At 39.1% G+C, this 115,343-nt stretch carries 95 protein-coding genes, 3 pseudogenes and 1 riboswitch (1 of these 99 running past the window's edge); of the genes and pseudogenes, 88 read left to right on the forward strand and 10 right to left on the reverse strand.

The window, feature by feature from the left end:
* Window positions 1–380: 380 nt before the first annotated feature.
* Window positions 381–758, reverse strand: coding sequence for a large conductance mechanosensitive channel protein MscL (mscL, locus tag EAF07_RS00010; protein WP_121834255.1), 378 nt, complete (start codon window positions 756–758; stop codon window positions 381–383).
* Between the two features lie 137 nt (window positions 759–895).
* Between mscL and dnaG the strand changes: the two genes are divergently transcribed.
* The 14 genes from dnaG to EAF07_RS00080 all read left to right on the forward strand — a co-directional run bounded on the left by dnaG (window position 896) and on the right by EAF07_RS00080 (window position 18,649).
* A complete protein-coding gene (gene dnaG / locus EAF07_RS00015) occupies window positions 896–2,701 on the forward strand; it encodes a DNA primase (RefSeq protein ID WP_245962666.1) in 1,806 nt (601 codons plus the stop codon).
* A 5-nt stretch (window positions 2,702–2,706) separates the two neighbouring features.
* Window positions 2,707–3,816 carry an RNA polymerase sigma factor RpoD gene (gene rpoD / locus EAF07_RS00020; protein ID WP_121834257.1) on the forward strand — a complete coding sequence of 370 codons (1,110 nt, stop codon included), beginning with the start codon at window positions 2,707–2,709 and terminating at the stop codon, window positions 3,814–3,816.
* A gap of 96 nt (window positions 3,817–3,912) precedes the next feature.
* Window positions 3,913–4,248: a metal-sulfur cluster assembly factor gene (locus EAF07_RS00025; RefSeq protein ID WP_121834258.1), complete on the forward strand. Its 336-nt coding sequence runs from the start codon at window positions 3,913–3,915 to the stop codon at window positions 4,246–4,248.
* Window positions 4,249–4,326: 78 nt separating this feature from the next.
* Entirely contained in the window at window positions 4,327–5,178 is an 852-nt protein-coding gene (gene rfbD / locus EAF07_RS00030) for a dTDP-4-dehydrorhamnose reductase (RefSeq protein ID WP_121834259.1), read from the forward strand.
* Between the two features lie 117 nt (window positions 5,179–5,295).
* Complete coding sequence (cps2T, locus tag EAF07_RS00035) at window positions 5,296–6,450, forward strand: beta 1-4 rhamnosyltransferase Cps2T (protein ID WP_121834260.1); 1,155 nt, start codon at window positions 5,296–5,298, stop codon at window positions 6,448–6,450.
* Entirely contained in the window at window positions 6,440–7,387 is a 948-nt protein-coding gene (locus tag EAF07_RS00040; protein WP_121834261.1) for a glycosyltransferase family 2 protein, read from the forward strand. The genes cps2T and EAF07_RS00040 overlap by 11 nt, the downstream gene beginning before the upstream one ends.
* Before the next feature lie 86 nt (window positions 7,388–7,473).
* The gene (locus tag EAF07_RS00045; protein WP_121834533.1) at window positions 7,474–8,280 is read left to right on the forward strand and encodes an ABC transporter permease; all 807 of its coding nucleotides are present in this window, start codon (window positions 7,474–7,476) and stop codon (window positions 8,278–8,280) included.
* Window positions 8,280–9,491 (forward strand): ATP-binding cassette domain-containing protein, encoded by a 1,212-nt coding sequence (locus EAF07_RS00050; RefSeq protein ID WP_121834262.1) that lies wholly within the window; start codon window positions 8,280–8,282, stop codon window positions 9,489–9,491. The genes EAF07_RS00045 and EAF07_RS00050 overlap by 1 nt, the downstream gene beginning before the upstream one ends.
* Before the next feature lie 7 nt (window positions 9,492–9,498).
* Window positions 9,499–10,533: a glycosyltransferase family 2 protein gene (locus tag EAF07_RS00055; RefSeq protein WP_121834263.1), complete on the forward strand. Its 1,035-nt coding sequence runs from the start codon at window positions 9,499–9,501 to the stop codon at window positions 10,531–10,533.
* Window positions 10,530–12,299: a rhamnan synthesis F family protein gene (locus EAF07_RS00060; protein WP_121834264.1), complete on the forward strand. Its 1,770-nt coding sequence runs from the start codon at window positions 10,530–10,532 to the stop codon at window positions 12,297–12,299. Before EAF07_RS00055 ends, EAF07_RS00060 begins: the two co-directional genes overlap by 4 nt.
* Complete coding sequence (locus tag EAF07_RS00065; RefSeq protein WP_121834265.1) at window positions 12,292–13,938, forward strand: LTA synthase family protein; 1,647 nt, start codon at window positions 12,292–12,294, stop codon at window positions 13,936–13,938. Before EAF07_RS00060 ends, EAF07_RS00065 begins: the two co-directional genes overlap by 8 nt.
* Window positions 13,939–13,944: 6 nt before the next feature.
* On the forward strand, window positions 13,945–14,886 hold the full coding sequence (locus tag EAF07_RS00070; protein ID WP_121834266.1) for a glycosyltransferase family 2 protein: 942 nt from the start codon (window positions 13,945–13,947) through the stop codon (window positions 14,884–14,886).
* A 65-nt stretch (window positions 14,887–14,951) separates the two neighbouring features.
* Window positions 14,952–16,934, forward strand: coding sequence for a DUF7657 domain-containing protein (locus EAF07_RS00075; RefSeq protein ID WP_121834267.1), 1,983 nt, complete (start codon window positions 14,952–14,954; stop codon window positions 16,932–16,934).
* Window positions 16,935–17,281: 347 nt separating this feature from the next.
* Window positions 17,282–18,649 carry an SH3 domain-containing protein gene (locus tag EAF07_RS00080; RefSeq protein WP_121834268.1) on the forward strand — a complete coding sequence of 456 codons (1,368 nt, stop codon included), beginning with the start codon at window positions 17,282–17,284 and terminating at the stop codon, window positions 18,647–18,649.
* Window positions 18,650–18,767: 118 nt separating this feature from the next.
* Here the strand turns inward: EAF07_RS00080 and EAF07_RS00085 are convergent, their stop codons facing one another.
* Window positions 18,768–19,247, reverse strand: coding sequence for a hypothetical protein (locus EAF07_RS00085; protein ID WP_121834269.1), 480 nt, complete (start codon window positions 19,245–19,247; stop codon window positions 18,768–18,770).
* 442 nt (window positions 19,248–19,689) lie between these two features.
* Here EAF07_RS00085 and EAF07_RS00090 point away from each other — a divergent pair, with 442 nt between their 5' ends.
* From EAF07_RS00090 to EAF07_RS00110, 5 genes are all read left to right on the forward strand, one after another.
* Complete coding sequence (locus tag EAF07_RS00090; RefSeq protein WP_121834270.1) at window positions 19,690–20,442, forward strand: ABC transporter ATP-binding protein; 753 nt, start codon at window positions 19,690–19,692, stop codon at window positions 20,440–20,442.
* Between the two features lies 1 nt (window position 20,443).
* Complete coding sequence (locus tag EAF07_RS00095; protein ID WP_121834271.1) at window positions 20,444–22,414, forward strand: FtsX-like permease family protein; 1,971 nt, start codon at window positions 20,444–20,446, stop codon at window positions 22,412–22,414.
* A gap of 111 nt (window positions 22,415–22,525) precedes the next feature.
* Window positions 22,526–23,188: a response regulator transcription factor gene (locus EAF07_RS00100; protein WP_121834272.1), complete on the forward strand. Its 663-nt coding sequence runs from the start codon at window positions 22,526–22,528 to the stop codon at window positions 23,186–23,188.
* The gene (locus tag EAF07_RS00105) at window positions 23,185–24,126 is read left to right on the forward strand and encodes a sensor histidine kinase (RefSeq protein ID WP_121834273.1); all 942 of its coding nucleotides are present in this window, start codon (window positions 23,185–23,187) and stop codon (window positions 24,124–24,126) included. The genes EAF07_RS00100 and EAF07_RS00105 overlap by 4 nt, the downstream gene beginning before the upstream one ends.
* A gap of 216 nt (window positions 24,127–24,342) precedes the next feature.
* The gene (locus EAF07_RS00110; RefSeq protein WP_121834274.1) at window positions 24,343–25,896 is read left to right on the forward strand and encodes an MFS transporter; all 1,554 of its coding nucleotides are present in this window, start codon (window positions 24,343–24,345) and stop codon (window positions 25,894–25,896) included.
* A 45-nt stretch (window positions 25,897–25,941) separates the two neighbouring features.
* Here EAF07_RS00110 and EAF07_RS00115 read toward each other — a convergent pair whose 3' ends face one another.
* On the reverse strand, window positions 25,942–27,090 hold the full coding sequence (locus EAF07_RS00115) for a helix-turn-helix transcriptional regulator (protein WP_183121622.1): 1,149 nt from the start codon (window positions 27,088–27,090) through the stop codon (window positions 25,942–25,944).
* A 184-nt stretch (window positions 27,091–27,274) separates the two neighbouring features.
* Between EAF07_RS00115 and EAF07_RS00120 the strand changes: the two genes are divergently transcribed.
* From EAF07_RS00120 to EAF07_RS00265, 30 genes and pseudogenes are all read left to right on the forward strand, one after another.
* The gene (locus EAF07_RS00120; protein ID WP_121834276.1) at window positions 27,275–28,657 is read left to right on the forward strand and encodes an MFS transporter; all 1,383 of its coding nucleotides are present in this window, start codon (window positions 27,275–27,277) and stop codon (window positions 28,655–28,657) included.
* Window positions 28,657–29,937 (forward strand): carboxylesterase family protein, encoded by a 1,281-nt coding sequence (locus tag EAF07_RS00125; protein WP_121834277.1) that lies wholly within the window; start codon window positions 28,657–28,659, stop codon window positions 29,935–29,937. The genes EAF07_RS00120 and EAF07_RS00125 overlap by 1 nt, the downstream gene beginning before the upstream one ends.
* Window positions 29,938–29,982: 45 nt before the next feature.
* The gene (locus EAF07_RS00130) at window positions 29,983–32,199 is read left to right on the forward strand and encodes a glycoside hydrolase family 2 protein (RefSeq protein WP_183121623.1); all 2,217 of its coding nucleotides are present in this window, start codon (window positions 29,983–29,985) and stop codon (window positions 32,197–32,199) included.
* Window positions 32,200–32,345: 146 nt separating this feature from the next.
* On the forward strand, window positions 32,346–33,377 hold the full coding sequence (locus EAF07_RS00135) for a sugar kinase (protein ID WP_121834279.1): 1,032 nt from the start codon (window positions 32,346–32,348) through the stop codon (window positions 33,375–33,377).
* 9 nt (window positions 33,378–33,386) lie between these two features.
* The gene (gene uidA / locus EAF07_RS00140; protein WP_121834280.1) at window positions 33,387–35,189 is read left to right on the forward strand and encodes a beta-glucuronidase; all 1,803 of its coding nucleotides are present in this window, start codon (window positions 33,387–33,389) and stop codon (window positions 35,187–35,189) included.
* 38 nt (window positions 35,190–35,227) lie between these two features.
* Window positions 35,228–35,938: a FadR/GntR family transcriptional regulator gene (locus EAF07_RS00145; RefSeq protein WP_121834281.1), complete on the forward strand. Its 711-nt coding sequence runs from the start codon at window positions 35,228–35,230 to the stop codon at window positions 35,936–35,938.
* Between the two features lie 109 nt (window positions 35,939–36,047).
* Window positions 36,048–36,668 carry a bifunctional 4-hydroxy-2-oxoglutarate aldolase/2-dehydro-3-deoxy-phosphogluconate aldolase gene (locus tag EAF07_RS00150; protein WP_121834282.1) on the forward strand — a complete coding sequence of 207 codons (621 nt, stop codon included), beginning with the start codon at window positions 36,048–36,050 and terminating at the stop codon, window positions 36,666–36,668.
* Between the two features lie 4 nt (window positions 36,669–36,672).
* Entirely contained in the window at window positions 36,673–38,070 is a 1,398-nt protein-coding gene (uxaC, locus tag EAF07_RS00155; protein WP_121834283.1) for a glucuronate isomerase, read from the forward strand.
* A gap of 47 nt (window positions 38,071–38,117) precedes the next feature.
* Window positions 38,118–39,212 carry a mannonate dehydratase gene (locus EAF07_RS00160; protein ID WP_121834284.1) on the forward strand — a complete coding sequence of 365 codons (1,095 nt, stop codon included), beginning with the start codon at window positions 38,118–38,120 and terminating at the stop codon, window positions 39,210–39,212.
* 16 nt (window positions 39,213–39,228) lie between these two features.
* Entirely contained in the window at window positions 39,229–40,068 is an 840-nt protein-coding gene (locus EAF07_RS00165) for an SDR family oxidoreductase (RefSeq protein WP_121834285.1), read from the forward strand.
* Between the two features lie 105 nt (window positions 40,069–40,173).
* Window positions 40,174–41,700: a beta-glucuronidase gene (locus EAF07_RS00170; protein ID WP_121834286.1), complete on the forward strand. Its 1,527-nt coding sequence runs from the start codon at window positions 40,174–40,176 to the stop codon at window positions 41,698–41,700.
* A 119-nt stretch (window positions 41,701–41,819) separates the two neighbouring features.
* The gene (locus EAF07_RS00175; RefSeq protein WP_121834287.1) at window positions 41,820–42,623 is read left to right on the forward strand and encodes an HAD family hydrolase; all 804 of its coding nucleotides are present in this window, start codon (window positions 41,820–41,822) and stop codon (window positions 42,621–42,623) included.
* Window positions 42,624–42,632: 9 nt separating this feature from the next.
* On the forward strand, window positions 42,633–44,420 hold the full coding sequence (locus EAF07_RS00180; RefSeq protein ID WP_121834288.1) for a glycoside hydrolase family 3 protein: 1,788 nt from the start codon (window positions 42,633–42,635) through the stop codon (window positions 44,418–44,420).
* A gap of 204 nt (window positions 44,421–44,624) precedes the next feature.
* Window positions 44,625–45,167 carry a DUF805 domain-containing protein gene (locus EAF07_RS00185; protein WP_121834289.1) on the forward strand — a complete coding sequence of 181 codons (543 nt, stop codon included), beginning with the start codon at window positions 44,625–44,627 and terminating at the stop codon, window positions 45,165–45,167.
* An 84-nt stretch (window positions 45,168–45,251) separates the two neighbouring features.
* Window positions 45,252–47,210 carry an NAD-dependent DNA ligase LigA gene (gene ligA / locus EAF07_RS00190; protein ID WP_121834290.1) on the forward strand — a complete coding sequence of 653 codons (1,959 nt, stop codon included), beginning with the start codon at window positions 45,252–45,254 and terminating at the stop codon, window positions 47,208–47,210.
* A 19-nt stretch (window positions 47,211–47,229) separates the two neighbouring features.
* Complete coding sequence (locus tag EAF07_RS00195; protein ID WP_121834291.1) at window positions 47,230–48,252, forward strand: diacylglycerol kinase family lipid kinase; 1,023 nt, start codon at window positions 47,230–47,232, stop codon at window positions 48,250–48,252.
* 3 nt (window positions 48,253–48,255) lie between these two features.
* The gene (pulA, locus tag EAF07_RS00200) at window positions 48,256–50,463 is read left to right on the forward strand and encodes a type I pullulanase (protein ID WP_121834534.1); all 2,208 of its coding nucleotides are present in this window, start codon (window positions 48,256–48,258) and stop codon (window positions 50,461–50,463) included.
* 265 nt (window positions 50,464–50,728) lie between these two features.
* Complete coding sequence (gene glgB / locus EAF07_RS00205; RefSeq protein WP_121834292.1) at window positions 50,729–52,588, forward strand: 1,4-alpha-glucan branching protein GlgB; 1,860 nt, start codon at window positions 50,729–50,731, stop codon at window positions 52,586–52,588.
* Window positions 52,589–53,219: 631 nt separating this feature from the next.
* A pseudogene (locus EAF07_RS00210) lies at window positions 53,220–54,359 on the forward strand (glucose-1-phosphate adenylyltransferase).
* Complete coding sequence (gene glgD, locus EAF07_RS00215) at window positions 54,349–55,482, forward strand: glucose-1-phosphate adenylyltransferase subunit GlgD (protein WP_121834293.1); 1,134 nt, start codon at window positions 54,349–54,351, stop codon at window positions 55,480–55,482. The pseudogene EAF07_RS00210 and the gene glgD overlap by 11 nt, the downstream one beginning before the upstream one ends.
* Window positions 55,479–56,909 carry a glycogen synthase GlgA gene (gene glgA, locus EAF07_RS00220; protein WP_121834294.1) on the forward strand — a complete coding sequence of 477 codons (1,431 nt, stop codon included), beginning with the start codon at window positions 55,479–55,481 and terminating at the stop codon, window positions 56,907–56,909. Before glgD ends, glgA begins: the two co-directional genes overlap by 4 nt.
* Window positions 56,910–57,240: 331 nt before the next feature.
* Window positions 57,241–59,646 (forward strand): glycogen/starch/alpha-glucan phosphorylase, encoded by a 2,406-nt coding sequence (locus tag EAF07_RS00225; protein ID WP_121834295.1) that lies wholly within the window; start codon window positions 57,241–57,243, stop codon window positions 59,644–59,646.
* A 182-nt stretch (window positions 59,647–59,828) separates the two neighbouring features.
* Window positions 59,829–60,029, forward strand: a complete 201-nt coding sequence (atpE, locus tag EAF07_RS00230) for an ATP synthase F0 subunit C (RefSeq protein ID WP_121834296.1) — start codon at window positions 59,829–59,831, stop codon at window positions 60,027–60,029.
* Window positions 60,030–60,067: 38 nt separating this feature from the next.
* A complete protein-coding gene (atpB, locus tag EAF07_RS00235) occupies window positions 60,068–60,781 on the forward strand; it encodes a F0F1 ATP synthase subunit A (protein WP_121834297.1) in 714 nt (237 codons plus the stop codon).
* A 21-nt stretch (window positions 60,782–60,802) separates the two neighbouring features.
* Complete coding sequence (gene atpF, locus EAF07_RS00240) at window positions 60,803–61,309, forward strand: F0F1 ATP synthase subunit B (protein ID WP_183121624.1); 507 nt, start codon at window positions 60,803–60,805, stop codon at window positions 61,307–61,309.
* Window positions 61,309–61,842 carry a F0F1 ATP synthase subunit delta gene (locus EAF07_RS00245; RefSeq protein ID WP_121834299.1) on the forward strand — a complete coding sequence of 178 codons (534 nt, stop codon included), beginning with the start codon at window positions 61,309–61,311 and terminating at the stop codon, window positions 61,840–61,842. Before atpF ends, EAF07_RS00245 begins: the two co-directional genes overlap by 1 nt.
* A gap of 194 nt (window positions 61,843–62,036) precedes the next feature.
* On the forward strand, window positions 62,037–63,545 hold the full coding sequence (gene atpA / locus EAF07_RS00250) for a F0F1 ATP synthase subunit alpha (protein ID WP_121834300.1): 1,509 nt from the start codon (window positions 62,037–62,039) through the stop codon (window positions 63,543–63,545).
* Between the two features lie 13 nt (window positions 63,546–63,558).
* Complete coding sequence (locus tag EAF07_RS00255) at window positions 63,559–64,440, forward strand: F0F1 ATP synthase subunit gamma (RefSeq protein ID WP_121834301.1); 882 nt, start codon at window positions 63,559–63,561, stop codon at window positions 64,438–64,440.
* 215 nt (window positions 64,441–64,655) lie between these two features.
* Window positions 64,656–66,062 (forward strand): F0F1 ATP synthase subunit beta, encoded by a 1,407-nt coding sequence (atpD, locus tag EAF07_RS00260; RefSeq protein WP_121834302.1) that lies wholly within the window; start codon window positions 64,656–64,658, stop codon window positions 66,060–66,062.
* 12 nt (window positions 66,063–66,074) lie between these two features.
* Window positions 66,075–66,494, forward strand: a complete 420-nt coding sequence (locus EAF07_RS00265; protein ID WP_121834303.1) for a F0F1 ATP synthase subunit epsilon — start codon at window positions 66,075–66,077, stop codon at window positions 66,492–66,494.
* Between the two features lie 409 nt (window positions 66,495–66,903).
* On the opposite strand, the gene ypfJ is transcribed toward EAF07_RS00265, so the two are convergent.
* Window positions 66,904–67,818 carry a KPN_02809 family neutral zinc metallopeptidase gene (ypfJ, locus tag EAF07_RS00270; RefSeq protein ID WP_121834304.1) on the reverse strand — a complete coding sequence of 305 codons (915 nt, stop codon included), beginning with the start codon at window positions 67,816–67,818 and terminating at the stop codon, window positions 66,904–66,906.
* Window positions 67,819–68,051: 233 nt separating this feature from the next.
* Between ypfJ and rexB the strand changes: the two genes are divergently transcribed.
* The 3 genes from rexB to addA are packed head-to-tail and all read left to right on the forward strand — an operon-like array spanning window position 68,052 to window position 75,616.
* Window positions 68,052–71,342: an ATP-dependent nuclease subunit B gene (rexB, locus tag EAF07_RS00275; RefSeq protein ID WP_121834535.1), complete on the forward strand. Its 3,291-nt coding sequence runs from the start codon at window positions 68,052–68,054 to the stop codon at window positions 71,340–71,342.
* Window positions 71,332–71,952 (forward strand): DUF1349 domain-containing protein, encoded by a 621-nt coding sequence (locus EAF07_RS00280; protein ID WP_121834305.1) that lies wholly within the window; start codon window positions 71,332–71,334, stop codon window positions 71,950–71,952. Before rexB ends, EAF07_RS00280 begins: the two co-directional genes overlap by 11 nt.
* Entirely contained in the window at window positions 71,942–75,616 is a 3,675-nt protein-coding gene (gene addA / locus EAF07_RS00285) for a helicase-exonuclease AddAB subunit AddA (RefSeq protein ID WP_121834306.1), read from the forward strand. The genes EAF07_RS00280 and addA overlap by 11 nt, the downstream gene beginning before the upstream one ends.
* A 30-nt stretch (window positions 75,617–75,646) precedes the next feature.
* Here addA and EAF07_RS00290 read toward each other — a convergent pair whose 3' ends face one another.
* Window positions 75,647–75,952, reverse strand: a complete 306-nt coding sequence (locus tag EAF07_RS00290; RefSeq protein ID WP_121834307.1) for a hypothetical protein — start codon at window positions 75,950–75,952, stop codon at window positions 75,647–75,649.
* A gap of 251 nt (window positions 75,953–76,203) precedes the next feature.
* Between EAF07_RS00290 and trhO the strand changes: the two genes are divergently transcribed.
* Complete coding sequence (trhO, locus tag EAF07_RS00295; RefSeq protein ID WP_121834308.1) at window positions 76,204–77,190, forward strand: oxygen-dependent tRNA uridine(34) hydroxylase TrhO; 987 nt, start codon at window positions 76,204–76,206, stop codon at window positions 77,188–77,190.
* A gap of 147 nt (window positions 77,191–77,337) precedes the next feature.
* The gene (locus EAF07_RS00300) at window positions 77,338–78,264 is read left to right on the forward strand and encodes a TDT family transporter (RefSeq protein ID WP_121834309.1); all 927 of its coding nucleotides are present in this window, start codon (window positions 77,338–77,340) and stop codon (window positions 78,262–78,264) included.
* A 29-nt stretch (window positions 78,265–78,293) separates the two neighbouring features.
* Here EAF07_RS00300 and gatD read toward each other — a convergent pair whose 3' ends face one another.
* Complete coding sequence (gatD, locus tag EAF07_RS00305; protein WP_121834310.1) at window positions 78,294–79,082, reverse strand: lipid II isoglutaminyl synthase subunit GatD; 789 nt, start codon at window positions 79,080–79,082, stop codon at window positions 78,294–78,296.
* Window positions 79,082–80,425: a lipid II isoglutaminyl synthase subunit MurT gene (gene murT / locus EAF07_RS00310; protein WP_121834536.1), complete on the reverse strand. Its 1,344-nt coding sequence runs from the start codon at window positions 80,423–80,425 to the stop codon at window positions 79,082–79,084. The genes gatD and murT overlap by 1 nt, the downstream gene beginning before the upstream one ends.
* A 98-nt stretch (window positions 80,426–80,523) precedes the next feature.
* On the opposite strand from murT, the gene cdaA reads away from it, so the two are divergent.
* From cdaA to pezT, 8 genes and pseudogenes are all read left to right on the forward strand, one after another.
* Window positions 80,524–81,372, forward strand: coding sequence for a diadenylate cyclase CdaA (cdaA, locus tag EAF07_RS00315; protein ID WP_121834311.1), 849 nt, complete (start codon window positions 80,524–80,526; stop codon window positions 81,370–81,372).
* Complete coding sequence (locus EAF07_RS00320) at window positions 81,369–82,331, forward strand: CdaR family protein (RefSeq protein ID WP_121834312.1); 963 nt, start codon at window positions 81,369–81,371, stop codon at window positions 82,329–82,331. The genes cdaA and EAF07_RS00320 overlap by 4 nt, the downstream gene beginning before the upstream one ends.
* A 481-nt stretch (window positions 82,332–82,812) precedes the next feature.
* On the forward strand, window positions 82,813–84,165 hold the full coding sequence (glmM, locus tag EAF07_RS00325; RefSeq protein WP_121834313.1) for a phosphoglucosamine mutase: 1,353 nt from the start codon (window positions 82,813–82,815) through the stop codon (window positions 84,163–84,165).
* Between the two features lie 146 nt (window positions 84,166–84,311).
* Window positions 84,312–85,211: a GTPase Era gene (gene era / locus EAF07_RS00330; protein ID WP_121834314.1), complete on the forward strand. Its 900-nt coding sequence runs from the start codon at window positions 84,312–84,314 to the stop codon at window positions 85,209–85,211.
* Between the two features lie 287 nt (window positions 85,212–85,498).
* A complete protein-coding gene (locus EAF07_RS10695; protein WP_245962667.1) occupies window positions 85,499–85,945 on the forward strand; it encodes a toll/interleukin-1 receptor domain-containing protein in 447 nt (148 codons plus the stop codon).
* Window positions 85,944–86,039, forward strand: a pseudogene (locus tag EAF07_RS10700) (DNA mismatch repair protein MutT); the annotation flags it as partial. The gene EAF07_RS10695 and the pseudogene EAF07_RS10700, both read left to right, overlap by 2 nt.
* A 73-nt stretch (window positions 86,040–86,112) precedes the next feature.
* Window positions 86,113–86,589, forward strand: a complete 477-nt coding sequence (gene pezA, locus EAF07_RS00345; protein WP_121834316.1) for a type II toxin-antitoxin system antitoxin PezA — start codon at window positions 86,113–86,115, stop codon at window positions 86,587–86,589.
* Complete coding sequence (gene pezT, locus EAF07_RS00350) at window positions 86,589–87,359, forward strand: type II toxin-antitoxin system toxin PezT (RefSeq protein WP_121834317.1); 771 nt, start codon at window positions 86,589–86,591, stop codon at window positions 87,357–87,359. Before pezA ends, pezT begins: the two co-directional genes overlap by 1 nt.
* Before the next feature lie 142 nt (window positions 87,360–87,501).
* Here the strand turns inward: pezT and EAF07_RS00355 are convergent, their stop codons facing one another.
* Window positions 87,502–88,263 carry a DeoR/GlpR family DNA-binding transcription regulator gene (locus EAF07_RS00355; RefSeq protein WP_121834318.1) on the reverse strand — a complete coding sequence of 254 codons (762 nt, stop codon included), beginning with the start codon at window positions 88,261–88,263 and terminating at the stop codon, window positions 87,502–87,504.
* A gap of 395 nt (window positions 88,264–88,658) precedes the next feature.
* On the opposite strand from EAF07_RS00355, the gene lacA reads away from it, so the two are divergent.
* From lacA to smpB, 24 genes and pseudogenes are all read left to right on the forward strand, one after another.
* Entirely contained in the window at window positions 88,659–89,084 is a 426-nt protein-coding gene (lacA, locus tag EAF07_RS00360) for a galactose-6-phosphate isomerase subunit LacA (RefSeq protein ID WP_121834319.1), read from the forward strand.
* A gap of 33 nt (window positions 89,085–89,117) precedes the next feature.
* Complete coding sequence (lacB, locus tag EAF07_RS00365) at window positions 89,118–89,633, forward strand: galactose-6-phosphate isomerase subunit LacB (RefSeq protein WP_121834320.1); 516 nt, start codon at window positions 89,118–89,120, stop codon at window positions 89,631–89,633.
* An 11-nt stretch (window positions 89,634–89,644) separates the two neighbouring features.
* The gene (gene lacC / locus EAF07_RS00370) at window positions 89,645–90,577 is read left to right on the forward strand and encodes a tagatose-6-phosphate kinase (protein ID WP_012775547.1); all 933 of its coding nucleotides are present in this window, start codon (window positions 89,645–89,647) and stop codon (window positions 90,575–90,577) included.
* Between the two features lie 2 nt (window positions 90,578–90,579).
* Window positions 90,580–91,560 (forward strand): tagatose-bisphosphate aldolase, encoded by a 981-nt coding sequence (gene lacD, locus EAF07_RS00375; RefSeq protein WP_121834321.1) that lies wholly within the window; start codon window positions 90,580–90,582, stop codon window positions 91,558–91,560.
* 27 nt (window positions 91,561–91,587) lie between these two features.
* The gene (locus tag EAF07_RS00380; RefSeq protein ID WP_024409319.1) at window positions 91,588–91,905 is read left to right on the forward strand and encodes a PTS lactose/cellobiose transporter subunit IIA; all 318 of its coding nucleotides are present in this window, start codon (window positions 91,588–91,590) and stop codon (window positions 91,903–91,905) included.
* Window positions 91,905–93,608, forward strand: coding sequence for a lactose-specific PTS transporter subunit EIIC (locus EAF07_RS00385; protein WP_121834322.1), 1,704 nt, complete (start codon window positions 91,905–91,907; stop codon window positions 93,606–93,608). The genes EAF07_RS00380 and EAF07_RS00385 overlap by 1 nt, the downstream gene beginning before the upstream one ends.
* Before the next feature lie 118 nt (window positions 93,609–93,726).
* On the forward strand, window positions 93,727–95,133 hold the full coding sequence (lacG, locus tag EAF07_RS00390) for a 6-phospho-beta-galactosidase (RefSeq protein WP_121834323.1): 1,407 nt from the start codon (window positions 93,727–93,729) through the stop codon (window positions 95,131–95,133).
* Between the two features lie 87 nt (window positions 95,134–95,220).
* Window positions 95,221–96,102: an aldose 1-epimerase family protein gene (locus tag EAF07_RS00395; RefSeq protein ID WP_121834324.1), complete on the forward strand. Its 882-nt coding sequence runs from the start codon at window positions 95,221–95,223 to the stop codon at window positions 96,100–96,102.
* A 577-nt stretch (window positions 96,103–96,679) separates the two neighbouring features.
* Window positions 96,680–97,396 carry a thiol-disulfide oxidoreductase-associated membrane protein CcdA2 gene (ccdA2, locus tag EAF07_RS00400; protein WP_121834325.1) on the forward strand — a complete coding sequence of 239 codons (717 nt, stop codon included), beginning with the start codon at window positions 96,680–96,682 and terminating at the stop codon, window positions 97,394–97,396.
* A 21-nt stretch (window positions 97,397–97,417) separates the two neighbouring features.
* A complete protein-coding gene (locus EAF07_RS00405) occupies window positions 97,418–97,636 on the forward strand; it encodes a hypothetical protein (protein ID WP_121834326.1) in 219 nt (72 codons plus the stop codon).
* Between the two features lie 62 nt (window positions 97,637–97,698).
* Window positions 97,699–98,262: a redoxin domain-containing protein gene (locus EAF07_RS00410; protein ID WP_121834327.1), complete on the forward strand. Its 564-nt coding sequence runs from the start codon at window positions 97,699–97,701 to the stop codon at window positions 98,260–98,262.
* 201 nt (window positions 98,263–98,463) lie between these two features.
* Window positions 98,464–99,399, forward strand: a pseudogene (gene msrB / locus EAF07_RS00415) (peptide-methionine (R)-S-oxide reductase MsrB); the annotation flags it as partial.
* 145 nt (window positions 99,400–99,544) lie between these two features.
* Window positions 99,545–100,279 carry a response regulator transcription factor gene (locus EAF07_RS00420; protein WP_121834329.1) on the forward strand — a complete coding sequence of 245 codons (735 nt, stop codon included), beginning with the start codon at window positions 99,545–99,547 and terminating at the stop codon, window positions 100,277–100,279.
* On the forward strand, window positions 100,276–102,006 hold the full coding sequence (locus tag EAF07_RS00425; protein WP_121834330.1) for a cache domain-containing sensor histidine kinase: 1,731 nt from the start codon (window positions 100,276–100,278) through the stop codon (window positions 102,004–102,006). The genes EAF07_RS00420 and EAF07_RS00425 overlap by 4 nt, the downstream gene beginning before the upstream one ends.
* A gap of 273 nt (window positions 102,007–102,279) precedes the next feature.
* Window positions 102,280–103,107 (forward strand): DNA-formamidopyrimidine glycosylase, encoded by an 828-nt coding sequence (gene mutM, locus EAF07_RS00430; RefSeq protein WP_121834331.1) that lies wholly within the window; start codon window positions 102,280–102,282, stop codon window positions 103,105–103,107.
* Window positions 103,104–103,685, forward strand: coding sequence for a dephospho-CoA kinase (gene coaE, locus EAF07_RS00435; protein ID WP_121834332.1), 582 nt, complete (start codon window positions 103,104–103,106; stop codon window positions 103,683–103,685). Before mutM ends, coaE begins: the two co-directional genes overlap by 4 nt.
* Before the next feature lie 83 nt (window positions 103,686–103,768).
* On the forward strand, window positions 103,769–104,479 hold the full coding sequence (locus tag EAF07_RS00440) for an ATP-binding cassette domain-containing protein (RefSeq protein WP_121834333.1): 711 nt from the start codon (window positions 103,769–103,771) through the stop codon (window positions 104,477–104,479).
* Window positions 104,469–106,109, forward strand: a complete 1,641-nt coding sequence (locus EAF07_RS00445; protein WP_121834334.1) for a hypothetical protein — start codon at window positions 104,469–104,471, stop codon at window positions 106,107–106,109. The genes EAF07_RS00440 and EAF07_RS00445 overlap by 11 nt, the downstream gene beginning before the upstream one ends.
* A 211-nt stretch (window positions 106,110–106,320) precedes the next feature.
* Complete coding sequence (locus EAF07_RS00450) at window positions 106,321–107,814, forward strand: helicase HerA-like domain-containing protein (protein WP_121834335.1); 1,494 nt, start codon at window positions 106,321–106,323, stop codon at window positions 107,812–107,814.
* Between the two features lie 44 nt (window positions 107,815–107,858).
* Complete coding sequence (locus tag EAF07_RS00455) at window positions 107,859–109,031, forward strand: multidrug efflux MFS transporter (protein WP_121834336.1); 1,173 nt, start codon at window positions 107,859–107,861, stop codon at window positions 109,029–109,031.
* Window positions 109,031–109,177, forward strand: a complete 147-nt coding sequence (gene rpmG, locus EAF07_RS00460; protein WP_121834337.1) for a 50S ribosomal protein L33 — start codon at window positions 109,031–109,033, stop codon at window positions 109,175–109,177. The genes EAF07_RS00455 and rpmG overlap by 1 nt, the downstream gene beginning before the upstream one ends.
* A gap of 45 nt (window positions 109,178–109,222) precedes the next feature.
* Complete coding sequence (gene secG / locus EAF07_RS00465; protein WP_121834338.1) at window positions 109,223–109,459, forward strand: preprotein translocase subunit SecG; 237 nt, start codon at window positions 109,223–109,225, stop codon at window positions 109,457–109,459.
* A gap of 173 nt (window positions 109,460–109,632) precedes the next feature.
* The gene (gene rnr, locus EAF07_RS00470) at window positions 109,633–112,014 is read left to right on the forward strand and encodes a ribonuclease R (RefSeq protein ID WP_121834339.1); all 2,382 of its coding nucleotides are present in this window, start codon (window positions 109,633–109,635) and stop codon (window positions 112,012–112,014) included.
* On the forward strand, window positions 112,014–112,484 hold the full coding sequence (gene smpB / locus EAF07_RS00475) for an SsrA-binding protein SmpB (protein WP_121834340.1): 471 nt from the start codon (window positions 112,014–112,016) through the stop codon (window positions 112,482–112,484). The genes rnr and smpB overlap by 1 nt, the downstream gene beginning before the upstream one ends.
* A gap of 61 nt (window positions 112,485–112,545) precedes the next feature.
* On the opposite strand, the gene EAF07_RS00480 is transcribed toward smpB, so the two are convergent.
* The gene (locus tag EAF07_RS00480) at window positions 112,546–112,974 is read right to left on the reverse strand and encodes a GtrA family protein (RefSeq protein WP_121834341.1); all 429 of its coding nucleotides are present in this window, start codon (window positions 112,972–112,974) and stop codon (window positions 112,546–112,548) included.
* A 160-nt stretch (window positions 112,975–113,134) separates the two neighbouring features.
* Between EAF07_RS00480 and EAF07_RS00485 the strand changes: the two genes are divergently transcribed.
* Together EAF07_RS00485 and EAF07_RS00490 are read left to right on the forward strand one after the other, a co-directional pair.
* Complete coding sequence (locus EAF07_RS00485; protein ID WP_121834342.1) at window positions 113,135–113,701, forward strand: hypothetical protein; 567 nt, start codon at window positions 113,135–113,137, stop codon at window positions 113,699–113,701.
* Window positions 113,702–113,743: 42 nt separating this feature from the next.
* A riboswitch (PreQ1 riboswitch) is annotated at window positions 113,744–113,844 on the forward strand.
* Complete coding sequence (locus tag EAF07_RS00490) at window positions 113,842–114,351, forward strand: QueT transporter family protein (protein WP_121834343.1); 510 nt, start codon at window positions 113,842–113,844, stop codon at window positions 114,349–114,351. It overlaps the preceding riboswitch by 3 nt.
* Window positions 114,352–114,381: 30 nt before the next feature.
* Here the strand turns inward: EAF07_RS00490 and EAF07_RS00495 are convergent, their stop codons facing one another.
* A protein-coding gene (locus tag EAF07_RS00495) for a GIY-YIG nuclease family protein (RefSeq protein ID WP_121834537.1) crosses the window boundary here: on the reverse strand, window positions 114,382–115,343 show its 3' portion. Its footprint extends 58 nt past the window's final position; only the last 962 of its 1,020 coding nucleotides appear in the window; its start codon lies beyond the right edge, outside the window; it ends in the stop codon at window positions 114,382–114,384.

Here is a 115,343-nt window from a genome sequence, read left to right on the forward strand (position 1 = left end):
GCAATAAAATCAACCATTATAAAAACCAGTGGAACTTACCCTGACACGGATTTCCACTGGTTGTTAGAGGTTTTATCAGATTAACTTCCACTTTAACAGACGGTGGAAGTTAGTTTGGGAATTTAGCAAAATTGTTTATGATATTGCCGAATCATAGATATTGATTTTCACAATTAAAAAACAATGGAGATAAAGTTTGCTTGAAATTTGTATTTATACAACAAATAACGAAAAAACCAAGAATATCAATTGGAATAAGAATGTTGACTTATGCCTGGTGACAAAAGGAATATATATTACATTAAAAGGTAGAAGTAACATGAAAAAGATGCAGGTCGGAGCAACAAAAAAAGCACTTCCGAAAAAGTGCTTTATAGAGATTATTTTTTAAGAAGGTCACGGATTTCTGCAAGAAGTTCTTCTTGAGTTGGACCAGCAACTTCAGCAGCTTCTTCTTCAGCTTTCTTAGTAAGAGCAGTTGCTTTTTCAGCAGCTTTAACTACGAAGAAAAGAGATGTTCCAATGATAAGGAAGTTGATAACAGCACCAAGGAAGTTACCATATTTCACACCGTTCCAAGCAAGTTCAGTGATGTTTTGAACGTTTGCAGCTTTTAAAGCTGGGTTAAGGATAAGAGGAGTGATGATGTCACTAACAAGTGAAGTGATGATTGCACCGAAAGCACCACCGATAATAACAGCAACAGCAAGGTCAATAATGTTCCCGCGGAACAAGAAGTTTTTCAAATCTTTAATCATGAGATAAAGAGTTTCCTTTCAGAATTTTTAATACTCATATAGTATATATATAAGAAATTTGAAAGGCAAGGAAAATGACTTGATTTTTTCATTTTACACCTGTTAGCTTTAGTGATATAATGAAATATAAAACTAAAATGGGATTTTTGTGTGGAGGTGTTGATTTGGCAGTAAGCAAAGAACAGATTCTCGACATCAAAAACAGTGTCAATATCGTTGATGTTATTGGCGAAGTTGTGGCTTTGACAAAGGCTGGTAGGCATTTTTTAGGGCTGTGCCCCTTCCACAAAGAAAAGACCCCCTCATTTAATGTTATTGAGGATAAGCAATTCTATCATTGCTTTGGTTGTGGTAAATCTGGAGATGTTTTCAAATTTCTAGAAGACTATCGACAAATTACCTTTATGGAAAGTGTTCAGATTTTAGCGGATAGGGTTGGTATTAATGTCTCTGTTAGCCAACCTCGGGTTGAACAAACACAGTCACATCCTCATCAGAAATTATTTTCTCTCAATCAGGATGCTAGTAAGTTCTATCATGCTGTTTTGATGACCACAACACAAGGTCAAGAGGCTAAACAATATCTCTATGACCGTGGGCTTACTGATGAGTTGATTGTGTATTTTAATATTGGTCTTTCGCCGTCTGAGCCTGATTACCTCTATCAAGCGATGTCTAAAAAGTATGATGAAGATACTCTCATGCAGGTTGGGTTATTTAACCTTTCTGAAAATGGTCGTGTTTTTGATGCCTTTCAAAATCGGATTATGTTTCCTTTGACAGATGATAGTGGTCGTGTTCTAGGATTTTCAGGTCGAATTTGGACAGAAAATGATCAGCAGCAGGGACAGGCAAAATATAAAAATACCCGTTCGACGCTTATTTTTAATAAATCTTACGAATTATATCATATGGATAGGGCAAAAGCTGTCGCTAAAAAGACGCATGAGCTCTATCTGATGGAAGGTTTCATGGATGTGATTGCGGCCTATCGAGCAGGTATAAGCAATGCAGTCGCTTCAATGGGTACAGCTCTGACATCGGAGCATGTCCGTCATTTGAAACAATTCACAAAAAAAGTGATTTTGACTTATGATGGTGATAAAGCAGGGCAAAACGCCATTGCAAAATCTTTAGAAATTTTGCGAGATATGACTGTTGAAATTGTTCGTATGCCAAATCAAATGGACCCCGATGAGTTCCTGAAAGCAAATTCGGAAGAAGAATTGGCAAAGCTATTGACACAGTCTCGCTTATCGGCCACTGAGTTTTGGATTTATTATTTGAAACCAGAAAACACTGATAATCTTCAAGCTCAAATCGCTTATGTTGAGAAAATTTCTGAGATGATTGCTCAGGTTTCATCAATTACTGCTCAGAATACCTATATTCATTTAGTAGCGGATTTATTGCCAGATTTTGATTATATGCAGGTTGAGCAGGCGGTCAATAACCATCGATTGGCTGACCGTAAGCAACGTCAAGAGCAAACTTATCAAGGGCAACAAGTTCTTAAAACACTTCCGTTAAGTAAAGCTTTATCTGCTCTTAATAAGGCTGAAAATCAATTGTTTCATAGGTTGTTAAATCACCCTTATTTATTAAATGAATTTCGCAATCGCTCAGACTTTTTCTTTCATACACCAGAGTTACAAACTCTTTATCTTGTCTTAGAGAAAGCTGGTGAGATTAGCTCATTGGACTTGGCTTCTTTGTCAGAAGAAGAAAATAGAGCGTATTATCGTGTTCTTGAAGAAGTGCTACCTCCTGAAATTGCTGAGGGAGAGATTGTTCAGATAGAAGAACGGATTTATCGTCTCCTAGGGGAACAAGAACTTCGTCACACTGCCAAATCCATCCGTGAATCCAGTAACCATGGAGATATTGACCGCGCTGTTGAGGAATTACAAGCCCTCATTTCCCAAAAAAGAAAGTTGGAATAAGATACATGGCAACTAAAAAAACAAATACTACTTTTAACGTTCAAGTCGCAGATTTTATCCGTAATCATAAAAAAGCAGGAACTGCCACAGATGAAGAGGTAACTGAAAAACTCGTTATTCCGTTTGTACTTGATGCGGATCAAATTGATGACCTTTTGGAACGTTTGACAGACGGTGGTATTGCTATCACAGACAAAGATGGTAATCCATCAACTAAATATGTTGTTGAAGAAATTCAACCAGAAGAGTTAACGGATGAAGAACTTCTTGGTTCGAACTCTGCTAAAGTTAATGACCCTGTTCGTATGTACCTTAAGGAAATCGGTACAGTACCACTTTTGACCAATGATGAAGAAAAAGACTTAGCCGTTGCGGTGGCTGCAGGCGATTTACAGGCTAAACAGCGTCTAGCCGAAGCTAACTTACGTCTGGTGGTGTCTATTGCTAAACGTTATGTTGGACGTGGTATGCAATTTCTTGACCTTATCCAAGAAGGTAATATGGGACTTATGAAAGCCGTTGATAAATTTGATTATGAGAAAGGCTTCAAATTCTCTACTTACGCAACTTGGTGGATTCGTCAGGCCATTACACGTGCTATTGCAGACCAAGCGAGAACCATTCGTATCCCTGTTCACATGGTGGAAACCATCAATAAATTGGTCCGTGAGCAGCGTAACCTTTTACAAGAATTAGGGCAAGATCCAACCCCTGAACAAATTGCAGAGCGTATGGACATGACACCTGATAAAGTTCGTGAAATTTTGAAAATCGCTCAAGAACCTGTCTCACTTGAAACACCGATTGGTGAAGAAGATGATAGCCACTTGGGTGACTTTATCGAAGATGAAGTGATTGAAAATCCTGTGGATTACACAACTCGTGTTGTTTTGCGTGAGCAATTGGATGAAGTGTTAGACACTCTGACAGACCGTGAAGAAAACGTTCTTCGTCTCCGTTTTGGACTTGATGATGGAAAAATGCGCACACTTGAAGATGTTGGTAAAGTGTTTAACGTTACTCGTGAGCGTATTCGTCAGATTGAAGCTAAAGCTCTTCGCAAATTACGCCACCCAAGCCGTAGTAAACAACTTAAAGATTTTATGGATGAGTAAAATTTAGTTATTCAGACCAAATGATGTGTTGAAGCTAATCATTTCTGTAGCTGATTAGTAATTGTTGATAGCAATTTATCAACTAGAAAGAATGATATGTCAGATAAAAAATATACCGATGATGAAATTTTAGCCATTAAAGACAAGATACTTCAAGGATTAGAAGAAGTGATTGATCCAGAGCTTGGTATTGATATTGTTAATCTTGGCTTGATTTACGAAATTCGTTTTGAACAAAATGGGGCAACAGAAATTGATATGACGTTGACGACGATGGGGTGCCCTTTGGCTGATTTAATTACAGATCAAATTCACGATGCGATGAAATCAATTCCAGAAGTCACAAAAGTAGACGTCAAACTCGTTTGGTACCCAGCTTGGACTGTGGATCGTCTCAGTCGCTATGCACGTATTGCCCTAGGCATTCGATAAAAAATTAGTAGGACAGAGACTGAGTATCTCAATCGTCTATTTTTGACCAAATAAAAGAAAATATTTAAGGAGAATCACATGATTTTAGTAACAGGTGCCAATGGACAACTTGGAACAGAGCTCCGCTATTTGCTCGACGAAAGAAATGAAGAATACGTTGCAGTGGATGTCGCAGAAATGGATATTACCAATGCTGAGAAAGTTGACGAGGTATTTGCTCAAGTGAAACCAACCTTGGTCTATCACTGTGCTGCCTATACAGCTGTTGATGCAGCAGAAGACGAAGGTAAGGAATTGAACTACGCTATCAATGTCACAGGGACGGAGAATGTCGCAAAAGCTTGTGCCAAATATGGTGCTACGCTAGTGTATATCTCAACAGACTATGTTTTTGATGGCGAGAAACCTGTCGGTCAAGAATGGTTAGAGACAGATAAACCAGATCCTAAGACAGAATATGGACGTACCAAACGTTTGGGTGAAGAAGCAGTTGAAAAGTACGCAGACAAGTTTTATATCATTCGTACAGCTTGGGTATTTGGTAACTATGGCAAAAACTTTGTCTTTACCATGGAAAATTTAGCAAAGCAACACTCACGTTTAACAGTTGTTAATGACCAACACGGTCGTCCGACCTGGACACGTACACTTGCAGAATTTATGTGCCATTTGGCTGAAAATCAAAAAGAATTCGGCTATTATCATTTATCAAATGATGCGAAAGAAGATACGACTTGGTATGATTTTGCTGTGGAAATCCTAAAAGATACCGATGTCGAAGTGGCTCCAGTGGATTCATCAGCCTTCCCAGCTAAGGCAAAACGTCCGCTTAACTCAACCATGAACCTTGATAAAGCTAAGGCAACAGGGTTTGTTATTCCAACTTGGCAAGAAGCTCTAAAAGAGTTTTACAAACAAGAGCAAAGATAATTGTAGGGGCAAAGCCCCTTTTTGTGTGCTAGTATTTTTAATGTTAAGTTGAACAGAGCAGATTTTCTGAGATTGTGCTATAATGAATAAGATTAACATTAAAGCGAAAGGTCTTTTATGAAACACGTTTTTATTATAGGAAGTCGTGGTCTACCAGCTCAATACGGCGGATTTGAAACATTCGTTGAAGAACTGGTGAAAAATCAAAGGACTATCGGTATAAAATATCACGTTGCTTGTCTGAGTAATCAAGAACAAGGAATGCATTTTGACATGTATGGAGCAGATTGTTTTACGATTAACCCACCAAAACTTGGTCCAGCTAGGGTTATCGCTTACGATATTCAAGCGATCAATTACGCTCTGCAATTGATTGAGAAAGATAGGATTCAAGAGCCCATTTTTTATGTACTGGGCAACACAATAGGGGCTTTCATAGCTCCACTGGTAAGAAAGATTCGACGCTTAAAGGGAAAGCTTTTTATTAATCCTGATGGTTTAGAATGGAAGAGAAGTAAGTGGTCTCGTCCAGTTCAAATGTACTTGAAATTATCTGAAAAGATGATGACTAAGCATGCTGACCTTGTGATTTCTGATAATGAAGGGATTGAAAATTATATTAAACGCTCCTATCCTTGGTCTAACACACGCTTTATTGCCTATGGGACTGACTTGGCGCTGTCTAGCTTGACGGAAAATAGTCAGTTGGTTCGTGAGTTTTTTGGAAAATGGCAGAGCAGAGAAAAAGGGTATTACCTAATAGTTGGGCGTTTTGTCCCTGAAAATAATTACGAAACAGCCATTCGTGAGTTCATGGTGTCCAAAACCAAACGTGATTTAATCATTATTTGTAATCAAGAAGGAAATCCCTATTTTGAAAGATTACGTGACGTGACTGGCTTTGATAAAGACCCACGTGTTAAATTCGTGGGGACGGTATATGACAGGGAGCTTTTGAATTATATTCGTGCTCATGCCCAGGCCTATATTCACGGCCACGAAGTTGGTGGGACAAATCCTGGTCTTCTCGAAGCGCTAGCACATACAGAACTTAATTTAGTATTAGATGTTGATTTTAACCGTTCTGTGGCTGAGAGCACCGCTTTGTACTGGAAAAAATATGCAGGAAATCTATCAGAGCTGATTAATCAGGTTGATCAGGCAAGTGATTTTTCAGACTTAGGAAATGCGGCTAAAAAACGGATGGCTGACCATTACAGTTGGGAAAAAATTGTAGGAGAGTACGAGGAGTTGTTTTTGAATGAAAGTTAATATTCTGATGGCTACCTACAATGGTGAGCGGTTTTTAGCTGAACAGATTGAAAGTATTCAACAACAGACGTTTACCGATTGGAAACTCTTGATACGTGATGATGGCTCATCTGATAGAACACGAGAGATTATTCAGCAATTTGTGGAGCAAGATGACCGTATTAGCTTCATAAATCCTGATGAAACAACAAATCTCGGCGTCATTAAGTCCTTTTTCACCTTGCTCAAACATGAGAAAGCAGACTATTATTTTTTTAGTGATCAGGATGATATTTGGTTGCCTGAAAAGATGGCGTTGACACTCGCAGAGGCGCGAAATCACGCCCAAACGGATCCTCTGATGGTCTATACTGACTTAAAAGTGGTCAACCAACAGTTGGAAGTCATAAATGACAGTATGATTCGTAGCCAATCACACCATGCTAATACAGAGTTGCTTCAAGAATTGACTGAAAATACGGTGACTGGTGGGACTGCTATGATTAATCATGCCCTAGCAGAACGTTGGACTGCTACAGATAATTTACTCATGCATGATTGGTACTTAGCTCTTTTAGCAACAGCTTTCGGAAAGCTCATTTATATCGATCAGCCAACAGAGCTTTACCGTCAGCATGACAATAACGTGCTTGGAGCAAGGACTTGGTCAAAGCGTCTTTATAAATGGATGCGTCCACATTTGCTATTTAGTAAGTATTGGCAGCTTATCATAGATAGTCAACGACAGGCGAAGCATTTGCTTAATATGGATATATCAGCAGAGCAGAAAGACCTGATTGAGAAATTCATCTCCTTACAAGAGTACGGATTTTTTGAACGAATGGCTATTTTGAAAAATTATGGTTTTAGAAAAAATCGGACATTCCATACGATTGTATTTAGGACCTTGCTGATGACAAAATTTGCCTATAAAAAGGAATATCAGACAAAAAAATAATGAAAGGAAAGTTCAGTTAGTAACCTAACTGAATGAAGGGAACACTGAGTCAACTGTGACGGCTGTATCCCTATTTGATTATAGATATGAATATATTTGCTAAGGAGAATCGAATTCTTCTCCGAGAAATGATAAAAACGGATTTTAAGCTTCGTTATCAAGGAAGTTTTATAGGACATTTATGGTCTATTTTAAAGCCAATGATGCTTTTTACTATCATGTATTTAGTATTTGTTCGATTTTTACGTTTTGATGATGGAACACCTCATTATGCAATTGGTTTATTAATAGGTATGGTAACTTGGAACTTTTTTTCTGAGGCAACTAATATGGGGATGATGTCAATTGTTTCAAGGGGAGATTTGCTTCGCAAGTTAAATTTTTCTAAAGAAATTATTGTCATCTCATCAGTCGTAGGTGCAACCATTAACTATGCTATTAATCTTCTAGTTGTTTTTATCTTTGCCGTCATAAATGGAGTAAATGTGTCTTTAGGTTGGTTGGTGATTTTCCCACTATTTGTTGAACTCTTCTTAATGACAACGGGCATTGCGTTTATTTTAGCAACACTTTTTGTGAAATATCGGGATATCGGTCCGATTTGGGAAGTTGTTATGCAGGCTGGAATGTACGGCACACCTATCATTTACTCTCTGACGTTTATTTTACAAAAAGGTCAAGTTGCCATTGCGAAAGTAATGATGCTGAATCCTTTAGCGCAGATTATTCAAGATTTACGTCACTTCATTGTATTTTCAGGAAGTTTACGAGGCTGGGATTTGATTGAAAATAAAGCAATTGCTATAGTGCCCTATATCTTACCAATTTTAATTTTTGGAATAGGTTATGCTATTTTCCAAAAAAGTGCTAAGAAATTTGCGGAGATTCTTTAATGACAAAAAATATTGCAGTAAAAGTTGAACACGTTTCAAAATATTTTAAATTACCGACAGAAAGTACACAGAGCCTGCGCACTAGTATGGTTAATTATTTTAAAGGTATCAAGGGATACAAAGAACAGCATGTTTTAAAGGATATTAATTTTGAAGTGGAAGAAGGGGACTTCTTTGGTATTCTTGGTCGAAATGGGTCAGGAAAATCAACGCTTCTAAAAATTATTTCTCAAATTTACGTTCCTGAAAAAGGAAAAGTAACCGTTAATGGGAAAATGGTTTCCTTTATTGAATTGGGCGTTGGTTTCAATCCAGAATTGACAGGACGAGAAAATGTCTATATGAACGGTGCCATGCTAGGTTTTACAACAGAAGAAGTTGATGCCATGTATGACGATATTGTTGAGTTTGCAGAGCTAGAAGAATTCATGAATCAAAAACTTAAGAATTATTCTAGTGGGATGCAAGTTCGTCTAGCCTTTTCGGTAGCCATTAAAGCGCAAGGAGATGTATTAATCCTGGATGAGGTGTTGGCTGTCGGAGATGAAGCATTTCAACGGAAGTGTAATGACTATTTCATGGAACGTAAGAAGAGTGGTAAGACTACCATTCTTGTAACTCATGACATGGGAGCGGTGAAGAAATATTGTAATAAGGCTATTTTGATTGAGGATGGTCTCATTAAGGCTTCAGGGAACCCACGAGATGTAGCGAATCAATATAGTTTTGATAATACGAATCAAGTTGTTAGTGAAACTCATACAGAAGACATCAGTAACCGAATTTTAGTAGACAATCTTAAAATGGAGCTCCTGTCGCCAAATCGTACCACTCCAGATATACCTGTTCAGTTCAAGGTAACATACGATGTTTTTGAAGATATTAAAACTTATGTTGCGATTTCATTGACAGACATTGATCGGAACATTTGGATGTATAACGACAACACGATGGATCGTATGACAGATGGTAAGGGGCACTACGCTATAGATTATAGTTGCTTATTAACGCCACTGAACGATGTTAAGTTGAAATTAGAAATGACCATCCGTGATGAACGAAACCAAGTTCTAGCTTTCTTACCAGTCTATGAGACACCGATTATTGTTCTCAATCGTGATGATTTGGATACTAGTGATGAGTCTGCTAAAGACTCTGCAACAGGAATCTTAAAGCGGAATGGAAGTTGGAATATTTTAAAATCTGAGTAGGTAGACTATGAAAGTTTCTATTATTTGCACGAATTACAATAAAGATCAGTGGATTGGACAAGCTATTGATAGTTTTATTCAGCAAGAAACAACTTTTCCTTATGAAATTATCTTGATAGATGATGCCTCAACGGATTGTTCTCGAGAAATTTTAGAACAGTATGAAAAGAAGTATCCAGAGCTTATCCGTGTATTTTATAACGAGTCTAACTTTGGAATCGCAAAGACTTGGAAAAAAATTGTCAAGGAAGCAAGAGGGGAGTATATTGCTCGTTGTGATGGAGATGATTTTTGGACGGATTCTTTGAAATTGCAAAAGCAGGTAGAGCTATTAGAGAGTAGAGAAGATTCTCTCTGGGCTAATTCTGAGTTTGATATGATTGCTGAAGATGGAACCTTGCTACAGAAGGATGTTTTCAAAAATGGGATTTTACCATTAGCGGATTCTTATGAACATCTATTGGTCTACAAATTGATGACAATGGCATCTACCTGGTTGGTTGAACGTCAGTTAATGTTAGAAGTGACAGATGCTCTTGCTGAAAATGCAGCGGATGATACTTTTGATTTACAACTGGAATTATTTAAAAGAACCAAATTATCAACGTTGGAAGATAGTACAACGGTCTATCGAATGAATATCGGTTCAGATTCTAAACCGATTACCTATGAAAAATTTGAAAAACGAGTAGCTGGAATTTGTCAGACACAACTAAACTATCTGAAAAAATATCCAGACTATGATGTTTCGCGTCTCGTCAACATGCTTATTGAAAAAGACAAACAATCGGATTTAGAGCAATTTAAGCGCGATCAGGAAATCAGTCGTTTGAATATACTTGTTGATCAACTACAGACGATTTCGGCTAATCAGAATGCATATATCGAACAGCTCAAGGAAAGTAACGTAGGACTTGAGGTGACAATTGCAGAAAAAGAACATCAGATTAGCCATATAACAACGGAATATGAGCGTGTGATTACGTCACGACGTTGGACCATTCCGACTAAGATTATTAACTTCTTTAGGAGAAATAAATGAAACGACTACTTCTATATGTTCATTTTAATAAAAATGAGGTGATTAGTGGACATGTCCATTACCAACTAGAGCATATTCGTTCCTTGTTTGCGAAGGTTGTATTCATTTCAAACAGCCTATTGAGTGAAGTGGAAGTGAAGAAGCTTCGTCAAGAGGGGCTGATTGATGAATTTATCCAACGTGAAAATATTGGATATGATTTTGCTGCTTGGCAAGATGGAATGAAATTGGTCGGATTTGAGAACTTGAAAGACTACGATTCTGTTACAGCCATGAACGATACTTGTTTTGGACCATTGTGGGACTTGACGCCACTTTATGATCGCTATGAATCAGATGTGGCTACCGATTTTTGGGGTATGACAAATCATCGAGCGATTGATGCAGGGCACATCTATATTGATGAACATCTACAGTCTTACTTCATGTCCTTTAAACAATCAATTGTTCAGTCTGATGTTTTCGAGAACTTCTGGCAAACTGTCGTAGCTCATACAGATGTTCAAAAGGTTATTGATGAGTACGAAACCAAGTATACAAAACTCTTTGTAGAAGCTGGTTTTCGTTATAACTCTGTGCTAAACACAGTCCCCATAGCTGACCAGTATTTTCATTCGAATTTTACGATTCATTATCCCCATGTGCTTTTGGATCAACAGGTACCGTTTATCAAGGTGAAAACCTTTGATTTAACACAACATTTATCTCCGTACACTCTTCGTACAATTGAGGAGAAAACGAATTATCCAGTTCAACTGATTGAAGAACATATGTCGGATATTAGTCTACCAACTCCAGCTTATTTGATTGATCGCAAAGTGATTGATGGAAAAGCAACAGGAGAAATAGCGGTAACTACGAAGAAGGTTGCGGTTCATTTACATACTTTCTATGTTGATTTATTGGATGAGTTTTTGACAAATTTTGAAGCATTTGCCTTTGATTATGATTTGTATTTGACAACGAATACGGCTGAAAAAGAAGAACAAATTAAAGAAATTCTAGAAAAGCGTGGCAAAACTGCTACTATCATAGTGACTGGTGCTAAGGGACGCGATATTATTCCAATGTTGAAATTAAAAGATGCCCTATCCCAGTACGATTATATTGGACATTTCCATACGAAGAAATCTCCAGAATACCCTTATTGGGTAGGTGATTCTTGGCGAGCAGAATTAAATCAAATGTTGATTCAGTCAGCAAACCATTTATTAGCTGCATTTGATCGTAGAGAGAAGCTAGGTCTTGCTATTGCAGATATCCCAAGTTTTTTCCGTTATACTAAGATTGTGGAACCTTGGAATGAATATCGTTTTGCAGCGGATATGAATGACTTGTGGAAACGAATGGGCTTGGCAAGAAGTATTGATTTTGAAACGTTTGATACCTTCATCATGTCTTATGGAACCTTTATTTGGTTCAAATACGATGCTCTAAAACCTTTATTTGATTTAGGACTCACAGATGAGGAAATTCCTGCGGAGCCTTTACCTCAACATACTATTTTACATTCGATTGAACGCATTCTGGTTTATCTTGCATGGGCAAATCACTATGACTATGTGATTTCAAAGCACGAACGCTATATCTCTCCTTTTGTTGACAATAAAGTGCTAAATATCCGTGCGGATAATGTTCCAAATACCTATATCAATTTTGACCAAATAGGTGGTATAAAAGGAGCTTTGAAATATATTTACAGAGGTCCTGGAAGTGCTATTAAATACATTATCAAGAAAGGAATTTTAAAAATCAAAAATGGCTAGTCGTCGAGTAAAAAGAATACCATTAAAAGAAACGATAGCTGAGAGATATCTTGATATAAGTATTGTTCTCAAATATACCATATCAATTATTTTATCTGTACTTGTACTAATGAGTTCTGAGAATATGATGTTATTTTGGGTTAATATCTTAGAACTGGTGATTATTTTTTTAATTTCCAACGTAGTTATTGTAAAATATAATGTCTTTGGAAATTTTTTAAATGCTATTCTAATATTTTTATTCAATATTGAGCAAGGGATTTATGTTTTTGGTGGTACCTATTTATCATCTGTTATGCTTTCCAATATTGATTCTCTTGCAGCTCTATCTGGAAAAATTTGGGTATACTCTATTGGGGCAATTGGGATTATCGCTATATCGCTATTACCAATTAAAAAGCTTGAAATTCCCAAAAGATACACTTCTATAGCTTTACTATTACTATTTATTAATGAAATTTCATTAATTTCTGGCATGCCTATTGAAAATAGAACGTCACCTTATTTTAACTTCTATAATCTTTATCAGGAAAAGTTAGAAAATTATCGTATTGCAAAACAAATTGCAAGTTTACCTGATGTGACAAAAGAATTTTTTAAGCCAGAGGTGGCTGATGTTATCGAGAAATCAACAACTATTAATGATAAACCTAATATTATTCTTATATTTACAGAAGGTTTGTCACAAGGAATTATTGACCATAAACAGAATATTATGCCTAAAATAAAAAAGGTACAGCAGGAGTCTATCAATTTTACTAATTATTATAACCATACCTTTGCAACATATCGTGGATTAATTGGACAATTATACTCGGGATATCAATTTGATAACTACGATTCGAATAATCTTATTTCAATCGAAAGTATTCTTAAAAATGAGGGCTATTCAACGACTTTTATTAATTCAGAGCCAAGTAATAAGACATTTACAAAGTATTTGAACTCACTTGGTTTTGATAATATATCAACACTAGAAGATGGTAGAAAAGGACTTTCTGATACAGTTTCAGATAAACAAATGTATCAATTATTATTAGATGAAGCTCAAGATAAATTTGAGAAAAAAAAGCCATTTTTCATTTCGATGTATACCTTTGGAACGCATATATCTATGGATTCGGTAGATAAAAAGTTTGGTGATGGAAAAAATGCAACATTAAATAAATATTATGATTTAGACTATCAATTTGGAGAATTTTTTAATAAATTTGTAAATAGTTCGGTCTCTGATAATACTATTTTAGTATTTACAACAGACCATGGCACGTACGTAGATGACAGTTATCAAGATGTTTTTGAAAGTAGATCTCATGGAAGTTTGGATCAAGTTCCTTTCTTTATCTACAGTAAAAAAGTTAAACCTGCAGTAGTCGATGTCAATGGTAGAAACTCACTAAACTTAGCTCCTACCATTTTAGATTTTATTGATATTAGTTCGCCAAATTATTTTTTAGGAAGTAGTCTTTTTTCTGAAGCGGCAGCTAGTGACTTTGAATATGTGTTCAATTCAGAGAATGACTATTTGATAACAAAAGATAATCGAATTGAATTTTTAAAAGATGATGAAAAAGAAGAAATTGTAAAACAAATTGAAAAATATTTTGCTGCTAATCAGCAAGTGCCAGAGGGAAGGTAAAATAACATGTCCGAAAAAATCGCAGTCTTACTTCCTGCCTACAATGAGGAAGTAACTATTCAAAAAGTTATTAAAGATTTTCAGCGCGTTCTTCCAGAAGCTGATATTTATGTGTATGACAATAATTCAAAAGACAGAACGAATGAGTTAGCAAGAGCAGCAGGAGCAATTGTGCGTTTTGAGCCTCGCCAAGGGAAAGGGAATGTTGTGCGTTCGATGTTTCGTGAAATTGAAGCGGATTATTATATTATGGTTGATGCAGACGATACTTATCCAGCTGATGAGGTAGAAAAACTCTTGGAGCCTCTTCGTTCTGGTATGGCGGATATGACTATCGGAGATCGTTTATCGAATGGGACTTACGCAGAAGAAAACAAACGAGGTTTCCATGGTTTCGGAAATAACCTTGTGAAATTTCTTGTAAATAAACTTTATAAAGGCCAATATGAAGATATCATGACAGGTTATCGAGGGTTTAATCGTCTCTTCGTTAAAAATTTCCCAGTGTTATCACCAGGATTTGAAATTGAAACTGAATTGTCTATCCATTCCTTAGATAAACGCTTTAAATTGGTTGAAGTGCCAATCACCTATCAGGACCGTCCTGAGGGGAGTGAATCAAAACTCAATACTTTCTCTGATGGTTTTAAAGTATTGCGAATGATTTTTAACTTATTTAAAGATTATAAGCCATTACTGTTCTTTAGTATTTGCTCAGCTATCTTCTTTATTTTAGGCTTGTTTGCTGGTGTTCCAGTTATTAGTGAATTTACGCAAACTGGTTTTATTGCTAAGATGCCATCAGCTATTTTAGCGACTGGTCTCATGATTTTAGCTGCCTTATCTTTTGTTGCTGGATTTATTTTAGATACGATTGTAAGACAAAATCGTATGCAATATGAGTTGAAGATTTATGAGTATTATGAAAACTTACTAGATAAGAAGTAACAGTTTGATCATCAAACAGAAGAAATCCTAATTGATTTTTTCTGTTTTATTTTTGGAGACAATGAATGAAACGATTAATCAATAATATTATTAAATTTAGATATATTATAGCGGTAATGATTTGCTTGCTAGGTATTAGTCTAGATTTAAATGGAAGTTCAATTGGATTTTGGAATAATTTTGGGCTCACTGAGACTATTTCTGGAAAACGAGAACAAGCAACAAGTCTTGATAGTGCGACAAATATTTTAGAGATAGGTAGTTACTGGATTCCTAGAGAAAAAGAAGATGGGACAATTATTGGTGTTCCTAGAGGGATTAGATCGGATGAATGGTTGGTTCAAACACCATTTTATCTTTCTCAATCTAGTACAGGATTTCAATTAGTTAATCCATCATATGCCACTTCGGGACAAAATATGGTTGTTGCCTATAATGCTCCAGTGAATCATATTTCTCTTATTGGAAAACCGTTTAATTGGGGCTTCTTATTTTTAGGTGCTTCAAGAGGCTTATCTTGGTATTGGTGTGTTAAAGTCATTGGTATGCTCTTATTAGCATTTGAGTTTGCTATGATATTAACTAAAGGGAAAAAATACTTATCGCTAGTTGGTAGTTTTTGGATTACTTTTACACCAGTTGTTCAATGGTGGTTTATGCAACACTTAGGTGATGTTGTATTCTTTAGTTTATTAATCATGGTTAGTATGCATCACTATTTCAAAGTAAAATCAAAATGGGCAAAAATTGGTTTAGCGGCACTCCTAGCTTCTGGAATTATTGGCTATATTTTAGTTATCTATCCAGCATTTCAAGTACCTTTTGCTTATCTCATTTTATTATTTACTCTGATTGAGTTTATCAACGCTATCCGACAGAGACTTATCAATAAATTTGATATTTTAATGATAAGTTGTACATTAGGTCTTTCTTTTACAGTTGTTGGAATTACGATTATAGATAGTTGGGATGCGATTAAAACGACTTTAAATACAGTATATCCAGGAAGTCGTGTGTCTACTGGTGGTGAATTATCATTAACTGTAATAAGTGACTTTTTATTAAATGCTATCCTGCCGTATAGAACACCGTTTGCAAGTAATCAAGTTGAATTATCCAGTTCATATCATTTGCTAGGTTTTGTGAGTTTCTTATTACCATTTGTGATAAAGAAAAAAGACTTCAAGTCAAATAGTTTAGGACTTGGGTTAGTTATTTTATCAATATTATTAGCAACCTATGCTATCATCGGTCATGTACCTGTGTTACTTGCAAAAGTTACTTTACTATCATTTGTAACAAGTTCACGTGCTTGGCAGGCATTGGCAGTCATTTCTGTGTATGCATCAATTTGGGCTATTGCGTATATTTGGGATAAGAAACCGCAGGATTATTGGAAAGTTATTGTAGCAGCTGTTCCGTTTACAGGATTCATGGTTTATCGTATCTTGACTGAGGAATTTTATCGTAACTATTCTGGAAGGTTTATCTTACTTATTCTTTTAGGAATCATCTTATTCAGCTATTTTGCTATGGCTTTTAGATGGAAAAAGTGGCTCGTGGCTAGTATTTTAGGACTTACTTTAATTAGTGGTATGACAGTTAATCCAGTTGTTCATGGGCTAGAAGCCATTGAAGATAAAAAATTATCTGTTGAAGTCGCTGAGTTAGTTCAAGAAGATCCATCTGCTCTTTGGATATCGGATTCAACAATGTTGTATAATTATCTCGAAATGTTTGGCGCTAAAAGTTTAGATGGTATTCGTTTCTATCCAGATTTGCAATTGATGAAAATGATTGATAGCAAAGGTAGTATGGAAAATCAATGGAATAGATATAGTCATATGAAATATGTTTTAACTGATGAAGCTACTACTATGGCAAATCCATTTCCAGATGTGTTGAGCATTCAACTAAATGTTAATCAACTTGATGAATTGAATGTTAAATATGTGCTGACAACTAGAGATTTGGATAATGAATATGGTAATAAGTTTATTCTTATTTATCGTGATGCAGATAATAATAAAATTTATCGTCTGGAGTAGAAAAGTTATTGAGGTAACTTATTGTAGATGAATTATGGTATTTATTAATTACCAATTGTCAAATTAAATGCTACAACTAATCTCACTAAGAAAAATGTGATAAGATTTTGATAGTTTAGAGATTTACTGTTTCAAATTTATACTATGTCACTACATTTACACTGTGTTTAATACTGATAATTAATTTTATAGTGTAAAATTGTAAATAAACAAAATAGGCTTCAAAGTTACTATAGCTTTGTAGTTTATTTTTTTAAAATATTATTTTTGATTTCTTTCAACTTTTTTTCCTCCTTGCGAATAATTAGGTACAGGCCTGAAAGATTAAGTTTACAAGGAGTTAATGAATGCAAAAAGGTATGCAAACTGTTCAACATTTTTCAATTCGTAAGTGTGGTATGGGAGCTGCGTCAGTTCTTTTAGGGATGTTTTTGGTGACTGGCTCTGCTTTGGCAGAGGAAGTCTCAACTGTACCTGAGGTGACAACGCAACTTGAAACACAGGAATCATCTTGGGATATGGCTTCTTTAGAAAGGGCGATCGCAAAAGCAATAGCTGAAAGTTTAAAAAACACCAAGGTGGATCAGCCGAGAAAGGAAATCGTTGATGCGGCTAGTTCGGAGACTTCTGAACAAAAAGTAGAAAAAGCAGTTGTTACAGAACCTAAAGTGACTGTACCTGAAGCTAAGAAGGAAACTCCGCAAGTTGTGGCGCCTAAGAAAGAAGCAGTGCCTCAAAAGGTCGTTGAATCAGTGGTAGAAGTTCCGAAAATGAAAAAGTCCAATGACTTACCAACTTTGAGTTTTGCACATTTGGGAGATGATTATCCTGTCTATCTTAAAAATGCAGCTCCGGATAGTCTCATTGATCCTTGGAGACTTTGGAATAGAGAGTGCGTATCATTTGTAGCTCATCGCTTATCTTCGGTCAATGGTTTTATAATTCCTGGTGCTTATGGAAATGCGGATCAGTGGGGAACGCGTGCACGACGTGAGGGATATGTTGTTGACAATAAGCCAGCAGTAGGTTCAGTGGCATGGTGGCGCAGTTGTCATGTTGCTTGGGTAGCGGAAGTATCAGGTGATTACGTGACCATTGAAGAATATAATTATGACTATACTCATCGATATCACAAACGAACAATTCCTATTAGTAAAGTAGATGGTTTTATTCATTTCAAAGACTTGTCAGCATCAACTGTAGTTAAAACGCCATCCGTATCCCATGTGACACCAGTAAGTCATTCAAGTTTGGCTAAGAGTGGTACGTATCAATTCACCAAGACATCTATTATTCGAGCTGAAGCGAAACTCTCAAGTCCTGAATTAGCTCACTATGATGCTGGTGACTCTGTCCATTATGATAAGCTTGTAGAGGCTGATGGTTTTAGATGGCTATCTTACTTGTCATATAAAGGAAATCGACGTTATATTGCTATTGAAGCTTTGAAACATCAAAAGTCGCCAGTAAATAAAGTGACTCAAACTCCTCAACCAACCTCGCCTACTGTGAAGATTACTCTTCCTGCTAGTGGTGTCTACATTTTCCAAAACTCCTCACCGATTAAAGCTGAGGCAAAATCAGCTAGTCCAACTCTTGCCACTTACGATAAGGGAGAAAAGGTGAATTATGATAAAGTTTTGATTGCAGAAGGAAAACAGTGGATTTCCTATCTGTCTTATTCAGGAGCGCGTCGATATATTCAGGTAGATTAGTACTTGATGATACATTTGGATGGTGCTATATGTAGTGATGATAAAGTTAGTTACCACAGTCTATAAATGATAAAAACACCTAGACCTCAATTATGATGATACGGGTCTAGGTGTTTTTTTATTTTTTCTTACCAAGTGGGAGTTTGACTTTTTTGAGGGTATCAAGTGGTTTTGCTAAGTTTTTTTGAAGATTTGCAAGGTTATCTGTGGTTGTCTTTTTGAGTTCGTTACTCTGGTTAATAATGTCTTCGTTAACAAAATACAATTTGACTAAGGTTTCAGGCTTATAATTTCCAGCACGTGGGTGCATGGCAACGACTTCTAGAGGTCGTTCGTTGGCGTATTTCGGATGGGCTTTGGCTAAGATGGGTAAAACGGTAAAACCACGATTCTCTAAGAGTTTCTGTGCATAATCGAGTGGAACATGTTGAACATCATCTAGTTGGATGAGTGATTTTTTATGTTCGTGTCTGCGGTCTAATTCTTTTTCAATGATTGGTGTTGCTTTGTCTGTGACGTGCTTGACAGCATCAATAGCGTCTGGAATGGCTAAAAGATTTCCGACAGCACCGAGTAATTTTCCGATTTTTTTGGCCATGTTGTTTCCTCTTGTTCATTTCTAAGATTTTCTCCATTATATCAAAGTCTTACAATTTTGTAAGGTTTAAGCACGTTATTGTAAGATTAGCTCTGCTATTTTCCGATAAAATAAAAATATCAAAAGAAAGGAAGAGAGCGATGTCACTAGAAGCGATTAAAGGAACTTTTGAATTTTACGGTGGAAGTCTTTTAGGCTTAGCTATTTTGGCAGGAGTGATTCTGTTAGGAATTGTGGTCATCAAGAAATGGAAGTGAGTGAAATGAATAAATTAGGTTATAGTATTATGATTTTAGGTTTGGTCGTCGTGTCAGTCTGCACCGCTTGTTTTAGGAAAAAATGCAGGGCTGAAAGATGCAGGAAGTGAGAACTTTCTGATATAGTAATAGTGAAAGTATGACTCGAAGTTATCAAGTATGGATAGTAAGGAAGGAATCGTATTATGTTTTTACAAATCAATCATTTAGAAAAAGTTTATCGTACACGTTTTTCAAAGGAAGAAACACGCGCTCTTCAAGATGTGGATTTTAAGGTTGAAAAAGGTGAATTTATTGCCATTATGGGTGAGTCTGGTTCTGGTAAGACAACCTTGCTCAACATCCTAGCGACTCTTGATAAACCTAGTAAGGGGCAGGTTATTTTAAATGGTGAGGACATTACCAAAATCAAGGAAAGTAAACTTGCTAGTTATCGTCTGAAAAATCTAGGGTTTGTCTTCCAAGATTTTAACCTTTTAGATACTTTATCTATTAAAGACAACATTTTCTTGCCACTTGTACTGGATAAAAAATCTTATAAGGAGATGGAGATGCGCCTGCAGGGATTGGCCAGCAGTTTAAGAATTGACACGCTTTTGAATAAACGTCCCTTTGAACTTTCTGGTGGTCAAAAGCAACGCGTGGCCATTGCGCGTGCGCTTATTACGCAACCTCAGCTTTTATTGGCAGATGAACCAACCGCTGCTTTGGATTATAAAAACTCAGAAGATTTATTGAAGCTTTTTGAAGGAATCAACGAAACAGGTCAAACCATTTTGATGGTAACTCACTCTGCCAATGCGGCTAGTCATGCCAAACGTGTTCTCTTTATCAAAGACGGTCGTATTTTCCACCAGCTTTATCGTGGTGATAAGACCTCAACAGATTTTAACCGTGAGATTTCGCTTGCCATGTCAGCTCTTTTAGGAGGTGAATAATATGTTTTATTTAAAACTGGCTTGGAATAACATCAAGTCATCGAAAAAGGCCTATGCTCCGTTTCTCTTGGCAAGTTTTGTCCTTTATAGTCTGACGTGTTCCATTTTGCTTATCATGACTAGTCCGATGAGAGAAAGAATGGATACGGCTGCTATTATCTTACCTCTAGGTGTGGTGGTGCTAACCATTTTGTCTATTGCGATGGAGATTTACAGCTATAATATTCTCCTTAAACAGCGAAGTAAAGAATTTGGACTTTATAATATTTTAGGGATGAATAAGCGTCAGGTGGGCTGGGTATCAACTCTCGAATTAGGGATTATTTTCCTCATTCTAGTGATTTTAGGGTCAATTTTCTCTGGGATTTTTGCCAATTTTCTTTATCTGATTTTTGTTAATATCATCAATTATGATAAGTTGATTTTGACCTTGTCGCCATTGGCGTTTGTCCTAAATGCGTTGCTTTTTGCGGGAATCTTCTTTATTCTTATGCTAGTTGGTTTGCGTCGTATTGGTAAAACCTCTCCGCTCAGCTTGTTCAAAAGTAGTGAGCAGGGTGAAAAAGAACCGCGTGGTAATATGCTTCTAGCTTTTCTCAGCGTTCTCTTTATTGGTGCAGGCTACGGGATTTCGATTTATTCTAAGGATTTGTCAGCTCTCTTGGTTATTCTCTACTTCTTTGTAGCGGTGGTGCTAGTCATTTTAGGGACTTATCTTTTCTATATTAGCTTTATGGCTTGGTATTTGAAGAAAAAGCGGAGCAATAAAGGCTATTTCTATCAACCGAAGCACTTTATCACGACTAGTCAGATGATTTTCCGCATGAAGGCTAACGCTGCAGGACTTGCAAGTATCACCCTCTTGTCAGTTATGGCCTTTGTTTCAATTGGGACAACAGCTGCGCTTTATGCCAATACGCAAACACAAACCAACAAAATATTTCCTAATTCAGCCAAGATTTCATTGACTGTAGATGGCTTTTCAGATGAAGGTCAGGCATTACTGGATAAATATGTTTTGAGTAAATTGGATTCTAAGAAAAAAGTGGTTGGTTACACATCCTCCCTCATTAGTTTTCCACTAGAAAATCGTGACCGTATCTCCTATGCAAACATAGAAGAAATGATGCAAAAAGGCGCTGAAACAGGATTTGTTTTTGTCGTTACCCAAGATGATTTTAAAAAATTAGGTAATGATGTTCCTAACTTGTCTGCTAATCAAGTTGCCTTCTTTAAACAACAAGGAAACAGTCATTACAAGACCATGAACTTGTTAGGTAATCAATTTGATGTCGTTAAAAATTATAAAACAGCTCTTATCCCAGAAGTTTATTATATCTATAATGGAGCAGTGATGGTCGTTGCCAATGAAGAAGTAGCTTCAAGGTTAAAAACCTCCTTTAAGGAGATTATGGATTCTGCGGTGACTTTTCCACCAAATACCTACACGGCTCATCTCGATTTAACGAAAGAAGAGGCTGAGAAACTAAACTTGGCTAGTGGTGTTGGTATTGTTGATGATGCTGGAAATGGTATTGGTGATATTCAATTTAGACAGGATGCTCTTGATGAAGGTTACACCTTGTTTGGTGGTATGCTCTTTACAGGTGTGGTTCTAGGTCTATCATTCCTACTTGGTGCAGCTTTGATTATTTACTATAAACAATATTCAGAAGGTCAGGAAGATAAGAAATCTTATAAGATTCTCCAAGAAGTTGGAATGTCAAAAGAGGATGTTAAGAAAACCATTTCTTCTCAAACTATTTTAGTTTTCTTTATGCCATTGGGAATTGCGGCGCTGCATTATGTAGTGGCTATTCCGATGTTAAAACAAATGCTTCTTTTCTTTGGGGTTGCTAGCAGTAATTTAGTTTACCTAGTGGCTGGGGTTACCATGCTCATCATTGGTATCCTCTATTATGGTATTTACAAAATCACTAGCAGAACTTATTATAAATTAGTTGAAAGATAATCATAAGAAGCACCTGTTCTAAAATTAGCAGGTGCTTTCTTGATTTATCATCTAAAAACGACTACAATATTTTCAGATAGTTATGTTAGTGTTCTTAAAAGGGCTTGAAAAATGAAAAAAGATAAAATTTTTATTGTTGAAGATGATGAGACTATTGTGTCGTTACTGAAAGGGCATTTGGGACAACAGTATGAGGTGTTTAGTGTGTCAAATTTTCGTGCGGTTAAGCAGGAGATTGAAGAGGTTAAGCCAGACCTGATTTTGGTGGATATTACACTTCCTTATTTTAATGGCTTTTACTGGACAACGGAGATTAGAAAGACATCAACTGTCCCTATTATTTTTATATCATCGAGTAATGATGAGATGAATATGGTTATGGCTCTAGACATGGGGGGTGATGATTATATCGCTAAGCCCTTCTCGATTAGTCTTTTGGATGCTAAAATTGGGGCTTTTTTACGGCGTTCGCATCAATTTACCAGTGAAGAATTGACGTTCAATGGTTTTACGCTCAGCCGTGACGGTGTCCTCTCTAGTTCGACTGAACAAATCCAGCTGTCGCCCACGGAAAACAAAATCCTAGCTTTGCTATTTTCCTATAAAGAAGAAGTGGTGAGTAAGGAGACGATTTTGGAGAAGCTGTGGGAGAGTGATGAGTTTATTGACCAGAATACGCTAAATGTCAATATGACACGCCTGCGGAAGAAAGTGGCTGGGCTTGGGTTTGACCATATTCATACGGTAAGAGGGGTTGGGTATTTACTCAAATGATGAAACATTATTTTAGGCAGTATGGGCTTTGGTATGTCTTGATTTTACTGCTATTAGCTGGTTTTTTAGGTTCTTTTATCTTGTATCACTTTCCCATCGCCTACTTTGGAATGGCTATTCTCTTTAACTTAGCGGTTTTTCTTCCTCTTAGTTTGTGGCATTTTTTTCGCTTTCATCACCAGATGAGGCTTTTAAGAGATTTTAGGGATTTGGAAGAAATAGCAGAGCTTTCAAGTCCGCTTGACGATGCCTATCAGAAGGCCTTATATGCGCGTGATGAGAAAGCGAGGCAAGAGGTTTTCAAGGTTAATAGTCAATCTTTGCGTCAACAAGATTTAATCAAAATGTGGGCCCATCAGATGAAGGTTCCCTTGTCAGCTATTTCTCTGATGGCTCAGACAAAACAATTGAATCCAGATGATGTTAATCAGCAAGTTTTGCGCCTAGAACGCTATTTAGAAACACTTTTGACCTATCTTAAATTTAGTGATAAGCAAGATGATTTTCGCTTTGAACACGTTTCCGTTAGTGCGTTGGTCAAAGAGTTAATCAAAAAATATCGCATTCTCTTTTTGCATAAACAGTTATCCGTTGATCTGACAGGTGAGTGGTTTTTAAAAACAGATAAAAAGTGGCTGACGTTTGCCCTGTCACAAATCTTAGACAATGCTATTAAATATAGTACCGCAGGTGGAAAAATAACGATTACTTTAACAGAAAATAGTGTCACAATAGCAGACCAGGGAATCGGTATCTTACCAGAAGATTTGCCCCGCCTTTTTGACGAAGGTTTCACAGGCTATAACGGGCATGAACACCAAAAAGCTTCAGGATTGGGACTCTACATGACCAAGCAAGTACTAGAACAGTTGAACCTGGATATAGAGGTCTCCAGCCAGATTGACGTAGGGACAACGGTGAAAGTGTTTAAGAAGTAGTTTCAAGAGGCAGTCGCAAGGCTGCTTTTTTGATTTGTAGTGTTAAATGAAGGGAGTTGTCTGATTAATTTGATGTTCATCAGACTAATTTTAGAAAAAATAGCTTAAAATGGAAAAAAACGTTGACAAGTCATCTGATGTATTGTAGAATGAGAATGTAAATAAAACGCTTACACAAGAAGTGTTCAGATACTAATTTTTATGGAGGTTTCCAAAATGGAAAAATCATTGGAAAAACGTACAGAAGACGTAACGTATAATCGTGCAAAATTATGGCAAATTATTTTATTTGCTATGAATAATTCCTCAACTAACATTTATTTAGTTGCTTTTACATTTGTGACTTATTTGTCAACAGGTGTCCTTGGTCTGGCTGCGATATTTGTTAGTCAATTAATGGGCTATATTCGTATTTTTGATGGTTTTATTGATCCAACAATTGGTGTTATCATTGATAAAACAGAAACAGCTTTTGGGAAATATCGCCCAATTCTTGTTTTAGGTAATATTATCACAGCCAGCTCGCTTTTTATGATGTTGGGATTAGGTGGTGTTAGTGAGAGTGTACGTTTACCGCTTTTTGTTCTCGTGATGATTATCCATAAAATTGGTTATTCACTCCAACAAACAATTACAAAAGCTGGTCAGGTAGCACTTACTAATGATCCAAAACAACGTCCAATTTTTAATATCGTTGATGGTATTGCAACAACTGTTCTTATGACAGGAAGTCAAGTGGTCGTATCAGGAACACTGGTTCCTAAACATGGCGGTTTCACACCAGGATTTTTCCAAGAACTTTTCATTGGTGTTGTTGTAATTTCTGCTGTGCTTGGTGTTTTAGCTATTATTGGTATTTGGGAAAAAGACAATAAACAGTATTTTGGTCTTGGTGAAAAAACACAGGAAACGAAATTACGTGATTATTGGAAAGTTATTAAAGGAAACAAACCACTTCAAGTTCTGTCTATTTCAGCAGCTTTTGTAAAATTTGTAGCACAATTATTTGGTGACTCAGTTGTTGGTGTCATGCTCTATGGTATTGTTTTTGGAGATTATGCACTTTCTGGAAAAATGTCAATGCTACTAATCCTACCTGGTATTCTTGTGACAGTAGGAGCTGCTCAGTTGGCTCGTCGTAAAGGCTTACGTTTTGCATATGTTACAGCTCTTCAGCTCGGTATTGTTGGCTTGGTAGCTTTGGCGGTTCTTCTTTTCTCAGCTAAACCAGGAATGCTTGATTTAGCAGGATGGAATTTGTACACGATTGCTTTCTTTGTCGTTTACATTATCGCTCGCTACGCCTCAACTGCCCCTTCTGGTTTAGTTTTAACAATGGGTGCTGATATTACAGACTATGAAACATCTGTATCAGGTCGCTATCTTTCTGGTATGATTGGAACAATCTTCTCATTGACTGACTCAATTGCTTCTTCATTTGCTCCTATGGTAGTTGGTTTTGTCCTTGCAGGTATTGGCTTTGGAAAAGAATTTCCAACGGTTGAAACGGCATTTTCTAATGATTTGAAAATGGCATTGATTACACTTATGACGTTAATTCCAGCAGGAGTTTTATGTCTTTCATTATTCTTGATGAAATTCTACAAACTTGATCGTGAAGAAATGGCGCGTATTCAAGAGAAAATCCATGTCATGAAAGCAGCAAAAGATGATGAACGTGTTCAAGCAATTGCGAAAAATGTTCCGCTAACAGATATGGACTACGTTGATGTGACACAATATAAAGTTGATCAATACGACGAAAAATAAGATAGACAAAAAAACATGGCGAATTGTCCATGTTTTTTGTGTCTGTTAGGGAAGATGATGATTGATTTTACGATATTGACTTGGTGTCATTTGCTTAAGTTCTTTAAAGACTTTTGAGAAATAATCGCTGGATTGGAAGCCACAGCGTTCAGAAATTTCTAATATTGACAAGTTTTTATTGGAGAGTAATTCACAAGCTTTTTTGCTGCGGTATTTCTGGAGATAATCAGACAATGACATGTTGACTTCTTTGTGAAAGAGGCTGCTGAGATAATTTTTCGAAATGTGGCAATGCTCTGCTAATTGATTAAGCTTTATATTGTTTTGATAATGTTGGTCAATATAGAGTAAGGCATTTTGAATGATTGGTGAATAGTTAGAAGTATTGCGATAGCTTTTAACCAAATCACAGTAGAAAAAGATAATGGTGTGATCAAAGTTAATGAGGTCATCATTTGATGAAGCTTTCCAAATGGTTTTTGCAATCTGAGAAGATAATTTATCAATGTAAAAAGGTGGAATCTGTTGACTTTCTACGGCCTTTCGACATAAGGTATTAAAGGTACTAAAGCGTAATTTTGTGACTTCTAATAGATTCTCGGAACGTGATTTGAATGACAGACTATTTTGGAGTGTTTTGAGATAAATAGCTTGATCCGCATCGGCATGAGCAACTGCTGCAAGGATATCATTTTCAAGAGCGTAATAGCCTTCAATTGTATCGCTATAGTGATTCAAATCTTTTTGAGACTGAGATTTATCTAAATATTGTTTAGGTAAGATGGAGAGTTTAATTTTGCGATCACTGAGTGTACTAAAAAGAGTTAATAGGACATAATCAAGATGCTCTAAGTCAGGGAAAATAGTGAGTTGCTTAAAAAACTCTCCTTTCTTTTGATTTGTAGCTGGTATTTTTTTCGTTCTTATAGGTCCAATGGTGATATAGGAATCATCTGAAAGAAAGTAGAAAAGATAGTAGGTTAAGCCGAAATAATCTGTAATACGGGCAAGTTGAGTAGGAGTTATAAAACGCTGTAACACAACAATAAATCGGTCATATCCTTTAGAATCATAGAATGTTTTCCTAAATCCAAAATCTATCTCTTCGATAGTTGAAAAATGGTGTGAAAAGTGATGATAAGGAAGATTTAATAAATCAAGTGTTTTTTTGAATAATACAATATTTTTTTCCATAGAATTACCTCGATAGAGGTATTTTACCATAATATATTCCGATTTCTCCGAAAAAAAGTAACAATAATGATAGGATGTTAAGAAAAGGCAAATTATGATGTATACGGTGTGTGGTGTCTGTTGTTAAAAGAGAATATACTATAAATGTAAACGGATACATAAAAATTTTAAGGAGAATACTCAGATGAAAAAATTTGGTATTAAAGATCAAATTGGCTATATCTTTGGGGATTTAGCTGGTAGTATGGTAACAACTTATGTTAGTATGTTCTTTCTAACATTTTGTACCTATGTATTGGGGATCAGTCCACAGTATATGGCTGGCCTGTTTCTTTTTGCAAAGGTTTGGGATGCTGTCAACGATCCATTGATCGGTTCTATTCCAGATAAATTTATGATTGGGAAGTCAGGTGATCGCTTTAAACCGTATATTAAACTAGCTATGGTACCATTAGCACTCTCAGTATTGATTTGCTTTGCGGATGTGTCTGGTTGGCCAATGACCAGCAAGCAAATTTGGGTAGCCTTTGCTTATCTTTTCTATGATTTGTCTTATACAGGCACTTCAATGCCTTATGGTGCGATGGCTTCAGTTATCACTGATAAACCAGAGGAACGTATGAAGTTGTCACGTGCACGTAGTTTGGGCGGTATCGCAGTCGGCGTCCTTTTCATGCCAATCATCAACATGATGGTTTGGAATGCAGACCATACCCCAAATGTTAAAAACTATTTCCTAGTTGCAGCTGGTGCGGCTGTTGGTTCCCTTATTTTCTACAGTATTATGCTAGCAACTAGTACAGAACGTATTAAAACACCAAGTTCACAAAAAGCAAAACTCGCTAAAGATTATAGTTTTAAAGAAGTAATGCGTGATGCGCTTCGTAATCGTCCTTTATTTGGTATTATGTTAACAACAATTGGTGGTTTGATTGGTTCTTCAGCAGCTGGTACCCTTTCAATGTATCTTTACAGAGAATATTATCACAACCCACGTATCATGTCTGTCAGTTCATTGGTGAGTTTGCCAATTACAATGCTTTGTTTTTTTGCGGTTCCAAAATTAGCTAAGAAATTTGGTAAAAAGAATATTGTTCTTGTTGGTTTGGGTTACAATATGATTTTCTCACTTTGTCTGTACCTTTTCCCAATTAAAGATGCTATGACCTATCTGATTTTGTCAAATATTGCTTCTGCAGGTTCTCTTGTTTTTATGATTTTAACATGGGCATTTGTAACAGATGTTATTGACTACCAAGAGTTTAAAACAGGTCGTCGTGCAGACGGAACACTTTATTCGATCTATACGTTTAGTCGTAAAATTGGTAGTTCATTATCAAGTACATTGATGACTTTCTTGCTAGGTGTTATTGGTTTTGTATCTGGTATACCTGAACAAGCTCCAGGCGTTGGTGATGGTATTCGTACATTGGTAACATTGGCACCGGTTCTTGCTTGTGTGATTCAGTTTATTGGTATGGGACTAATCTACAATTTGACTCGTGAGAAAACAGAGGTTATTCATGACGAGTTAGCATCTCGTAAAGCGAGTAAAGAGGTAGTTTAATGGAAATAAAAACAAATTGTGGTGACTTACTAGGTATTTCTGAAGATGGTGTTCGCTGCTTTCTAGGAATTCCTTATGCTAAAGCAAAACGTTTTGAATTACCAGAAGAAATGATTCATTGGGAAGGTGAATATAACGCTACAGATTTTGGTACAGCCTGTGTTCAACGACGAACGTTTGTACCGGAGGCTGAGGATTCTTTCTACTATAATGAATTTCGAAAAGGATTATCATTTAACTATAGTGAAGATTGTCAGTTTCTCAATATTTGGACGCCTCAAAATGCTGATAATTGCCCAGTAATATTGTATATCCATGGCGGCGCTTTTCAATCTGGTGCTGGTAATGAGTTACCGTTTGATGGTACACATTTTGCTCAAAAAGGGATTATATTTGCCACCTGCAATTATCGTTTAGGACCATTAGGTTTTGCAAGTATTGATGATGAAGATGGCAAAAGAGCTAACTTTGGTTTGTATGATCAATTGACGGCGCTCAAATGGTTGTCTCATAATATTGAAGTGTTTGGCGGTAATCCTAAAAACATTACGTTGATGGGGCAATCTGCAGGTGCTATGAGTATTCAGCAGTTGGTTTGCTCGCCTCTAGCTAAGCCCTATATTTCTAAAGCAATCATGACAAGTGGAGGAGGGCTAGGAAGAGAGTTTGCCAAAGCTCAACCAATCGAAAAGGTAGTTCCTTTTTGGGAATCTGTGCGTGACGCTTTTTCACAAGAGGGAAAAGATTGGTGCATAGTACCTTGTCAGGAACTGTTTGATATGGTAAATGAATTGTTGCCGAAAGATAAAACCGCTATTGATTTTTTATCACCTTGCATTGATAGGGAACTGGTTCCATATAGCTCAGACGAATTGATGACAACCTTTGCTGAGACTGATATTCCTTACCTTCTTGGGACAACAAAGGATGATATGTTATCGGATACGTTACTTGAACTGGCTTCTTCCTGGAGAAAACGTCGTAATCAGATGGTTTCTAACTCAGCATATCAATTTTATCTCGCTAGAAACCTACCAGGTGATGAGGCAGGGACTTGGCATTCGAGTGATTTGTGGTATACTATTGGCAATTTGGAAAAATGCTGGCGCCCATTTACAGAGTGGGATTATCACATTTCAAATGTGTTACAAAAATATATTATCCAATTTGTGACAACGGGTAATCCTAATTCTCCAGAGCTTCCTAAGTGGGGCAGTGATGATGAGAAAATACTAATCATTGATGATTATACGATAGCTTATACTACGTTAGAAAGGTAAATTAAAGAACCTGTAATGAATTGCAGGTTCTTAATTAGGTGGGACATGAGAAAGATAACATTATTAAATGATAACTGGCAGTTTGATAGACTATCAAAAAAAGAATACGACAATCAAAGTCAGCCTGTGACTACTCAAAGTGTTACCATCCCTCACACGTGGTATGAAGAGGGGGTTGGTGACAATACGGGATATGGTTATTACAGAACGGTATTACAGAAAGATGATTTGGCATCTGGGTATCATTTCATCCGCTTCCAAGCAGTTAGTCTTATCGCGACTGTCTTATTTAATGGTCAAAAAATAGGTTATCATGAAGGTGGGTATTCTGCTTTTACAGTGGCTTTACCGACAGATAACTTGCAAGAGGAAAATGTTCTTGAGGTTTTTGTGTCTAATATTGTGAGTGATGAGATTTCACCAGCAGCGGGAGATTTTACCGTATTTGGTGGTATTCATCGCCGTGTCGAATGGCTACAATTTGATACAGACGATTATTTTGATGTGACTTATTTTGGAACCGATGGTGTTATTGTCAAAACCTCTCTAGAGGATTCTTTGGAACAAGGTCATCTTGTGATAACTCCTAAAGTGATAAAAAATGCCCCAGAGGGGAGTTATTTTAAAGCTGTGTTACAAGATGTAGACGGTAATATAGTTGATAGTTGGGTTTTTAATGAAGAACTTGATGTGATAATCAATCATCCTATATTATGGAATGGTCTTGAAAATCCGTATCTGTATACCGTTACTGTAACTTATGAAACCCCAGAAGCAATTTTGGATAGTGTCACAAAGTCAGTCGGTTTTAGACAGATTCAGCTATCTTCGTCATCTGGCTTTTATCTGAATGGTCAAAAAGTGAGATTAAATGGGGTTGCTCGTCATAACGATAGTGCGGTTGTGTATTCAGCAATAACAGATGATGAGATTACTCGTGACTTTGAAATGATTAAAGAAATTGGCGCAAATGCAATCCGCTTATCGCACTACCAACATCCTACAGAAGTGTATCAAAAGTCAGATGAAGAGGGCTATCTTGTTTGGGCTGAGATTCCTTTATTGAAAGTACATTTGACTGATGTAGCCAAAGCTAACGCCAAGCAGCAGATGGCTGAGTTATTGCTACAAAATGCTAATCATCCAAGTATTTGTTTTTGGGGTGTGCAAAATGAAGTTGCCATCTATACTGAGGATGACGTAGCGACTCCTTTTGTCGAAGAGGTAAAAGCCTATGCTGAGAGCTTGGACCAAACGCGTGTCTTTACTGTGGCTAATCTTTTTAGTGTTAAACCAGAAAGTCCCTTAAATCAAACTACAAAAATGGTTGGTTATAACATTTATTTTGGCTGGTATTATGGCAAAATGCAAGATTACGGCACTTTTTTGGACGATTGTCACGAGAAGTTGCCAGCAGTTGCTTTAGGAGTTTCAGAATATGGTGTGGATGCAAATAAAGCCTTTCATAGCTTAGATCCAAAGGTGCGAGACTACACAGAAGAATTTCAGGCGCTTTATCACGAGACGGTTTACCCACAAATTGAAGCGCGTGACTATCTTTGGGGAAGTTTCATCTGGAATATGTTTGATTTCTCAAGTAGTCATAGAGATGAAGGTGGTATTAAGTACCGTAATTTGAAAGGTCTAGTGACTTATGATCGTCAGAAAAAGAAAGATGCATTTTATTACTACAAGGCCAAATGGGCTAAGCAGCCATTTGTACATCTAGCAGGAAAAGATTTTTCAAAACGTACAGGAGATGTTCTGGTACTAAAAGCATACTCAAATCAGAAGCAAATTATTTTTGAAGTCATGGGACAACATTATTCTGTCGCTTCCAAGACTGGAGTCTTTACAATTGAAGTTCCATTTACTGAACAAGAACTTACAGTGAGGGTAACGGCTGGTACAGTATCTGACTGGTCAGTATTTACAAAAGTGACAGAATTACCTGAAGAATACACGTATAAAGATGCTCATCCAGGTGTTAACGTTCAAAATTGGTTTGAAACAGATGAGGAGAAGGAGAAGCTTTTCCCAGAAGATGTTTATTCCATTATGGACTCTACAGCAGTCTTATTATCCAATGCAGAAACGCTGTCAGTATTAGAAAAATTAATGCCTAAACATATTGCTAGTATGATTGAACGAGGTGGAAATATGCCTTTGCACCGTGTCATCTTTTATATGAGAGAAGCTTATTCAGAAGAAGATGTTCAGAAAATTAATGAAGGTCTGAAAAAGATAAAAAAAATAACTTAGTTTCATTCTAACAGAATAACTACACCTTTCGACGCTAAACGTTTGAAGGTGTTTTTAGTAGGATATATGAGTAACCGCTTGACAAATCATCAGATGAATTGTAGAATAATATTTGTAAAACGTTTTCAAAAAAAGGGAGTTGGCGTATGAAAATTAAAGCTTTTGGGGAAATCATGCTTCGTTTATCCCCTCCGCAACATCAGACGATGACGCAGGCAACGACTTTTGATTGTCAATTTGGTGGGTCGGAATTAAATGTATTGTCAACACTTGGGCAGTTAGGGCACCAAGTATCAATGATATCAGCGATTCCGGATAATGACATTGGTCATATGGCAGAATCTTTTCTTTTCGCTCATCAGATTGGACAAGAACATCTGGTCAAATCTGGCGAGAGATTGGGGATATATTACTATCAGAAAGGTTTCTCACTGCGTTCTAGTCGTGTTCTTTACGATAGAAAATACTCTTCATTTTATGAATCAACATTATCAGATTATGATCTAGATGCTATCTGTGATGATATGGAGTGGCTCCATGTCAGTGGGATAACGGTTGCTCTTAATCCTGAAATCTATAAGATTTCATTAGCTTTAATGGAGCGTGCAAAGGCAAAGGGGATTCCAATTTCTTTTGATTTAAACTATCGCGAAAGCCTTTGGGAATCTTTTGAACAGGCTAGGGTTGAGTTGTCTAAGCTGGTTTCCTTAGCAGATGTCTGTATTGGACTTGAGCCGATTTCACTATTGACTGACAAAGGGACAGACTTAAAGGATGAGATAGGGTTCACAAGGCCTTATCGTGATCGAGAAGCTCTGCTATTAGTCCTAAAAGAAATGGCGAAGCGCTATGAGTTGAAAACAATCGCCTTTACTGAGCGTGAAATTGGTGCAACGAATGAGTATGTGTTAAAAGCCTATCTTTACGATGGCGAGATGGAAACGTTGTATGAAACAGATCGTGAATCCATTCAAGTTCTGGATCGTGTTGGGACGGGAGACGCTTATACCGCAGGCATTATCTACGGCTTGATTGAAAAGGTACCAATGCAGGATGTTTTGGATATTGCGATGGCAAGCTTTAAGTTTAAACACACCATTGAAGGTGATATTAATATTGTAACCAAGAAGGATATTGAGCAACTGATGAAAAAAGGGGCTCAGGATATTAAACGTTAGGAGAAATATATGCTATACCCACAATTAACAAAAACACGCAGCCTTTATGATTTGAACGGCGTTTGGAATTTTAAATTAGGTGACCATAATCCTCAAGAAAAGCTCAGTTCTGAAACTGTTATGGTTGTTCCGACTTCGTTTAATGATGTTTCAGTTGATAAGGACATTCGTAACTATATCGGAGACTTTTGGTATGAGCGTGAAGTTGAGATTCCAAAAGTTAGTCGTGACGAAGAATTAGTGATACGCTTTGGTTCTGTAACTCACCGTGCCAAAGTGTATGTCAATGGAGAATTTCTTGGAGAGCATGAAGGTGGTTTTACCCCGTTTGAAATCATTGTTCCAGAAAGTTATTATCAAGAGCAAACGCTAAAAATCTCAGTATGTGCCAATAATGAGCTCAATTATACCACTTTGCCTGTTGGAAATTATTTTGAAGAAGTGCAAGAAGATGGTTCAGTCAAAAAAGTTGTGAAAGAGAATTTTGACTTCTTCAATTATGCTGGGATTCATCGACCAGTGAAATTAGTGGTACGTCCTAAGACACATATCTCAGACATCGTGATCGTGCCAACCTTGTCAGATGATTTGCGCACAGCTGATGTAGCTGTAACTGTGGCAACATCCGAAGCAGTTGATGAGGTTCGTGTGACGATTTTGGATGAAGAGAGAAAGATTGTTGCGACTGCTGAAAATGGCAGAGCGGTGATTCCAAATGCCCGCCTTTGGGAAGTTCTAGATGCTTATCTTTATACGGCGCAGGTAGAAGTTTATAAAGGTGGCGAGCTTGTTGATACTTATTCAGAGCCGTTTGGGGTTAGAAGTATCCGTGTCGCTGAGGGACAATTTTTGGTCAACGAAAAACCAGTTTATTTCAAAGGCTTTGGTAAACATGAAGATACCTTTATCAATGGACGTGGGTTGAACGAAGCAGCTAACCTTATGGACTTGAACCTTCTCAAAGAAATGGGAGCGAATTCATTCCGTACCTCTCATTATCCATACTCTGAAGAAATGATGCGTTTGGCAGACCGAATGGGTGTCTTAGTGATTGATGAAGTGCCCGCAGTTGGACTGTTCCAAAACTTCAGCGCTGCTTTGGATATTTTAGGAGATGGCGAAAAACCAAAAAATACTTGGGAAGTGATGCAGACGAAAGCAGCTCACGAACGAGTGATTGATGAATTGGTGGCACGTGATAAAAACCATGCTTGTGTTGTCATGTGGGTTGTGGCAAATGAACCTGCAAGCCATGAAGATGGTGCGCGTGACTATTTCAAACCATTAATTGAACGCTATCGTGACAATGACCCTCAAAAACGCCCTGTTACCTTGGTTAATATCATGAATGCTACACCTGATAAAGACCAAGTGCTAGATTTGGTTGATGTGGTATGCTTAAACCGTTATTATGGTTGGTATGTGGCTCATGGCGATTTGAAAAAAGCAGAGCTAGGACTTCAAAAAGAATTAGAAACGTGGCAAAATCTTTATCCAGACAAACCGATTCTCATCACAGAATACGGTGCTGATACCTTACCTGGATTGCACAGTATGTGGGATATTCCTTACACAGAGGAATATCAACGAGACTACTACGAAATGAATCATAAGGTCTTTGATACAATTCCTAATCTTATTGGTGAGCAAGTATGGAATTTTGCAGATTTTGAGACTAATGTGATGTTGATTCGTGTTAAAGGAAATCACAAGGGGCTCTTTTCACGCAATCGTGAACCTAAGATGATTGTCCATGACATTAAGAAACGCTGGACTAGCATTCCACATTACCATGATAAAAAGAAAAAATGATATACTAATATTAAGAAATTAATAGAGGAGTAAAGGCCATGGCGAAACCACGTGTGGAACAAGCAGCAGAACGACTTTGGAAATATATTGTTGACAATGAATTGGAAGTTGGGACAAAGCTTCCAAATGAATACGAGCTAGCAACAGTTTTAGAGGTGGGGCGTTCAACCGTTCGTGAAGCAGTTAGGGCGCTTGCGGGGCGCAATATCTTAGAAGTCCGCCAAGGTTCTGGGACATATATTAGTAGCAAAAAAGGGATTGCTGAAGATCCGCTAGGATTTTCATTAGTCAAAGACCGTGTCAAATTAACGACAGATTTATTTGAATTACGCTATTTATTAGAGCCTAGAATTGCAGAGCGAGCAGCACAATTTGCCACTGATGAAGATATTGAAAACCTCGAAAAAGTGGTTATCGCTATTGAAGAAGCTGTTGAAAAAGGTGACCCTGTTCATTTGGAATTGGATGTTAAATTCCACACCATGTTAGCTGAAATGAGTGGTAATATTGCGATGACGAGTTTATCACCTGTCATCAATGAGTCCATTCATTTAATCAATGAAGATTACACAAGTCGTCAGATGAAGGACTCTAGTTTAAAAGCACATCGTAATATTCTTCACGCTATTAAAACGAGACATCCTATCGCTGCCTATGATAGTATGCTGGGACATATCCTAGAAGTGAGACAAACAGTTTTAGCTGAGTGGTTTAATAAGGATATTCCATTGCATGGCATGCGTCGATAATAAATAGAAATCAGGGAGAAAAACTCCCTGATTTTTTGCTTTATCGTTGACAAATCATCTGACGAATTATATAATATAACCATGATAACGATTACAAATGGAGGTTATTATGTTAGAAACGTTGAAACAAAATTACTTTTTTGCAGTGGTTCGCGGAAAGACAGAAGAAGATGCTAAAGAAATTTCTCGCTATGCTATAAAAGGTGGTATTCGAAATATTGAGATTACCTTCTCAACACCAAATGCTGCCAAAGTCATTCGTGAATTATCAGATGAATTTTCAGATAGGGATGATGTTGTTGTGGGGGCTGGTACTGTTATGACGACAGAGTTGGCGCAAGAAGCGATAGCAGCAGGGGCGAAATTTTTAGTCAGTCCTCATTTTTCACCAGCGATTCAAGAAGTTGCAAAGAAAGCTGATAACCTTTATTTCCCTGGTTGTGCGACAGTAACTGAAATTGTTTCAGCGATGGAAGCTGGATGTCAGATTATCAAACTATTCCCTGGTGGGGTACTTGGTCCTGGTTTTATCAAGGATGTTCATGGTCCAATTCCACAAGTGGATTTGATGCCTTCTGGCGGTGTATCTATTGACAATATTGCTGCTTGGAAAAAAGCTGGCGCTTGTGCCGTTGGTATCGGATCTGCTCTTGCAAGCAAAGTCGCTACTGATGGTTATGAAAGTGTCACTGAAATAGCAAAAGCATTTATTGAAGCAGCAGGAGAATAATCGTATGACTTTTAATGATAAGAATTTTATGCTCAAAAATGAGCCAGCACAAAAAATTTATGAACAAATTAAGGATCAACCAATTTTTGACTACCACTGTCACCTTGATCCAAAAGAGATTTTTGAGGACAAGGTTTATGATAACATCGTTGACCTTTGGTTGGGGGGAGATCATTATAAATGGCGCTTGATGCGTGCTAATGGTGTTTCTGAAGAGGAAATTACTGGTTCTGCATCAAAGCTGGATAAATTCAAAGCCTTTGCTCGTACACTTGAAAAAGCCTATGGGAATCCTGTTTATCACTGGTCAGCAATGGAGTTGAAAAATGTTTTTGGCGTTGAGGAGACTTTGACAGAAAGCAATGCTGAAAGACTTTATCATCAGTTGAATGATTACTTGGTGGAACATCACATTAGCCCACGTAAGCTTATCGCTGATAGCAAAGTTACATTTATCGGTACGACAGATCATCCCTTAGATGATTTGGAGTGGCACCAAAAACTGGCAGCAGATAGCAGTTTTGATACTGTGGTTGCTCCTACTTTCCGACCTGATGAAGCATTTATTGAACACCGCAATTTCGTCAATTTTGTTAATCGTCTCAGTGATAAGACAGCTCTTGAAATCACGGATTTTAGCTCCTTTGTCAAAGCACTTGAAAAACGGATTGCTTATTTTGCAGAACATGGTTGTAAGGCGAGTGATATTAGTTTTACAGAAATTGTTTTTGAGCCAGCGACGAAAGCTGAATTGGATCAACTTTTTGGAAAAGTTAAAGCGGGTGATACGCCTAATCTTTTGGAAATCAAACAATGGCAGACAGCTGTGTTTGCAGAATTATGCCGTCTTTATAAGCAATATGGCTTTGTGACTCAGGTTCATTTTGGGGCGCTACGCAATAACCACTCAGGTATTTTCAATAAGCTTGGAGCAGACGTCGGTGTTGATTCGCTTGGTGATCAGACAGCACTTGCTATCAGCATGAACCGTCTTTTGGATGACTTGGTACAAAAGGATTCGTTACCAAGAATGATTTGGTATAACCTGAATCCAGCCTATAATATTGCGGTTGCCAACACCCTTCAAAATTTTCAAGCTAATGAGGATGGTGTACCTGGCTACCTACAGTTTGGTGCTGGTTGGTGGTTTGCTGATACCAAACTTGGCATGATTAGTCAGATGAATGCATTAGCTGAGCAAGGTATGCTTGCTAATTTTGTAGGTATGTTGACGGATTCGCGTAGCTTCTTATCTTATCAACGTCATGATTATTTCAGACGCATTTTATCTAATTATCTAGGTGAATGGATTGTTGATGGGGAGGTACCAGAAGACTATGAGGCGCTTGGTCAAGTAGCTAAAGATATTTCATACCACAATGCAGTAGCTTATTTTGCATAGTGTTCATGATAGAACATCAATGAGAAAAAAGAATTGGAGATTAAAAAATGAAAATGTCATTTCGTTGGTACGGAAAAAAAGACCCCGTTACCTTAGAGGAAATCAAAGCCATTCCTGGCATGCAAGGAATTGTAACAGCTGTTTATGATGTGCCAGTTGGTCAAGCTTGGCCATTGGAAAATATTCTCGAACTTAAAAAGATGGTAGAAGATGCCGGTCTTGAAATTACAGTCATCGAATCTATCCCTGTTCATGAGGATATAAAACAAGGTAAACCTAACCGTGACGAATTAATCGAAAACTACAAGACCTCCATTAAAAATGTTGGAGCAGCTGGGATTCCAGTAGTTTGTTATAACTTTATGCCAGTCTTTGACTGGACACGTTCTGACCTAAATCATCCCCTACCAGATGGATCGACGTCACTTGCTTTCTTAAAATCTGATTTAGAAGGTGTTGATCCTGTTGCAGATGATTTAAATTTACCAGGTTGGGATTCTTCTTATTCAAAAGAAGAAATGAAAGCTATCATTGAAAACTACCGTGAAAATATTTCTGAGGAAGATCTTTGGTCAAATTTGGAATATTTCATCAAAGCGATTATGCCAACTGCAGAAGCAGCAGGTGTTAAAATGGCGATTCACCCAGATGATCCGCCGTACGGTATCTTTGGATTGCCACGCATTATCACTGGTCAAGAGGCGGTTGAACGCTTCCTTGATATCTATGATTCTGAAAATAACGGAATTACCATGTGTGTTGGTTCTTATGCTTCTGATCCTAAAAATGATGTGATTGCAATGACAGAATACGCATTGAAGCGTAATCGTATTAACTTTATGCACACACGAAATGTGACTGCAGGAGACTGGGGCTTCCAAGAAACAGCGCATTTATCTGAAGCAGGTGACATTGACATGAATGCCATTGTGAAGTTACTTGTGGATTATGATTGGCAAGGTAGTTTGAGACCTGACCATGGTCGTCGTATCTGGGGAGACCAAACGAAGACACCAGGTTATGGTTTATTTGACCGTGCCTTAGGAGCGACCTATTTCAATGGTCTTTATGAAGCAAATATGCGTGCGGCTGGAAAGACACCAGATTTTGGTACCCGTGTCAAAACTGTTGGTGATAAGTAATAAGAAAGGGAATGTTATGTCTAAAGTGATTGAATTTAAAGATAAGGTCGTTGTTGTAACAGGAGCTGGTGGTGTGCTTTGTGGCTTCTTTGCTAAAGAATTTGCCAAAGCTGGCGCTAAAGTTGCTCTGCTTGACCTTAACCAAGAAGCGGCCCAAAAATTTGCAGATGAGATTACTGCTGAAGGAGGTATAGCTAAAGCCTATAAAGCTAACGTCCTTGAGAAAGACAACTTGGAAGAAGTGCGTAAAGCTGTGCTTGCAGACCTTGGTCCAACAGATATTCTGATTAACGGTGCCGGCGGAAACAATCCAAAAGCAACAACGGATAATGAATTTCATGCTACAGACTTGCCAGAAGGAACAAAAACATTTTTTGATTTAGATAAGTCTGGAATTGAATTTGTTTTCAATCTCAATTACCTTGGAACGCTTTTACCAACACAAGTATTTGCACAAGATATGGTTGGACGCCCTGGCGCAAACATCATCAATATTTCAAGTATGAATGCTTACACACCATTGACAAAAATTCCAGCTTACTCAGGAGCAAAAGCTGCAATTTCTAACTTTACCCAATGGTTAGCGGTTCACTTCTCGCAAGTTGGTATTCGTTGCAATGCCATTGCACCAGGTTTCTTAGTAAGTAATCAAAATCGCGCTCTGCTATTTAATGAAGATGGCACACCATCAGCCCGTGCGGAGAAAATTTTGCGCAATACACCAATGGGACGTTTCGGAGAAGCAGAAGAATTGGTTGGAGGAATCTTCTTCTTGGCTGATGAAAATCTTGCTAGTTTTGTGAATGGGGTTGTTCTACCAATTGATGGAGGCTTCTCCGCTTATTCAGGAGTGTAATATTTTAGGATAACTTATCCGCTGTTAGAGTGGGAAATAACAATGAACATATTCAGTTGTTTTTCTCGCTCTTTTTTTACAATACAAAATGAAAGGGGTTCCATCATGGGAACAATTACGCTTAAGTCAAACAGTCTAAAAAAACTCCGAGATATCAACCCACGCTTAGTCTCTTATAATGTTGAGTTTGCAGAGGTAACAGGTGGAACCTTTTGGAAAGCTTATTCTGACAAACAGATTACTGGCGAAGAAGAATTTTACGTAGAGCCATCAGAAGATGGCATTGCAGCCATGTACAAGGATTTAATGCAAGTTTATCAGCCTATCAATTTATACGATGAAAAACTTCGTTATCTCTCTAAAGAGCTAGGACAGGCTTGGGTTCGTGTTTCTGGTACTTGGTCTACTAAAACCTATTATGATTTTGAAGGGCAGTATCAGGGAGAAGTTCCGAAAGGCTATCTCAATGTTCTAACTAAGGATCAGTGGATTGGCGTTCTTGATTTTGTGAAATCCATCAACGGCAAACTTATGATTTCAATGGCAAATTGTCCAGGATTACATGCAGCCGAAGAACCTTGGCATCCTGCAGAGGCTGAGAAAATCTTTTCACTCAGTCAATCTTATGGTGTACCTATTGAGGCTGTTGAATTTGCTAATGAGCCTAACATGTTAGAAGATACAGGTTTTCCAGAAGGCTACACTGCACAGCATTATCGTCGTGACCAAGATATTTTCTTTAGTTGGTTGGAGGTTAATTACCCAGATTGTTTAAAGGTCGGTCCAAGCACTACTGGTGGAGACAATGTTGTTTTTGGTAAAAAAGATGAGCAAGGGGCAGGTGGTATTGAGCAAGTTGCACGCCAAATAGTTAATTGCTCTGATTTGATGGAAGGCACTCAAGTACCACTCGATATCTTTTCATACCATTATTACAATGGTGTTTCTGAACGTTTGGCTTCAGTTATACCTAGTGGGCATTGGTCACCTGAGGAGGCACTCACTGAAGATTATCTTGAAGTTGCTTCTGATTTTTGTAGGACCTACCTTCCTTTAAGAGATAGATATGTCCCTAATGCAGAAATGTGGGTCACTGAATCTGGAGATGCTGGTGGTGGTGGCAATACTTGGGCTTCGACTTTCTTAGATGTTTTCCGTACTCTTAATGAATTAGGGACTTTTTCTACTCTTACAAATGGTGTTATTTTCCATAACACTTTGGCATCATCTGATTATGGCTACCTTGCACGTGAGGTGTTTGATCCTCGTCCAAACTATTTTGCTGTTCTTCTTTGGAACCGATTGATGGGGACAGAAGTTTTTGATAGTGGTTTTGAGATTCAAGAAGGGGCACATATTTTTGCACATTCGAGAAAAGATGGTAGACAAGGTAAAGCTTACCTTATTATCAATAATTCAGAAGTCAATGATACGGTTATTAAGCTGGACAAAGAAGCGGAGCTTTATTTACTAGAAGGTGAGAACAAGGACAAACGTGCAAGGCGAATGACTTTAAATGGTAAGGTTTTAGAATTAACATCAGAAAATCAATTACCAGAAATTGTAGCTAATAAAGTGGAAGCTGGAGAAATTGTTATCCCCAAAACCTCTTGTGCATTTATCATACTTTAAATATCGGGTTAAAGGTCATATGACTTTTAACCTTTTTTATCTAATGTTTTATATTGACAGCGTTTTCTTGTTTTGATATAATTAAATCATCGGATGATTTATAGTTCAGGAGGGATTTGATGTCAAGTAAATTAAAGACTGTTGTTTTTTGTGTAGATTCTGATGGTTGTGCAATGGATACCATGACTTATAAGCACCAGCTTTTTTTTGGTCCGATTGCAGCGGATGTTTTTGAGGTGAAAGACAGAGATGCCTTTTTAACAGAGTGGGATCGTGTTAACCTTTTTTCTAAAACGAGAGGTGTCAACCGTTTTGTTGGACTTGTTATGGGACTTGAATTTGCAGGTGTTGGAAATATTGAACACTTGAAACAATGGGTAGAGACGACGAGTTCGCTTTCAAATGCTAGCTTAGAAGCAGTACTTTCTCAAAATCCATCAGATGATTTGAAAAAAGCTTTAGAATGGTCTAATGAAGTCAATCGTCAAATCAAATCCTATGAGGGTGAAGTTTTGGCATTTGAAGGTACTCTTGCAGGCTTACAAAAATTACACGCATTAGGTCGTGTTTTTGTGGTTAGCTCAGCTAATAAGGAAGCAGTTGAAGAAGAGTGGGTTGAACAGGGCTTAATGCCTCATATTGATGATTTGTATTGTCAGGATCGTGGCAAGAAAGAGGATGTGATTGCTGAACTCATCAACCAAGGATATGATCCAAGTCGCATGATGATGATTGGGGATTCTCCGGGAGATTTGGCGGCCGCTGAACAAAATGGCGTTGCGTTTTATCCGATTCTTGTTGGAAAAGAAGCTGAGTCTTGGAAACTTTTAGCTGATGAAGTAGCAGATGCTTTTGCTGAAGGTAAATTGACATCTGTAGACCAAGAAATGTATCATTCTAATTTTTGGAGTAATTTAGCATAGGAGAATATCATGACACATTTAGTAGATTTAACAAAAAAACCTTATAACTTAGATGAAAAAGCTATTGCATGGGTGGAAGAAACCATTGCGAATATGACCTTGGATGAAAAAATTGGTCAGCTCTTTGTCAATATGGGGGGATTACGTACCGAAGAATATTTGACGGGTGTGCTTAATGACTATAAGATTGGGGCAGTACGTTATGCACCTGGACCTGCAGCAGATATTTGGGACCAAAACTACATTTTACAGACCAAGTCAAAAATTCCATTGCTTATCGCAGCGAACACGGAGTCTGGTGGTAATGGTGCGGTAACAGATGGGACAAAAATTGGTGATGAAGTGAAAATTGCTGCCGCTAATGATTCGAAGTACGCTTACGAACTTGGTCGTATTGCAGGACTTGAAGCCTCAGCGGTTGGTTGCAATGCGTCGTTTGCACCAATTATGGACTTGAGTAGAAACTGGCGTAATCCTATTATTGCTAACCGTACTTGGGGGGCAGATGTTGAGCAAGTGTTGACACTTTCTAAAGAATACATGCGTGGTATCATGGAACATGGTATTATGCCGTTTGCCAAACATTTCCCAGGTGACGGTATTGATGAGCGTGATCATCACCTTTCTTATGCGGCAAATCCGATGACCAAAGCAGAGTGGATGGAAACCTTTGGACGTATTTATGGTGAAATGGCAGAAGCGGGACTTCCAGGAATCATGGCTGGGCATATTCACTTGCCTAATGTTGAAAAGGAAATGCACCCAGAACGTGACTTGGATGACACGCTTCCTGCCTCACTCAATAAAACGCTTCTTGATGAACTTTTGCGTGGTGAACTTGGTTACAATGGAGCAATCGTCACAGATGCCTCGCACATGGTTGGAATGACAGCTTCTTTACCACGTCGTGAACTATTACCTACAGCCATTGAAGCAGGCTGTGACCTCTTCTTATTCTTCAATGATCCTGATGAAGATTTGCAGTGGATGAAAGAAGGCTATGAAAATGGTTTGTTGACAGATGAACGCCTTCATGATGCTCTTCGTCGTACACTAGGTCTCAAGGCAAAATTGGGGCTTCATACCTTTGAAGGTCATCGTGAAGATATCATGCTTCCAAAGGAAGAAGCGTTGGCATTGATTGGTACTGATGAAGCTAAGACGATTGCTGCAGAGGTTTCTGATAAAGCGATTACGCTTGTTAAAGCAAAACAAGAAGGCATTTTCCCAGTGACCCCAGAACGCTACAAACGTATCTTGTTAGTGGAAGTGGACGGCTATAAAGGTGGCTTTGGAGCCCTAATTAACTCAGGTAAAAAACGGGCATCAGATACGCTTAAAGAGCTTCTTGAAGCGCGTGAACATGAGGTTTCTATCTGGGAAAATACTGAAGAACGCATCAAAAAATTGCCAGAAGAAGAACGTCCAGCAGCCATTCAAAATGTTTATGCATCTAAACGCCCTATTTCACAAATCACTGACAACTATGATTTGATTATCAACCTTGTGGATGTCAATTCTGGTGGAACAACACAACGTATCATTTGGCCAGCTGCTAAAGGAACGCCAGATCAGCCATTCTATGTTCACGAAGTCCCAACCATTGTTGTTTCAGTGCAACATCCATTTGCCCTTGCAGATATGCCACAAGTTGGCACTTACATCAATGCTTACGATGGCATGCCAAGTACAATGGAAGCCTTGGTTAAGAAATTATCAGGGGAATCAGACTTTATAGGAGTATCGCCAGTTGATGCTTATTGTGGCTTGATTGACACACACATTTGGAGAAAATAGACTTCTAACAAGCTCTCATATTGATGGGGGCTTTTTAAAAACTTTTTACGATTTTACCAGTGAAGATTTTAAATATTAGCTATTTTAAACATGATTAGGAGAATAATGTTTTTATATGTTGGTATGTCATTTTATTCAATAGTAGGAGCATAATTTTTATAAATATGTTACAATAATGATTATTACTTGTAAAAGGAGAATACGATGTTTCAAGCTTATAAAAAGTATTGGTTAAATTATGCGAATTTTGAAGGAAAATCAAGCCGTGCAGATTTTTGGTGGGTTGTTTTGTGCAACACCTTGATTAGCTTACCGTTTTATTTAATTGGTTTCTTTTTATTCTTTTTTAATATGCTTAGTGTTATTGCTTCAGATCCTGTAACCTACGAATACATGTCTGATGAAGAGGCTGCGGCTTTTGTGTTAGAGATGTTCGGTTCAACCTTGCCAATCGTGGTTGTTTTTGTGATTTGGGGTCTGGCTATTTTGATTCCTAACTTGGCGCTAGAAGTTCGTCGCTATCGTGATGCTGGACTGAGTTGGGCTTTTATCTTTCTTAACTTAGGTGCTTTCGCTTTTGTTGTACCATTTTTTGGATGGTTGATTTCATTAGGATGTCAGATTGCCCGTTTGGTTCTTTTAGTTCAACCTAGTAAGGCGGATTTTGGAAATTCCTCACCAAAAGAAGATGCTTTTCAAACTGAAAACAGCAAAGATGCTTCGCTTTCAAACGTTTTTGAAGACTAAGAAGACTAATAAGGATTGTAACTCACTCTTTAAAATTGGAGTGAGTTTTTGTTTTCTTGTGTTAAATTATGGTAAAATAATAGTATGATAAATCGAATGAAACAGTTGGTTGAAGATCTCAACCGCTATGCCAAAGAATACTATACCAATGATGCTCCGAGTATCTCAGATAGCGAGTATGACAAACTCTATCGTGAGCTTGTTCAACTTGAAGAAGAGCATCCTGAGTTGATTTTGCCAGATAGTCCGACGCATCGTGTCGGAGGACGTGTCTTGGAAGGGTTTGAAAAGTTTGAGCATGAGTATCCGCTTTTCTCTCTTCAAGATGCTTTTTTGCGTGAAGAATTAGATGAATTTGATAGACGAATTAAGGCGGAATTTCCACAAGCTTCTTATTTAGCAGAGCTAAAAATTGATGGTCTGTCTCTTTCTTTGACCTATGTTGGTGGTGTTTTGCAGGTGGCTGCGACACGTGGTGATGGTAGTGTTGGTGAAAATATCACTGAAAATGTTAAGCGAATTAAGGATGTTCCTTTGACCTTGCCTAATGGTGAGACACTGACTGTTCGAGGTGAGGCTTATTTGCCGCGCGCCGCCTTTGCCAAAATTAACCAAGAACGTCAAGAAAATGGTGAATCTGAATTTGCCAATCCTCGAAATGCAGCCGCTGGAACCTTGCGTCAGTTGGACACAGCGGTCGTGGCGAAACGTAATCTTGCGACCTTTATCTATCAAGAAGCGGGTGAAACGACTTTCGAAACGCAAGAGGCCGTACTTGAGGGCTTTGAAGCCTTAGGTTTTGTGGTCAACCCACGTCGTCTTGTCACGTCGTCAATGGATGAGATTTGGGACTTTATCCAAGAAATCCAAGCAGAGCGCGATCATCTTGCCTATGATATTGATGGCATTGTGATTAAGGTGAACAGCCTTGCTATGCAGGAAGAATTAGGGTTTACTGTAAAAGCACCTCGTTGGGCAGTTGCCTATAAGTTTCCGGCTGAGGAAAAAGAGGCAGAGCTTCTTTCTGTGGATTGGCAGGTTGGTCGTACAGGAGTGATTACGCCGACAGCCAATCTCAGGCCAGTTCAATTAGCGGGGACAACGGTTTCTCGTGCGACTCTGCATAATGTTGATTACATTGCGGAAAAAGATATCCGAATTGGAGACACTGTCATTGTTTATAAGGCAGGGGATATTATTCCAGCAGTGTTAAGAGTAGTAGAAGGCAAGCGTACCAATCAAGAACCTATGGTTATCCCAAGCGCCTGCCCATCTTGTCAATCAGAATTAGTGCATTATGAAGATGAGGTTGCACTTCGTTGTATCAATCCGTTGTGCCCGAGTCAAGTGCAACGACGTTTAGAACATTTTGCGAGTCGTGATGCCATGAATATTGCTGGCCTAGGAAGTTCTATCGTTGAAAAATTGTTTAAGGCTAATCTCATTCATGATGTGGCAGATATTTACCGCTTGACGGTGGAGGATTTGCTGACTTTGGAAGGATTTAAAGAAAAATCAGCTGAGAAACTGTTTACAGCCATTCAAGCTTCTAAGACCAATTCAGCTGAGAAATTGCTCTTTGGATTGGGCATTCGTCATGTCGGTGCCAAAGCCTCAAAACTCCTTTTGGAAGTGTTTGGACACGTGACAGCCTTAGCAGAAGCAGATGAAGAAGCAATTGCCAAGATTGAAGGTCTGGGGGGCGTTATTGCTAAAAGCCTGCGCAGCTATTTTGATAAAAAGGAGAGCAAGACGCTTATCGAAGAACTAGCCAGTTACGGTGTCAACCTCTCTTATCTCGGTAAAAAAGTGGCACAAGATGCAGCCCTTTCAGGAATGACCGTCGTCTTGACTGGAAAATTAGAACAGATGGGACGCAAAGAAGCCAAGGAAAAATTGGAAAATCTGGGCGCTAAAGTAACAGGTTCGGTATCCAAGAAAACAGATTTAGTTGTGGCTGGTAGCGACGCAGGAAGCAAACTAACAAAGGCTCAAGACTTAGGCATCAGGATAGAAGATGAGGCTTGGTTGCTAGACTTATAGAAATAGAAAATGTGATGATATGGTAAAACAGCGTAAACGTGCCCGTTTGATTTACAATCCAACATCTGGGCAAGAAATTATGAAGAAAAATGTGGCTGAAGTTCTCAATATCTTAGAAGGTTTCGGCTATGAAACATCAGCTTTTCAGACAACTGCTGAAAAAAATTCAGCCATGGATGAAGCGACTCGTGCTGGTCTCATGGGCTTTGATTTGGTCATCGCAGCAGGTGGTGACGGCACGATCAATGAAGTGGTCAATGGTATTGCACCTCTTGAAAACCGCCCTGCCATGGCCATTATTCCAACTGGAACGACAAATGATTTTGCTCGAGCCTTAAAAATTCCACGCGGCAATCCAATTGAAGCAGCTAAAATGATTGGTAAAAATCAAACCATTGCAATGGATGTTGGTCGTGCCTACGGAGAACGGTATTTTATCAATATTGCAGCAGCGGGAAGTCTTAGTGAATTAACTTACAGTGTCCCAAGTCAATTAAAAACCATGTTTGGTTACTTAGCTTATTTGGCTAAAGGTGTTGAATTATTACCGCAGATACGCAATGTTCCTGTCAAAATCACACATGATGGTGGCGTGTTTGAGGGTGAAGTGTCAATGATTTTTGCTGCCATTACCAATTCGGTCGGTGGCTTTGAGCAAATTGCGCCTGACGCCAAATTAGATGATGGTAATTTTACATTGATTTTAGTCAAAACAGCCAATCTGATGGAAATTTTACACTTAACCCGCTTGGTTTTAGATGGTGGTAAACATATCACCGATAAACGTGTGGAGTATATCAAAACGAGCTACATCAAGATTGAGCCACAGAGCACTAAGCGAATGATGATTAACCTAGATGGTGAGTATGGTGGGGATGCTCCAATTACCTTAGAAAACCTCAAAAATCATATCACCTTCTTTGCCAATACAGATGATATTGCAGATGATGCTCTTGTCTCTGAAGATGACAGAGAGCGTGAAGCATTTGCCCAACGATTTACACATGAAATTGATGACTTTGAAAAGGAGAGTAACCAGTAGATGATGTTAGACAATGCGACAATTGTCCACTTTCATAGTCAGGAGGAAAATTACTTTGACCTTAGAGTGTGGCAATGGCAGATAGGTGGTCTTGGGCATGAGGCTTATTTTAACCTTTTTGATAGCTTTGGTGTCAAGGCGACATTGATTTATCCTGCGCCGCATTTTCTTGGAGAAGTTGGTGTTCTGGTCATGAAAAAAGACTGGTCTGCAAAGACCAAGGACTACCACGTTCAGCGTCATTACGGAGTTGATAAGACCGAAGTTTGGCTGGTAGACGGCGATGATACCGTCTATTATTCACGTCAGGCAGCAGTAGCTAGTCCTCACTATGGAAGGCGTCAAGCGCATGCTTTTGATATGGGAACCAATAGCAGAGCTTTTGATAAAAAATGGGGCTTCGATGGTTGGCTTGGCTTTAACTACCAGCAAGAGGCAACAGAGTTTAGACTTTGGGCACCAACGGCAGAATTAGTGGAATTGGTTCTCTATTCATCGACCAATCAAGATGCCAGTGTTGCACAAGTCTATCCTATGCGCCGTGGAGAGCAATACAATCCAGAAAAACATACTGAAAATACTCATGGTGTCTGGTACCTAAACCTCTCAGGGGATTACAATTACACAGCTTATAGTTACCGTGTTCATTACCGCAGACGGACATTTAGAGACAGCCGTGACCCTTATAGCATTGCCACAACAGCAGATGGTAAGCGCTCAATTGTTATTTCCAATGAAGACTTGAGACCGCAAGGTTTCAGAGTGACACACGGTGAAAAGGCGCCGTGGCGACTATCAAATCCAAACCAAGCCGTCATTTGTGAGATGCATATCCGCGATTTTACAAAATCTGAAACCTCAGGTGTTGACGAGGATAAACGTGGGAAATTCCTTGGTGCCATTCAGACAGGGACAAAAAATGCTTTTGGAGACGCCACAGGTTTTGATTATATCAAGCACATGGGCTATAATTACATCCAACTTCAACCTGTATTTGACCACCATCAGACCATTTTGGAAGATGGAAGCTATGCTTATAACTGGGGTTATGATCCTGAAAATTATAATGTTCCAGAGGCAAGTTTTACCTCTAATCCCGAAGAACCTGCAACACGTATTTTAGAATTAAAAGAGCTGATTCAGGCTTATCATGAAGCAGGGATAGGTGTGATTTTAGATGTGGTTTACAACCATACCTATGCCACGCAAGATTCCGTTTTTCAATTAGTTGTTCCTGATTATTATTATCGGATGAATGCAGATGGCTCTTTTCAAAATGGCTCTGGTTGTGGCAATGAAACGGCTTCTGAGAAGGAAATGTTCCGTAAGTACATAATTGATTCCTTGACTTATTGGGTTACAGAGTATGGTGTTGATGGCTTTCGTTTTGATTTGATGGGGCTTCATGATGTGGAAACTATGAATGCCATTCGCTCAGCAATGGACAAAATTGATCCTAACATTCTTCTTTATGGAGAAGGTTGGGATATGGGCGTTGGGCTGATGCCAGAGGATAAGGCGAAAAAGGAAAATGCTTGGCAGATGCCAAGAATTGGCTTTTTCAATGATGATGCCCGAGATGCCATTAAAGGTGCAGAAGTTTATGGCTATTTTGAAAGAGGATTTGTTTCTGGCGAGGCCACAGAGGATGTGCTTGCTAAGGCATTTTTAGGCAGTGATGAATTAAATCATTACCTAAGCCCTAGTCAAGTGGTGAATTATGTCGAAGCACACGATAATTATAATCTTAACGATTTGATGTGGCATCTTCATCCCTATGATGATTTAGAAACGCATAAAAAAAGAATAGCGCTTGCTAGTGAAATGAACCTCACCTTGCAAGGTATTTGCTTTATGCAATTGGGTCAAGAATTCATGAGAACGAAACTTTATCCAACAGGGGAAAATGGTGAACTCACTCAAGAAGATAGAGAGCGAGCGATGAATTCTTATAATGCCCCTGATGAAGTGAATCAAGTGGATTGGAACCTTGTGACTGAGCATGCGGATTTAGTCGCTAAAATTCGTCTTTTTATTTCCGAAAAACGTGAAAATATGATTTTTTCAATTGATGAATTTCCGAAAGTTCGTGAATTAGTTTTTGTAGAGCGTGCGGTACCTGGTAGTGGTCACCTGGTTGTTCGCTACGGAGATGAGAAGCATACCTCTCTAAAACTTAACAATATTGAAAAAGTTTTGGAAATTTCATGACAAATAAAATAAAATATGGTAAACTTATTTTAAAGCGTTTTCTTGATAGAAAATGTGTACATTGAAATGGGGATAATCTTAATACGTTAAGATTATCCCCATTTTTTGATCTATTCAACAATTTATAATATAGTCGAATGAATTAGTTTTAAGACAAAGAACTGAAATGCAGACAGTACTTGAGTATGGCAAGTCGAAAGTGACGATGTATTAAAGTTAATGTATATGACTATAAATGTATCAATTTTCAGGATTGGGGGTATTTATGGACGATAAAGATAGGCTTTATCAGTTTGGTATGGGAGAAAATTTTCATGCTCAGCATTATTTCGGTGCCCATCCTAAGGGAGAGGGGTACCAATTTAGAGTATGGGCACCCAATGCCAGAGATATTGCCGTTATCGGTGATTTTACAAACTGGACTGCTCAGCCTTTTTCTTTAGAAAAAAATGAAGCAGGTGTCTGGGAAGGCGTTATCCCAGAAGCAAAGACTGGTCAACTCTATAAATATCTGGTGACACGGCACAACGGTCAACAGGTTGAAAAATTGGATCCATTTGCGTATTACCTTGAAGATCGTCCGAGTACAGCGGCGATTTTAAGACCATTTTCAGAACACAAGTGGAAAGATGGTCTTTGGATGGGAAGACGGAAACGCTTTGGCTTTAAGAAACGCCCGGTCACTATTTATGAGGTGCATGCTTCATCTTGGAAGAAAGGGATGACCTTCAAAGACCTCACTCGTGAGTTAATTCCTTATTTGGCTAAGATGAATTATACGCATGTTGAGTTTATGCCACTGATGGCTCACCCTCTAGGAGCATCGTGGGGCTATCAATTAATGGGGTATTTTGCTTTTGAGCATACCTACGGGACACCAGAGGAATTCCAAGAGTTTGTCGATACCTGTCATCAACATAATATCGGCGTTATCGTCGACTGGGTTCCAGGGCATTTCACTCAAAATGATGATGCTTTAGCTTATTTTGATGGGACACCGACTTTTGAGTATCAGGATTCTGATCGTGCGAAAAATGTACGATGGGGAGCCTTGAATTTTGACCTCGGAAAAAATCAAGTTCAGTCCTTCTTAATCTCCTCAGCCCTCTTTTGGGTCGAGCATTACCACATTGATGGTATTCGTGTAGATGCTGTTTCCAACATGCTTTACAGAGATTATGATGAAGGACCTTGGACACCAAATGTTTATGGTGGCAATCGTAATTTAGAGGGGTATGATTTCCTTCGTCGTCTTAATGGTATCATGAAAGACAGACATCCAGATGTGATGATGATTGCTGAAGAATCAACAGCAGCAACGCCAATCACCAAGGATTTAGAAGAAGATGGCCTCGGATTTGATTATAAATGGAATATGGGATGGATGAATGATATTCTTCGTTTCTATGAAAGTGATCCCATCTATCGCCAATACGATTTTAATCTTGTCACCTTTAGCTTCATGTACTGTTTTAACGAACGGTTTGTCCTACCATTTTCACATGACGAAGTGGTTCATGGGAAAAAATCTTTAATGCATAAAATGTGGGGAGATCGTTATAATCAATTTGCAGGTTTGCGAAACCTTCTCGCCTATCAAATTTGTCATCCTGGTAAGAAACTGCTCTTCATGGGATCAGAGTTTGGACAATTTTTGGAATGGAAATGTGATCACCAATTAGAATGGCAAAATCTCTCCGAAGAAGATCAACTGAACCAGAAAATGCAAGATTTCACCAGCCACCTGAATCAGTTCTATAAAAATCACAAAGCACTTTGGCAAAATGATGAAACCTATGATGGCTTGGAAATCATCGATGCCGATAATACCGCAGAGACGGTACTGAGCTTTATTCGCAAAGATGATAAGGGTGATATCCTTGTCTGCGTCTTTAATATGACTCCAGTCGAACGTCAAAACTTTACGATAGGAGTGCCCTATGCAGGTATTTATGAAGAAGTTCTCAACACCGAAATGGAAACCTTTGGAGGTGTTTGGAAGGAGCATAATCCGCAAATGAGAACACAAGCTCATCAGTGGAAAAATTATCAAAATACACTTAGTTTCACCCTACCAGCTTTAGGGGCTAGTATCTGGAAGATTAAGCGTAAGTTGAAAAAATAATAGTTTTGGGTGATATTGTGTTTTAGCTTTAAAATAGTAAACTCGTTTAAGATAAAATGTCTCAGTCACAATGAATTCCTCTTCAATATATGGTTGTTTTATAATATTTTATTGCTGGTATTTTCTGCAATCATTACGAGCGACGAAGTCGCCACAACTAGCACTTTCCGCAGTGGTGATTACTCTAAAACTAATAAGTTTCAGCTTGAGCTTAGAAACCAGAGAGCGAAGGAGACCTAGGCTTGCCAAGAAGGAATGGAACTCTGTAGGAGGGGAGGTTCTGACACTGACTTCGTCAGCTTCATTTCCCACCTCAAAAGGTCTCCTAGACCTTAACGATTGAGACGAACTTCGTTCGCCTTATTCCCCACCTCAAAAGGTCTCTTAGACCTTTTGAGCGCCCCACACCACATTAGGAGAAGTGCTGACAAAAATACTAAATAAAAGCTAATTGACTTTAACTTTTGTTAGAAGGAATTCTGTGAAGAAATATCACTTTCGTCGCTCCATTTAGATTATGACGACAGTTGTCGTTATAGCTAAAGGTCAACTTGTAGAGATTAGTGATGTGATATTAAAAAATATCAGCAAAATCTCTTGAATATTACTTTCATTTAAGGAAGGAAACAATATGAAAAATGAAATGTTAGCTTTAATTCTTGCCGGTGGGCAAGGTACTCGTCTTGGTAAGTTGACTCAAAGTATTGCTAAGCCTGCTGTGCAATTTGGTGGTCGCTACCGCATTATTGATTTTGCTTTGTCAAATTGTGCCAATTCAGGGATTAATAATGTCGGTGTTATCACGCAATACCAACCCCTTGCACTTAATAGCCATATCGGAAATGGTTCTTCATGAGGGTTAGATGGTATTGATAGTGGAGCAACCATCTTGCAACCGTACTCAGCTACAGAAGGTAACCGTTGGTTTCTAGGTACCAGCCATGCCATTTATCAAAATATTGACTATATTGATAGCATTAATCCAGAATACGTTCTGATTTTATCTGGTGACCATATTTATAAAATGGACTACGATGACATGCTCCAAACGCATAAAGATAACCAAGCAAGCCTAACGGTTGCGGTTATCGATGTGCCGCTCAAAGAAGCAAGCCGTTTTGGTATCATGAATACCGATACTAACGATCGTATCGTTGAATTTGAAGAAAAACCTGCTAATCCAAAATCAACCAAAGCTTCTATGGGTATTTACATTTTCACCTGGGATAAACTCCGTAAAATGTTAGTAGACGCTGAAAAGAATGACGTGGATATGTCAGACTTCGGTCAAAATGTTATCCCAGCTTATCTTGATCAAGGTGAGGCTGTTTATACTTACAACTTTGCTGGTTATTGGAAAGATGTGGGTACCATCGAATCACTTTGGGAAGCGAATATGGAGTATATCGGTGAAGATAACGAGCTCAATAGCCGTGACCGTTCTTGGAAAATCTATTCTAAAAACCATATTGCACCACCAAACTTCCTTGCAGATACCGCTAATGTCAAAGACAGTCTCGTTGTAGACGGTTGCTTTGTGGCGGGTGATGTTGACCATTCAATCTTGTCAACAAATGTTAAAGTTGAAGAAGGTGCAGTGGTTAAAGATAGTTTTATCATGAGTGGTGTAACGATAAAAGCTGGTGCTAAGATTACACGTGCCATTATTGGTGAAGGCGCAGTGATTAGTGAAAATGTTGAAATTGATGGAACAGAAGACGTTCAAGTAGTAGGCTACAATGAAGTAGTGGGGGTGCCAAATGAAGATTGATAAATACACAGCTATTTTAGGAAATACTATCGGCTATCCAGATATGGAAAGCTTGACAGCAAATCGTCCATTGGCAAACCTGCCATTTGATGGAAAGTATCGCTTGATTGACTTCCAATTATCAAGCATTGCTAATGCGGGGATTAGAAGTGTCTATGGTATTTTCCGTGGGCAAAATATCCGCTCTATTTTCGACCACATTCGTTCAGGTCGTGAGTGGGGTCTCAATACCCTGCTTAGCCATTATTTCTTAGGATTTTATAATACGAGTGATGAAAGTAAAACCGCTGACGCTGATTACTATGATCAAATTCTGAATTACTTGAAACGCTCTGGCTCAGACCAAACGGTTTACATGTCTTGTGATATTTTAGCTAATATCAATTTAAAACAGGTTCTTCATGTGCATTCAGCCAATAAGCGTGAAATGACTGTTATTTATAAAAAAGTTGCGAAATCAAACCTCTCATCTGACAATGAGTTGCTTGCCATCGATGAAACAGATACGGTTGTTGGGAAAATTTCTGTTGAGAAAAGTGACGAGCCAGTTCCAATGTCAGCAGATATTTATGTGGTGAACACGCCTTACTTGATTGAAAAATTGGAAGAGGAAGCCCAAAAAGAAACCCCTCGTAAAATTCGTTTCGTGCTCCGCGATTTAATTGTAGAAGCTGGCGCTTTAGCCTTCGAACACACAGGATATCTAGCTAACATCACTTCTGTAAAATCATACTATGATGCCAATATGGATATGCTTGACCCACAGAAATTCTATACCCTTTTCTATGGCAATCAAAAAGTTTACACCAAAGTGAAGAATGAAGAATCAACTTACTTTGATGAACAGTCAACAGTATCTAATTCACAATTTGCTTCTGGCTCAATTATTAAAGGAAATGTGAACCGCTCGATTATTTCGCGTTCTTGCCGTGTTGAAGAAGGGGCAACCGTTGCTCACTCAGTAGTTTTCCCTAAAGTAAAAATTGGAGCTGGCGCGACAATTGAGTATGCTATCATTGATAAAAATGTTACCGTACCAGCAGGTGTAACGCTTCGTGGTTCAGCTGAAAAACCACTGGTAATCGCAAAAGGTCGTGAAATCACAGGAGATATTATTCAATGAAAATCATGTTTGTAGCGGCAGAAGGAGCGCCTTTTGCCAAAACAGGTGGTTTGGGAGATGTTATTGGAGCTCTCCCAAAATCCCTTGTTAAAAAAGGGCATGAAGTGGCGGTGGTTTTACCCTATTACGATCTTGTCGCTAATAAATTTTGGAATCAGGTAGAGGATGTTCTCTATTTTTACATCTCTTTAGGATGGCGCCGTCAATACGTTGGCGTTAAACGTATTATCCGAGATGGGGTTACCTTCTATTTTATCGACAATGAACAGTATTTCCACCGTGGAAAAGTTTACGGGGAATGGGATGATGGTGAACGCTTTGCCTTCTTCCAATTAGCAGCCTTAGAACTGATGGAAAAAGTTGCGTTTATTCCTGATGTCCTTCATGTTCACGATTATCATACGGCGATGATTCCTTATCTATTGAAGGAAAAATATCGTTGGATTAATGCCTACAAAGACATTAAAACAGTCTTCACAATCCACAACATTGAATTTCAAGGCCAGTTTGATGCAGGAATGCTTGGGGATCTCTTTGGTGTAGGCGATGAGCGCTATACTGATGGTACTCTACGTTGGAATGACTGTCTTAACTGGATGAAAGCAGCTGTGCTTTACAGTGATCGCGTGACAACTGTTTCACCAAGTTATGCTGAAGAAATTAAAACTCCAGCCTTTGGGAAAGGCTTAGACCAAGTCATGCGGATGGAATCAGGAAAGTTAACAGGTATTGTGAATGGTATTGATACGGAACTCTTTGATCCAGAAACGGACAAACTTATCCCACATCATTTTTCAATCAACGACTTATCTGGTAAAATCAAGAATAAAGTAGCCTTGCAAGAACGCTTAGGTCTGCCTGTCCGTGAAACTGTTCCTGTAATCGGTATGGTTTCTCGCCTCACAGATCAAAAAGGGTTTGATTTAGTGGTCAATGAATTGCATAACCTCCTACAACATGATGTGCAAATCATTTTGCTAGGAACAGGCTATGCGGAGTATGAAAATGCTTTTTCGTGGTTTGGACAAACCTATCCAGATAAGGTTTCTGCCAACATCACTTTTGACCTAGGATTGGCGCAGCAAATTTATGCTAGCTCGGATATTTTCCTCATGCCTTCGGCTTTTGAGCCATGTGGTTTATCACAAATGATGTCCATGCGCTACGGAACATTGCCAATCGTTTCAGAGGTGGGTGGTTTACGTGACACCGTTCAACCTTATAATGCCTATGATAAGACAGGAACAGGCTTTAGCTTTGGAGAGTTTTCTAGCTATTGGATGAGCAAAACGATCGAACTTGCCTTGGATGTTTACTATCATCATCCAGAAGATTGGAAACAGTTGCAAATCAATGCGATGACTAAGGATTTTTCATGGGATACCGCATGTGAAGCCTACCTAGACCTTTATAAAACGCTTAAATAACGAACATTGACATAAAAGCACCTCTCTTAAAAAGACAGCAGGTGCTTTTTTAGATATAATAGCTAGGAAAGTAATCTTTATTGCCAATGTCAGACTTGTTTTGCTAGCCCAAAGGAAAATTTCTGAACTAGTAGCTAATTTTACGGACAGGATATTTGATCGTCTACCTAAGGCTTTCAATTGAGAAATAAGAGTTAAAAAGAGATGTAGTGACAGCTTGACGCAATGGATTTTTTCAAACAGAGATTAAATATAAAGAAGTGATGAAGAATGGTTTTAAACCAATGTCTTCAGCTTCACTATCAAAAGATAATTGATTAGAAAGGGTTTTATGGAACTCAAACATTTAACAAAAGAACAATTTATTCGTGATTTTAAAGATACATTACATGAAGAGCAGTTGATTAAGGTCCCACGCGCAACACCTTCTGAGCTTTTCACAACTTTAGCTAAATTGATTCGCAAATATTATACAGACACTTGGATTGCCCGTAATCATAAATTATCTGGGAATCAGGAAAAAATAGCCTACTATTTTTCAATTGAATTCTTACCAGGTCGCATGCTTGAGACCAATCTTCTGAACCTAGGCATTCTGGACCTTGTTAAAGAAGGTTTTGCTGATCTTGAGGTTGATTTTGAAGAAGTGGTCCAAGCAGAGCATGACATGGCACTTGGTAATGGTGGTCTTGGTCGTTTAGCGGCAGCCTTTATGGATTCTTTGGCGACAACAGGTTATCCAGGTTTTGGTAATGGGTTACGCTACCAGTATGGTCTTTTCAAACAACGCATTGTTAATGGCTACCAAGTTGAATTACCAGATTCATGGCTTGGGTCAATTGGAAATGTTTGGGAAGTCCGTAAAGATCATGATGTGGTAGATGTGAAACTTTTTGGGGATGTCTACCTTCAGGCCAATGAAGAGGGACGTATCGTACCAGTTCACAATAATGCTCAGGTACTTCGCGCTGTTCCCTACGACGTTCCACAAATTGGTTTTGAAAATAATGTCATTAACAATTTGCGACTCTGGGATGTTGAAATTCCAGAAGAGTATGAATTGTATTACCCAACCTTAGACGCTAGACGTCGTGTGCAAGATATCACAGCAATCTTGTACCCTGATGACACTAGCTATGAAGGTAAAGAGCTTCGCTTGATTCAAGAATACTTCATGACAAGTGCCGGTCTTCAGACAATTATCAAGTCTTATCTTAAAATGGGATTGCCACTGGAAAAGATTCACGAAAAAGTTTCTGTCCACATCAACGATACGCACCCAGCAGTCGCACCAGCAGAATTTATGCGCCTCTTGCTTGATGAATATGGATTAGAATGGGATGCTGCATGGAATGCGACTGTTCAAACCATGAGTTATACCAACCATACCATTTTGTCAGAGGCTTTAGAAAAATGGGACGCAGGGCTATTTAAACATGTCTTGCCACGCGTTTACCAAATTATTCTTGAAATTGATCATCGTTTTGTGTCAAACTTGGCTCAAAATCATGTTGATGCAGGTTTGATTGAACGCACTCGTATTGTGAAAAATGGTCAAATCCATATGGCAAATCTTGCCATTATTGGTGGGCACTCAGTCAACGGTGTTGCTAAATTGCACACGGAACTTCTAAAAGAGGATACGCTTCACGATTTCTATGTGCTCTATCCAGAGAAATTCAATAACAAGACCAATGGTATTGTGCAGCGCCGTTGGACCCAAATTGCAGCTCCAGAATTATCACAGGCTATTGACCAAACAATTGGCAAAGGATGGCGCAAGGATATCCATGAACTTGAGAAATTGACTGCTTATGCAGATGACGAACAAGTACTTAACACATTCTACCAAGTGAAGAAAGAAGCTAAGGCGCGTCTTGCAGCCTACATTAAAGAGACAACGGGTGTCGAAGTCTCTACTGATGCTATCTTTGATGTCCAAGTTAAACGACTCCATGCTTATAAGCGCCAACTTCTTAATGTTCTTCATATCCTCAAACTTTACCATGACTTGAAGGACAATCCAGAGAAAAATATGGTTCCTCGCGTCTTTATTTTTGGGGCAAAAGCTGCGCCAGGCTATCATTTTGCAAAATCTGTTATTAAGCTAATCAATGAGATTGCTAATCTTATTAATCACGATGCCTCACTTCAAGGAAAACTTAAAGTGGTCTTCCTTGAAAACTATAATGTGAGCCTTGCTGAGCTTATTGTCCCAGCAGCGGATGTCTCAGAGCAAATTTCACTTGCGTCTAAAGAAGCATCAGGAACATCTAATATGAAATTTATGATGACAGGAGCAGTTACCCTTGCAACCCTTGATGGGGCTAATATCGAAATCAAGGACGAAGTTGGTGATGAAAATATCGTTATCTTTGGTATGGATAAGGATGCGGTATATGCTCACTATGCAGCTCATGATTATTATTCACGTGGTCTCTATGAGAGTAATCCTGTTATTCGCCGTGTCGTTGACAGTTTTGTTAATGGGACTATCTCAAATGCTCAGAGCGAAGGCGCAGAGATTTATGAAGCTCTCATTACTCACAATGACGAATACTTCTTGCTTGAAGATTTCACGTCCTATGTCGCAGCTCAAGAACGTATTGATGCCCTTTATCGTGATCAAAAATCTTGGGCAAAAGTTAGTCTGATGAACATTGCAAAATCGCATAAGTTTACTTCAGATGACACCATTACTGAGTATGCTGAAGATATTTGGAATTTGAAAAAATAATTATTAGCGGATTGAGGGGCGGAACAAGTTTCCAGCCTCTCTTAGTTTGATATTAGTCAATGTTGGTCAAAGAACCTAGACTAAATCGAACCGAAAGCGCCAACAATTCTTATATTTCGTTGACATTTGAAGGAAATAGGACTAAAATGGCTAGGTAAAAAAATTTTTAAGGAGAAATTCTAATGAATCTTGGTATTTTGGCGCTCGGTTTAGCTGCTCTTGGGGGATCAGTCGGTATTGGTCTCTTGGTAAGTAGTGTGTTACAATCTTCTGCTCGCCAACCTGAGATGTTCGGAAAATTCCAAACAACAATGTTCCTCGGAATTGCCTTTATTGAAGGGATGTTCTTTATCACACTCGCTATGGCATTTGCTATGCGGTAGAGCAAAAGATGGTTTATAATAGATAAGGAGAACTGACAATGGATCATTCAACTCCAAGTGTCCACCTAGGCCCAATTGTCATTGACCTCACCATTTTAAGTATGTCTCTTTTAACGGTACTTTTAGCCTTTGGCTTTATTTTCTGGGCGAGTCGCAAGATGACCCTAAAACCTGTTGGTAAGCAGAATGTTTTGGAATATGCCTATGAATTTGTTTATGGTGTGGCTAAGGGAAACCTAGGAGAAACTTACGCTAGAAAATACTTGCTTTTTTTATTTAGCCTTTTTATGTTTCTCCTCATAGGAAATAATATTGGTCTAGTAACCAAGTTGGAATCTGGTTCGGGAGAAAATCTCTGGATGTCTCCGACAGCCAACATGATGTTCGACTTTGGTTTGTCTTTAATTGTTACAGTGGTTTGCCATGTAGAAGGAGTTCGCCAGCGTGGTTTTAAAGCCTATCTTAAGGGATTTGTGACTCCGGCATATATGACCCCAATGAATATCATTGAAGAGTTTGCCAATTTCTTATCTTTGGCCCTGCGTCTTTATGGTAATATCTTTGCAGGGGAAGTGTTGATTGGACTTTTGGTTCAGTTAAGTCAGGCACATGTTCTATGGCAGCCAATTTCATTTCTGCTCACAGTGTTGTGGATTGCCTTTTCAGTATTTGTCTCTTGTTTGCAGGCGTATGTGTTTACAATGCTGACGTCGCTTTATCTTGGCAATAAGGTCAATGGACACGGACACTAATAAAAGCATAAGGAGTTTTTCATGTTAATAATGCATGGTGTTTCATTCGGAACACTTTTAGGTAATTTTATCATTGTGACAGGTTCGTTTTTGACCTTGCTGGTTTTGATTCGCATTTTTGCTTGGTCGAAAATTACAGGTATTTTTGAGGAGCGTGCGAAGCAGATTTCTGATGATCTTGCAAAGGCAGAAGACGCGCGACTAAAGGCTGAGGATTTTGTTTCTGAACAAGAGCAGGTGCTAAAAGATAGTCGTTTAGAGGCTAGTCAGATTATTGGTCAGGCAAATGCACGTGCAGCACATGATAAGGAAGCGATTTTAGTACAGGCTAAGGAAGAAGCGCAAGCGATCAAGGATAAGGCGCGTGAAGATGCGGAAGCAATCAAAGTAGAAGCTGTTGAATCTGCTAAAGAAGAAATTGCAGCTTTGGCCATTGATTTGGCAGAGCGCATTCTTGTTAATAAATTAGATGCTTCAGAGAAAACGACTTTGGTTGATCGCTATTTGGACCGTTTAGGAGAAGACTAATGGACTTAAAAAAAGATGCTCTGGTTCATAAATATGCCCAGGAGTTGGTTCAGGATGCGAAATTCCGTGACCAATTGACTGTTCTTTATGAGAATACTTCTGGCCTTATTGATATCTTTGTTGAGACAAAGCTGGATGCTGTTCTAGGTTCAGATAAGTTTGATTCTTCTGAAAAAGCGGGGCTTCTTCGTCGTTTGAATCGTCCAGAGTCCCCTCTTCTGAATACATTTTTGGACACTGCTATTGCAGAAAAAGAATTTGGGATGATTTTACCAGTTTTACAAGAAGTCCTTGTTAAGATTGGTGAGGAAACTCAGATTTTTGATATGGAAGTGGTTGTTGCTCAGCCATTGACCCAAGCCCAAAAAGAGCGCATCCGTAAAATTGTGGAAACAAAATTTTTGATTAAGACCCATCATCTGATTGAAACCGTAGATGACAGTTTAATTGGTGGTTTTATCATTAAGGTCAATAATCAAATTATTGATGCCAGTGTGCGAACACAAATTCAAGATATTAAACAAAAATTGTAAAAAGAGGATGTTAGACAAAGAGTCTATCTTAGTTTCCAGCGAGATGTTATGACTATCATGATTGTGTAGGTAACTGTTATCTCAACATACATCCTAAAGCTCTCCTCAGGAGAGTTTTAATTCGTAGAAATAGCATTTCAATGATTCTCTAAACCATAGAATAAAACGATTTTTAGATAGAAAGTGGTGTAAGCTTGGCTATAAATGCGCAAGAAATCAGTGCCCTTATTAAGGCACAAATTGATAACTTTCAGCCAAATTTTGAAATTACCGAAACTGGTATTGTGACCTATGTTGGTGACGGGATTGCTCGTGCTAGTGGTCTCAATGCTGCGATGAGTGGAGAACTTTTAGAGTTTTCTAATGGTTCTTACGGTATGGCACAAAATTTAGAAACTTCTGATGTCGGAATTATCATCCTTGGAGATTTTTCTGATATTCGTGAAGGTGATATTGTTAAACGTACTGGAAAAATTATGGAAGTCCCAGTCGGAGAAGCTTTAATCGGACGCGTGGTTAATCCCTTGGGGCAACCAGTAGATGGCCTTGGAGAAATTGCAACGACTGGTTTTAGACCTGTCGAGACACCTGCTCCAGGTGTTATGCAACGTAAGTCTGTTTCTGAGCCGATGCAAACAGGCCTTAAAGCGATTGATGCCTTAGTGCCAATTGGTCGTGGTCAACGTGAGTTGATTATCGGTGACCGTCAGACTGGTAAAACCTCAATCGCTATTGATGCGATCCTTAATCAAAAGGGAAATGATGTTATCTGTATCTACGTTGCGATTGGTCAAAAAGAATCAACTGTTCGTACGCAGGTGGAAACCTTGCGCAAGTACGGGGCGCTTGATTATACAATCGTTGTGACGGCGTCTGCTTCTCAACCATCACCATTACTTTATATCGCTCCGTATGCTGGTGTGGCAATGGCTGAAGAATTTATGTATAACGGTAAGCACGTTTTGATTGTTTATGATGATTTGTCAAAACAGGCTGTCGCTTATCGTGAACTTTCTCTTCTTCTTCGCCGTCCTCCAGGTCGTGAAGCTTATCCAGGAGATGTGTTCTACCTTCATTCACGTCTTCTTGAGCGTTCTGCTAAGGTTTCAGATGAGTTGGGCGGTGGTTCAATCACAGCTCTGCCATTTATCGAAACACAAGCAGGAGATATCTCAGCCTATATTGCGACCAATGTGATTTCGATTACTGATGGACAAATCTTCTTACAGGAGAATTTGTTTAACTCAGGTATTCGTCCAGCGATTGATGCGGGTTCATCAGTATCTCGTGTTGGTGGTTCAGCGCAGATTAAGGCAATGAAAAAGGTTGCTGGTACACTGCGTTTAGACTTGGCTTCTTATCGTGAGCTTGAAGCCTTTACGCAATTCGGTTCAGATCTTGATGCAGCAACTCAGGCAAAACTGAATCGTGGTCGCCGTACGGTAGAAGTGTTGAAACAACCAATCCACAAGCCGTTGCCAGTTGAAAAGCAGGTTGTCATTTTATATGCCTTGACGCACGGTTTCCTTGATGACATCCCAGTCAATGATATTTTAAAATTTGAAGAAGAATTATATCACTATTTTGATATGCACTATAGCTATATCTTTGATACGATTCGTACGACAAAAGATTTGCCTGAAGATGGTGTGCTTGATACGGCTATTCAAGATTTCAAAGATCAGTCGTTTTTTAACGCTTAAGGAGGACTGACAGATGGCAGGATCTCTTAGTGAAATTAAGGCAAAAATTCTTTCAACAGAAAAAACAAGTAAGATAACTAGTGCTATGCGGATGGTGTCATCAGCTAAGTTGGTAAAGGCAGAGCAAGCTGCTAAAGATTATCAAGTTTATGCTGCGAAAATTCGTCAAATCACCACTGATTTTCTAAAGACAGAATTGACCTCAGGCTCAGACAATCCAATGCTTGCTTCACGTCCTATTAAAAAGACGGGATATATTGTGATAACTTCTGATAAGGGACTTGTTGGTGGCTACAATGCTAAGCTGCTCAAGGCTGTTTTAGAATTGATTGCAGACTATCACGAGCCTAATGCTGATGACTATTCCATCATTTCAATTGGGTCCATCGGTTCTGACTTTTTCAAAACAAGAGGACTACCTGTTTGTTTTGAAATGCGTGGTCTTGAAGACCAACCGTCATTTGATCAGGTGAGTCGTATCATTTCTCAATCCGTTGAAATGTATAAAGAGGAATTTTTCGATGAGCTCTATGTTTGTTACAATCACCATGTCAACAGTTTGACTAGTCAGGTTCGTGTACAGAAAATGTTGCCTCTTTCAGACCTTGTCGCTGAAGAAGCGACAGATGAAGGTGTGACAGGTTTTGATTTGGAGCCTAGCCGTGAAGCGATTTTAGAGCAATTATTGCCTCAATATACAGAGAGTTTGATTTATGGTGCGATTGTTGATGCGAAAACAGCAGAGCATGCTGCGGGGATGACTGCTATGCAAACGGCAACAGACAACGCTGAGAAAGTGATTAGTGACTTGACGATTCAATATAATAGAGCTCGCCAAACAGCTATTACACAAGAAATTACGGAGATTGTTGCGGGTGCGAATGCCCTGGAATGATTTTCTAATCGTGTGAAAGATAATAAAAACAGTTGTCCCAGTGGCAAAGTTTTTACAAAATTAACAGAAAGGATAGTTCAGCTAGAGTGCCAAGTGATGGTACAATAGACTGAACAACCCTCAAATAGTATTTCAGGAAAACAGGTGTATGGCTTAAAACATGTGCCAGTAACTTTATCTCTGAATACTATTTTGATGGGATTTGTATCTTAATTATGAGTTCAGGAAAAATTGCTCAGGTTGTTGGACCTGTTGTAGACGTGAAGTTTGCAGCTGGTGACAAGTTACCAGAGATAAATAATGCCCTTGTTGTTTACAAAAATGGGGATAAAAAGCAGAAGATTGTTCTTGAAGTGGCCCTTGAATTGGGAGATGGTCTGGTTCGTACCATTGCGATGGAATCTACGGATGGTTTGACCAGAGGACTTGAAGTTTTGGATACAGGTCGTCCCATTTCTGTGCCAGTTGGTAAAGAAACGCTAGGTCGTGTTTTCAACGTTCTTGGAGATACCATTGACCTTGAAGAGCCTTTTAGCGAAGATGCGGAGCGTGAACCCATTCATAAAAAAGCGCCAGCTTTTGACGAACTGTCAACCTCATCTGAGATTTTAGAGACTGGTATTAAAGTCATTGACCTTCTTGCGCCCTATTTAAAAGGTGGTAAGGTTGGTCTCTTTGGGGGAGCAGGTGTTGGTAAAACCGTTCTGATTCAAGAATTGATTCACAACATTGCTCAAGAGCATGGTGGGATTTCAGTATTTACTGGTGTCGGTGAACGTACTCGTGAAGGAAATGACCTTTACTGGGAAATGAAGGAATCTGGTGTTATTGAAAAGACAGCCATGGTCTTTGGTCAGATGAATGAGCCACCTGGGGCACGTATGCGTGTCGCTCTGACTGGTTTAACGATTGCGGAGTATTTCCGTGATGTGGAAGGCCAAGACGTGTTGCTCTTTATTGATAATATCTTCCGTTTCACTCAGGCGGGTTCAGAAGTGTCAGCGCTTCTTGGTCGTATGCCGTCTGCCGTTGGTTACCAACCAACATTGGCAACAGAGATGGGACAATTACAAGAGCGGATCACTTCAACGAAAAAAGGTTCCGTTACCTCAATTCAGGCAATTTATGTTCCTGCCGATGACTACACTGACCCAGCACCAGCTACAGCCTTTGCGCACTTGGATTCAACGACAAACCTTGAGCGTAAGTTAACACAAATGGGGATTTATCCAGCGGTTGACCCGTTGGCATCTTCATCACGTGCCCTTTCACCAGGAATCGTTGGTGAGGAACACTATCAAGTGGCGACAGAGGTTCAACGTATTTTACAACGTTACCGTGAATTACAAGACATCATTGCAATCCTTGGTATGGATGAATTGTCGGATGATGAAAAGGTGCTTGTCAGCCGTGCTCGTCGCATTCAATTCTTCCTGTCACAAAACTTTAATGTGGCGGAGCAATTTACTGGTCAACCAGGTTCTTATGTGCCTGTTGTTGAAACGGTTCGTGGCTTTAAAGAAATTCTTGAAGGAAAACATGACATGTTACCAGAAGATGCTTTCCGTAATGTTGGGCCAATTGGTGATGTGATTGAAAAGGCTAAGAAAATGGGTTATTAAGGAGAACTGTAGATGACGTGTATGACAGTTCAGGTCGTTACACCTGATGGTATCAAATACGACCACCATGCCAACTATATTTCTGTGAGAACTACAGATGGGGAGATGGGGATTTTACCTGGTCACCTTAATATTATCGCTTCTTTGGATGTTCACGAGATGAAAATTCGTCGGATTGACGATGATAATCACGTGGACTGGGTTGCCATAAATGGCGGTATCATAGAGGTCAAAAATGATTTTGTGACGATTGTCGCCAACTCTGCCGAACGTGAGCGAGACATTGACGTCAGTCGTGCTGAGCGGGCAAAAATCCGTGCCGAACGTGAATTGGAAGAGGCACAGTCTACCAAAGACATCGACCAAGTGCGTCGTGCCAAGGTCGCACTACAGCGTGCCCTTAACCGAATCAATGTCGGAACCCACCAATAAAGTAATGAAAAAAGCCATCAGATATCTTGCTGATGGCTTTTTTCGTACGTTAATTTTTAAGGAAGTTTATAAGTGATACTTAACAAAAATCAAAAATTACTTTTGTGCTTTTTTCTAAAAAGTGCGGACGCTCCAAAGGTCTGGGAGACCTTTAGAGGTGGGAAATAGAGTTGACAAAGTCAACATCAAAACCTCCTACGGAGTTTCGTTGCTACTTTTTGAACCTCTCTATCGCAGTAGATGATTGGCTGTACTTGTCGACTACTCGACAGCGCCCAACCTAATCAACCTTGCAGGGGAAATACCACTATAGCGAAAGAAACATTTTTTCTCGCTACGCTCGTCACTATCTCAATAATTGTAGAGGTTCTAAAATTCTAATTTTGATTTTGAATGAGTATGATAAAGGTTACAAACTGTTTTCATTGACTGAGAAGGTGTCTCCGTGTTGGATATCGCCGTAGTGATAACCTCGGTCAAACCAGCGTTTACGTTGCTCAGAGGTTCCGTGGGTAAAACTATCAGGTACTACGCGTCCGCTATGCTTTTTTTGTAAGTGGTCGTCACCAACAGCATGCGCAGCAGTCATGGCTTCATCAATATCTCCGATATCTAATAGCCCTTGACCGTCAACATAGTGAGCCCAGGCTCCAGCATAGTAATCGGCTTGAAGCTCTAAGCGGACGTTGAGCTTATTAGCTTCGGTTTCGGACAAGCCACGACGGGCTTTAGCATATTGGCTCATTGTTCCTAATTGATTTTGAACGTGGTGTCCGACTTCGTGGGCAATCACATAGGCCATGGCAAAATCTCCGGGTGCACCGTATTTGGTTTTTAATTCTTCGTAAAAACTTAGGTCAAGGTAAACCTTGTTGTCAGCAGAACAATAAAATGGTCCAGATGGAGCAGAACCCGCGCCACAACCTGTTTGAATATAATCTGTGTATAGAGCTAATTTTGGAGATTCATAGGTAAGTCCATTACGTTCAAATTCTTGTTTCCAATAATCTTCGGTAGATGCAAGAACTTTTGAAATAAATTCGCCATCTTCATCAGAAACTTCGGCAGAACCAGTTTTTGAGACTTGAGTTGACTGATAGTTGCTCGATGTTCCGCCGCCTAAGATATTTCCAAGACCTGATCCGCCACCGAGAAAGAGGAGGAGAAGGATAAGGACAATTTTGGTTTTCCATCCTGTGCGTGAGAAAAGGAGTTGGAGAAGTAGACCGCTACCAGCACCTCCCATATTTAAGCCCCCGCCAGAGGATGGTTGACCACGATAGTCTTCGATATTTTTACTTTTTCTTAAATCATCAATTTTCATAGTGTCGTGTGTGAGCCTATAAGGGGTAATGGCAACTTGTTTTCGATTGTTTGATAGCTACTGCCTTTCTTATAGGGCATGTTTTGTTTACGGGAAACGAAAACATTCCTTTCTTCATATTAATCCTCTTTATTATACTTGAATTTTAGGATTTCGCCTAGTAAAGTGCAACGTTTGACAACAGAAAAGCCAGTTAGTTTTTGTTATAATAGAAAGATAGAATGGGGGATCAGATGAAACTCTTATATACAGATATTAAACAGGATTTGACGGTTGTTTTAGCTAAAGAAGCAGAGCAATACGCCAAGCGTGGTAAGCGTGTGTTTTATATTGCGCCAAACTCACTGTCTTTTGAGAAGGAGAAAAAGGTTTTAGTCAATTTACCACAAGGGGCTTCTTTTCGGATTACGGTGACGCGTTTTGGGCAGATGGCCCGTTATTTTTTACTGAATCATGCTGGAGCCAAAGAGAGCATTGATGAGAATGGCTTGGCAATGATTTTTTACCGTGCCTTGTCTGGACTTTCAGAGTCAGAGTTACGGGTTTATGGCAAATTAAAGCAGGACACGTCTTTTATTGAACAGTTAGTTGACCTTTACCAAGAATTGAAATCAGCCAACATGTCCTTACTTGATTTGGAAGGTCTGGATAATGAAGCGAAGCGGTCGGATTTACTAACGATTTTTGCGGCTGTTGAGGACCTTTTGCGTCAGCATGACTTTGATAATCAAAGCAAGCTCAGCCATTTTGCCCAAGAAATCAGAAGTGGTGGTCTTGATAAAGCTTTGGCGGAGACGGTTGTGGTGATTGACGGTTTCTCACGTTTTTCAGCTGAAGAAGAGATGGTGGTAAACCTTTTGCATGAAAAGGGTGTGGAGGTTATCATTGGGGCTTACATGAGCAAGGAAGCCTATTCATCTAATCTCACCGTTGGAAATAGCTACCAAGCTTCTATTGATTTTATCCGTTCCTTAGCAAAAGCTTACACGACAAAGCCAATCTATCTCCCTAGTGAAGATTTGGAAGAGACTCCTTTTTCTCGTCTGAGTCGTCTGGTGGAGCACCAGCATGATTTTACCGAGACGGACGAGGTCTTTTTGGAAGAGGACAAGGCGGCTATTACCATCTGGGAAGTCGTTAATCAGCGTGAAGAAATCACTCAGGTGGCTAAACGGATTCGCTACCTTTTGGCGCAAGGGGGTCGCTATAAGGACATTTGGGTTTTACTTGGCGATGTGGAATCCTATCAGTTACAAGTTGGTAAGATTTTTGAAAAGTTTGATATTCCTTTTTACATTGGTAAGGCTGAGAGCATGTCTACCCACCCTCTTGTCAATGTGATGGATGCCCTGTGTCGTCTGAAACGTTATCATTATCGCTCAGAAGATTTGCTTAATCTTTTAAAATCAGGTCTTATTGGAAATTTTTCACAAAAAAGGATTGACCGTTTTGAACAGTACGTGCGCTATGCAGATGTTAAAGGCTATAGCCGATTTAACCGAGAGTTTACCGCTAATATTGTGCTGCGAACGCAATTAAATGAAGATGGCACTCAAACAGAGGTTTACCGCTACGATTTGACTGCTATCAATCAGATGCGCCGGCAAATTATGGCCTCCTTGACGAGTCTCTTGTCAGCTAAGAAGCAAAAAGGGAAGAATCTTTTGACTAAGCTCAGCACCTTTTTTGAAGACAGTCATTTGATGGCAAATTTATCTGCAATGACAGAAGAGGCAGGTGTTAAAGAACGGGATCAACATGAGCAGGTCTGGGCAACATTTTCGAGACTACTGGAGCAATTTTATCAGATTTTCGGTGACGAAACCTTGTCGGTTGAGGAATGTCTTTCTTTAATCACTACAGGAATGTTATCTGCCCAGTACCGAACAGTTCCAGCGACTGTGGATGTGGTGATGGTAAAATCCTATGATTTGATTGAACCGCACTCAGCTCCTTATGTGTTTGCCTTAGGACTGTCTCAGGCTAATTTTCCTAAAATTGCGGTTAATAAATCCCTGTTATCGGATGAGGAGCGCAGCCATTTGAATGAGGTGACGGGAGACGCCGCTAAATTTGACATTGCTTCACGTGAAAACCTCAAGAAAAATCATTTTACAGCCTTGTCGCTTTACAATTCAGCAACAAAAGAATTGGTTTTATCCAGTCCTCAGCTGTCAGGAGACAGCACTAATGAGTTGTCGTCTTACTTAAAGGAGTTGAAAGAACTTGGTGTTCCAAGTGAGGAGCGTGGTCTGCATTTCGAAGCAAAAGGTGAGGAAATTGGGCATTACAAGGATGTGCTTGCGACTGCATTAGCGATTAATCGTGGCGAGTTAGACCGTGAATTAACCAAGGAAGAGCAAACCTTTTGGTCAGTTGCCGTTCGTTATTTACGTCAAAAACTGACCGAAAAGGCAGTATTGGTTCCTAGTATTTTAGATGAGGTCAAGACCAAACGGGTATCACCTGAGGTGATGGAAGTCCGTTTTCCTTTAGAAGACCCGATTCGATTATCCATTTCAGGATTGTCTACCTACTACAACAACCAGTATCTTTACTTTATCCGCTATATTTTGGGGCTAGAGGAAAAACTGTCCATTCATCCGGATGCTAGTATTCACGGTCAGTATTTGCATAGGGTCTTGGAGCGCCTACTCAGCGAAGCGTCAGCTTCTGAGGATTTTGATGGGGCTTTGGAAAAAGCTATCGCAGATACCAATCGTGAGACCAGCTTTGCCTTTGTCTATAGTCCAGAGGACCAAGAAAGTCAACTAGCTAGAAGCATCTTAGAAGATGTCGCTAGAAGTACAGCCAGCCTTTTCAAGAATGAGCGTCAGCTGGAAATCTTGTCTCAAGAAGACCGCTTTAGTTTTGACATTGGACATGAGATTACCGTCAATGGGATTATTGACCGAGTGGATAGACTTTCTGACGGTAGTCTTGGGGTTGTGGATTATAAGTCTAGCGAGACCAAGTTTGACCTTGAACGGTTTTATAATGGGCTGAATAGTCAGCTGGTGACTTATTTACAGGCTTTGAAAGAGCGTTACGGTATTGACACGGAACAACTTTTTGGTGCCATGTACTTGCACATGAAGACGCCTTCTGCCAAGTTATCAGATATGAAATCAGCGGATGATATTCTCTCTCAAAATATGACTAGTCTCATTTATCAAGGTTTGTTTGCAGAGGGAGAAAAAGAGCATTTGGTAGGCGGACCTTATAAAACAACAAATCAGCTCTATGACAAGGCAGAGCTTGATACCTTATTAACCTATAATCAAAAATTGTTCCAAGAAGCGGTGAAAGGGATTCGTTCGGGTAGCTTTGCTATTAATCCTTATACGACAGATTTGAAATCAGTACAGGGAGAACAGTTGAAAAACATAACGCATTTTGAAGCAGATCGCCATATGTTAACTCATGCGAGACGATTAGAAAAATTACCTCGCAAAGGAAGAACGATTGACAAGGCTCAAGCTTTATCACTAATGACAATGGAGGAGGACACAGATGAACTTTAAAGAATGGATTTGGACAAGAGAGCCCAAAACGTATCGTATTTCAGACAATGACATTACTGTAACTACCCAGCCTCATACCGATTTGTGGCAACGGACTTATTATCATTTTCGTAATGATAACGCTCCAGTTTTTCAGATGGAGACGGATGAGCAGTTTTTTAGCTTTGTCGTTAAGACAGATTTTTCAGGTGCTCACCATCGCTTTGACCAGTGTGGTGTTGTTATGTATTTGGACAGTGATAACTGGTTAAAGGCTTCTGTTGAGTATGAAAATGATGAGTTTCAGCATCTCGGTAGTGTTGTGACCAATGGAGGCTATTCAGACTGGGCAACCACAGAAATTGATACCTCTCAACGAGTGATGTGGTACCGTTTTAGCCGTCGTGGTGATGATTTTTGCATTGAAAATTCATTGGATGGTGTGACCTTTCATCAGATGAGAATCTGTCACATGGCAAAGGCACAGGGAACGATTCAATTTGGGATTTATGCCTGCTCACCAGAGGAATCATCCTTTGAGGCGGTTTTCTCTGACTTTGCCTTGTTAGATTGTCAATGGCAGGCACATGATGGGCAAGCACCTGATGCGGGAGAGGATGATGAGAATTAAACCCTTTTTAACATCTGAGGAAATTGCTGCGCGTGTAGCAGAGGAGATAAGTTCAGATAATCCACGTAAATTAACACCAGAACAAATTGAGGCCATTTATAGCAATGGGACTAATATTTTGGTTTCTGCCTCAGCGGGTTCAGGAAAGACCTTTGTCATGGTGCGACGCATTTTGGATATGATTAACCGTGGTGTGTCTGTTGATAGGCTCTTTATCTCGACCTTTACTGTTAAGGCAGCAGGCGAGCTCAAGGAGCGCTTGCAGACAGGCTTGATGGAGCTTTTACAAGAAACGACTGACGAAGAGACCAAGGTGTATTTGTCAGAGCAGTTAGCCCTTTTACCGACTGCTGACATTGGGACAATGGATGCCTTCACGCAAAAATTAGTCAGCCAGTATGGCTATCTCCTAGGGCTATCTCCTGTCTTTCGCATTATGGCTGACGCGTCTGAGCAGGCTCTGCTTCGTAACGATGTCTATGCAGACCTTTTCTCAGATTACATGACTGGCAAAGATGCTAATACCTTTAAGCAGTTGGTGAAAAATTTTTCTGGGACCAGCAAGAGTAGTAACAAATTTCGTGATTTGGTCTATCAGATTTATTATTTTAGTCAGGCGACAGCAAGTCCTAAACATTGGTTAGCTGATCAGTTTTTAGCCTCTAATCGTGTGCCAATAGCAGAGCAGGTTGAAACTTATTTGGCTGATTATATATCACCAACGGTTTTAGATAAGGTTATCTCTGAAGCGCTAGCTTTTTTCCAAAACCACTACGAAACGGTGACCAAGGAATTTCAAAAATCCTATAAGTACCTAACGGCTGTGGAGGAATTACTGGACCTGTTAAATGGGCTTGATATTTTGGGTCCACAGGAGTATTTATCAGACCAGCTAGAGAAAATCACTGCCCTATCCAGCCAGTTAACCATGCGGGTGGGGAATGTCAAGGATGAGGAACTCAAGCTCTTTGCCAAAGAATACAATCAAAATCGTCCAGCGTATCTTGCTCCGTTTTTAAATGCTAAGCAGGCCTTGATGGAAGCGACATTTCTAACCAAATACCAGCCAGAAACGATGCCGTTATTGGAACTCTTAAGAAACTTTGTGGTTGATTTTTCTGATCAATATTTGCAGGCAAAAATTCAGGAAAATGCCTTTGAATTTCATGATATTGCCCATTTTGCGATTGAGATTTTAGAAGAGTTTCCAGAGGTGGCTAGGTCTTATCAAGACCATTTCCACGAGGTCATGGTGGATGAGTATCAGGATAACAGTCACATCCAGGAACGTATGCTGGAACTTCTATCTAATGGTCACAATCGCTTTATGGTGGGAGACATTAAGCAGTCCATTTACCGTTTTCGTCAGGCAGACCCTCAGATTTTCAATCAAAAATTTAAGTTATTTCAGGAAAATGCAGACGCAGGAAAATTGATTTTGCTCAAGGAAAATTTCCGTTCCAGTTCAGAAGTTTTAGATGCCACAAATGATCTTTTTAGCCACATCATGGATGAAGAAGTGGGAGACATTCGTTACGATGACTTGCATTTATTAGTCGCAGGTTCTGAACAGCAAAAAGAAAAGCATCCTAACAACAAGACGCAACTGCTCATTTATAACACCGATAGTTGTGAGACCTCTGAGGAAGAAAATTCCGATGAGTCAACGATTTCTCAGGATGAAGTCGCCATTGTTATCAAAGAAATTATCCGTCTTCACAATGAACAAAAGGTCCCTTTTAAGGATATGACGCTTCTGGTAAGGTCCCGTACACGAAACGATTTGTTGTTGGCGACTTTTGAAGAACACGGTATTCCTCTGGTTGCTGACGGTGGTCAAAGTAACTATCTCCAGTCGCTTGAAGTCATGATTATGTTGGATACCTTGCGGGCGATAAATAACCCTTTAGATGACTACGCTCTAGTATCACTTTTACGCTCGCCCATGTTCCAATTTGATGAGGACGACCTCGCTAGGATAGCCATTCAAGCTAAGCACGGTGACTTTTATGACAAACTAGAGCTTGCTCAGGAGAGACGCGGTGCCCATGCAGACTTGGTGACAGATGACCTCAAGAAAAAGCTGGATATCTTTATGGAGACCTTCCTTTCTTGGCGGTCTTTGGCAAAAAGGCTGGCGCTTTATGACCTGATTTGGACCATCTATAATGACCGTTTTTACTATGATTATGTTGGAGCCCTACCACGTGCAGAGCAGAGACAGGCAAACTTGTATGCCCTAGCCCTTCGTGCCCATGCCTATGAAAAATCAGGTTTCAAAGGTTTGTCTCGCTTTATTACCATGATTGACCGTATCTTGGAAAATGACCATGACTTGGCAAATGTAGAAGTTGCCCCACCTAAAAATGCTGTCCAGTTCATGACCATTCACAAATCGAAAGGGCTGGAATTCAAGTATGTCTTTATCTTGGGAGCAGATAAACCGTTTTTCAATGCCCAAACCAGTGACCAATATCAGGACATTATCCTCAGTCGTGAGAAGGGGATTGGCATCAAATATCAGGCAGATGTAAAATCTGAATTTCCAGATGCTGTATTACCAAAAGTCCAAGTCAAGCTAGAGACGATTCCTTTCCAAGCGAACAAGAAAGAGGCAAAAATTGCCGCCCTGTCTGAACTGATGAGGCTCCTCTATGTTGGTATGACACGTGCTGAGAAACGTCTTTATCTTGTCGGTAAAGGCAGTCAAGAAAAATTGACTAACAAATATGATGGCGAATCCCAAAATGGCTTTATTCCAGCTTCACTCCGAGAAGAAATGTTGACCTTCCAAGATTGGTTTTTAGCGGTAGAAGCAGCCTTTGGAAAACAAGATTTGGCTTTTGATGTGGTTTATAGTGATCAAGCAGAGCTTACTGGTGATAAGATTGGACGATTAGAGATGACCGAGGAAATTCATCCTGATGACCTGTCTCAAAATCGTCAGTCAGAAGACATCAAACAAGCCTTAACGGTACTTGAATCAGTAGATGAGCTTAATCAACAATACCGCTCTGCTATTGGCCTACCAACTCTAAGAACGCCTAGTCAAATCAAGCAATTCTACGAGCCTGTGATGGATACGGATGGTGTGGAAGTGATGGAAGAAGCCAGTGCTGAACGTAAACAAGAAAGGTTAACTTTTGCTCTACCTGACTTTGGAAATAAGGCTTCACACAGTGCTGCTGCAGTTGGTTCAGCTACCCATGAACTCATGCAACGCCTAGATGTGACTCAACCAATCACCGAAAAAGCTATCAAGCAAGCTCTTCAAGAAGTGCAAGCGGATAAAGAGGTGAAAGCGAAGGTTAAGGTTGATAAGATTTTAGCCTTCTTTGAAACGGATTTAGGGCAGGAAATCTTGAGGAATACTGAGAACCTGTATCGTGAAGCGCCTTTTGCTATGCTGACTAAGGATAAGAGTAGCGGTGAAGCATTCGTTGTCCGTGGGATTGTTGATGGTTATCTTCTCTATGAGGATCATATTGTCCTCTTTGATTATAAGACAGATAAATTCACAGACAGCCAAGTCATTGTCCAACGCTATCAAAATCAAATGGCCCTTTATGCCCAAGCTCTCAGCCAATCTTATGGGATTGCTAAGGTTGACAAATACCTAGTGTTATTGGGTGGTGAGACTTTTGAAGTCGTGAAGGTAGACTAATCAAAAAATCGAGCTGTATAGCTCGATTTTTTAATGTAAGACAAAGTGTTCGATATGGATATCGTGGTCAGGATAGTTGTTGTGGAGGTGGTCAGCAATTTCTTCGTAGAGGGCTTTGACTTCCGCAATTTTTTCTGGTTGGTCTGAACCGATATAGTGGAATTGACACTCGATAGTCAAGAAGAGCTGATGGAAGAGGTCGTTCATTCTTTCTAACTGATCAAGGAGTTCCTGGTCGTTTTGGATAAAATCAGGGATTGCCTTGCGTTCGTCAGCATAGGCATCCTTTGGGGTTAATGGGTAGGTACCGTATTCTAGGCATAGTTCATAAGTCATGGGAATATCTCCTTGGAATTTCTTACTTCCACTATACCACAGGCGGTGGGGAATGTGAAACTATCTGCTCTGCTTTTTCCAAAACCAAAAGAAGCATTGAAAGAATATGACATCTGGTAGGTGACTATCCTCTTTGAAAAGAATGCGCTTTATTTTTGTGAAAAAAACCACAAGCAAAACCCTTTGGAAGAGAGTGAAAGCACGGTATAATAGAAACCTATTATGAACTCGTATGAGAAAAGGAGACTAACATGTCAAACGACATTCGTGTATTACTTTACTATAAATATGTTCCAATTGAAAATGCTAAGGAATATGCTGCTGAGCACCTTGCTTTCTGTAAATCTATCGGACTTAAAGGTCGTATCTTAATTGCAGATGAGGGAATCAATGGTACCGTATCTGGTGACTACGAAACCACTCAGAAGTACATGGACTGGGTGCACTCTGATGAGCGTTTTGCGGATCTCTGGTTTAAAATTGACGAAGAGCCACAAGACGCCTTCAAGAAAATGTTTGTACGTTATAAAAAAGAAATCGTTCACCTTGGTTTAGAGGACAACGATTTTGATAGTGACATCAATCCTCTTGAAACAACTGGTGAATACCTTAACCCGCAACAATTCAAGGAAGCTCTGCTTGATGAAAACACAGTGGTTCTTGACACACGTAATGACTACGAATATGATCTTGGTCACTTCCGTGGCGCAATTCGTCCAGATATCCGTAACTTCCGTGAGTTACCACAATGGGTCCGTGATAACAAAGAAAAATTCATGGAAAAACGCGTTGTCGTTTACTGTACAGGTGGTGTCCGCTGTGAGAAATTCTCTGGTTGGATGGTTCGTGAAGGATTCAAAGATGTTGGTCAGCTCCACGGTGGTATTGTCACTTATGGTAAAGACCCAGAAGTGATGGGTGAACTTTGGGATGGGGCAATGTACGTCTTTGACGAGCGTATCTCAGTCCCTGTAAATCGTGTGAATCCAACTGTTATCGGTCGTGACCACATTACTGGTGAAGAGTGTGAGCGTTATGTCAACTGTGCAAACCCATACTGTAACAAACAAATCTTCATGTCAGAAGAAACAGAAAGCAAATACGTTCGTGGTTGTTCAGCAGAATGCCGTGCGCATGAACGTAACCGCTACGTGGCTGAAAATGGCTTAACACGCCAAGAGTGGGCAACACGTTTAGAAGCGATTGGTGAAACATTGCCAGGAGTGGTTATGGCATAAAGTAAAAAATTAAAACTGAGATGGACATTCATGAGAGCTGAGCAATCATGAGTGTTTGTCTCTTTTTTGTTTTTATCTCAATAATTTTTAATGCAGAATGTCAAAAATGCTATAATAAGTTTTAACGTAATCAAAGGAGATGGAGACATGAGATTAGAAAAGGCACCTTTGGCAACTTCTGGACTGATTTTAGGATTGTTAGGGTTGGGAAATTTGTTAAAAGAATTTTCTGTTTTGGCAACTGCCGTATGTGCTATTGTGGCGGTGCTGTTATGGTTATACTTGTTTTATTCGATGTTGTCCGATCGTAAAAGTGTTCAAAACCAGTGGCGAAGTTCTCTTGTGCAATCAGTTTTTACGACTTTTTTCATGTCAGGTTTGCTCAGTTTGACTTATTTGAAGCATTTCTTTGGGGGTTATGAACCAATTGCTGAGCTCTTGAAACCGCTGTGGTTTATATGGCTAGTAGCATTAATCGGTCATATGGTACTCTTTTCTAAGAAGTATCTCCTTAACTTATCACTCCAAAACGTTTTTCCCTCATGGACAGTCCTTTATGTTGGTATTGGTGTGGCAGCTTTAACAGCACCACTCAGTCAACAATTTTTCATAGGAAAACTTATTGTAATTTATGGCATTGTGGCAACTATTTTAGTTTTACCGCTCATTTTCTATCGGTTGAAAAAGCATCCGCTGGAAACAGCGATGAAACCAAACACGGCAACAATTTGTGCCCCATTTTCTCTTGTCACAGCAGCTTACGTTAGCAATGTTGAAACTCCTAATAAGCTAGTTTTAGGAATTTTATTGGTAGCAGCACAGCTTTTCTATTTTTATATCTTGCTCCAATTACCCAAACTGCTTAAACGACGGTTCACACCAGCTTTCTCAGCTTTTACCTTTCCATTGGTCATTTCTGCGACAGCTCTAAAAAGTAGTGTCAAGATACTGGTTTTACCTGTGCCAAGTATCTGGCAGATGTTAGTCTTATTTGAAATAATTGTAGCCACATTTATGGTTAGTTACGTTTTGATGGGTTATATTGGATTTTTGACGGGGCAAAAGCTACGCTAGAAGCATAAAAAGCACGAAAACGTGCTTTTTTACTTTTCAAATTCTGCCTTGCTTTTAACGTCTCCGTATTCTTCAGCGACTTCTAGGCTGAGAATATCTTGATAGCTAGGCAAGGTGATATCCTGACCGTATTTATTACGAAGTGCTGTTGTGACTAAGCGATAGGCTAAGTTAGCATTGCGTGACAGAATAGGACCGTGGAAATAGGAACCATATACGTTTTTGTAGTGGACACCTTCAGTACCATCTTCGTTATTATTTCCTTTACCATAAATCACTTTACCAAGTGGCTTTTCATCATCTGAGAGGAAGGTGCGGCCTTGATGGTTTTCAAACCCGTAGTAGGTTTCGTTAAATTCTTCATTGTGAATTTTGACATCACCGATAAAACGATTATTTTCCTGATTGAGGGTATAATGCCCCATCACTCCAATGCCATCAATGCGAACACCATTTGCCTGAATATAATATTGTCCGAGTAACTGGAAGCCACCACAGATGGCTAGGATAACCTTGTCATTTTGAATGAAACGGTCAATTGGTTCACGTTTGCTTGGTAAGTCTTTGGCAACGATTGATTGTTCATAGTCTTGCCCACCACCGAAGAAAACCATATCGTAGTAATTGTCATCAAATTCATCACCGACAGACACAATATCAAAGGTCATTTTTGCCCCTAATTTTTCCCCGACGTACTTCATCATGAGAACATTTCCATTATCACCATAAGTATTGAGGAGATTTCCGTAGAGATGGGCGACATTGAGCTCGTATTGGTAATCCTTGTCGGCAGGAGATTGTAGTGAGGTATAAGTCATTAGTTCATCTCCTTTCCAACAGCATGGCGCTGAGCTAAGAGCTCTCGGAATTCTAGCATAGCAGTGTAAGTAGCAAGAATATAAGCATAATCACTCTCTTGATTTTCAATCAAGGTCATAATGTCTTCCAGTTTCTCAGCTTGGGTAATTTTAGTTTCATTGTAACCAGTCACGCGCAAGCGACGAGCAATTTCAGAATGACGAACACCACCAGCGTTGATTTCTGTAATATCCATCTCATTGATGAGTTCAAAATTAGCATCCCAAATCCAACTGGTATCAATGCCATCAGCATAGTTTGCATTGAGAAGGACTGACAAGCTAAAAGGATAATCAGCTAGTTTAATCATCTCGAGAGCTTGGCTTGCTCCGACCGGATTTTTAATGAGAACCAGTGTACATGATTTGTTACCAATCTTAAAGGTTTCTTGACGTCCAAAAACGGCACGAGATTTGTCAAAACCAGCCTTGATTTTCTCTGGAGATACCCCGAAATATTCAGCGACAGAGACAGCGGCAAGGGCATTGTAGATATTATAAAGTCCCCCGACATTGATTTTGTAATCCTGCCCATCAATGACAAATTCAGAAGCAGTATTGGTGATTGTTTTTAGTTCTGTTAATTTGTAATTGAGTTCAGGTCGTTTGAAGTTACAGTTGGGACAGATATAGTCACCTAGATTCGCATAGGTATTAAGAGTGTACTGCAGGATGCCTTCACAGTTTGGACAGACAATTCCTTCTGTGTTGTAGTGGGCCAAAGCTGGCGCAGCTTTTTCAGTATCAAAACCGTAAAATTGAACGGGATTTACCACTTTTTTAGAATTGAAAAGTGGGCTGTCGCCATTAGCCAAAATCGTCGCTTGAGGTGCTTTTGCTGCACCATCTAAAATCATTTGGTAAGTGGTATAAATCTCTCCATAGCGATCCATCTGGTCACGGAAAATATTGGTAAAGACGAAAAGGCTTGGTGTGATGTATTCGGTAATCTTTGGAAGGCTAGCTTCGTCAATTTCGAGCACCGCAATTTTTTTACCAGATTTTCCTTTTTTAGCAGTTAAAAAAGTTGACGTAATCCCTGTAATCATATTAGCACCGCTTGGGTTAGTCACAATCTCTCCGAAGGCTTCTTTGAGAATACCGACAGTGAGAGCAGTTGTGAGAGTTTTACCATTAGTGCCTGTGACAACAACGATTTCATAATCTTGAGCTAAGCTATTTAAAATATCTTTATCAAATTTAAGGGCAATTTTTCCAGGAAGCGTTGAACCGCGTCCCAATTTTGAAAGGATAAAATGAGCTGATTTACCAGCTAAAATTCCTAGAGTTGTTTTTATAGTCATGAGCATATTTTACCATAAAAGATGTAGAGAGTTAAGGAAAAATGGTCTGATTTGTGCTATAATTAAGAAAGAATTTTTGAAAGAACAAGTGACGACAGATGAAATTATTATCACATATTGATGCTAATTATTGGGCATCACTGGTTTCAAGTCCTTGGGTTTTGGCGATTAATATCTTAGATATTGTCATTGTTGCCTATTTGATTTACCGTTCGATAAAAGCCTTGGCGGGAACCAAGGTGATGACACTTATTCAAGGAACGGTATTTTTTGTTCTGACCAAATTTGTGGCAGAATGGCTAGGCTTTGCGACGATTTCTTATTTGATGAATCAAGTCATTACCTATGGAATTATCGCAGGTGTCGTGATTTTTGCTCCTGAGATTAGGGCAGGATTGGAACGCTTTGGACGAGCTACGAATGTTTTTATTGGGACACAGGTTGTTAAAGATGAGGAAAAAGTGATTGAGGCTTTGGTCAAGTCAGTCGCTTATATGAGTCCTCGGAAAATTGGGGCTCTGATGTCCATTGAGGGCACACAGACCTTAAGAGAGTATAAAATGAGTGGGATTCCCCTCAATGCTGATATCTCAAGCCAGCTTCTTATCAATATCTTTATCCCCAACACCCCATTGCATGATGGTGCTGTCATTATTGAAGGAAATAAAGTAGCTACTGCATGTTCCTATCTCCCACTCTCAGAATCTCAAGCCATTTCTAAAGAATTTGGGACAAGACATAGAGCAGCAATCGGTTTATCAGAACATTCAGATGCTTTAACCGTCATCGTCTCAGAAGAAACGGGGGCCATTTCGGTTGCTTACAAGGATAACTTTATCCATGATTTAAGTGTTGAAAAATTCGAAGCCTTGCTCAGAAGTCTTTTGGTTACTGAGGAAGTTCAAGAGAGTTTCTGGAAACGGTGGTTTGGAGGTAAGAAGGTATGAGAAAACGACTTTTTACAAAAAACTCTGGTATCGGGCTCGTTTCGTTATTATTTGCCCTGTTGCTTTTTTTTGCAGCAACATCTAGTAACTATAACAGCACTCAAGGGCAGTTTGATCGAACCACAGAGACTTACAGTCATACCTTAGAAAATATTCCGATTGATATTAAATATGATAGTGATAAATACTTTATTTCAGGTTATTCTTATGAAACGGAAGTGTACCTCACTTCAACCAATCGTTTGAAGCTTGATTCAGAGATTAATAAGTCAACACGAACTTTTAAAGTTGTTGCCGATTTGACCAATTTGAGCGAAGGGACAAGTAAGGTAACGCTTCAAGTGAAAGATTTACCAGATGATGTCTCTGCAACAGTTTCTCCAGTCAGTATGTCGGTTACCATTGGTAAGAAAAAAACAGAAACATTTCCTGTGAGAGTTGAATTGACTGAGGACCAGTTTGAAGATGGTTATGCATTGGAGTCTTATGAATTAAGCTTAACAAAGGTCAAAGTCACAAGTGATGAGACAAATATTGGTCAAATTGACCATGTGGTGGCTGCTCTTCCAGATGGAACGCGACTTGATGAGGATTATAACGATGGTGTAACCCTACAGGCAGTTTCTCAAAATGGTATGATTTTACCAGCAGTCGTTGAACCTGCTAGTGCAAATCTGAAAATCAAAGTCAAACCAGTGACGAAAACTGTTCCTATCAGGGTTGAGTATATCGGTAATATGAGCAGTGAAGTATCAGATATAAAATATGGCTTATCCTTTGATAAGGCAGTGATTCAAGGAACTCAAAAAGCAATAGAGTCTATAGATGAACTGGTTATCTTTGTTGATATCACTGATTTAAAAGAATCAGCGATTCACACCATGCCTCTTGAAGCAGACGGTGTCAGTGTAACACCAGAAGTAGTAGATGTGACACTTAATGTTGTGAAGAAGAAATAGTTTAGTTATCTTTTTGACACACAGAAAGTTTAGACTAAGATGGTATTTATAAGAGTGGATTTTCATAAAAGGGAGTTTAGGCTCCTGATTGTGTGAAAATTATGTCGACATTCTTATGGAAACTTGAAGGGTAATGAGGTTGTTAGGCTAGACATTTGAACTCAGTCTACGCCTCAAACTTTTCGCAAGAGAATTTAATTAGTAATATAATAGAAAATTAGAGAAAGGAAATGTTTGATACCAGCTAATTGTGGTTGGAATTGAACACGGGACGCTAAAAAAAGTGTCTTATTTCCGAAGTGATTTAGCCAATAACTGGCAAAAAATTAATATAAAAGAAAGGTAATGAGGTTGTTAGGCTAGACATTTGAACTCAGTCTAAAAGCGTCGAGAAAATGATAAACTCTCCTAGTGTCTCTAGGACACTTCGTTGAGTTTCCTATTTTCTTCTCGCTTTCTTAACGACCTCTGTATCATAAAGATGGGTAAATATTTTGGGACGGATGGTGTCCGTGGTGAAGCTAATGTTGAATTGACGCCAGAATTGGCTTTTAAGCTTGGGCGTTTTGGTGGTTACGTTCTTAGTCAGCATGAGACAGGGCGTCCGAAAGTTTTTGTGGCGCGTGACACACGTATTTCAGGTGAGATGCTTGAGTCTGCTTTGATTGCAGGTTTGCTTTCAGTTGGTATTGAAGTTTATAAGCTAGGTGTTTTAGCGACACCAGGTGTTTCTTATTTGGTGCGTACGGAAAATGCTAGCGCAGGAGTCATGATTTCAGCTAGTCACAACCCAGCATTGGATAATGGAATCAAATTCTTTGGTGGTGATGGGTTTAAGTTAGCTGATGATCAAGAAGCAGAGATTGAAGAACTTCTTGATGCTGCAGAAGACACTCTCCCACGTCCATCAGCAGAAGGGCTAGGAACTCTTGTTGACTATCCGGAAGGGCTTCGTAAATATGAAAAATTCATGGTTTCAACGGGACTTTCTTTAGATGGCATGAAGGTTGCCCTTGATACGGCAAATGGTGCTGCGGCAGCTTCGGCACGCAATATTTTCTTGGATTTAGGTGCAGAAATTACGGTGATAGGTGATAAACCTGACGGGCTTAATATCAATGCTGGTGTCGGTTCAACTCACCCTGAACAATTGCAAGAAGTGGTGAAAGAATCTGGCTCTGCTATTGGCCTTGCCTTTGATGGTGATAGTGATCGTCTGATCGCTGTTGATGAAAATGGGGAGATTGTTGACGGTGATAAAATCATGTACATTATCGGTAAGTACATGTCTGAAAAAGGTCAGTTGGCACAAAATACCATTGTCACGACAGTCATGTCCAACCTTGGTTTCCATAAGGCGCTTGATCGCGAGGGAATTGCTAAGGCTGTAACGGCTGTTGGTGACCGATATGTGGTCGAAGAAATGCGTAAAAATGGCTATAATCTCGGTGGTGAGCAGTCTGGTCATGTGATTATCATGGATTATAACACGACTGGTGATGGGCAATTAACAGCAATTCAGTTGACAAAAGTGATGCAAGAAACTGGGAAATCTCTTTCTGAGTTGGCTTCTGAAGTGACGATTTACCCGCAAAAATTGGTTAATATCCGTGTTGAAAATAGCATGAAAGATAAGGCGATGGAAGTCCCAGCTATTGCAGCTATCATTGAAAAAATGGAAAACGAAATGAATGGCAATGGTCGCATCTTGGTACGTCCAAGTGGAACTGAGCCTTTGCTCCGTGTCATGGCAGAAGCACCAACACATGAGCAAGTAGATTACTACGTTGACACCATTGCAGATGTTGTCCGTGTAGAAATTGGAATTGATTAATAGGAATTGAAAGGTTGGTATTGCCCAGCCTTTTTACTATGGTGTATAGGATATTTTCGTTTTAGGATTGTTTCAGATGTTAGCTCTGCCTTTTTCCAAATCTATGATATAATAGAAGAAATCTAACAAAGAAAAGAGAAATTGAAATGACATTCAAATCAGGATTCGTAGCCATTCTTGGTCGTCCAAACGTTGGGAAATCGACCTTTCTAAACCACGTCATGGGGCAGAAAATTGCCATCATGAGTGACAAGGCGCAAACAACGCGCAATAAAATCATGGGGATTTACACGACAGAAACTGAGCAAATCGTCTTCATTGACACCCCAGGTATTCACAAGCCAAAAACGGCGCTTGGCGATTTCATGGTGGAATCTGCCTACTCAACCCTTAGAGAAGTTGAAACCGTGCTTTTCATGGTGCCTGCTGATGAGGCGCGTGGTAAAGGGGATGACATGATTATTGAGCGCCTAAAGGCTGCTAAAATCCCTGTTATCCTTGTGATTAACAAGATTGACAAGGTTCATCCAGACCAATTGCTAGCGCAGATTGATGATTTCCGTAGTCAAATGGACTTCAAAGAAATTATCCCAATCTCAGCTCTTCAAGGTAATAATGTGGACACCTTGCTCCGTATCTTGACAGATAATCTGGAAGAAGGTTTCCAATATTTCCCAGAAGACCAAATCACAGACCACCCAGAGCGCTTCCTTGTGTCAGAAATGATCCGTGAGAAAGTCTTGCACCTAACTCAACAGGAAGTTCCACACTCAGTAGCCGTAGTGATTGAATCAATGAAGCGTGACGAGGAGACAGATAAGGTTCACATCCGTGCAACAATCATGGTTGAACGTGATAGCCAAAAAGGCATTATCATCGGCAAACAAGGCGCCATGCTCAAAAAGATTGGCAAAATGGCACGTCGCGATATCGAAATCATGCTTGGTGACAAAGTTTACCTAGAAACTTGGGTCAAAGTTAAGAAAAACTGGCGAGACAAAAAACTCGACCTCGCTGACTTTGGCTATAATGAGAAAGAGTATTAAAGATTAACTCTATATCTTTATTTAGAAAGAGATGAAAGATGACAGTATCACTAGAAGCAGAGCAAGTTTTAAAAGATATCATTGATAATGAGGATACGGGTAATTACTGGCGTAATCGATTTGAAAAGTTGAATAGAAAAGACGATACCATCCTTCGAGGATGTTTTAAAGAATTAAAAGAAGCTGGATTGATTTCAGTAACTTGGGCTGATAACATACCTTATTATCTCCAAGTTTTAAAAGATGGTTACTCTTATGAGAGAACTAAAGAAATGAAAGAAGTAAATATGTCTTACAAAACTACCTCTGCCTATGATGTTTTTCTATCACATGCGAACAAAGATAAACTAGATTTTGTTGATGAATTAAATCGCTCTCTGGAGAAGTTAGGTGTCAATATTTTTTATGATAAGAATTCTTTAGAGTGGGGAGATAATTGGAAGCAACGCATATTAGATGGTGTAAAGAAAGCAACTTTTGCAATTATTGTTATTTCTGAAAATTTTTTTGATAGAGAGTGGACTGAAAAAGAGTTAAATGAGTTTTTAACTAGACAAACTAGCGAGGGACAAAAATTAATTTTGCCTATAATTCATAATATTTCTCATGATGATTTACATGATAAATATCCCGAAGTTGGAGAGATTCAAGTAATCTCTTCTAACTCGTATAGTTCTGATGAAATTGCATTATTATTTGCTAAGCAATTAATTAAGCGACTAAAAGGGCGATAGCATTGAAGAAATCGACCAGCTAGAGTCTGTATCTACTAAACATCGCCTCATGTTGGAGGAGTATGTCACAGGCGGGTTTGCCTTGGGGCATTAAACGAATCAACGCACCAATTTTGGTGCGTTTTTGTTTTTTATGATATAATAAACCTTGAATAGAGGAGGGACTTATGATTGGAGAAAATATCAAATCCTTACGAAAAACACATGATTTGACACAACCAGAGTTCGCTAAAATAGTGGGGATTTCACGTAATAGCCTTAGCCGTTATGAAAATGGAACGAGTTCTGTCTCGATAGAGCTAATAGATTGTATTTGTCAGAAATTCAATGTTTCTTATGTCGATATTGTAGGAGAAGAAAAAATGCTAACACCAGTAGAAGATTATCAATTGACGCTAAAAATAGAAGTCATCAAAGAGCGTGGCGCAGCTATTTTATCTCAACTATATCGCTATCAAGATAGTCAAGGAATCGCTTTTGACGATGAGACCAATCCTTGGATTTTAATGAGTGATGACTTGTCAGACCTTATCAATACCAAGATTTACCTTGTTAATACGTTTGATGAAGTGGAGCGTTACAATGGTTATTTAGATGGTATTGAGCGAATGTTGGAGCTTGCTCGTCATCAGGTGGTGGCTTAATGGCACTGGCAGACTATCATCAAGATGATTTTGACTTTGCCTTAAAACGAACCATTCGTTCCTTAACTCGTGGCAAAGAGACATCAGTTAACCCAAAAGCTATCTTACTTGGTGGGCAAAGCGGAGCAGGTAAGACAACGATACACCGTATCAAGCAGAAAGAGTTCCAAGGGAATATCATCATTATTGACGGTGATAGCTATCGCTCTTTACACCCGAATTATCTAGCCTTGCAGGAAGAATACGGTAAAGATAGCGTGGATTATACCAAAGGTTTTGCAGGAAAAATGGTGGAACACCTTGTTGATGAACTCAGCAAGCAAGGTTATCATTTGTTAATTGAAGGAACCTTGAGAACGGCAGAAGTCCCACGAAAAACAGCTCAGTTATTGAAATCAAGAGGCTATCAAGTCTCGTTAGCTTTGATAGCAACCAAACCTGAATTGTCCTATCTCAGCACCTTAATCCGTTACGAGGAAGTCTATGCCGTAAATCCAAGCCAAGCTAGAGCAACTCCTAAAGAACATCACGATGGTATTGTAGAGCATTTAGTCGATAATCTAAGAGAGTTAGAAAACGATAAACTCTTTGACCAGATTCAAATCTATCAGAGAGATAGAACATGTGTCTATGATTCTGAAATGGATGATGGTCCAGCGGCAGAAGTGCTACAAGAATGCCTCTTTGGAAAATGGAGTAGGGTGGAGGAAGAGATGATGAAGGTGGGTAAAATTCAACTTAATGAATTGATTGAGAAAAATAGACATTGATATTTTACAGATAAAAATTACCTAAGAAATATTGAGAGCTATCCAGTTCTCTTTTTTCTTTCTCAATTTCTAGAATAGGAATTTTCTCCTTCAAATAAAAAACAGTCGATTATAAAAATGACTGTTTTTTTGTTGCGCGTGTTCAATCCGCTTGAATAATGGTGGTGCTTTGTCCGAATTCATCCAGCTGTTCTTGGGTGATTTGATTATCGGTAATGATAGCATCTAGCTGGTCTAATGTATAAAAGTTAAAGAAGTCATAGCGGTTAAATTTTGTACTATCAACCAACAAGATTTTTTCAACAGCATTATCAAGTGCTAATTGTTGAATTTCTCCTTCAACATCACTATAAGTAGCAATGGCGTTATCTGAAACAGCATTGGCACTTACAAAGGCTTTAGAGAATCGCAAGGTTTTTAAGTTAGCTGTTGCCATTGAGCCAATAAAAGCACCGGTGACTTCTCTATACTCTCCACCAATTAATAAAAGGTCTATGGTTTGACTATGGTTGAGGATAAGGAAAACTGGAAGACTGTTGGTGATCACGCGGATATTGCGAGATTTTAACTCAATAGCTAAATGTTCAAGGGTAGTACCTGGTCCAATAAAAATGGTTTCGCCATCTGTGATTAGTGAGTTAGCTTTTTGAGCAATGCGTTTTTTCTCTTTGGTTTGAAGTACTTTTTTTTCAATATGTGTTTTTTCATGAGGTTCTTCAGGATTATAGATACGTTGAGCTCCTCCATGTGTACGGGTCAAAAGACCTTCTTCGGCTAAAGCGTCCAAATCTCTACGGGCAGTCATATCAGAAATGTTTAATTCTTTTATCATTTCTTTAACAGTGATAATACCGTCAACTTTTAACATATCTAAGATACGTTCATGCCTTTCTTTTTTTATCATAATTTATTCCCTTTCAATTGTATTAAAAGACTTATTGTTACTATTTTACCATAAAACAAACAAATAAACAATAAAACGAAACAAAACAAACACAAAAGAAAATTAATGATACGTTGTAGTTAACTATAAGTAAAAATCGAATTATTTCTAGCTTTCAATTAATAATGAATATCAATGTTAAATGAAATTCTAACTAAAAAACACATAAAACTAACAAAACAAACATAAAATATTAAAAAAGATAAAAAATAAACAAAAAAGTGTTGACTTTTGTTTTTGTTGGTGATATTATAATGCCATAGAAATAATGAAAGCGTTATTTCAAACAGTTTTGCAAAAATTTATCGTCGATGTAGCTACATTCAATTATTTTCTAATGTAACAGGAGAAAGAAAATGGCAGTAATTATTGGTGCTGATAAAGCAGGTACAGAACTTAAAGAGACAGTTAAATCATACTTGATTGAACTTGGTAAAGAAGTTGTTGATGTGAGTAAAGTTGGTCAAGACTTCGTAGATGTAACTTTAGCAGTTGCTAAAGAAGTGACTTCTAACGATTCAAACTTAGGAATCGTAGTTGATGCGTATGGTGTGGGACCTTTCATGACAGCAACTAAAATCAAAGGGATGATTGCTGCGGAAGTTTCAGATGAACGCTCTGCTTATATGACACGTGGTCACAATAACTCACGTATCATTACCATTGGTTCTGAAATTGTAGGACCTGGTGTTGCCAAAAATATCGCTAAAGGATTTGTTGAAGGTGAGTACGATGGAGGTCGCCACCAAATTCGTGTTGATATGTTGAATAAAATGTGCTAAAGAATCAAAAGTTAAAATTAGAGGAGAAAACAAATGAAAATTGCAGTAGGCTGTGACCATATTGTTACAAACGATAAAATTGCGGTAGTAGACTATTTGAAAACTCAAGGTTATGAAGTGATTGACTGTGGTACTTACGATAACATTCGCACACACTACCCAATCTTTGGTAAAAAAGTTGGTGAGGCAGTAGCGAGTGGTGAGGCCGATCTTGGTGTATGTATCTGTGGGACTGGTGTTGGAATTAACAATGCTGTCAATAAAGTTCCTGGTATTCGCTCAGCTCTTGTTCGTGATATGACATCAGCTATCTATGCTAAAGAAGAATTGAACGCTAACGTCATTGGTTTTGGTGGTAAAATCACTGGTGGTTTATTGATGACAGATATTATTGAAGCGTTTATTCATGCAGAATATAAACCAACAGAAGAAAACAAAAAACTGATTGAAAAAATTCAACATGTTGAAACTCTCAATCAAGGACAAGCTGATCCACACTTCTTTGATGAATTCCTAGAAAAATGGAATCGTGGTGAATATCACGACTAAGAGGTAAGGTTATGATTCTGACAATAACAATGAATCCGTCAGTTGACATTTCTTATCCGCTTGAACAATTCAAATTAGATACCGTGAATCGTGTTGCTAAAACGCACAAAACACCTGGTGGAAAGGGCTTAAATGTTACTCGAGTTCTTTCCCAACTGGGAGATGATGTGATTGCAAGTGGCTTGTTAGGCGGTAAAATTGGAGAATTCATAGAGAGTGAACTAGATAAGTCAAGTGTAAAACATTCGTTTTATAAGATAGCCGGGGAAACAAGAAACTGTATTGCTATTTTACATGATGGCAATCAAACAGAAATTCTTGAACAAGGTCCTACGATTAGTGAAGAAGAAGCAACAGGGTTCTTAAACTATTTTGAAAAACTGGTTCCAGATTTAGGAATTGTAGCTATCTCAGGTAGTCTCCCAAAAGGTCTTGATACAAACTTTTATTCTCGTATGGTGGGAATTTGTAATAAATATAATATCCCAGTTGTATTAGATTGTTCAGGAGAGGCCCTTCTAAATGTACTTGATGGACAAGAAAAACCAACAGTTATTAAACCAAATACTGAGGAACTTTCTCAACTAGTAGGAACGGAAGTGACTGATGATATTGATAGTTTGAAATCAGTTCTTCACAATTCTCTTTTCGATGGGATTGAATGGGTGATTGTTTCACTTGGTTCAAAAGGAGCCTTTGCAAAACATCATGATGTTTTCTATAAGGTATCTATCCCTAAAATTGAAGTGGTCAATCCTGTTGGCTCAGGAGACTCAACGGTAGCTGGTATTACATCTGCTTTAGTTCATAACGATAGTGATGAGAATTTATTGAAAAAAGCAAATGTACTTGGTATGTTGAATGCTCAAGAAGCGCTAACAGGTCATGTCAATCTTAACAATTACGATAATTTATTTAATCAAATAGAAGTAACAGAGGTATAAAAATGGTATTAACAGCACAAAAACGTTCATTGATGGAAAAAGTCAGCGATAAAAATGGTGTTATTTCAGCATTGGCTTTTGACCAACGTGGAGCTCTTAAAAAAATGATGGCAAAACATCAAACTGAAGAACCAACGGTTGAACAGATCGAAACATTGAAAACAATTGTTTCAGAAGAATTGACAAAGTATGCGTCCTCTATTCTTCTTGATCCAGAGTACGGTTTACCAGCATCTAAAGCTCGTTCAGACGAAGCAGGACTATTACTTGCTTATGAAAAAACAGGATACGATGCAAGCACAACGAGTCGTTTACCAGATTGTTTGGATGATTGGTCAGTCAAACGCCTTAAAGAACAGGGTGCCGATACACTGAAATTTTTGCTATACTATGATGTAGATGGTGATGAGCAAGTAAACCGTCAAAAACAAGCATACATTGAACGTATTGGTTCTGAATGTAAGGCAGAAGATATTCCGTTCTTCCTTGAAATTCTGTCTTATGACGAAGGTATTGCAGACAACACAGGTGTTGAGTTCGCCAAAGTAAAACCTCGTAAAGTGAATGAAGCGATGAAAGTCTTCTCAGATGAGCGTTTCGGTATTGATGTTCTTAAGGTTGAAGTTCCAGTCAATATGAATTTCGTTGAAGGTTTTGGTGATGGTGAAGTTGTTTACACTAAGGAAGAAGCAGCACAACACTTCCGTGACCAGGAAGCTTCAACACACCTACCTTATATCTATTTAAGTGCGGGTGTTTCTGCTAAATTATTCCAAGATACCTTAGTATTTGCGGCAGAATCAGGTGCAAAATTCAATGGTGTTCTTTGTGGACGTGCAACATGGGCTGGATCAGTTCAAGTTTTCATTGAACAAGGGGAAGAAGCAGCTCGTGAATGGTTACGTACAATTGGATTCCAAAATATTGATGAATTGAACAAAGTTTTGGAAAAAACTGCTAGTCCTTGGACTGCAAAAGTATAATCATAAAAATTTTCGGAGGAAAATATCATGAATAGAGAAGAAATCACTCTTTTAGGATTTGAAATTGTTGCTTATGCTGGAGATGCGCGCTCTAAGTTTTTAGAGGCTCTCAAAGCAGCTCAAGCAGGCGACTATGCTAAAGCTGAAGAATTGATTGCAGCTGGTGGTGAGTGCTTAAATGATGCACACAATGCTCAGACAAGTCTTCTACAAAAAGAAGCAGCTGGTGAGGATCTTGCCTTTAGTGTTACCTTAATGCATGGTCAAGATCACTTGATGACTACAATCTTACTTCAAGACCTAATGAAACATATGATTGAGTTGTATAAGAGAGGAGCCAAATAATGAAAGGGTTGATTGCTCAAATTGAGAAAGGGAAACCTTTCTTTGAGAAGATTTCTCGGAATATTTACCTCCGTGCTATTCGTGATGGCTTTATCGCTGGTATGCCAGTCATTCTTTTCTCAAGTATTTTCATCTTAATTGCTTATGTTCCTAATGCTTGGGGATTCAAATGGAGCGCTGATATTGAAACACTTTTGATGACTCCATACAATTACTCAATGGGAATTCTTGGATTGTTTGTTGCTGGTACAACTGCAAAAGCATTAACCGATTCAATGAACCGCTCATTGCCTAGTACAAATCAAATTAACTTCATTTCTACAATGCTTGCAGCAATTGTTGGATTCCTGTTGATGGCTGCTAATCCAGCAAAAGATGGTGGTTTCTTAACTGGATTTATGGGTACTAAAGGTTTGCTTACAGCCTTCATTGCAGCCTTTATTACAGTGAATGTTTACAAGGTTTGTGTGAAAAATAATGTTACCATTCGTATGCCTGATGAAGTTCCACCGAATATTTCACAAGTATTTAAAGATTTAATCCCATTTACTGTCTCAGTCGTATTGCTTTACGCTATTGAACTTCTTGTACATAATGCACTAGGTGTAAATGTTGCGGAATCAATTGGTAAATTATTAGCTCCGTTGTTCCAAGCAGCAGATGGTTATGTTGGTATTACCATTATCTTTGGTGCCTTTGCATTCTTCTGGTTTGTTGGTATCCACGGACCTTCAATTGTTGAGCCAGCTATCGCAGCTATTACCTATGCCAATGCTGAAGCTAACTTACAATTGCTTCAAGCAGGGGAACATGCTGATAAGATTTTGACATCAGGTACTCAAATGTTCATCGTTACGATGGGGGGTACTGGTGCAACATTGGTTGTTCCGTTCATGTTTATGTGGTTGACGAAATCGAAACGTAATAAAGCGATTGGACGTGCGTCTGTTGTTCCTACTTTCTTTGGAGTTAACGAACCAATTTTGTTCGGAGCTCCACTGGTATTGAACCCAATTTTCTTCATTCCATTTATCTTAACTCCAATTGTTAACGTTTGGATTTTCAAATTCTTTATTGATAGTCTAGGAATGAACAGTTTTACTGCAAACTTACCTTGGACAACACCAGCTCCCCTAGGACTTGTACTAGGTACTAACTTCCAGGTTCTATCATTCATCTTAGCTGCTGTTTTGATAGTTGTTGATGTTGCCATTTACTACCCATTCTTGAAGGTTTATGACCAACAAATTCTTGAAGAAGAACGAACTGGTAAATCTTTAGATGAGTTGAAAGAAAAAGTAGCTGCAAACTTCAATACAGCAAAAGCTGATGCTATTCTTGAAAAAGCAGGAGCAACTGAAACTGTGGAATCAAAAGAAATTACTGAACAAACAAATGTTTTGGTTCTCTGTGCTGGTGGAGGAACAAGTGGACTTCTTGCAAATGCTTTGACAAAAGCAGCTAAAGAATATGGTGTTCCAGTTACTGCAGCAGCAGGAAGCTATGGTGGTCACCGTGAAATCTTGCCGCAATATCAACTCGTTATCCTTGCTCCTCAAGTAGCGTCAAACTATGAAGATTTGAAAGTAGAAACAGATAAACTTGGTATCAAATTAGCTAAAACTGAAGGTGCACAATACATCAAATTGACTCGTGATGGACAAGGCGCATTGGACTTTGTTAAACAACAAATGGAAAATTAAAATATGATTTAGGGAAGGTTTGGGGAGTAAAACTGTCTGTTAGACAGTTTTAGCCCGAGCCTTGAAATGAGGAAGCGAGGGAGCTTCCTTTTCTAAAACAAACAAAGAGGAAAAATAAATGTCAAAAACATTACCTAAAGATTTTATTTTCGGTGGTGCAACAGCAGCATATCAAGCCGAAGGTGCTACTAAAACAGACGGTAAAGGTCCAGTTGCTTGGGACAAATACCTAGAAGATAATTACTGGTATACGGCTGAGCCAGCAAGTGATTTCTATAATCGCTATCCTGTTGACTTGAAGTTATCTGAAGAATTTGGTGTTAATGGAATCCGTATTTCAATCGCTTGGTCTCGTATTTTCCCAACAGGATTTGGACTAGTCAATGAAAAAGGTGTTGAATTCTATCATAATCTTTTTGCTGAGTGTCATAAGCGTGGCGTTGAGCCATTTGTAACTCTTCACCACTTTGATACTCCTGAAGCTTTACATTCAAATGGCGATTTCTTAAACCGTGAAAATATTGACCATTTTGTTAACTATGCAGAATTCTGTTTTAAAGAATTTACAGAAGTTAACTATTGGACTACTTTCAACGAGATTGGACCAATTGGTGATGGACAATATCTTGTTGGTAAATTCCCACCAGGTATCAAATACGATCTTGCTAAAGTCTTCCAATCACACCATAACATGATGGTTTCTCATGCTCGTGCTGTGAAACTGTTTAAAGATGGTGGATATAAGGGTGAAATTGGAGTAGTACATGCTCTACCTACAAAATATCCGTTTGATAAAAACAACCCAGATGATGTTAGAGCGGCGGAACTTGAAGATATTATCCATAATAAATTCATTCTTGATGCAACTTATTTAGGTGGTTACTCAGAGAAAACATTGGAAGGTGTTAATCATATTCTTGCACTTAATGGAGGTACACTAGATCTTCGTGATGAAGATTTTGAAGCACTTGAAGCTGCAAAAGATTTGAATGATTTCCTTGGTATTAATTATTACATGAGTGACTGGATGCAGGCTTTTGATGGACCAACGGAAATTATCCATAACGGTAAAGGTGAAAAAGGAAGCTCTAAGTACCAAATTAAAGGTGTCGGACGCCGTGAAGCACCAGTTGATGTACCTAAGACGGATTGGGACTGGATTATATATCCGCAAGGTCTGTATGATCAAATTATGCGAGTAAAACGAGACTATCCAAATTACAAGAAAATTTATATCACTGAAAATGGTTTGGGATATAAAGATGAATTTGTTGATAACACGGTGTATGACGATGGACGTATTGACTATGTGAAGAAACACTTAGAAGTCATTTCAGATGCGATCGAAGATGGAGCCAATGTTAAAGGATACTTTATTTGGTCCTTGATGGATGTTTTCTCATGGTCAAATGGTTATGAAAAACGCTATGGTCTCTTCTATGTAGATTTTGAGACACAGGAACGTTATCCGAAAAAATCAGCCTACTGGTATAAACAAGTAGCAGAAACTCAGGTTATTGAATAGATAGTATTCTTCTTAAAAATTTCTAACGCAAGATAAGAGTGTGGGTTTAATACTGACGCTCTTGTTTTGTATAACGGAGGGAAAGATATGGTTATTGAATTAAAAAATGAACAGTTAACAGTACAGTTTTCGGAGTTTGGTGGTGCTTTATCTTCTATTAAAGATAAAGATGGAGTTGAATACCTTTGGCAAGGTAATCCAGAATATTGGAGTGGACAAGCGCCAGTTTTATTTCCGATTTGTGGTAGTGTAAGGGATGATAAAGTGTTTATAGATGAAAAAGTGAGAAATATCCCGAGACATGGATTGGTTAGAAAGGAAAATTTTGATTATTGTAAGATAGATGACAGCACAGTGTCCTTTAGTTTTAAGGCTAATGAAAAAACACTTAAAGAATATCCTTATCATTTTGTGTTGAATATTATATATAAATTACATGGTTCAACAATAACAACGGAATATCAGGTGACAAGCAGTGAAATTGAACGTTCAATTCCTTACTTTATTGGAGGTCACCCAGGATTTAATTGCCCTTTAGAAAATAACGAGAAATACGAAGATTATTATTTAGAATTTTCTGAACATGAAACATGTAGCATTCCAAAGAGTTTCCCAGATACTGGATTACTTGATTTACAAGATAGAACCCCTTTTCTTGAAAATCAAAATAAACTAGATTTGAATTATTCTTTGTTTTCACACGATGCTATTACCCTAGATCAACTAAAGTCACGTAGTGTCAGTTTGAAGTCTAAAAAAAGTAATAAGGGAATTAAGGTGGATTTTAAAGATTTTCCACATTTAATTATTTGGTCTACCACTAATCAAAGTCCATTTATAGCCTTAGAGCCATGGAGTGGATTATCAACATCATTAGAGGAATCAGATATATTGGAAGAGAAACAGGGGGTTACAGTTGTAGAACCAAGTCAAACGAGTATTAAATCATTTGCTATTACAATATTGTGACGAAAGTGTTGTTTGAAAAAAACTTTTCTTGTAAAAATGACAGATAGCAAGTATGATAGAAAACCTCAACTCGAATCGGTATCTGGCAAACACCGCCTCAGTTGGAGGAGTATTTTACAGGTGAATTTGCTTTGGGATGTTAAGAAAGATGAAAAGTTAGCTCAGCTTTTTAGTTATTCGTGTGAACGAGTATCGAACTATTCCCACTGTTCTTCCTCCCAGTCCTATCAAACGATTGGAAGACTATAAAAATAAAAATCGTCACATGATATTAACGTTTTAGCTTATCAACTTATAGAAGAATATCCATTTTTCAAAATTATCGCCACAAAGTTTTGGCGTTTTCAGATATAAAGGTAATTGAAATTGTTGGTGTAAGGACAGTTGGATCGCGCATAATATGGGTTATTTGGTTGTTTTTTCAAATAATTGACTTTTCTATCCTGAAATCACTCATTGAAATTAGTAACTACGGGAATGATTCGTATCAAAGTCAAGTTTTTGCATAGCAATATCCATGTTTTTTGACATGGATTTTTTTTATACTTAGTGTACAAATTAAGAAAGAGGTGTTGACATGGAAGGAATGATTCTATTTTCCTTATCTGTTTTTATTGCTGGGTTACTTTCATTTTTCTCTCCCTGTATTTTCCCCTTGCTTCCAGTGTATATGGGCATTTTATTAGACTCTAGTGAGGAGAGACAGGTGCGTTTCTTAGGTCTGACCATTAATTGGTATAGCCTTATCAAGACACTTAGCTTTATGCTTGGCTTATCGTCTGTTTTTCTGATTTTAGGGTTTGGTGCAGCCAGCCTAGGTCAAGTTTTAAATAGTCCAATTTTTCGTATCGTCATGGGAGCTATTATGTTGCTCTTAGGATTGCACCAGATGGATTTACTGACAATTGCTCTTTTGCAAAAACAAAAGAAATTGCAACTTTCCATTCAAGATAAAAAAGGAGCATGGTCTGCCTTTCTATTAGGGTTAACCTTTAGTTTTGGTTGGACTCCTTGTGTTGGTCCCATTTTAGGGTCAGTTTTAGGACTTGCAGCTTCTGGTGGTGGCAGTTCGCTACAAGGAGGGATGTTATTACTGATTTATACCTTGGGGTTATCTTTTCCATTTTTACTGCTCAGCCTTTCTACAACAGTAATGATGCGCTATTTTACAAAACTCAAGCCTCATATGTTACGGATGAAAAAAATGGGCGGAGCGCTTATTATCATTATGGGACTTTTACTCATGCTTGGAAAAGTTGATACTATAACAGCATTTTTTGAAACATTATTTTAAATGAATAAAAGGAGAACACACATGAAATCAACAAAAACACTCACAACAATGGCACTATTACTTATCTCAACAGGTCTATTAACAGCTTGTTCGACAACACAAAAGATGGAAGATAAAAAAGCTGAGACCACAATGATGGAAAAATCAGATAAAATGATGGACGACAAGAAAATGTCAGGAGACAAAATGATGGACGACGAGAAGATGTCAGAAGATAAAATGATGGATGGCAAGAAATAAGCCTCATCATAAAAGAACGACATGACAAGTTAGAAAATCTTGACTCAAAGGAGGAGGAAGAAATGAAGAAATTACAGTTACTAGCAACCGTAGTTGCGTGTGCAGGTGTCATGACTGCCTGCTCGGCACAGTCAGGTAAGGGCGACGAAAATGGTGCTAAAATGTCTAAAACAATGCCTACACAGTCAGATAAGTCTCAGAAAATTGTTGCAGAAGGTATGGATTTTCAATTGACCGGTATTGATGGAAAGACTTACCACTTGTCAGATTATAAAGGAAAAAAAGTTTATCTTAAATACTGGGCTTCTTGGTGTCCAATCTGTTTAGCAGGTCTTGAAGAATTAGATCAGCTTGCTAAAGAGGCACCAGAAGATACAGTCATTCTATCAGTGGTATCTCCTGATCATAAGGGAGAACAATCCACAGAAGACTTCAAAAAATGGTACAAGGAACTTGGTTATAAGCATTTACCAGTTCTTCTTGATCCTGATGGCACGCTTATTTCTGAACAAGGTGTAAGGGTTTACCCGACATCCAGTTTTATCAATGAAAAGGGAGAATTTGTCAAGACCCAACCAGGTCATTTAGAATCTGATGACATTTTGGAACAATTAGCAAATTTGTAATGCTATCTATAATCAGTGAAGGAGTTATCCCATATGGTACTTAAACAGTTACTTGCCAGTTTAGCACTGGTCATTATCCTTATCCTAGGTTATCTAACGCTTCAGACGAAAGGAAATACGAAAACAATGTCAAAATCAGAGATGACTCTTCCAAAAGTGGAGAAAATGGCTCAAAAAGTAAAACCTGTTGCACCAGAAAACCTGAAAGATATTTATCTAGCAGGAGGGTGTTTCTGGGGCGTTGAAGAATATTTTGCGCGTGTGGATGGTGTGGTTGATGTCACTGTTGGTTATGCGAATGGAAAGAGTGAGACGACCAACTATAAGCTTATTGGCCAAACAGGTCATGCCGAAACGGTTCATGTTCAGTACGATAAGAGTTGCATTTCTTTACGTGATTTATTACTTCATTATTTTCGTATCATCAATCCTACGAGTGTCAATAAGCAGGGCAACGATGTAGGTGCCCAATATCGAACCGGTATTTATTACACCGATGATCAGGATTTACCAATTATCGAAAAAGCTTTAGCTGAATTGGCTAAGAAGTATGATAAACCCATTGCGATTGAGAAAGAACCTTTGAAACACTATATTTTAGCTGAGGATTACCATCAAGATTATTTAGCAAAAAATCCGAATGGCTATTGTCATATCAACGTGAATGCGGCAGCTTATCCAGTGATTGATGACACCTTATACCATAAGCCTAGTGACGAAGAATTGAAAACCTTATTAAGTGCTGAAGAATATAATGTAACCCAGAAAAATGGGACAGAACGCGCCTTTTCAAATCGTTACTGGGACCAATTTGAACCAGGTATCTATGTTGATGTGGTAACAGGTGAACCCCTCTTTTCATCAAGAGATAAGTTCGAATCAGGTTGTGGGTGGCCAAGTTTTTCTCGCCCGATCAGTCCTGATGTGATGGTTTATAAGGAAGATACGAGTTTTAACATGACACGTACAGAAGTACGTAGCCGTGTGGGTGACTCTCACTTGGGGCATGTCTTTACAGATGGTCCAGAGGACAAGGGAGGTCTTCGCTACTGTATCAACAGCTTGTCTATTCGATTTATTCCTAAAGCAGAAATGGAAAAAAATGGCTACGGTTACTTACTAGACTACGTTGAATAAGTTAAGAGACTAGGTAACCAATGTGCTATCTATTAGAAAGGGGTTGAACATTAAACAGCTCCTTTTCTTTATATTATCTTAATAAAACTATGATAAAATAAATTGGTTTAAGAGTTATGGCTAAGATACTTTATGTGAGGTGAAGATGTATTCAATTTTAATTGTAGAAGATGAGTATTTAGTCCGTCGGGGGATTTGTTCACTCATTGATTTCAAGTCTTTTCAGATTGATCGTGTAGCTGAAGCTGAAAATGGACGTAAGGCTTGGGAATTATTTCAAGCGGAGCCTTTTGACATTGTCCTGACAGATATCAACATGCCTAAGATGAATGGGATTCAGTTGGCTCAAGCGATTAAAGAAAAACACCCTTCTTGTCATGTTATTTTTTTGACTGGTTATAATGAGTTTGATTATGCCTTATCGGCTGTTAAACTTGGAGTGGAAGATTACCTCTTAAAACCCTTTAGTAAAGAAGATGTTGAGAAGATGTTGGTAAGTGTTCTTGAAAAATTACAAGCAGAGCAGAAAAGACATCAAGTAGAGACCTATATTGTTCATGATGAAGCTAGTGATTTGAAAAAACGTATTGAAAAACACTTGGGAGAAAGTGATTTCTCTTTGAAACAGTTAGCGGAAGAGCTGGGCTTTAGCCCGAATCATCTGAGCGTGCGTATCAAAAAAGAATTAGGAATGACTTTTCAAGATTACCTCATTCAAGAGCGTATGCGTCAGGCAAAATTATTATTGCTGACGACAGAATTAAAAATTTATGAAGTGGCAGAGAGTGTTGGTTTTTGGGACATGAATTATTTTTCGCAGCGCTTTAAGCAAGTCGTTGGAGTGACACCTAGACAATTCCGTAAGGGGGAGGGGAAATGAAACGGTTATCCTTAGCCACTCAGTTTTTTGTTTATAGTTTTCTGGTGATGTTGCTTTTGTTAGGGGGTGTTGGAACTTTTTATTATCAGACCAGCTCGTCTGAGATTAGTCGCTTGATTGATCAGAAAACGCAGGATAGCTTGCAGCAGTCGAATCAATTCATCAGTTCCTACTTAGACAAATTAAAGCAAACAACCACTAGCCTCACTCAGAATCATCTGTTACATCGCTATATCACAACACCTAATGAGGTTAATAAGGAAAGCCTCTTGTTTCTGATGTCAAGCGTGGTGGCTAGCGATACTGATTTGGTATCAGCGGTCTTGGTGACTAAGCAAGGAGAGGTTGTGTCAACAGATGATAAGATTGTGATGAAAACCTCCCAGGATATGATGTCTGAGGCATGGTATCAGGCGGCAATTCATCAAAAAGCCATGCCTGTTTTGACACCTGTTCGTAAAGAAGCCTTATCAAAAGAGGGGGAGCAGTGGGTTATCTCAGTGACGCAAGAAATTGTAGATTCTTCTGGGCAAAATCAAGGAGTATTGCGTTTGGATATTGCCTACAAGAGCTTGGAGGACTATCTGGATCGTCTCAAATTGGGTAAGTCAGGGTTTACCTTTATCATTGATGAGAAGCAGGAATTTGTCTATCACCCCAAACAGTCGGTCTATTCGTCACCTGAGGAAATGTCTGAGATGAAAGCCTATCTTTGCTCAGAAGATGGCAAAACCGAAGGGGAGCGGGTATTGGTTTACCAGCTGTCTATTCCCAACAGTCATTGGACCTTGGTTGGTGTCGCGTCGTTAGATGAATTGCACATGGTGCAGCAGCAAATGCTTTTAACCTTTGTGGTAGCAGGTCTTGTTGCGTTGCTTATCTCAGCTATTGGAAGTGCTTTGGTCATTCGGATTTGGTTGAAACCCATACGAGATTTGCAGGAGGTCATTGTAGCAGTTGGAAATGGTAACTCTAAGTTCAGAGCCAAGGAAGTGGGGACGGTTGAAGTGTTAGACCTCTCTCGCTATTTTAATCAAATGTTAGACCAAATCGACCAATTGATGTTCTCTATAAAGGAACAGGAGCAGAATATTCGTGAGTATGAGCTTATTGCCCTTGCGAGCCAAATCAATCCGCATTTCCTCTACAATACGCTAGATACGATTATTTGGATGACCGAATTTAATGATCGTGAGCGTGTGGTTGCTCTGACCAAGGCTTTGGCTAACTATTTCCGACTGGCTTTAAATAATGGAAATGAGCAAATCGCCTTAAAGGATGAGTTAGAACACGTGAAACAGTATCTCTTTATTCAAAAGCAACGGTACGGAGAACAGTTACAATATGACTTCCAAGAGTTACCAGCTTGGGATAATTACCAAATTCCTAAATTGATACTGCAACCAATTGTGGAAAATGCGATTTATCACGGTATTAAAGAGGTTGACCGTCAGGGGATGATTAAGATAGCAGTTTCTGATACCGAAGACCATCTCATCGTCAGTATCGAAGATAATGGGAAAGGTTTTGATAGCCTGACTAAGTCAGATAGTGATGAGCCTAAAATGAAGCAAGGTGGTGTTGGCTTAAAAAATGTTGACCAGCGCTTACGTTTACAATTTGGAGAAGCCTATCACATGGTTATTGCTTCAGAAAAGGATTGTTTTACACGAATTGAACTCTTTTTACCTAAAATGGCAGTAAAAAATGAGATAATAGGCCATTAGCAGAGTGACTTAATAATTAATGTTTCTCTGGTAATGAGTATTTCAGTCTGAAAAAATGAAGAGTTAGACAAGATTATCAAAACTGAAAAGTTGGGCTTTGCTCAGCTTTTTTGGTAGAATGGTGTATAGAAAGAAGAGAGAAAGGAGCGAGCTAGCGAGCTCAACTGAACTCGCCTACAAGGCTTGGAAAAAAGATAAGATATCCTAGGTGTAAGCACCTGCGTCATCTTCCTATTTTTCTGTGCCTTGCTTAACGGCTCTGTATCTTAATTTATGCCAGAGTTACCAGAAGTAGAGACGGTTCGCCGTGGTTTGGAGCGGTTGATTGTGGGTCGGACGATTACAGCTGTTAAGATTTTATATTCTCCCATGGTCAAGACAGGTGCCGAAGAGTTTAGCTTATATTTGTTGGGGTTACAGATTGAGGCGATGCGCCGCCGTGGCAAGTATTTGATTTTTGATTTGGGACAAGCGGTGCTGATTTCTCATTTACGGATGGAAGGGAAGTACTTGGTCTTTTCAGATAAGGATCAGGTACCTGACAACAAGCATTTTCATGCCTTTTTCACTTTGGACAATGGCGCTGTGCTAGTTTATCAAGACGTCCGTAAGTTTGGAACGATGGAGCTCTTGGCAAAGGCTGAGGAAGCTGATTATTTTATCAAAAAGAAAATTGGTCCTGAGCCGACCAAAGAAGCCTTTAAGCTGAAACCTTTTGAAGAAGCTCTGCTATTGTCCCAAAAACTCATCAAACCCTATCTCTTGGAGCAAAGTCTGGTCGCAGGGCTTGGCAATATCTATGTGGATGAGGTCTTGTGGGCGGCTAAGGTGCATCCTGAGCGGGTGGCGAGTAGTCTCAAAAAGACGGAAATCAAGCGGCTGCATGATGAGACGATTCGTATCTTGCAGCTGGGGATTGAAAAAGGTGGCTCAACCATTCGGACCTATCAGAATGCCTTGGGGCTTAATGGAACCATGCAGGAGTATCATCAGGTGTATGGTAAGACAGGCGAGCCTTGTGCCCGTTGTGGCCGTGAGATTGTGAAAATTCAAGTGAGAGGGCGGGGCAGTCATTTCTGTCCAAGGTGTCAGAAGTTATGAAAAAAGTGATTGGTCTGACAGGAGGGATCGCTTCTGGAAAATCAACGGTGTCCGCTTATTTAAGAGAGAAAGGCTATGCAGTGGTTGATGCTGATCAGGTGGTTCGAGACTTGCAGCAAAAAGGCGGCGCTCTTTATCAGGTTTTACTGGAGTGGCTTGGAGAAGGGATTTTACAAGCAGATGGTGAGCTGAATCGTTCGGAAATAGGGAAGCGACTGTTTGCTTCTAAGGAAATGTTGGCAGCGTCTGCAGAGCGTCAAAATCCGATCATTAGACAAGCCTTGTGGGAGCAAAAAGAAGCACTTCTAGCGACGGAAGCGGTGGTTATTCTTGATATTCCGCTCTTATTTGAACAAGGGTATGAGAGTTGGTGTGATGAGGTTTGGTTGGTCTGGGTTGACGAACAAACTCAGCTAACCCGCTTGATGGTACGAAACGGTTATACCGAAGCAGAAGCGAAGCAACGGATCGCAGCGCAAATGCCTTTAGCTGATAAGAAAGAAAAAGCCAGCCACTGGATTGACAATAATGGGAAGCTGGCAGAAACCTTTGCACAGGTAGATGCTTTATTGCGATAGAAGAGGGAGTCAGCTCCCTCTTTTGTCTTGTTTGTTTTGTATGACTTTGCTATAATAACGTTAAAAGAAAAGGAGATGATGAGATGAAATTGATTGTTCGGGAATTGCAAAAATCATTTCAAGAAAAAGACGTGCTCAAGGGAGTCACTTATACCTTTTCATCAGGAGAGATTACGGGGCTTTTAGGGAGAAATGGTGCTGGAAAGACAACTTTCTTCAATGTGCTTTACGGGGATCTTATGGCTGATGGCGGTGAGCTCTTTCTTGAAGAAAATGGGGTTGAACGTCCGCTACAAGTTGAAGATGTAGGCATGGTATTTTCGGAAAATTACCTGCCAGAATTTTTAACAGGGTATGAATTTATCACCTTTTACATGGACTTGCATGTGACAAATCCGCATAAGCGAGGGCAAACTGTTGATGACTACCTTGACTTTATGGAGATTTCTGAGGAGGACCGTCATCGGATTATCAAGGGGTATTCTGACGGTATGAAGAGTAAATTATCCCTGCTCTGCCTATTGATTTCACGCCCTAAAGTTATTTTACTGGATGAGCCTTTGACGGCCGTAGATGTGGTGTCAAGTATTGCCATCAAGAGGTTATTGTTAACCTTAAAAGATGACCATATTTTGATTTTATCGACGCATATTATGGCACTGGCAGAAGATTTGTGTGATACGATTGCTCTTTTGGATAAAGGGGAAATGTCGCCTCTTGACTTGGAAGGGCACAAGGAGCAATTTGAAGAGAAAGTTTTGGAAGCCTTGCAAGGAGGTATTTATGAAACTTAGTCAGATGATGAGAGTTTTGTTTCAGGTTAACAATGCCAAGCAGTACAATTCATTGATTCATTTTTTACAAAAGATGCCATGGTTAGGTAAAAAGATTCCTAATCGCTGGTATAGAGCCAATGACGTTAAGGTCGTGATGATGATTCTTAAGGGCTTACTGATACCAGTTGACCTCTTTGGCAAGTCGATTATCTATATCTTTTTTTGCCTAGGCTCTGGTTTCGTCTTGAAGGAATTGCTCCCTAAATTTTTGGATTTGGAAAAAGCTTCCGCAGATCACTATTCTTTAACCTTAATGATTATTTTTTCAGTCCTATTTGCCACCATTTTTGAGATGAAATGGGTTGAAAAATCAGATGTGGAATCCAGTCAAGCCATCCGTATTTTTAAGATTCTTCCTAGAAACTATTTACTGGCTCGAGAAGTAATGGCATTTGGGCGGGGACTGATAGCAAGAAGTGTTGTGTTTGGTGTTTATTTTGTGACACTTGGAATGCCTTTTTGGTACGGTTTGACGTTTGCCCTGTTGCTCTCTGGATTTCGTATTGGTGTAAAAGTGATGGGCATTCCTTTTTATGTTTGGAATCACGAAAAAGCTGACAAGCTGATAACGAGGGGACAAATTATTGGAGTCTTCGTTGTACTTGGTCTTGGGGGAGCCTTAGTTTTTCTAGGAGAACAGTTTTCACCTCAGATATTTATGGGGTTACCTGCTGGGCTAATTGGGTTAGTGATGTGGTCATTTTCTTATCACTATCTTAAAAATCATCCTCAGATTAATCAGCTAACGCGCAGCCTTTTGACCCATGCAGCTCTAAAAGAAAGTGCAACAGCTGTTGAAAATATCGAAACTGCTGCAATGGAGGTCAAGGATAAGGATTTTGAGATTGATCATCAGAAGGTAATCAGAGATGATTTAACAGGAGTTGCTTATCTCAATACCATTTTCATGCAACGTCTTGGAAAACACCTCAAAAGAGAAATTAAATGGCGCTTGATTATTATTGGTGGGATAGGTGCTCTGATTTTAATCGTTAAGACGTTTTTTGAATCCAATAAACAAGTCATCACAGATGATACATTTTTCTGGCAGAGTTTATTTGTGACAGTGGTGATTGGCTACCTTCTTTATGTGGGGGAATCCTATGTCAAGTTTTGTTTCTATCATCTAGACAGACCGCTTCTAAAATACCATTATTACCGTAGAAAAGATGTGATTCTAGCAACTTTCCTAGAACGGTTTAAAAGCTATCTACGCCATAATTTTCCTATCTTTTTATTGCTGTCGGTCATTTATTGTCTGATTTACATGGCATTTTTTGATTGGAAAATATCAGGGCTTCTGATGATTATTGTCGGTCAAATCTTATCGGTTACCTTTTTTAGTCTGTATTTCCTTTATTTTTATTTCCTCCTTCAACCATTTAACGATGGCATGAAATTAAAAAGTAAGGTATATAATATTTTAACGGGAATCATTTATTACGCAGGTTATCAGATCATCCGACTGGCGAATCATATGACATTCCCAATTTTGATGGGGATTTTGTTAGGAATTGCCATTTTTCTTATAGCTGGTTTCTTTGCGGTGCTCCGCTTTGCTCCCAAAACCTTTAAATTAAGGTCTTAAGGAAATTTATAATGTGAAAGTTTGGCTAGTCAAATATCAGAGATGGGAAAATGGGGCGAATACCTGTTTTCCCATCTCTATTTTTTAACGCTATCTTAAATATGTGTTATAATATAAGAGTTGATAAGCAGAAGATAAGGTGTTTGTCTCATCATGAGGTGATGATTACTGACCTTTTCATAAAAATTTATAACATCAAGGAAGTAAACGGATGTCTACAGTAAGGATTGCTAAAAATGAAACCACAGATGTTGCCATCCAGCTGGCAATGCTCAATCGTCACGGCCTCATTGCAGGTGCCACAGGAACAGGTAAAACGGTCACGCTAAAAGTCATTGCGGAACAGCTTAGTTTAGCAGGGGTTCCTGTCTTTTTAGCCGACATCAAAGGGGACTTGACCAACCTTGCGAAAGAAGGCGAGGTGACAGAGAAGTTAGCCGCGCGTCTTGACAAACTTGGGATTAGTGACTACGAGCCACAGGCCTTTCCTGTGCGTCTTTGGGATGTCTTTGGTGAGCAGGGGCATCCTGTGCGTGCCACCATTTCTGAGATGGGACCGCTCTTGTTGTCTCGCCTACTTGGGCTTAACGATACGCAAACTGGCATTTTAAACATCGCTTTTAAGATTGCGGATGAAAAAGGCTGGCTTCTGATTGATCTGAAGGATTTACAGTCTCTTTTACGGGAAATAGCAGAGCATGCCAGTGAGTATTCCGCAGTATATGGGAACATTGCTAAACAGTCTGTAGCAGCTATTCAGCGAAGCTTATTAGTATTAGAGCAAGAGGGTGGTGAGCTTTTCTTTGGAGAACCTGCCTTGGACTTGAAGGACTTTATGAGCCTTGACGAACACGGTCAGGGAGTCATTAACATTCTTAATGCGACCAAACTCTTCCAAGCCCCAACACTCTATGCGACCTTCCTCTTATGGCTCTTGTCAGAGCTCTATGAAAACCTACCAGAAGTTGGTGACCTTGACAAGCCAAAATTTGTCTTCTTCTTTGATGAAGCTCACTTGCTCTTTAAGGATGCTCCAAAAGTCTTTGTGGAAAAAATCGAGCAGATGGTTCGCCTCATTCGCTCCAAAGGTGTGGGAATTTTCTTTATCACCCAAAATCCGATGGATTTGCCAGAAACGGTCTTAGCTCAATTAGGAAATCGTGTCCAGCACGCTCTTCGTGCCTATACGCCAAAAGAAATCAAAGCCGTTAAAACAGCTGCGGAGACCTTCCGACAAAATCCAGAGCTTGATGTTGTGACGGCTATTACCGAATTACAGGTTGGTGAAGCCTTGATTTCCCTTCTGAATGAAGAGGCTCAGCCAACAGCAGTCGAACGTGCCTTTGTCATGCCACCTAAGAGTAGCTTTGATGTTCTTAGCGCCCTAGAAGTACAGGCTATCGTTGGCAATTCACCATTTGATGAGAAATACCGTGAGATTGTTGATCGAGAATCGGCTCACGAACTGTTGGCCAAAAAAGTTTTGCAAGAAGCAGAAGCAGCTAAACAAGCTGAAGAGCGCAAGCAATTGGAAAAAGAAAAAGCAGCTTTGGAAAAAGCGAAAGCTAAAACGGCAAGTGGGGCTGGACGTCAACGAAAATCAACGGTTGAAAAAGCAGCGGATGCTTTTTTAACAACAGCCGTTCGTACCATTGGTCGTGAGCTTGTTCGGGGACTTTTTGGAAGTCTTAAAAAACGCAGATAAGAGAAAGTGTGACTATTATCGCCAGTATCAATTGGAAAAACAATATGCGAATTGCCTGGTTAGGCAATTTTCTAACAGGGGCAAGCTATTCACTAGTTATGCCCTTTATGGCGCTTTATGTGGAAGAACTTGGAGCGCCACAAGGAACGGTTGAATTTTACGCTGGATTGGCAGTAGCTCTAGCAGCTCTAGCTTCGGGTGTCTGTGCCCCTATTTGGGGGCGTTTGGCAGATCGTTATGGGCGTAAAATCATGATGGTCAGAGCGGCTTTTGTCATGACCTTTACCATGGGAGGGCTCGCCTTTGTGCCTAATGTTTTTTGGCTTTTGGTCTTACGGCTGTTAAATGGGATGTTTTCTGGCTATGTGCCAAATGCCAATGCGTTGGTTGCTTCTCAAGCGCCAAAAGATCAATCAGGTTATGCCCTTGGTAGTCTGGCGACAGGAGTGATTGGCGGCAGTCTAATTGGTCCTATTTTCGGTGGTCTCCTTGCTGAGGTCATGGGTATTAGAAATGTCTTTCTGTTTGTGGGAGCTTTACTTTTTGTTGTGACCCTCTTGACTGTTTTTTTCGTGGAAGAGGAGTTTACCCCTGTCACTCGTGACCAGCAGTTATCAACAAAACAGGTTTTCCAATCTGTCAGAGACAGGCAAATGTTAGTTGGACTTTTCATCACAAGCATGATTATCCAAATTTCAGCTCAGTCAGTTTCTCCGATTCTATCCCTCTACATTCGCTATCTTGGAACGACGGAAAATCTCATGTTTGTTTCTGGCGCAATCGTATCAGCTATGGGGCTTTCCAGTATGATATCCAGCGGTCGTCTCGGACGTGTGGGGGATAAAATTGGCAATCATAGGCTGATTTTAGCAGGCCTTTGCTACTGTGGTGTCCTCTACCTCTTTTTAGCTCAGGCGGAAAATGCCGTGCAGTTAGGGATATTACGTTTTCTCTTTGGATTTGGAACAGGTGCACTCATGCCGTCTGTAAATGCCCTGCTGACAAAAATTACTCCAAAAGAACATATCTCAACTATTTTTAGTTATAATCAAATGATGACCAATTTTGGTCAAGTCATCGGTCCATTTGTTGGGGCTACAGAGGCTACCATTTTAGGGTTTAGATGGGTCTTTTACGTGACCGCAGCCATCGTCTTTTTTAACCTTATCTGGAGCCTTATCAATTTTAGAAATTATCTTGGAAGTCGAGAAATCTAGTGCGTGTAAAAATAACTCTTAAATGTCAGGAATGTGGTAGTAAAAATTACTTGACCAGTAAAAATAAAACGAACCACCCTGATAAGATTCAAGTTTTAAAATATTGTCCAAAAGAGAGAAAAGTGACCTTACATGTTGAAAACTAAGGGAACTTATGGTAAACTATTAGAGACTATTCTAGGGGGAAACTCATGTATAATACACTATTGACCATTTTATTGATTTTATCAGTCGTATTGATTTTTGCTATTTTTATGCAACCACAAAAGAATCCAAGCTCAAATGTTTTTGACAGCAGCGGTTCAGAAGCGCTTTTTGAACGTTCAAAACCTCGTGGTTTTGAGGCTTTCATGCAACGTTTAACAGCTGTATTGGTCTTCTTGTGGCTAGCAGATGCTTTAATCTTGGCAATCTTGTCAAGTCGTTAATGATGAAGATAGATAAAAATGGGCTGACAAAACAGTCCATTTTTTACGATTTTGTCCCTTGATTTACTAATGAAAGGATTATTCAGTTCGTTATCTTCGAGCTGAACAAGGGCTACATGCTGATAAAACATTTCTAATGATTGTTTTTGGAAAGGAACCCTTGATATACATAAATGAAAGAACACATTATAACTTATTTAAAGGAGCAGGGCAGGTCAAATGTGAATGACCTTGCCGAGGCTCTTGATATGGCAGGAAGTCAAAAATTTCCTGTCTTGATTAAAGAAATTTCTAAGATGGAGAGCCAAAAAGAGCTCCGCTTTTCAGACGATGGGACCATCAGTCTCCGTCCGAAGTCAGATAAGAAAGAGCAAATTACCATCCAAGGTACTTTTCGTGCTAATAAGGCCGGTTTTGGTTTTCTTTTTGTGGATGAGAATGAAGACGATATGTTTATCGGTCGCAATGATGTTGGCTATGCCATTGACGGTGATTTGGTTGAAGTGGTCATTAAAAAGCCAGCAGATCGTCTTAAAGGCACAGCGGCAGAAGCGCGTGTCGTCGGCATTGTCGAACGCAGTCTCAAAACAGTTGTTGGGAAATTCATTTTGGATGATGAAAAGCCTAAATATGCCGGTTACATCAAGTCTAAAAATCAAAAAATCCAGCAAAAAATTTACATCAAAAAAGAACCTGTGGTGTTGGACGGAACTGAAATCATCAAGGTAGATATTGACAAATACCCAACACGTGGTCACGATTACTTTGTAGGAAATGTCCGTGATATCGTGGGTCATCAAGGTGATGTCGGCATTGATGTCCTTGAAGTGTTAGAGTCCATGGATATCGTGTCTGAATTTCCAGAGGATGTTTTGGCGCAAGCTAATAGTATCCCTGAGGCACCGACTGAAAAAGATTTGATTGGTCGTGTGGATTTAAGAGGAGAAATTACCTTTACCATTGACGGTGCCGATGCCAAGGACCTAGATGATGCGGTGCATATTAAGTTGCTGGACAATGGGAATTTTGAACTTGGAGTTCACATTGCGGATGTTTCCTATTATGTGACGGAAGGCTCTGCCTTGGACCGTGAAGCGATTGTGCGTGGTACATCGGTCTATGTGACTGACCGTGTGGTACCAATGTTACCAGAACGTCTGTCAAATGGGATTTGCTCCCTTAATCCGAATGTTGACCGCTTGACGCAATCTGCCTTGATGGAAATTAACCGCCAAGGTAAGGTGATTAACTATCAAATTTGTCAGTCTGTCATTAAGACCACTTGCCGTATGACCTACAGCCGTGTTAACGATATGCTTGCGGGAGATGAAGAAGCTCTTGCAGAGTATGACGCTATCGTTCCGAGTGTTCGTTACATGGCGGAGCTACATAACATTTTGGAAGACATGCGTATCCGCCGTGGCGCTTTGAATTTTGATACTTCTGAGGCTAAAATTATCGTTAATGATAAGGGAATGCCGGTTGATATTGTGGTGCGTCAGCGTGGCATTGCCGAGCGGATGATTGAATCCTTTATGTTAGCCGCCAATGAGTGCGTTGCTGAGCATTTTTCAAAACACCAACTGCCATTTATCTACCGTATTCACGAAGAGCCTAAGGCAGAGAAATTGCAGAAGTTCATTGATTTTGCGAGCGTGATGGGGGCTCAGGTACATGGGACAGCGAATAAGATGACCCAGTCTGCCTTGCAACAATTCATGGCAAGTTTTGATGGTAAGCCAGGGACAGAAGTCCTCAATATGATGTTATTGCGATCTATGCAACAGGCACGTTATTCTGAGCACAATCATGGTCACTACGGGCTTGCGGCTGAATACTATACGCATTTTACGAGCCCGATTCGCCGTTACCCAGACCTTTTAGTACACCGCATGATTCGTGAGTATACTAAAAATTCCTCTCAAGAAGTTCAAGACCACTTTGCACAAGTTGTTCCAGAATTGGCGACGTCATCTTCAAATCTTGAACGCCGTGCCATTGATGCGGAACGTGTCGTTGAAGCCATGAAAAAAGCTGAATACATGGAGGAGCATGTTGGCGAGGAATTTGAAGGTATTGTTTCTAGTGTTGTTAAATTCGGCTTGTTTGTGGAATTGCCAAACACCATTGAAGGCCTGATTCATGTGACAAGTCTCCCTGAATTTTATCATTACAACGAACGAAACCTCACACTTCAAGGCGAGAAGTCAGGCGTTGTCTTCAAAGTCGGTCAGCCGATTCGTGTCAAATTGGTCAAGGCGGATAAGGAAACTGGTGATATTGATTTTGAGTATCTGCCTAGTGATTACGATGTCGTTGAAAAGACTGCTAAATCTGATAGACGTGATCGTCGTGGCGGTCGTTCTAAGGGAAATAGCAGAGCTAATCGTGATGAGAAGTGTAGTACCGAAGAAAAGAGCAACCACTCTCGAGGTGGTTCTGGCAAGCGGAAATCATCTGATAAGCGCAGCCATTCTTCCAAAACAAAATCTAAAAAGAAAAAGCCTTTTTATAAGGAAGCGGTCAAAAAATCAAGTAAGAAAAGGAAAAAATGATGCCAAAAGGACTTTCTGATAACGTTCTTGCGCAAAATAAAAAAGCAAGGCATGATTATAGTATTGTAGATACTTTTGAAGCAGGAGTTGTGTTGACGGGGACAGAAATCAAATCTGTTCGTGCAGCTCGTATCCAGCTTAAAGATGGTTATGCTCAAGTTAAAAATGGTGAGGCTTGGCTTGTTAATGTTCACATTTCTCCTTTTGAACAGGGAAATATCTGGAACCAAGACCCAACCCGCACCCGCAAACTTCTTCTTAAGAAGAAGGAAATTGTCAGATTGGAAAATGAATTAAAAGGAACAGGTATGACCCTCGTTCCTCTCAAGGTTTATTTAAAAAATGGCTTTGCTAAAATCCTTATCGGATTAGCTAAAGGGAAGCACGACTATGACAAACGCGAGTCTATCAAGCGTCGTGACCAAGAACGTGACATTAAGCGTGTCACGAAAAGTGTCAATGCGAGATAAACGTATTTTTAGCATTAAAAACCTCACTAGATTTATCTAGTGAGGACTTTTGTCATTCTACTTATTTCTTAAAAATTAAAAATTTGCTGATGAGATAATTAGTGAGCATAATCAAGACTTGGCCGATTAAGGAGACGATGGAGTCAACAGTACCAATCTTGTGATTAACAAATTGGCCGATGATTTCAGGATATTTGTCAACTAAAAAGAAAGAAAGTAAGACATCAATTCCCATAGAAGATAGTCTGGCAATAAAAAATTTGATTAGGCGTGCAAGCCAGCCTTTTCTTTCTTGAGTAAAGACCCAAATATCATTAAGAACAAATGCCACTAAGATAGCAAGACCATTTGCTAGAGTTGTCGAAAAAATCACATGATGGCTAAGTCCAAAAAGGATTTTTCGTGTTATAAAATAAAAGATGGTTGTGATAACACCTGCAACTAAATATTTAAAGGCATCATTTTTGAGAAGGGATTTTAAATAGTTCATGATATAAGCATACCAAAAAATGACATAAAAGACGATAGGGAAGTCCAAAAAATGCTTGAAAATAAAAGAGAAGGTACAAAAAGCTGATAATTGTCAAAGAAATTCAAAATATGCTATAATGACTTAGTATTAAGGCGTATAGATAAAGGAGTTAAATGAAATGAAAAAAATTCTTACCTTAGTATTTACTGCAGCAGCTCTGCTTTTTTTAGGAGCATGCTCAAATGACAAAACAAGCCAGGCTGTATCATCAAAAGAAACAACAACAGTTAGTGATAATACAATGACTACAGAAGTAACGGAGACTTATAAAAAGACACAAGAAATCAATGGTGGTAAGCAGGAGATTTATATTGACGTTACCTATACAGGTGATACCTATCAATCTCTTGTATTACGCTATGAAACCATTTACGAAGGCGATGCTTTAGTGAATTTTCAAACTCAAGGGCGTGAAGCTGTCGAAGCGAATTTCAATGAGCACCTTGCTGCCTTGATTCCGGGGGTTAATGCCATCAAAGATTTAGAAGGTGTTGACGTGACATCGACAGTTGATGAAAACTTCATTTGGAAATTGTCAGTCAGTTTAGACCCTAATGTTGTTAACTTTGAAGACCTTGCAACAAAAGGCGATAACTTTGCTTACTTGGCAAAAATTGAAAAGATGCCACCAAGTCAGTTGATTGCAGGTTTTAACATCATTGGATTTGAAAAAATAACGCAGTAAAGTGTAAAAAGCAACGGTAAAGGTTGCTTTTTAATTTGTTTTTATGATAGAATATTCAAGTTGCTTAGCAACCCTTGGTGCTTAGTTCTTCTTTCGCCAAGCATATTACACGCGGTTTAGCCGCTAAAGAGGAGAAATTTATGTCAAAATATACTGTTCGTGATTACGTGCAAATTGCTTTGGTTGCTGCCATTTATGTGGTCTTAACCATCACCCCACCGCTCAATGCCATTTCTTACGGTGCTTATCAGTTCCGCATTTCTGAAATGTTGAACTTCCTTGCTTTTTATAATCGTAAGTATATTTGGTCGTTGACAATTGGTTGTATGATTGCAAATTTCTTTAGCTTTGGTATGATTGATGTTGTGGTAGGTGGGCTATCTACCCTAGTTTTTGTCACTTTGGGTGTTATTCTACTAGAGCGATTTAAAGGTCAAGACGTGTTTGGTGGTCTATTTGATAAGGCTCACTTTTACTTTGCCTTCTTTTTTGCGGCTAGTATGTTTACTGTAGCCGCAGAGTTAGCAATCATTGCTGAATTACCATTTTTCTGGACTTGGTTTACCACAGCAGTGGGAGAATTAGCTTCTCTCTTAGTTGGAGCAGTAGTGATTAAAAAAATAGCAGAGCGTATTGATTTAACAAACTAAAAAGATTTGGAGAAGCTTCTCCAAATCTTTTTACTTACTCTTATTTTTGATGTAATCTAATTTTTCTTGTCTGCTTTTACGTTTTTTGAACAAGGCTTCCGCAGACATTGCTTCTTGTTTACTCGGAAAGGTTTCTTGGTAAATGAGTTTGACTGGCAAGCGAGGCTTGGTGTACTTGGCTCCTTTACCGGCATTATGAGCTTTTAATCGCTTTTCGACATCTGTGGTATATCCTGTATAGAGCGTTCCATCGGCGCATTCTAGGACATACATATAGGCTTCCTTGTCAGCTTTTGGCTCTGCCTTTTTTCCAAAATAAATCTCAAAAATCTCATCGGTATAGTCGCCATTTTCTTTGTGAACAAAGAGTGGAGGTAGGATTTTTAGTCCGTCTGTTGAACCATCTTTAATGGCTTCAATGAGGAGCATATTTGCGTCTTTTCCTTCCTTAGGATAGACAAACTGTACTCGCTTGGGGGCAAGGTTATAGCGACGCAGGGTATCAATGATATCCAAGAAGCGGTCGGGACGGTGTACCATGGCAAGGCGACCATTGGATTTAAGGGCGTGACGAGCTACCTCGCAAATCTCTTCTAGATTAGTTGTGATTTCGTGGCGAGCAAGGAGATAATGCTCAGAAATATTTTTTTTGGAGGTTTCAGTTGCCTTGAAGTAAGGTGGATTGCAGAGGATAAGGTCAACTTGGCTACGCGGTACATGGTCTAGAAGATGTTTCAAATCATCGTTAATCATCGTCACCTGATCTTCTAGCTGGTTCAGCTGAATCGAACGCTCTGCCATGTCAGCCAAACGAGGCTGTAATTCAACAAGTTTAATCGGTGCCTTGGTTTTTGTGCTGGCAAAGAGTCCCACGGCACCATTGCCAGAGCAGAGGTCAACAATCAGTCCTTTTTTAGGGATTTTTGGGAAGCGAGAAAGCAGAACGCTGTCGATAGAGTAACTAAAGACAGCCTTGTTTTGAATAATTTTGA

Origin of the sequence: Streptococcus hillyeri, from assembly GCF_003686955.1 — a bacterium.
Lineage (GTDB): Bacteria > Bacillota > Bacilli > Lactobacillales > Streptococcaceae > Streptococcus > Streptococcus hillyeri.

Coding starts and splice junctions, on each gene's coding strand:
- EAF07_RS00450 (WP_121834335.1), top strand. CDS start 106,321: ATGTCTACAGTAAGGATTGCTAAAAATGAAACCACAGATGTTGCCATC.
- pezT (WP_121834317.1), top strand. CDS start 86,589: ATGGCACTGGCAGACTATCATCAAGATGATTTTGACTTTGCCTTAAAA.
- EAF07_RS00225 (WP_121834295.1), top strand. CDS start 57,241: ATGGAACTCAAACATTTAACAAAAGAACAATTTATTCGTGATTTTAAA.
- EAF07_RS00355 (WP_121834318.1), bottom strand. CDS start 88,263: ATGATAAAAAAAGAAAGGCATGAACGTATCTTAGATATGTTAAAAGTT.
- EAF07_RS00130 (WP_183121623.1), top strand. CDS start 29,983: ATGAGAAAGATAACATTATTAAATGATAACTGGCAGTTTGATAGACTA.
- EAF07_RS00320 (WP_121834312.1), top strand. CDS start 81,369: ATGAGAAAACGACTTTTTACAAAAAACTCTGGTATCGGGCTCGTTTCG.
- lacG (WP_121834323.1), top strand. CDS start 93,727: ATGTCAAAAACATTACCTAAAGATTTTATTTTCGGTGGTGCAACAGCA.
- EAF07_RS00050 (WP_121834262.1), top strand. CDS start 8,280: ATGACAAAAAATATTGCAGTAAAAGTTGAACACGTTTCAAAATATTTT.
- rexB (WP_121834535.1), top strand. CDS start 68,052: ATGAAACTCTTATATACAGATATTAAACAGGATTTGACGGTTGTTTTA.
- EAF07_RS00420 (WP_121834329.1), top strand. CDS start 99,545: ATGTATTCAATTTTAATTGTAGAAGATGAGTATTTAGTCCGTCGGGGG.
- EAF07_RS00385 (WP_121834322.1), top strand. CDS start 91,905: ATGAAAGGGTTGATTGCTCAAATTGAGAAAGGGAAACCTTTCTTTGAG.
- lacC (WP_012775547.1), top strand. CDS start 89,645: ATGATTCTGACAATAACAATGAATCCGTCAGTTGACATTTCTTATCCG.
- glmM (WP_121834313.1), top strand. CDS start 82,813: ATGGGTAAATATTTTGGGACGGATGGTGTCCGTGGTGAAGCTAATGTT.
- glgD (WP_121834293.1), top strand. CDS start 54,349: ATGAAGATTGATAAATACACAGCTATTTTAGGAAATACTATCGGCTAT.
- EAF07_RS00280 (WP_121834305.1), top strand. CDS start 71,332: ATGAACTTTAAAGAATGGATTTGGACAAGAGAGCCCAAAACGTATCGT.
- pulA (WP_121834534.1), top strand. CDS start 48,256: ATGTTAGACAATGCGACAATTGTCCACTTTCATAGTCAGGAGGAAAAT.
- EAF07_RS00145 (WP_121834281.1), top strand. CDS start 35,228: ATGGCGAAACCACGTGTGGAACAAGCAGCAGAACGACTTTGGAAATAT.
- trhO (WP_121834308.1), top strand. CDS start 76,204: ATGTCAAACGACATTCGTGTATTACTTTACTATAAATATGTTCCAATT.
- gatD (WP_121834310.1), bottom strand. CDS start 79,082: ATGACTTATACCTCACTACAATCTCCTGCCGACAAGGATTACCAATAC.
- EAF07_RS00175 (WP_121834287.1), top strand. CDS start 41,820: ATGTCAAGTAAATTAAAGACTGTTGTTTTTTGTGTAGATTCTGATGGT.
- EAF07_RS00115 (WP_183121622.1), bottom strand. CDS start 27,090: ATGGAAAAAAATATTGTATTATTCAAAAAAACACTTGATTTATTAAAT.
- mutM (WP_121834331.1), top strand. CDS start 102,280: ATGCCAGAGTTACCAGAAGTAGAGACGGTTCGCCGTGGTTTGGAGCGG.
- atpB (WP_121834297.1), top strand. CDS start 60,068: ATGGATCATTCAACTCCAAGTGTCCACCTAGGCCCAATTGTCATTGAC.
- EAF07_RS00070 (WP_121834266.1), top strand. CDS start 13,945: ATGTCCGAAAAAATCGCAGTCTTACTTCCTGCCTACAATGAGGAAGTA.
- lacB (WP_121834320.1), top strand. CDS start 89,118: ATGAAAATTGCAGTAGGCTGTGACCATATTGTTACAAACGATAAAATT.
- EAF07_RS00490 (WP_121834343.1), top strand. CDS start 113,842: ATGTCAAAATATACTGTTCGTGATTACGTGCAAATTGCTTTGGTTGCT.
- EAF07_RS00135 (WP_121834279.1), top strand. CDS start 32,346: ATGAAAATTAAAGCTTTTGGGGAAATCATGCTTCGTTTATCCCCTCCG.
- rnr (WP_121834339.1), top strand. CDS start 109,633: ATGAAAGAACACATTATAACTTATTTAAAGGAGCAGGGCAGGTCAAAT.
- dnaG (WP_245962666.1), top strand. CDS start 896: ATGGGATTTTTGTGTGGAGGTGTTGATTTGGCAGTAAGCAAAGAACAG.
- EAF07_RS00410 (WP_121834327.1), top strand. CDS start 97,699: ATGAAGAAATTACAGTTACTAGCAACCGTAGTTGCGTGTGCAGGTGTC.
- EAF07_RS00125 (WP_121834277.1), top strand. CDS start 28,657: ATGGAAATAAAAACAAATTGTGGTGACTTACTAGGTATTTCTGAAGAT.
- EAF07_RS00455 (WP_121834336.1), top strand. CDS start 107,859: ATGCGAATTGCCTGGTTAGGCAATTTTCTAACAGGGGCAAGCTATTCA.
- EAF07_RS00445 (WP_121834334.1), top strand. CDS start 104,469: ATGAAACTTAGTCAGATGATGAGAGTTTTGTTTCAGGTTAACAATGCC.
- EAF07_RS00165 (WP_121834285.1), top strand. CDS start 39,229: ATGTCTAAAGTGATTGAATTTAAAGATAAGGTCGTTGTTGTAACAGGA.
- ypfJ (WP_121834304.1), bottom strand. CDS start 67,818: ATGAAAATTGATGATTTAAGAAAAAGTAAAAATATCGAAGACTATCGT.
- ccdA2 (WP_121834325.1), top strand. CDS start 96,680: ATGGAAGGAATGATTCTATTTTCCTTATCTGTTTTTATTGCTGGGTTA.
- EAF07_RS00045 (WP_121834533.1), top strand. CDS start 7,474: ATGAATATATTTGCTAAGGAGAATCGAATTCTTCTCCGAGAAATGATA.
- EAF07_RS00185 (WP_121834289.1), top strand. CDS start 44,625: ATGTTTCAAGCTTATAAAAAGTATTGGTTAAATTATGCGAATTTTGAA.
- EAF07_RS00405 (WP_121834326.1), top strand. CDS start 97,418: ATGAAATCAACAAAAACACTCACAACAATGGCACTATTACTTATCTCA.
- EAF07_RS00480 (WP_121834341.1), bottom strand. CDS start 112,974: ATGAACTATTTAAAATCCCTTCTCAAAAATGATGCCTTTAAATATTTA.
- murT (WP_121834536.1), bottom strand. CDS start 80,425: ATGACTATAAAAACAACTCTAGGAATTTTAGCTGGTAAATCAGCTCAT.
- EAF07_RS00255 (WP_121834301.1), top strand. CDS start 63,559: ATGGCAGGATCTCTTAGTGAAATTAAGGCAAAAATTCTTTCAACAGAA.
- EAF07_RS00025 (WP_121834258.1), top strand. CDS start 3,913: ATGTCAGATAAAAAATATACCGATGATGAAATTTTAGCCATTAAAGAC.
- EAF07_RS00440 (WP_121834333.1), top strand. CDS start 103,769: ATGAAATTGATTGTTCGGGAATTGCAAAAATCATTTCAAGAAAAAGAC.
- coaE (WP_121834332.1), top strand. CDS start 103,104: ATGAAAAAAGTGATTGGTCTGACAGGAGGGATCGCTTCTGGAAAATCA.
- EAF07_RS00095 (WP_121834271.1), top strand. CDS start 20,444: ATGTTTTATTTAAAACTGGCTTGGAATAACATCAAGTCATCGAAAAAG.
- EAF07_RS00105 (WP_121834273.1), top strand. CDS start 23,185: ATGATGAAACATTATTTTAGGCAGTATGGGCTTTGGTATGTCTTGATT.
- EAF07_RS00090 (WP_121834270.1), top strand. CDS start 19,690: ATGTTTTTACAAATCAATCATTTAGAAAAAGTTTATCGTACACGTTTT.
- secG (WP_121834338.1), top strand. CDS start 109,223: ATGTATAATACACTATTGACCATTTTATTGATTTTATCAGTCGTATTG.
- EAF07_RS00290 (WP_121834307.1), bottom strand. CDS start 75,952: ATGACTTATGAACTATGCCTAGAATACGGTACCTACCCATTAACCCCA.
- rfbD (WP_121834259.1), top strand. CDS start 4,327: ATGATTTTAGTAACAGGTGCCAATGGACAACTTGGAACAGAGCTCCGC.
- uxaC (WP_121834283.1), top strand. CDS start 36,673: ATGACTTTTAATGATAAGAATTTTATGCTCAAAAATGAGCCAGCACAA.
- glgA (WP_121834294.1), top strand. CDS start 55,479: ATGAAAATCATGTTTGTAGCGGCAGAAGGAGCGCCTTTTGCCAAAACA.
- rpoD (WP_121834257.1), top strand. CDS start 2,707: ATGGCAACTAAAAAAACAAATACTACTTTTAACGTTCAAGTCGCAGAT.
- EAF07_RS00150 (WP_121834282.1), top strand. CDS start 36,048: ATGTTAGAAACGTTGAAACAAAATTACTTTTTTGCAGTGGTTCGCGGA.
- glgB (WP_121834292.1), top strand. CDS start 50,729: ATGGACGATAAAGATAGGCTTTATCAGTTTGGTATGGGAGAAAATTTT.
- EAF07_RS00085 (WP_121834269.1), bottom strand. CDS start 19,247: ATGGCCAAAAAAATCGGAAAATTACTCGGTGCTGTCGGAAATCTTTTA.
- EAF07_RS00040 (WP_121834261.1), top strand. CDS start 6,440: ATGAAAGTTAATATTCTGATGGCTACCTACAATGGTGAGCGGTTTTTA.
- EAF07_RS00065 (WP_121834265.1), top strand. CDS start 12,292: ATGGCTAGTCGTCGAGTAAAAAGAATACCATTAAAAGAAACGATAGCT.
- EAF07_RS00425 (WP_121834330.1), top strand. CDS start 100,276: ATGAAACGGTTATCCTTAGCCACTCAGTTTTTTGTTTATAGTTTTCTG.
- lacD (WP_121834321.1), top strand. CDS start 90,580: ATGGTATTAACAGCACAAAAACGTTCATTGATGGAAAAAGTCAGCGAT.
- EAF07_RS00100 (WP_121834272.1), top strand. CDS start 22,526: ATGAAAAAAGATAAAATTTTTATTGTTGAAGATGATGAGACTATTGTG.
- EAF07_RS00060 (WP_121834264.1), top strand. CDS start 10,530: ATGAAACGACTACTTCTATATGTTCATTTTAATAAAAATGAGGTGATT.
- uidA (WP_121834280.1), top strand. CDS start 33,387: ATGCTATACCCACAATTAACAAAAACACGCAGCCTTTATGATTTGAAC.
- EAF07_RS00485 (WP_121834342.1), top strand. CDS start 113,135: ATGAAAAAAATTCTTACCTTAGTATTTACTGCAGCAGCTCTGCTTTTT.
- cdaA (WP_121834311.1), top strand. CDS start 80,524: ATGAAATTATTATCACATATTGATGCTAATTATTGGGCATCACTGGTT.
- EAF07_RS00170 (WP_121834286.1), top strand. CDS start 40,174: ATGGGAACAATTACGCTTAAGTCAAACAGTCTAAAAAAACTCCGAGAT.
- atpD (WP_121834302.1), top strand. CDS start 64,656: ATGAGTTCAGGAAAAATTGCTCAGGTTGTTGGACCTGTTGTAGACGTG.
- EAF07_RS00395 (WP_121834324.1), top strand. CDS start 95,221: ATGGTTATTGAATTAAAAAATGAACAGTTAACAGTACAGTTTTCGGAG.
- atpE (WP_121834296.1), top strand. CDS start 59,829: ATGAATCTTGGTATTTTGGCGCTCGGTTTAGCTGCTCTTGGGGGATCA.
- EAF07_RS00110 (WP_121834274.1), top strand. CDS start 24,343: ATGGAAAAATCATTGGAAAAACGTACAGAAGACGTAACGTATAATCGT.
- EAF07_RS00075 (WP_121834267.1), top strand. CDS start 14,952: ATGAAACGATTAATCAATAATATTATTAAATTTAGATATATTATAGCG.
- EAF07_RS00245 (WP_121834299.1), top strand. CDS start 61,309: ATGGACTTAAAAAAAGATGCTCTGGTTCATAAATATGCCCAGGAGTTG.
- EAF07_RS00300 (WP_121834309.1), top strand. CDS start 77,338: ATGAGATTAGAAAAGGCACCTTTGGCAACTTCTGGACTGATTTTAGGA.
- EAF07_RS00180 (WP_121834288.1), top strand. CDS start 42,633: ATGACACATTTAGTAGATTTAACAAAAAAACCTTATAACTTAGATGAA.
- mscL (WP_121834255.1), bottom strand. CDS start 758: ATGATTAAAGATTTGAAAAACTTCTTGTTCCGCGGGAACATTATTGAC.
- EAF07_RS00055 (WP_121834263.1), top strand. CDS start 9,499: ATGAAAGTTTCTATTATTTGCACGAATTACAATAAAGATCAGTGGATT.
- EAF07_RS10695 (WP_245962667.1), top strand. CDS start 85,499: ATGTCTTACAAAACTACCTCTGCCTATGATGTTTTTCTATCACATGCG.
- atpF (WP_183121624.1), top strand. CDS start 60,803: ATGTTAATAATGCATGGTGTTTCATTCGGAACACTTTTAGGTAATTTT.
- EAF07_RS00120 (WP_121834276.1), top strand. CDS start 27,275: ATGAAAAAATTTGGTATTAAAGATCAAATTGGCTATATCTTTGGGGAT.
- EAF07_RS00265 (WP_121834303.1), top strand. CDS start 66,075: ATGACGTGTATGACAGTTCAGGTCGTTACACCTGATGGTATCAAATAC.
- cps2T (WP_121834260.1), top strand. CDS start 5,296: ATGAAACACGTTTTTATTATAGGAAGTCGTGGTCTACCAGCTCAATAC.
- ligA (WP_121834290.1), top strand. CDS start 45,252: ATGATAAATCGAATGAAACAGTTGGTTGAAGATCTCAACCGCTATGCC.
- smpB (WP_121834340.1), top strand. CDS start 112,014: ATGCCAAAAGGACTTTCTGATAACGTTCTTGCGCAAAATAAAAAAGCA.
- era (WP_121834314.1), top strand. CDS start 84,312: ATGACATTCAAATCAGGATTCGTAGCCATTCTTGGTCGTCCAAACGTT.
- EAF07_RS00160 (WP_121834284.1), top strand. CDS start 38,118: ATGAAAATGTCATTTCGTTGGTACGGAAAAAAAGACCCCGTTACCTTA.
- lacA (WP_121834319.1), top strand. CDS start 88,659: ATGGCAGTAATTATTGGTGCTGATAAAGCAGGTACAGAACTTAAAGAG.
- EAF07_RS00195 (WP_121834291.1), top strand. CDS start 47,230: ATGGTAAAACAGCGTAAACGTGCCCGTTTGATTTACAATCCAACATCT.
- EAF07_RS00380 (WP_024409319.1), top strand. CDS start 91,588: ATGAATAGAGAAGAAATCACTCTTTTAGGATTTGAAATTGTTGCTTAT.
- EAF07_RS00080 (WP_121834268.1), top strand. CDS start 17,282: ATGCAAAAAGGTATGCAAACTGTTCAACATTTTTCAATTCGTAAGTGT.
- pezA (WP_121834316.1), top strand. CDS start 86,113: ATGATTGGAGAAAATATCAAATCCTTACGAAAAACACATGATTTGACA.
- addA (WP_121834306.1), top strand. CDS start 71,942: ATGAGAATTAAACCCTTTTTAACATCTGAGGAAATTGCTGCGCGTGTA.